The following is an 87,498-nucleotide window of genomic DNA, read 5'->3' on the forward strand; positions in this document are numbered from 1 at the left end:
TAACCGACCTCCTGAATGAAGAACGGCCCGGTCGAAAATTCGACCGGGCCGTCAAAGCCTTGCCTCAGCGTTACACTGTCCGGGTCTTGAAACGAGACCTTAACTGAACGGCATTAGGCCCGCAGGCCGCCCTTGCATGCAGTCGGGCTGCGCTTACACTTCGGCGACGCGCTTGGCGATGTGCGCCAGCGCTTCTTCCACCTGGTCGATCAGGATCAGGCACAGATCGCCTTCATTCAAACGCGCCAGGGCCTTGTCGATGGCGACGAATTCGCCGTTGATTTCATCGATATGGCTGGTGCGCTTGGCGCCGTTCAAGCCCTGGCGCAGCAGCGCCACCACTTCGCCGTCGGCGCGGCCGCGCTGGCACTGGTCCTGGTACAGCAGCACGTCGTCGAAGGCGGCGCCGAGGATTTCAGTCTGCTGGCGGATGTCTTCGTCGCGGCGGTCGCCGGCGCCGCTGATGACCACCGAACGGCGCTTGGCCGGCATGCTTTCCACGGCCTGCACCAGCGCCAGGATGGCGTCCGGATTGTGGCCGTAGTCGGCGATCAGGGTGGCGCCCTTGTAATCGAACACATTGAAGCGGCCAGGCGCATTGTCGGCTTCATTGGCAAAGGTTTTCAGGCCCAGCGCGATGGTTTTCCAGTCCAGGCCCACGGCCCAGGCGGCGGCCAGTGACGCCATGACGTTGTCGACCTGGAAGCCGATGGCGCCATTGCGCGTGATCGGCACTTGCGACAGGGCGATTTCGTGGCGCTCCTTGCCCTGCGCCGCGACCAGCTTGCCGTCTTCCACGTACACCACGCGGTTGCCCTGTGCGCGGTGCGTGGCCATCACGGGATGCGTCTTGTCGGCGGCGAAGAAGGTCACCGTGCCGCTGCAATTCTTGGCCATGCGCGCGACGGCAGGGTCGGTGGCGTTCAGGACGGCCACGCCGCTGTCGGCCACGTTCTGCACGATCACGCGTTTCAGCACCGCCAGGTCTTCCACGGTGGTGATGTAGTTCAGGCCCAGGTGGTCGCCGGCGCCGATATTCGTCACCACGGCGACCTGGCAGCGATCGAAGGCCAGGCCTTCGCGCAGCATGCCGCCGCGCGCTGTCTCGAACACGGCCGCGTCCACGTCAGGGTGCAGCAGCACGTTGCGCGCGCTGCGCGGACCGCTGCAGTCGCCGCTGTCGATCTGGCGTCCCTCGATGTACACGCCATCGGTGTTGGTCATGCCCGTGCGCAGGCCGGAGGTGGTGAGCAGGTGGGCGATCAGGCGCACGGTGGTGGTCTTGCCGTTGGTGCCCGTAACGGCGACGACGGGAATGCGGCCATCGTCGCCCTCGGCGAACATGGCGGCGATGATGGCTTCACCCACGGGGCGCGGCTTGCCGAACGACGGCGCCAGGTGCATGCGCAATCCCGGCGCAGCGTTCACTTCGACGATGCCGGCGTTCTGCTCTTCCAGCGGTTTCAAGATGCTCTCGGAGACCACGTCCACGCCGCAGATGTCCAGGCCCACCATGTGCGCGGCCGCGACGGCGCGCGCCGCCACTTCCGGATGCACGTCGACGGTGACGTCGGTGGCCGAGCCGCCCGTCGACAGGTTGGCGTTATTGCGCAAAATCACGCGCTGGCCCACGGGCGGCACCGATTCGGCCACATAACCCTGCTTGGCCAGGCTGGCCAGCGCGATGTCGTCGAAGCGGATTTTCGTCAGCGAGGTGGCGTGGCCGCTGCCGCGGCGCGGGTCCAGGTTAACCTGGTCGACCAGTTCGCGCACCGTGTGCTGGCCGTCGCCCACCACTTGCGGCGGGTCGCGGCGGGCAGCTGCCACCATCTTGTTGCCGATGACGAGCAAGCGGAAATCGTGGCCCGGAAGATAGCGCTCGACGAGGATGTCGTCGCGGAATTCCTGCGCCGCGAGGAAGCCGGCTGTCAGCTGTTCGCGCGTGGTGACATTGACGGTCACGCCCTTGCCCTGGTTGCCATCTTTCGGCTTGATGACGACGGGCAGGCCGATCTCGCAGGCGGCGGCCCAGGCGTCGTCCACGTCGATGGCGACACGGCCTTGCGGCACGGGCACGCCAGCCGAGTCCAACAACTTCTTGGTCAGTTCCTTGTCTTGCGCGATGGCTTCCGCGATCGCGCTGGTGCCGTCCATTTCGGCGGCCTGGATCTTGCGCTGCTTGCTGCCCCAGCCGAACGTCACCAGGCTGCCTTCGGTCAGGCGGCGGAACGGGATGTTGCGCGCCACGGCGGCGTTGACGATGGCGCCGGTGGAGGGGCCCAGGCGCACGTCTTCATCGAGTTCCTGCAACTGGTGCAGGGCACCGGCCAGGTCGAATGGCGCATCGTCCAGCGCCGCGCGGCACAGCTGCTGCGCCAGTTCCAGGGCCAGGCGGCCGACGGCTTCTTCCGAGTATTCGACGACGACCTGGAAGATGCCCGTTTCCAGGGTTGATGTGGTGCGGCTGAAGGTGACGGGGCAGCCGGCTTGCGCCTGCAGGCCCAGCGCCGCCAGTTCCAGCACTTGCGCCATCGGCGCGGCGTTGTAGTTGCCCAGCGGTTGCAGCGGGCTCAGTTGCGGAAAGCGCGCGCGCAAGCGGGCTTCGAAGCCTGGCAGCTGGGCGATGTCGAGTTCCTGCGTGGTGCAGGAAACAATGGCTTCCACGGCGGTGTCGTGGCTCCAGAGGTTAGGGCCACGCAAGGCCCGTACGCGAGATACTTCCATAATTAACCGTAATCCTGTTGTGTTCTTGTGGGCCCGGCCAAAGCCGGGCTTTTACGTCAAATTAAACCGTAGCGAGCGGATGGGAGGCTCGGCGCCCCCGTTGGCCCGAGAAGCGGAGCTGTGCGGATGCACAGTGAGCATCGGAGGCCGCAAATCGCGACGCGCAGTAGGTTTGGTTTGACGTTTCTGGTTTTTCAATTCCCGATGCAGCCGGGGGCCGCGTCAAAGGTGCGTAGGCCCGCGCAGATCAGGTCGACGGGCAGGTTCATGGCCCAGGCGGCGGCCGCGACTGCCAGCACGCTGTCGACATTGCCGGCCGTGGCCGGTTTCAGCAGGTCCAGGCATAGCAAGACCGTTTCGATGCCGCCTTCGGCCAGCACGATGTGGTTACCGCGCACGAACACGGCGCGCTGGCCGGCGGCCAGTTGCGCCGCGATGGCCGGCAAGCTGCCATCCTGCGCATACAGTGTCACGCTGCCGTCGCACAGCTCGGCCAGTTCCAGTACGTGCGCGTTGGCGGCATTGAGCACGGCCACGCCCGTCGGCACTACCACGTCGACCTGGCTGCGCACTGCCTTGTACAGGCCCGCTTCGTCCAGCACGTCGAAATCCTTGACGCTATCGAGGCTGCCCATGTCGGTGACGATGCCGATCTGGCACTTGTCATAGGCTAGGCCTTCGGCCAGGATCATGCGCGGATTGCTTTCGAACAGGGCCGTCTGCACGGTGCGGTTGAGCAGCAGGCGCTGGCCCGCATCCCAGTTCACGCAGTCGTTGCTGACGACGCGGCGCTGGTCCAGGTACATGCCTTCGCTGCAGACGGCGCCCGTGTGCAGGCCCGACAGGTTAAGGAGTTTGCACAGCATGCGCACGATCAGGCTGGCGCCGCGCGTGCCCGTCACGCCGATCAGCGGAATGCGGCCCGTTTCTTCAGGCGCGAACAGATGCTCGACGATGGCCGCGCCCACAGGGCGGGGCTGGCCCACGCCGGGCTTGATGTGCGCCAGCAGGCCGGGGCTGGCATTGACTTCGATGATGGCGCCGCGCTGCTCTTCCAGCGGACGCGTGATGTCGGTGGTGACCAGGTCGATGCCGGCGATATCCAGGCCGACCACGCGCGCGGCCAGCAGGGCCGCATGCACGACGGAGGGGTGCACGTCGTCGGTGACGTCGATGGACACGTTGCCGTTCGGCTGGATCAGCACTTTCTGGCCCGCCTGCGGCACGGACAGGGCGGTCATGCCCTGGCGCTGCAGTTCCAGCACGATTTCGCCCGATTCATGCGGCTTGACGGTGCCCAGCGGGAAGTCTTCGCCTTCGCCGCGGCGCGGATCGATATTGATCTGGGCATTCACCAGTTCCAGCACGCTCGAGACGCCATCGCCGTCGACCCACAGCGATTCGCCCTTGGCGGCCGCGATCAGCTTGTTGCCGACCACGAGCAAACGGTGTTCGTCGCCCGTGATGAAGCTTTCCACCAGCACGGCCGAGCTGTCGCCCTTGCGCGCGGCCAGTGCGTAGGCCGCTTTTACGTCCGCTTCGGTCATCAGGTTCAGCGATACGCCGCGGCCATGGTTGCCGTCATACGGTTTGACGACGACGGGCACGCCGATGTCTTGCGCTTCTTCCCAGGCCGCTTCGGCGCTGCGCACCAGGCTGCCTTCAGGGACGCGCACGCCGCACGATTTGAGCAGGAATTTGGTCAGGTCCTTGTCGCTGGCGATGCCTTCGGCAATCGCGCTGGTGCGGTCCGTTTCGGCCGTCCAGATGCGGCGCTGCGCGGCGCCGTGGCCCAGTTGCACCAGGTTGCCGTCGTTCAGGCGCAGCGAAGGGATGCGGCGCTCGGTGGCCGCATCGACGATGCTGGCGGTGCTCGGACCCAGGCAGCGCGCGTCGACCAGGTCGCGCAGGGGCGCCAGTGCCGCTTCCAGATCGTAGGCTTCATCGTTGATGGCAGCCATCAGCAGTTCGCGCGCGGTGGCCAGGGCCGCGCGGCCCACGTGCTCTTCACGCGTGCGGAAGGCCATCTTGTAGACGCCACGCTGGCCGGTCGAACGCGTCTGGCCGAAGCCCGTGCGCATGCCTGCCAGGTTTTGCAGTTCCAGCACCACGTGTTCAAGGATGTGGGCCGACCATGTGCCTTCGCGCAGGCGCTCGAAAAAGCCGCCCCGTTCGCCCACGCCGCAGCGGTGCTCGATCATGCCGGGCAGCCACGCCACCAGGCGCTCGTACAGGCCGGGCAGGGTATTCGATGGATAGTCTTCCAGTTCGCCGATGTCGACCCAGGCTTCAATCACCGGGCGATACGTCCAGATATTGGGGCCGCGCAAGTGGGTGACGCGGACAAATTCGATGTTCTTCTTCTTGATCATGTAAGTGGTTTCTTGATAACAAGCCAGGCGTCTGGGCGCCAGATACTTTATGTTGGCTCTACAGAGTCTTTTCAGGCTCGTGCTTGGTTCTTTATCCCGGGTATGCGCAGTGTGCCACTTTTAGCGGCCTCTTGTCGCGTTTGCTTCTCGTATTCTGCTGGTGTTGTCATCGTAATTGTTACTAATTGTTGCCTTACTTGTTATAAAGATACCGACTCCGGACTAAGCTGGAGCATTTGCGCAACAGTGGGCTGTTGTATACTTGTCCCTGTACGATGGCTGCTCATTTTTTTGCGCCGTTTTGCCATCATTCCTTACCGGCAGGCATCCATTCGATACAATACAGGAAATTGCCACTGGTGCATCTACCTCGCCATCGCGCAGTACACAAACATTGATCGGGCGTCTGCCCCATCCCCCAAATCCCGCCCTGAAGGGCTTGGCCTCGAGCCGGAGTATGCTTTACGATGACAACTGAACTGAGTGTTCCTGCAACAACTATTCCCCTCACCTCGCTGCCGGCGCCTGTAGCAGAAGCCTGGCTGGCGGAAGTGGAAAAAAATCTTTCTCCAGGGGAGAACGTTTTAAGTAGCGTTGAGGTTGACCTCGATGCGCGATTACGTTTCACAAAAGGCATAATTGTTGTCACCGAGAAGCGTTTGCTGGCCCGTTCACCGGGCGCTGCCGCCTGGAAAAGCTGGTCTTTCCGCCCTGGACTGCGCCTGACGCATCATGACCACGCCGGTGTCGGCCACCTGGAATTGTTCGACGACCATGGCCGGCTGGCCTCGTGGCGCTTTACCCTGGGACAGAACCTGCACGCCATCCGCGTGCTGGAGCAGTTCGTCGAGCGTCTCGACAGCCACCTGACGGGCCAGCCCGTGCTGGAAGCGGAGCAGGAAGTGTGTCCCAGCTGCAAGGCGCCTTTGGAGCCGGAGCAGGAAGAATGCCCGATCTGCGCCAAGGTGTTGTACACGCCGCCATCGACCTGGACCCTGTTTCGCCTGTGGCGCTTCGCCCATCCCTACCGTGGCCAGCTGGCCCTGGGCTTCATGCTGATGCTTCTGAGCACTGCCGCGCACATGATTCCACCCTACCTGACGGCGCCGTTGATGGATAATGTGCTGATCCCGTATCAAAACGGCAAGCATATCGACCCGTGGCTGGTGGTGTACTACATGAGCGGCTTGCTCGGTTCGGCCCTGCTGGCCTGGCTGTTGGGCTGGGGCAAGACCTATGTGCTGGCCCTGGTGTCCGAACGCATGGGCGCCGATTTGCGCTCGGCCACGTATGAACACCTGATGAAACTGTCGCTGGAATTTTTCGGCGGCAAGCGCACGGGCGACCTGATGTCGCGCATTGGCAGCGGCAGCGACCGCATTTGCGTCTTCCTCTCGCTGCACCTGCTCGATTTCGCTTCCGACGTGCTGATGATCATCATGACGGGCGTGATCCTGTGGTCGATGAATCCATGGCTGGCCATCATGACCCTGGCGCCCTTGCCCTTTATCGCCTGGATGATCCACCTGGTGCGCGACCGTTTGCGCACGGGCTTTGAAAAGATCGACCGCGTGTGGAGCGAAGTGACCAACGTGCTGGCCGATACCATCCCCGGCATCCGCGTGGTGAAGGCGTTTGCGCAGGAAAAACGCGAAGCGGCCCGCTTCCGCGACGCCAACGCGCACAACCTGGCCGTCAACGACAAATTGAACAAGGTCTGGTCGCTGTTTTCGCCGACCGTCTCCTTTTTGACGGAAATGGGTTTGCTGGTCATCTGGTGCTTCGGCATCTGGCAATTGTCGCGCGGCGAAATCACCGTCGGCGTGCTGACCGCCTTCATCGCCTACAGCACGCGCTTCTACGGCCGCCTCGATTCCATGAGCCGCATCGTCTCCGTGACGCAGAAATCGGCGTCCGCCGCCAAGCGCATCTTCGACATCCTCGACCACGTGTCGAGCGTGCCGGAACCGGCGCACCCCGTGAAACTGGAGAAGATCGAAGGCAGGATCGATTTGCGCGAGGTCGGTTTCCGCTATGGCAACCGGGCCGTCAACCGTGGCATCACCCTGAACATCAAGGCGGGCGAGATGATCGGCCTGGTGGGCCACAGCGGTTCGGGCAAGAGTACGCTGGTCAACCTGATCTGCCGCTTCTACGATGTGTCGGAAGGGGCAATTTTGCTCGACGGCGTCGACATCCGCTCGTTCGCCGTGTCCGACTACCGCCGCAACATCGGCCTGGTGCTGCAGGAGCCGTTCCTGTTCTTTGGCACCATCGCGGAAAATATCGCCTACGGCAAGCCGCATGCGTCGCGCCAGGAGATCATCGCCGCCGCGCGCGCCGCGCATGCCCACGAATTCATCCTGCGCCTGCCGCAAGGCTACGATTCGATGGTGGGCGAGCGTGGACAGGGCCTGTCCGGCGGCGAACGCCAGCGCATCTCGATTGCCCGCGCCTTGCTGATCGACCCGCGCATCCTGATCATGGATGAAGCGACTTCGTCGGTCGATTCGGAAACGGAAAAAGAGATTCAAAAGGCGCTGGACAACCTGGTGCAGGGCCGTACGACGATCGCCATCGCCCACAGGCTGTCGACCTTGCACCGGGCCGACCGTCTGGTGGTGCTGGACCGCGGCCAGGTCGTCGAAGTGGGCAGTCACGATGAACTGATGGCGAAAGAGGGCGCCTATTTCCGCCTCTACGAAGCACAGGCGCGCAACAACGAACTCGCCCTGGATGACAAGGAATAAGCATGGCCAGTACAACTTTTACATTAAGCCGCGACACCTTCGGCAAGCTGGTGATGACGGACGAAGGCGGCCAGGTCTTTGAAGGCGTGGCGCCCGTGCGCGCCTTCCCCATCCAGTCGCCCGACGAAGGCATTTCGCTGGTGCTGGGCAATGGCAAGGAAGTGGCGTGGATCGAGCGCCTCGACGCCTTGCCGGAACCGGCGCGCAGCCTGCTGCAGGAAGAGCTGGAAGGGCGCGAATTCATGCCCGAGATCGCGCGCGTGAAAAGCGTTTCCAGCTTTGCCACGCCATGCACCTGGCATGTGGACACCGACCGGGGCGAGACGCAATTCGTGCTGAAGGGCGAGGAAGACATCCGCCGCATCGGCGCCACGTCGCTCTTGATCGCCGACAACCACGGCATCCACTTTTTGATCCGCGACATGTTCAATATCGACAAGACGACGCGCAAGATACTCGACCGCTTCCTGTAAGCGATGCAACAATCAAAAACGGCGCCTTCACGGCGCCGTTTTTTTACTTCTGTTTATGCGCCTCATACTCTCTGCGTATCGAGACCATCTGGTCTTTCACGCAGGACAGCATGGCATCGTGATCTTCATCCGCGAGTTTTTGCGAGAACTGGATGATGGTCTGGCTGCGCTGGTTCGGGTACTGGATGGAAATCTGCATCTCTTCCCCTTCGATCAGATTCATCAACTGCTTGCTGGTCGGGATAAGATCGGCCGTGCCGGCCATATGCCCCGGTTTGCCGGACGCCTGGATGTCCCGCGCATGCAGTGCTTCGCCGTTGTCCTTCCTGGCGATCCAGAATCCCGTAGGACGGGGTATTGCTTTTTGCTTTCCTGCCGGTTTTGGCGTGCCTGGATCGCTCAGTTGCCCTGCATCGATGTGACCACTGAATGTCGAGGCTGAGACATAGAACTGGAATGCATATGTTTCAAGTTTCTTGTCGATGACAACGGCGACGGTGGCATCCAGCCCGCAGATGTCAACGCCGTGCGCATTACTTTCTACTAGCGGCTGTAGCAACATGTAGATGGGGGTGGCGGTGGTGTGTGCCAGCGCCGGTACCGGCAAGCCCAATGCCAGGGCGAAAGGGATGCTGTGGAGTAGGTTCATGTATTGTCTTGAAATGAATGGCGGACCCGGTGGTCCGCCGGTAGGTGCCCGAGATTTACTGAAACGCCACTTCCGCGAAGCTGCGCAGCTTGCGGCTGTGCAGCCGGTCCACGCCCTGGCGGCGCAGCAGTTCCACGGCGCGGATGCCGATGCGCAGATGCTGGTCGACCCGTTCGCGGTAGAAGTGGTTGGCCATGCCGGGCAGCTTGATTTCGCCGTGCAGCGGCTTGTCGCTCACGCATAGCAGGGTGCCGTAGGGGACGCGGAAACGGAAGCCGTTGGCGGCGATGGTCGCGCTTTCCATGTCCAGCGCGATGGCGCGGCTCTGGCTGAAACGGCGCTCCGGCGTGCGTTGCGGCAGCAGTTCCCAGTTGCGGTTGTCCGTGCTGGCCACGGTCCCCGTGCGCATGATGTGTTTCAGGTCATGTCCCGTCAGCTGGGTGATTTCCGCCACCGCCGTTTGCAGCGCCTGCTGGATTTCCGCCAGCGGCGGGATCGGCACCCACAGCGGCAAGTCTTCGTCGAGCACATGGTCTTCGCGCACATACGCATGCGCCAGCACGTAGTCGCCCAGGCTTTGCGTGGTGCGCAGGCCGGCGCAATGGCCCAGCATCAGCCAGGCGTGCGGGCGCAGCACGGCGATGTGGTCGGTGATGGTCTTGGCATTGGCCGGACCGACGCCGATATTGACCATGGTGATGCCGCTGCCATCGGCGCGCAGCAGGTGGTAGGCGGGCATCTGCGGCAGGCGCGGCGGCGCGGCGCCCAGCGCATCCTCGCTTTCCACGGTCTGTCCCACGCGGCGCGTGACCACATTGCCCGGTTCGACAAAGGCGACATAGCCGTCGTCGTCCGACGGCGCTTGCGCGTCGGGCGCGCGGTCCATCATGGCGTGCCCCAGGCGGATGAATTCGTCGATGTAGAACTGGTAATTGGTAAACAGGACGAAGTTCTGGAAATGCTGCGGCGAGGTGCCGCTGTAATGGCGCAGGCGCTGCAGCGAATAATCGACGCGCGGCCCCGTGAACAGGGCCAGCGGCTGCGCTTCGCCATGCGCCGGTTCGTGCGTGCCGTTGGCGATGCCATCGTCCATGGCCGACAGGTCGGGCAGGTCGAACAGGTCGCGCATGGCCAGGCGGCGGCCCGCATCCATATTGCCTTCGATATGGTCATGCTCGGCGAACGAAAAATGCACGGGTATCGGCTGGGCGCTGACGCCCACTTCCAGGTGTACATTCTGGCCGCCGTTATGGTTTTTCAGCAGCAGGGTGAACTGGTCGAGATAGTAGTCGCCGAACAGGTCGGGGCGCGTCAGGGTGGTTTCAAACACGCCGGGACCGGCGACAAAGCCGTAGGCCAGCGGCGAGTCGGCGCGCGCCACGGTGTCGGTCTGGATGCGCACGAAGGGGTAGCAGGCGCGCACTCTTTCGTGCATGTCTTCGCCGGCGACAAAGCGCTGCAGCGCATCGCGCAAATGTTCTATGCTGCTGCGGTAAATGGCTTGCACCTGTTCCAACGCCAGGCGTGGATCGTCGAAGCGGGAGGAGGCGATGAAGGGGGGCGTAAGCAAGCGGATTCTCCTTTAGCGGTTCGTGCATACCATTGTAAGGCAGCGGGACAACTCGCGTTGGACGCGTTTCTTGCCTGGCCGGGCCGCTTGACGGATTCAAATAGAATCTGTATTCTATTTGAATGGTCAGACTTGCTAAATTCAACGAAAACAACTTCATCGACAGCGCGATTGCAGTCGCCGCCCAGTGCGGCGTGGCCGCCGTGTCGATGGCCGCCATCGCCGTCAAGGCCGGTGCGCCCATCGGCTCCGTGTATCACCGCTTCGATTCGCGCAACGCCATCCTGGCGCGCGCGTGGCTGCGCGTGAAAAGCGATTTCCGCGAGGAGGTGGCCAGCCGCTGGCTCGGCGGCGACACCTGGGCCGGCGTGCACGGCTTGCTGGACTGGTGCCGGCGCAAGCCCGTGTATGCGCGCTTCCTGCTGCAATGCGCGGACAGCCCCGATTTCAGCGGCGGCCTCAGCGAGGAGTTACTGGCCGCCGTCGAAGAGGAACAGGCGGCGCTCGACGCCTGCTTTGTCCGCTGCGCCGAAGCCATGCCCGCCACCACGGAGCTTGATCTGGATCACATGCTGCTCAAATTCGTGCTGATCGACGCGCCCGTGGCCGTCGTCAAGCCTTACCTGACCCAGGAGCGGCCGATACCTGCCAGTGTCGACGCCATGCTGCGCGCCTCGCACGACGCCGTGCGCGGCTGGGCCTTACATACCACATCACATTAACAAAGAAGAAATCCATGCGCTATTCCACCCAGCTTGAACACGGCAAGAAAATCCCCCTGCACGACGAAGAAGGCTTCGTCGGCATGCGCGCGGCCGGCCGCATCGCCGCCGACACGCTCGACTACATCACGCCCTTCGTCAAACCTGGCGTATCGACGGCCAAGCTCGACGCCCTGTGCGAAGAATTCATGCGCGCCGCCGGCGCCATCCCCGGCACCATCGATTACCACGGCTACAAGCACGCCAGCTGCATCTCCGTCAATCACGTGGTCACACACGGCATCCCGTCCGAGACCAAGATCCTGAAAGTGGGCGACATCCTGAACATCGACGTGACGCCGAAGTTCCAGGGCTGGTTTGGCGATACCAGCCGCACCTTCAAGGTGGGCGCCGTGTCCATCCTGGCCAATCGCCTCGTCAACACGGCGTATGACGCCATGATGGCCGGCATCCACACCGTGCGCCCGGGCGCGACCCTGGGCGACGTGGGCGCAGCCATCGAGGCGGTGGCCAAGGCGCAGGGCTTTTCCTCCGTGCGCGACTTCTGCGGCCATGGCGTGGGCCAGGTCTTCCACGACACGCCACAAGTGCTGCACTATGGCCGCGCGGGCACGGGCATCGTGCTCGAACCGGGCATGATCTTTACCATCGAACCGATGCTCAACGTGGGCAGCTACCAGGTCAAGGTCTTGCCGGACAAATGGACGACGGTGACGAAAGACCGTTCGCTGTCGGCGCAGTTCGAGCACTCGCTGGCCGTGACGGAAACGGGCTTTGAAATCTTCACCCTGACCGGCTTGCCGGACCCGCTGGTGTAAGCGTGCAGGCGGCCACGCTCGTGTCCACGCCGACGCTCACGCAGCGCCTGCTCGATAAGCACCGGCACGATGCCGAGGACGCGCTGCAGCAGGTGGCGCTGGCCGTACTGCAGCAGGAAGGCATCCGCAGCGACAGCGTGCTGCGCGTCCAGCGCATCGCGGCCCTGGCGCCGTCCGTCGCTTGCGTGGTGACCCTGGCGGAATGGCTGGCCTACGTGGACTGGGAAGGGTTAGACAGCGCCCTGTATGCGAATATCGCGGCGGTGGCGGCGCTGATCACCGGCGAGCTGCAACTGCCCGACGTCGCCGCCAACTTGCTGCAGGCGCGCGACGCGGACGTGTTCGAGGCGCAGCGCCCCGCGCTGGCGACAGCAGCCTTGTTGTTCATCGAAGGTCACATCGCGCTCTTTCCCTGACAGCGGCCTGCGTCTTACAATGGCGGCAAGCACTGTTGCCCCATTTTGAAGACTTCCGCATGAGCGATTTTCCCGAAGATATCTACACCGAGCCGTCTGCCGACGTGCACACCCTGAACAACCTGGGCCCCCTGACCGGCATGGCCGGCATCTGGACGGGCACGCGCGGCCTGGACGTCAAGCCGAAAGCCGACGGCCCGCGCAAGCAGGCGTTTGTCGAGCGTATCAAACTGCAGCCGATCGACCCCGTCACCAACGGCCCGCAACTGTTCTACGGCTTGCGCTATTACATCCACATCACCAAGCCGGATCAAGTGAAAACCTACCATGAACAGGTCGGCTACTGGCTGTGGGAGCCGGCCACGGGCGCCGTGATCCAGACCCTGGCCATCCCGCGCGGCCAGATCGCCATGGCATCGGGCACGACGACGTTTGATGCCACCAGTTTCGAACTGGTGGCCAAGCGCGATTCGACGGCCTACGGCATCTGCTCGAACCCTTTCCTCGAACACGCGTTCACCACCGTTGAATACCGCATCAAGGTCGACATCCATGCCGACGGCACCTGGGGCTACGACGAAGACACGGTCATGCTGATCCGCGGCAAGGATGAACCGTTCCACCACACGGACCGCAACCTGCTGACGAAAATCGGCGAGCCGACACCGAACCCGATGGCGCTGCAGGCGCTGGCGGCAGCAGCTTAAGGCTGGCCCTGGGCTACCGCCTTGATCGCGCGTTCCTCGCCCATGGCGGCGGCGATCTTCCAGCGCTGCATGGCGCTGGCGCGGTCGGGGCGTTTCAAGCCCGCGCCTTCCCAATCCATCAAGCCAAGATTATAGATGTCGCCCGCGCTGCCCTTGTCGGCGGCCAGGGTGAACCATTTGCGCGCTTCCTTGTGGTTGACGGGGATCTGGTAGCCGCGCACGTGGTACAGGCCCAGCAAATGCATGGCTTGCGCATTGCCCTTGTTCGCGGCTTGTTTCAGCAGGTCGAGCCCGCGCGCCATGTTGCGCGGCTCCTGCCAGCCTTCGGCCAGCATCACGCCCTTCGCCGTCAAGGCGTAGCTGTCGTTTTTCAGCAGGCCCTTGCCGACCAGGGGCTTGGCGGCGACCTGGCGCGCTTGCCGCTGCTGCGCCGTCGGCGCCGTGGCGGGGCCGCTCTGGCCTTCGCCCATCAGCAGCATCCAGCCATACAGACCATACGCGCCCGCGTCGCCCTTGCCGACCAGGCTTTCCAGCATGGCCAGCGCCTGCACCTTGTCGCCATTTTCATACAGCTTGACGGCCTTGGCGCTATTTGCGTCCGGCGGCACTGGGGCAGGCGCATGGGGCGCGACGGGCACCGAGGCCATGGCCGCCTGCGCTGGTGGGGAGGGCGCGCGCACGCGCACGGGCAAGCCATAGCTGGCGGCCAGCACGGCCAGGCTGGCAGGGGCGAGGATCAGCACTTGCGCCAACTGGTTGCGGCGGCCCTTGCCGGCGATGCGCATGGCGCGTTCGGCCTGCTGCTCACCGCCCAGCGCCTCGCTGAGCACGGTTTTTACCTTGCGGTTGAACAGCCAGTAGCCGGCGCCCGTGACGAGCAGGCCGGTCACGGCGGCGGCCCCGCGGCCGGCGAAGAACCAGGTGGCGATGGCGGCGGCCAGCGCGGCCAGCGCGCTTTTCCACCAGAATTGCTTGGCCAGCCGCGTGTAGACCTGGCGCAAGGCGCCGAGCACGCAGGTGCGCACATTCTGCGCATACTCGGCGGAGACGACATCGACGTGCGCGTGGTCCGCGTCGCCGCTGAGGACAGACTCGATCACGTCCGCATTCAGTTCCGAGGCGGCCACGTCGCGCAATGGCGTCAACAAGCCTTGCACGTGGGCCGAGAACAGGCCATCGTCGGCGCTACCGGCCAGCGCGTCGCTGAGCGCCTTGAGGTCGCCGCGCAGCAGCTTTTCCACGATGTCGTCGAGCGTCAGCCAGCGCAAGTCGGTGCCATATGCCACCAGGTGGTGCTTTTCTGCGTTGCACGCGGCGTCCAGGCGCACGATGCGCAGCTTGCCTCCGTACAGGGCGTCGACTTCCTGCGGCTGGTCTTCATTGTAAATGCTCACTTTCGCCAGGGCCAGGCTGCTGGCGATGGCGGCCAGTGAGTGCACGCTCTCTTTGTCGCGGATGCGGCGCGCATCGTCGGTCGCCTGCTTGGGCAGGCTGACGCTGTAGCCGGGCGCCACATGCACGTCGACCCAGGCCGCCTTGCCCACCTTGCCGGAACCGTCGCAGGGGTTGCAGCGCAAGTCGCCCACGCCGCTGCAGGTACGGCAGGTCACACTGCCACTGGCGCGGCAGGTGCCGCAATTGATGTTGCCGGAGCCGTGGCAGCTGTTGCACGTGACCTTGCCGTAGCTGCAATGGTAGCAATTGCGATGCTCGGTGCGGTACTGCGTGCGCGTTTCGCTATGGTAGCTGGTGTGCGAACTGCCGTTGCTGTAGGTGGTAGTGGGCACTTGCACCGTCACGTAATCGGTGACTTGCTCGGCCACCGTGCCGCTGCCGCTGCAATATGAACACGACACCTTGCCGCTGCCGTAGCAGCCATACGCGTCGCAGCTGACGGTGCGTCCGCCGTGGCAGTTCCAGCACGTTTCCGTGGTCGACCCGTGGCAGGTGTGGCAGCTGATGCGGCCTTTTCCATGGCAGTTGCTGCAGGTATCGAGGTGCCAGTACTTGACGGCGTGCGGCAGGTAGACGCCCGCTTCGACGCCATTGTAGGCCTGGCCCGCCTGGCGCAAGGCATTGTCGAGCTTGGCCGCCGCGCGGCGCAGGCGTTCTTTCTCCTGCGCGTGAGCGAGTGCTCCCACCTCATGCGAGCCACAGTGGCAGTCATTGCCCGATGGCGCGAAGTAGCCATTGATGACGCGCTGCTCGAAGCGCGCTTCGAGCGCGTAATTGGCTTGCAAGGAAAAATCCTGCAAGACGTCTTCCTCGCCCAGCGGCGTGATGTCCTGCGGCTCGAAACGCGTCTTGTCCTGCACCAGGGTGCGCAGCTTGCCCAGTACGCTGGGTACTTCCTCCTTGTCGAGCTTGAGGGGCACCGTCAGGGCCGTTGCTGATGCCTGGGGCATGTCCTCGCTGCCTTGGGTATCGGTGGCCGTTTCGGTGCTGGGGTTCATGCGCATCCTTTTGCTCTCTGGAAAGATGTTTGAATTTTAGCATCCCTATATGACAAAGCTGACAGCGCCGGTCCGCTTTGTCAGCGCAGGCCGCGGCGGAACTGGTCCGGCGTGCCGCCGCTCTGGCGGCGAAACATGGCGATGAAGGCAGATGCCGTGCTATAGCCCAGTTCCAGCGCGATGGCCTGCACGGTGTCGCCCCGTTCCAGCAAGGGCAGCGCGGCCAGGAAGCGCTGGCGCTGGCGCCATTCGCCGAACGGCATGCCCAGTTCGCGCTGGCAGCGGCGCGCCAGCGTGCGCTCCGTGACGTGCAGTTGCGCGGCCCACTCCGCCAGTGAGCGGTTACTGCCGGGGTCCGCCTGCAGGGCAGCGAGCAGCGCCGCGATGACGGGCTCGTCGCTGCCCGGCAGGTAGTTGCGGCTGCACGGCGCCAGCTGCAACTGGTCGACCAGCACTTGCGCCAAGCGCTGGTCGGCCTGGGTGACGGGCGTGGTGACGCCCCGTGCGGCAAAGTCGGCCAGGATGGCTTTCAGCAAGGGACTCAGCACCAGCGCGCACGGCTGCGCGGGCAGTCGGTCGCACAGGCTGGCGTCGATGTAGGCCGAGTGAAACACGACATCCTGGCGGATATAGCCATCGTGCAAGGTCTCGGGCGGTATCCACACGGCGTACTGGGGCGGCGACAGGTAGCGCTGGCCCGCCACCATGATTTCCATCACGCCCGTGGAGCAATACGTGAGCTGGCCCCACGGATGGCTCTGGTAATCGAATTGCTGGTGCGCGTGGTAATCGTCGAGGCGAAAGTACACGGGGTAGGGCAGGGTGTCGGAAACGGCGGGGAAATGCTGGTTGCTGGCCATATTGTCCTGTTCTTCGCATGGATTGTCCGATATGAATTATATCCATGGAATCGGACCATGCGAAAATGGCGTTCATTGAATAATGGAGTTTTTCGCATGCAAGCCAAGCATTATCTGTTTCCCGTGATCGCCGTGCTGATCTGGGCCATCAATACCATCGTCAGCAAGATGGCCGTGGGCGTGATCGACCCGGCCGCCATCTCGTTCTACCGCTGGCTGCTGGCCGGCGTGCTGCTGGCGCTCGTGTTTGGGCGCGCCGTGTGGAAGCAGCGGGCCATCGTAAAACCGTATCTGGGGAAACTGTTTGTCCTGGGCATGCTGGGCATGGTCATGTACCAGTGCCTCGCATATATCGCCGCGCAGACGACGACGGCCACCAACATGGGCATCCTGGCATCGACGATGCCGCTGCTGGCCGTGGGCCTGTCCGTGCTGTTGTTGAAAGAGGCGCCCACCGTGGGCGGCGTGTTCGGTGGCCTGGTGTCGCTGCTGGGACTCGGCTATCTGCTCAGCCATGGCGACCCGGCCGCGCTGATCGCCCATGGCGCGGCCGTTGGCGACGCCCTGATGCTGCTGGCCTGCCTGTCATATGCGGGCTATGGCGTGCTGCTCAAGCGCTGGAAGATTCCCCTGAATAACTGGCATTCCTTGCTGATCCAGGTCTGGTGCGCCGTGCCCGTGCTGTTCGTGTATTACCTGAGCCAGTTTGCGCCGCCCGTCACCAGCGCCGGCTTGCCGCTGGTGCTGTTTGCGGGCATCCCCGCATCCATCATCGCGCCGTTTTTGTGGATGCACGGCCTGGCCAAGCTGGGCCCCAGCCGCGCGACGACCTTGATGAATTTGCTGCCCGTGTTCACGGTGATCATCGCCATGCTGTTCCTGGGGGAAACCTTGCACAGCTATGATGTGATCGGCGGCGGCGTGACCTTGCTGGGCGTGGTGATGGTGCAAACCCTGAAACGCCCATTGAGGCGCGCGCAAGCGTAGTATTTTTTGCTATGCTGGTATTTTGCAAAGGAGCCATCATGGCAAGCGCCGATACCATCGATACCCTGCTGGACGAACTGGAAGCGTTCGGTCTGGCCAATGATGCTGAACATGCCGAGCGCGCCAGCCGCATGCTCAACATTACGCGCGATACGGGCGAATTGCTGGCCGTGCTGGTGCGTGCGCGCGGTGCGCGCCGGGTGCTGGAAATCGGCACCTCGAACGGCTATTCCACCCTGTGGCTGGCGCGCGCGGCGCAGGCGCTGGGCGGCAGCGTGGTGACGGTGGAAAAGGCGCAGGACAAGTTCGACATGGCGCATGCCAACTTTGCGCGCGCGCAATTGCAGGGTGTGGTCAAGCAGCTGCTGGCGGACGCGGGCGACGTGCTGCGCGATGCGGCGGACGGCGCCTACGATGTCATCTTTCTCGATTCCGCGCGCCAGCAGTACGCCCTATGGTGGCCGCAGCTGGACCGCGTGCTGGCGGCCGGCGGCGTGCTGGTGGTCGACAACGCCAGTTCGCACTATGCGGACATGGCCGGCTTTATCGAGGCCATCCGCGCCGACAGCCGCTACACGACGTGCTTGGCGACCGTGGGCAAGGGCGAATTTATCGCCGTCAAGGCGGGCAACTAGTTATTTACTCGGCGACAATCGCCGCTTCCAGCACGCGCACCAGCGATTCGACGCCTTGCGCGTCGATATCGTCAAAACGGCCGACCAAGGGACTGTCGAGGTCGAACACGCCGATGATCTGGCCATTCGCAAAGACGGGCACCACGAGTTCCGAACGGGAATTGACATCGCAGGCGATATGGCCGGGAAACGCGTGCACATCCTGCACGACGATGGATTTGCCTTCGACCACGGTGGTGCCGCACACGCCGCGGCCTTTCTTGATGCGGATGCAGGCCGGCTTGCCCTGGAACGGTCCCAGCACCAGCTCCTCGCCCTTGAGGAAATAAAAGCCGGCCCAGTTGAGGCCGGGCATGGTGTTGAAGACCAGCGCGCTGAAGTTGGCTGTATTGGCGATGAAGTCGCTCTCGCCCGACAGCAAGCCTTGCAGCTGCGAACGCAGGTCCGCATACATGGCTTGCTTGGCTTCCGGGGTATCGGTGCCGTAGGCGGCGTCGCTGATGGTAAACGTCATGGTCGTGGTGGTGTTTGAAATGGGGAAGGCGCCATGGTAGCGCGTCTGGCGCGCCAGCGTGCGGCGTCAGCTTTTCAATTGTTCCGCCGCCAGCTGGCGCAGCAGGGGCAGGGCCGCATGGCCGTGCTCTTCCCGCCAGGCCAGGCCGATGCCGGCCGCCAGTTCCTCTCCCTGCAACAGTTGTCGGTAGACCACGCCAGCGAGGCGCAGCGCGCGGAACGAGTCGGCCAGCAGGGCCATGCCCTTGCCGGCCGCCACATCGCTGAGCAGCACATGGTGGTCGGGCGCCTCGCGCAAAAAAATGGGCGCGAAGCCATGGCGGCGAAATACCTGCTGGCAATGATCGAAAAAGGCGGGCTGGCGCGCCCGTTCGAACCAGTAAATCGATTCTGCCGCGATGTCGGCCAGGCTGACCTTGCGCTTCTTCGCCAGCCGGTGCCCGGCCGGCAGGGCCAGCATCATGGGCTGGCGCGCCAGTGGCTGCACGGCCAGTTCGAAGGTGGCGCTGGGCAGGGCGAGCAGGGCCGCATCGAGCTGGCCCTTGCGTACGGCAGCCACCAGGCGCGGCGAGGGTGCCGCCGTCAGTTCCAATCGCATGGTGCCCAATTGCTTGTCCAATGCCGCCAGCAGGGGCCGGAACAGGCCTGCTTCCACCGAACTGGTCAGGCCCAGACGCAGGCGCGCGGGCGCGCTGTCTTGCCGCAGCGACGCTTGCGCCATCTCCAGCAAATCGAGGATGTGCAAGGCCTGCGGCAGCAGGGTGCGGCCCGCCTGCGTCAAGGCCACGCCCTGCGTGTCGCGTTCGAACAATCGCGTGCCCAGCCTGTCTTCCAGCAGCCTGATGGCGCGCGACAGGGGCGGCTGGGTCATGTGCAACTGTTCCGCCGCCTGGCGGAAATTCAGACAGCGGGCGACGGCGCAAAACAGCGTCAAGGCATGGGTATCGAGGGTTCTCATACCAGAAAGGTATCACGAAATCGCACATTCCCTTGCCGGCCTGCGCGGCGCAGACTGGCCTCATTGACACTGAGGGAGATCAACATGCAACTGCAACAACGACGCATCGGCCATAGCGGCTTGCACAGCTCGGCATTGGGCCTGGGCTGCATGGGCATGTCGGAATTCTATGGCGCTACCGATGAGGCGCAATCCTTGGCCACGCTGGAAGCGGCCCTGGCGGCGGGCGTGACCCTGTTCGATACGGCCGACGCCTACGGCTTTGGCCACAACGAGCAATTGCTGGGGCGATTTTTAAAAGGCCGGCGCGGACAAGCGCTGGTCGCCACCAAGTGCGGCCTGGCGCGCGAGGCGGGCAACTATGCGCGCCGCGTGGACAACTCCCCCGCCTACATCCGCCAGGCGTGCGATGCGTCGCTGGCGCGCCTGGGCGTGGAGGCCATCGACCTGTTTTACCTGCACCGCCTGAACCTCGATACCCCGCTGGAAGATTCAATGGGAACGCTGGCGCAATTGCTGCAAGAGGGCAAGATTCGCGCCGTGGGCCTGTGCGAAGTGAGCGCCGCCACCTTGCGGCGCGCGGCGGCGCTCTGCCCCGTGGCCGCCGTGCAGAGCGAATACTCGCTGTGGACGCGCGAGCCGGAGCAGGGCGTGCTGGCCGCCTGCCGCGAAGTGGGTGCGAGTTTCTTTGCCTACAGCCCGCTGGGGCGCGGTTTCCTGACGGGCGCCATTGCCGGCGTGGCCAGCCTCGACGCCGGGGATTTTCGCCAGTTCAATCCTCGGTTCGCGGCCGATAACCTGGCACGCAACCAGGCCATCGTCGCGCAAGTCCAGCAACTGGCGCGCGCGAAAGGCTGTACGCCGGCCCAGCTGGCGCTGGCCTGGCTGCTGGCCCAGGGCGATGACATCATCCCCATCCCCGGCACCAAGCGCATCGCCTACCTGCACGACAACCTCGGCGCGCTGGCCGTGCAGCTGGACGGGGCGGAACTGGCGGCGATGAGCGCAGCCTTTCCCTTGGGCATGGCGGCGGGCGCGCGCTATACGGCGGAGGGCATGAAGGGCGTGGATGCCTGAAAAAGATGAGCCGAGTGTACGCCAGCGTACCTAACTGACGCTTTCGCTGCGGGATAATCGCCGACGATCTGCTAGCATTCCCGCTGGCTCCAAGCACCCGCGCGGCGCTGCGGGGCCGGGGGATGCAGCATGGATAGAAGGGTGGATGTCAAATTGCTAGATGATGATATTTTCGATATCGAATTGAAGTTATTGCTTGAAGGAATCTTGTTGAGATATCAGCACGATTTCCGCGATTATTCGGTGGCGTCGTTGCGCCGGCGCATGCGCCAGGCCATGGAGCGCTTCGGCTGTGCCAGCCTGTCGCAGTTGCAGGACCGCATCTTGCACGAGCCGGCCATGTTCGCGCAGATGCTGCAGTTTTTCACGGTGCAAGTGAGCGAAATGTTCCGCGATCCCGCGTATTTCCGCGCCTTGCGCGAAAAAGTCGTACCCGTCCTGCATACCTATCCCTCCATCAAGATTTGGGTGGCCGGCTGCAGCAGCGGCGAAGAGGTGTGGTCGCTGGCCATCTTGCTGGAAGAGGAAGGCTTGCTTGAACGCAGCATGATTTATGCAACCGATATCAATGTCGAGGCGCTGGCCGCCGCCGAAGCGGGCATCTATTCGATCGAGCGCATCGCCCAGTTCAGCGAGAATTACCAGCTGGCGGGCGGCAAGCGCTCCTTGTCCGACTATTACACGGCCGCCTACAAGGGCGCCATCTTTGACCGGCGCCTGCGGCGCCAGTTCGTCTTCGCCGACCATAGCCTGGCGACGGACAGCGTGTTTTCGGAGGTGCACATGGTTTCCTGCCGTAACGTCATGATTTATTTCAATAAAGACTTGCAAGACCGCAGCCTGGGCATGTTCCACGAAGCGCTGGTGAACCGGGGCTTCCTGGGCCTGGGCATGAAGGAGAGCCTGCATTTCAGCCGCCACGCAGCCAGCTTCAACGAGCTGAGCCCCGCTGAACGCATCTTCCAGCGGGCCTGACATGTTGCCGACCTTCGACGTGGCGCCACCGCCCGCCGGCCTGCGCCTGATCGCCATCGGCGCCTCGGCCGGCGGCGTGGAGGCGCTGGGCATCGTGCTGCGCGCCTTGCCCGCCACCTGCCGCGCGGCCGTGGTGGTGGTGCTGCACCTGGCGCCGGGCCGCTCCAGCCAGTTGCCGCAGCTGTATGCGGCGCGCTGCGCGCTGCCCTTGCGCGAAGCGCAGGACAAGGAACCGCTGCAAGGCGGCACCGTCTACTTCGCCCCGCCCGATTACCACCTGCAAATCGAACCCGATGGCTGTTTTTCCCTGTCGCAGGAAGCGCCCGTGTATTTTTCGCGCCCGTCCATCGATGTCCTGCTGGAAACGGCTGCCTACGCCTACCGGCGCGCCATGCTGGCCATCATCCTGACGGGTGCCTCGGCCGACGGCGCAGCGGGACTGGCGCGCGTGCGGCAGCTGGGCGGCAGCGCCTGGGTGCAGGAGCCAACGCGGGCCAGTTGTGGCATCATGCCGGCCGCCGCGCTCAAGCGTGCCGGCGCCGACCGCGTACTCGATTTGCCGCAGATGGCCGCCAGCCTGGCCTTGCTTGGCGATGAAGAACACAAGTGAATGGGAGTGGGGCAGTGCGTGTAATATATGTGAGAATTGAAACAATGTTTATGTCCATATCAAATCACGATGGCATCTTGCCGTTGCGATGCCTGAAGATGACTCCGTGACCGCACCTATCCATATCCTCGTCGTTGACGACATCGCGCAAAACCTGGTCGCCGCCGAAGCCGTGCTGGCACGGCCCGGTATTGTCATCCTCAAGGCAAGCTCGGGCGCACAAGCGCTGGAACTGCTGTTGACGCATGAAGTCGCACTGGCCCTGATCGACGTGCAAATGCCGCAGATGGATGGTTTCGAACTGGCCGAGCTGATACGCGGCAGCGAACGCACGCGCAGCATTCCCCTGATTTTCCTCACGGCCGCGTCGCGCGAACCGAGCTACAGTTTCCGTGGCTACGAGGCGGGCGCCGTCGATTTTCTCTACAAGCCCATCGACGTAAAAGCCTTGCAAAGCAAAGTGGCGGTGCTGGTGCAGCTGTTCCAGCAAAAGCGTGAACTGTCGGCCCAGCTCGATGAACTCAAGCAGGCGCTGCACCTCAATGAACTGTTCACGGCCGTGCTGGGCCACGATTTGCGCACGCCCTTGTCAGTGGTGATGAACGGCGCCATGCTGTTGCCGATGATGAGCGACCACCCGAAGGTGATCGTCACGGCGCAGCGCATCGAAAGCAGCGCCAAGCGCATGGGGCGCATGGTTGACCAGTTGCTGGACCTGGCGCGCATCCGTTCCGGCACGATGGAGTTGCGCAGCAGCACGCACGACTACCTGGCGCTGGCGCGCGCCATCGTCGAGGAATGCGAGACGGCGGGCCAGGCCACGCATGTCGAGGTCAGCAGTGTCGGCGAGCTGCACGGGCAATGCGATGCGGGCTTGCTGTCGCAAGTCATCTCAAATCTGTTATGCAATGCCATTACGCATGGCGAGGCGGGCACGCCGGTGCATTTGGCCCTCGACGGGCGCGCCACCGACAGCATTGAGTTGCGCATCAGCAATCGTGGTGTCATCACCGCCGCCTTGCTGCCGACCCTGTTCGAGCCCTTCCGGCAGGCGGGCGAAAAGCGCAGGACGGGGCAGGGCCTGGGACTGGGCCTGTACACGGTGAACATGTTCGTCAAAGCCCACGGCGGCACGGTCGAGCTCAGCTCCACGGCCGCGCAGGGCACGGTGGCGACCGTGCGCATCCCGCGCCAGTGCCAGGTGCGCGTGCAAGCGGGACTGGCCACATGAGCGCGCCAGCCTGGCCGCGCGGCGGCGGCAGCATGGGCGAGCTGGTGCGCCAGTACGACTGGTCCGCTACCAGCCTTGGCGCGCTCGATGGCTGGCCTGCCCATTTGCGCACCAGCGTCGACATCGTGCTCAATTCGCCGATGGCGATGGTGCTGATGTGGGGCCCGCAGCACGTGATGATCTATAACGACGATTACATCCAGATCGCCGGGGCGCGCCATCCGGCGGCGCTGGGCGGCACGGTGCCGGCCGTCTGGCCCGAAATCTGGGACTGGAATGCGCGCATCCTCGAAGCGGGACTGCGCGGCGAGACGCAGGTGCACCGTGAATGCTGTTTGCCGCTGTTGCGCGGAGGACAGCACGCGGATGTCTGTTTCGACCTGTTTTACACGCCCGTGCATGGCGCCGACGGCCAGGTGGACGGCGTGCTGTGCACGGCGCTGGAATTGACGGCGCGCATGGAAGAGGGGCGCCAGCTGAAGCTGGCCACGGCCGAACTGGGCGAACTCAACACCACCTTGCAGGCGGAGAGCGAGGCCGTGCGCGCGGCCAACCGCCGCTTGGGCGAAGAGCGCGCGCTGCTGCGCGCCCTGTTCCAACAGGCGCCCAGCTTCATGGCCCTGCTGCGCGGGCCGCAGCATGTGTTCGAGCTGGCGAATGAACATTATCTGCGCCTGGTGGGCCACCGCGATTTACTGGGCAAGACTGTCGAATCGGCCTTGCCTGAAGTCAAGGCGCAAGGCTTCATCGAACTGCTCGACCAAGTCTACCGCACGGGCGAGCCCTTCGAAGGGCGTCAGGTGAAGGTGGACTTGCAGACGGCAGATGGGCAGACGGGCCAGCGCCATATCGACTTCGTGTACCAGCCCATCAAGGATGACGAGGGCGTGGTCACGGGCATCCTGGTCGAGGGCATCGATGTCACCGAGCACATGGAAGGCGAGGAGCGGCTGCGCCTGGCCCAGCAGGCGGGCGGCATCGGCACCTTCGAATGGTTCCCCGAGACGGGCGCGATGCTGGTGTCGCCCATGTTCCGCCGCCTGTGGGGCATTGCCGACGAGGAGGACGTGACGGAACGCCTGCTGGTAAGCCTGGTCGATGCGCGCGACCAGCAAAAGGTGGGGCCCAGCAAGCTTGACCTGGCGCAAAATCCCCTCGAGTATGTGGAGTACCGCATCCGCCGCCCTGCCGATGGCGCGTTGCGCTGGATCGCGCGCCAGGGCGAGGTGGTGGCCGGCCGCGTGCTGGGCCAGCGCCGCTACGTGGGCGTGTCGTTCGACGTGACGGAGCGGCGCCAGATCGAGGATGAACTCACCGCCAGCCAGGAGCGCATGGCGGCCATTTTCGGCCAGGCCTCGGTGGGCTTGTCCGAGCTGGGCCTCGATGGCCGTTTCCAGCGCGTCAACGGTGCCCTGTGCCGCATGTTGGGCCGCTCGGCTGAAGAGCTGCTGAGTCTGAACATGAACGACATCATGCATCCGGCGGATGTGCCTGGCAACGGTGTGTTGTTCCGGCGCCTGGTGGAGACGGGTGAATCTTTCTCGCTGGAAAAGCGCTACCTGAAGCCAGATGGCTCGCAAGTATGGGTGTCGAGCAATGTCAGCCGTCTGCTGGATGAGCAGGGACAGACGCGCTCCCTGATTGCCGTCAAGACGGACATTACGGACCGGCGCCGCGTGGAAAAGGCGCTGCATGAATTGAACGAAACGCTCGAACACCGTGTCGAACAGGAGGTCAATGAGCGCACCAAGGCCGAGGATGCCTTGCGTCAGGCGCAAAAGATGGAAGCCGTGGGCCAGCTGACAGGCGGCATCGCGCACGACTTCAACAATGTGCTGCAAATCATCTCCGGCAATTTGCATTTGCTGCAGCACCTGACGGGTACGGATGGCGTGATGCGACAGCGCCTGGACACGGCGATTGCCGCCGTCGAGCGGGGCGCCAAGCTGTCGTCGCACCTGCTGGCGTTTGCGCGGCGTCAACCGTTGAAACCCGTGGTGGCCGACCTGGCGCGCGTGGTGCGCAACATGGATGCGCTGCTGCGGCGCGCCCTGGGTGAAGCGATCGATATCGTGCTGGTGGGCGGCGGCGGGCTGTGGAATACCCTGGTCGACCGCAGCCAGATCGAGAACGTCATCCTCAACCTGGCCATCAATGCGCGCGACGCCATGGATGGCGTGGGCAAGCTGACCATCGAGCTGGGCAATGTGGTGCTCGACGAGCAGTATGTGCACAAGCTGGTCGATGTGCCGGCGGGCCAGTACGTGATGCTGTCGGTGACGGACACGGGCCGCGGCATGAGCGGGCGCGTGCTGCAGCGCGCGTTCGAGCCGTTTTTCACCACCAAGCCGGAAGGCGCGGGCACGGGCCTGGGCCTGTCGATGGCGTATGGCTTCGTCACGCAAAGCCGTGGCCATATTCGCATTTACAGTGAACCTGGCGTGGGCACGGGAGTCAAAATCTATTTGCCCCGTTCCCTGATGGCCGAAGCGGACGAGGAACTGGAATTGAGCGGCGTCGTCACGGGCGGCACGGAAACGGTGCTGGTGGTGGAAGACGACGTGGGCGTGCGCACCACCGTGGTCGACATGCTGGGCGCGCTCGGCTATACGGTGCTCAAGGCCGAAGACGGCGAAAGCGCGCTGGCCGTGCTGCACAGCGGCGCGCAGATCGACTTGCTGTTTACTGACGTCATCATGCCGGGCCCCGTCAGCAGCACGGAGATGGCGCGCCAGGCGCGCGAACTGCAGCCCGATATCGCCGTCTTGTTTACTTCGGGCTACGCGCAGGATGTCATCGTGCACGAAGGGCGTCTCGACGCGGGGGTGGAATTGCTCAGCAAGCCATACCGGCGCGAAGAGCTGGCACGCAAGCTGCGCCATGTGCTGGCCAACCGCCAGCAGCAAATGCGTGCGCGCCAGTTTGAACGGTCCGGTGCGCCGGTGGCCGGCACTCCGGCGAGCGGCAGCACGGCGGCCAGCGTGCTGGGAAGTGGTACGCCGGGGCTGGACTTGACGGGCCATGCTTTGGTACCGCAGGGTGACATGCCGACATCGATGAAAATTCTCGTGGTGGAAGACAATCTCGATTCTCAGTTGATGGTATGCGAGCTGGTGGGCATGCTGGGTCACACGGTCAGCGGCGTCTCCGATGGCGAGGCGGCGTGGAAATTACTCAATGAGCAAGATTTCGATATCCTGTTTACCGATGTCAGCCTGCCCGGCATGTCCGGCATCGCGCTGGCACGCATGGTGCTGCGCGAGAAACCGGGCATGCGCATCATCTTTTCCACCGGTTATGGCAAGGAGTCGATGGATGAGTTGGGCTTTTCCGCCAGTGTCTTGCGCAAGCCCTATGATTTGACAGAGTTGCAAGCGGCACTCGACCAACCCTGACGGGCATGCGCCGACACGGCCTGCCTGTCTCAACCTGCAGAGGCACACATGACTCCTGAACTGACCATGCTAGGCTGTACTTTGGTACTGGCGCTGGTGCAAATCCTGTTGCCCGCGCTGTTACGTACGCGCGAAACAGGCACGGCCTATAACGTGAGCGCGCGCGACGGCGACGGGCCGCCTGTGGGCAAGATCACGGGCCGCTTGCAGCGGGCCCAGGCGAACCTGTTTGAAACCCTGCCCCTGTTCGCTGCCGCCGTGCTGATCGCCCACGTGACGGCGCAGGAAAGCGCGCTGACCCTGTACGGCGCCGCCCTGTACCTGGCCGCCCGCGTGCTCTACCTGCCGCTGTACGCGTTTGGCGTGCCCGTCGTGCGCACGCTGGTGTGGTGCGTGTCGATTGCCGGCTTGCTGATGCTCTTCTGGGCCATCCTGTTCGCTTCTTAAAGTCCTACGCGGACTGTAGCAGCCGTCCTATGGCGGTGCGCCGGGCGCGGCCGTAAAGTAATGGCAAGCTGGCGGCTGGCGCCGGCATGTCAGGGACCGGACCATGATGACGACCACCACTTCCGCAACGCAAGAGTCGGGTAGCGCCCGCCAGCGCAAGATCCAGCGCCTGCTGCGCGGCGTATTTGGCGTGGCGCGGCTGCGCGCCGGCCAGCAGGAAGTCATCGACAGCGTACTGGCCGGGCGCGACACCCTGGCCATCATGCCCACCGGCAGCGGCAAATCGCTGTGCTACCAGCTGCCCGCCGCGCTGTTGCCCGGTGCGACCGTGGTGGTGTCGCCGCTGATCTCGCTAATGAAAGACCAGCTGGAAAAGTTGCGGCAACTGGGCATCACGGCCGTGCAGTTCAACAGCAGCCTGTCGCGCGCCGAGGAAGACGCCGCCAGCGCCCGCATAGGCGAGGGCGGCAGGATCATCATCTTTTGCACGCCGGAACGTCTCGCCAATCCCGCATTCCTGTCCCTGCTGGGCGCCGCGCCGCCCAGCCTGGTCGTCATCGATGAAGCCCATTGCATTTCCCAATGGGGCCACGACTTCCGTCCCGCCTACCTGGAAATTGCCGCCGCCCTGCGCACGCTGGGCCGTCCGCCTGTGCTGGCGCTGACGGCCACGGCCACCGGGGAAGTGATGGCCGATATCGACGCGCAACTGGAAGCGCGCAAGCTGCAGGTCATCAATACGGGCATCTACCGCGCCAATTTGCGCTACCGCGTGATCCAGGTCACCAATGCCGGAGAAAAACAAGATGAAGTCTTGCGTCTGCTACGCGAGACTGCCGGCGTGGGCATCGTGTATGCGGCCACCGTCAAGGCCGTCGAGGATCTGACGGCGCGGCTGGAGGAAGTGGGCGAGAGCGTCACCTGCTACCACGGCAAGCTGGCGGCGCGCGAGCGCCAGCGCCACCAGGACTTGTTCATGCGCGGCGAACGCCGCATCATGGTGGCCACCAACGCCTTCGGCATGGGCATCGACAAGCCCGACACGCGCTTCGTGATTCACTTGCAGGTGCCGGCCAACCTGGAAGCGTACTACCAGGAATCGGGCCGGGCGGGGCGCGATGGCTTGCCCGCCGACTGCACCTTGTTGTATTTCCAGCAAGACAAGCGGGTGCAGCAATTCTTTCTGGCCAAGCACTATCCGACGGAAGGCGAACTGGCCACCATCGTGGCAGCAGTGCAAGAGCTGCCGGCCACCTTCGCTTTTGCTGCGCTGGCATCGGGCTTGCCGGAGTTTTCAGATGGCCACTTGAAGGTCTGCCTGAAACTGTTGAAAGACGGCAAGTTGCTGCGCCAGGACCGCAAGCTGGGCTACAGCCTGAAAGCGCCCTCGGCAAAGTCGCCGTCATACGCGCAGCTGGCGCAGATCTACGTCGACAAGCAGGAGCGCGACAAACAGGCGCTCGAGCAGATGGTGGCGTATGCGCAAAGCGGCCTGTGCCGCTGGAAACTGCTGCTCGATTACTTTGGTGATGCAGGCGATTTCGAGCGCTGCTGCACTTGCGATAATTGCCAGTCGCCGCCCGCGCTGGCGGCGCCCATTACCCTGGACGAGTTGCCGCCGGCGCCTGTCCAGGCGCAGGCACCCCATATCGCCGTCGGCAGCCGCGTGCGCGTGCCCCGTTACCAGATCGGCACCGTGCTGTTGGTGGCGGGCGACCATGTCACGATTGCGTTTCCGGAAGACACCACGCGCACTTTCATGGCCGAGTTTGTTGCACCGGCTTGAATCCATTGTGCGCTGTCTAACAGTGACCGAGCGCAAGAGCGCTAGAATCAGCCCATTCCAACGCGGTTTTTTTTAACGTAGGGAGCTGGGCATGGCAGACATGGTAGTGGTGCGCAAGGAAGGCTTGTATTGCGTGCCGGGGCAGTTTTACATCGACCCGTGGCGCCCTGTCGAGCGCGCCATTATCACGCATGCGCATGCCGACCATGCGCGCGGGGGCCACCGGCATTACCTGTGCGCCAGCGACGGCGTCAAGGTGCTGCAGGCGCGCCTGGGCGCCGTTTCCATCCAGGGTCTCGCGTATGGCGACACCATCGAACACCACGGCGTGCAGGTTTCGCTGCATCCGGCCGGCCACGTGCTCGGTTCCGCCCAGGTGCGCATGCAGCACGGCGGCGCAGTGTGGGTGGCGTCCGGCGACTACAAGCTGCAGCCCGACCCTACCTGCACGCCGTTCGAACCCGTGCGCTGCGATACCTTCATCACGGAATCGACCTTCGGCCTGCCCATCTATCGCTGGCAGGCGCCGCAGGAAATCCATGACGAGATCAACCAGTGGTGGCGCAGGAATGCGGCCGAAGGGCGCACCAGCGTACTGTTCTGCTATGCCTTTGGCAAGGCGCAGCGCATCCTGGCGGGTCTGGACGCAACCATCGGTCCCATCATCTGCCATGGCGCGGCGCAGGCATTGACGCAGGTCTACCGTGAGTCCGGCGTGGCCTTGCCGGCCACCGTGATGGTGGGCGATGTCACGGACAAGGCGGCCCTGAAGACAGCCATGGTGATCGCGCCGCCGTCGGCCTCCGGTTCGCCGTGGATGAAGCGCTTCGGCGACTACAGCGATGCGTTCGCCAGCGGCTGGATGCTGCTGCGCGGCGCGCGCCGGCGGCGCGGCGTGGACCGGGGTTTCGTGCTGTCCGACCATGCTGACTGGCCGGGCCTGATGCAAGCCATCCAGGCCACGCAGGCCGAACGCATCATCGTCACGCATGGCTCGATACCCGTGATGGTGCGCTGGCTGCAGCAAAATGGCTGGCAGGCGGGCGGCTTCGAGACGGAGTATGGCGATGACGAAGCCGATGACAGTGCGCCCGGTGCTTCCTCGGCAGCGGAGGACGTCACCCATGCGTGAATTTGCCCGGCTGTATGCGGAACTCGATGAAACCACGTCCACCAGCCGCAAGCTGGCGGCGCTGCAAGCCTATTTTCGGGACGCATCACCCGAGAACGCGGCCTGGGCCGTGTACTTCCTGGCCGGCGGCAAGCCGCGCCAGGCCGTGCCCACCAAGTTGCTGCGCGAATACGCGACCGAACGCGCCGGTCTCGATGCCTGGCTGTTCGACGAGGCCTACCACGCCGTGGGCGACCTGGCCGAAACCATCGCCCTGATCCTGCCCGCGCCCACCAGGCGCAGCGACGTCGGCCTGGCCGAGTGGGTCGAACGGCGCATCGCGCCCTTGCGCGGCGCGGCGCCCGAGACCATCCGCGCCGCCCTGCTGGCGTACTGGGACGAGCTGGAAACGCGCGAACGTTTTCTATTGATCAAGCTGATCGGCGGCGGCTTTCGCGTGGGCGTGTCCAAACTGCTGGTGACGCGCGCGCTGGCCAGCATCGCCGCCGTGGACAGCAAGCTGATCGCACAGCGCCTGATGGGCTGGACCGATGGCAAGGTCAGCCCCACGGGCGAGGGCTTCCTCAAGCTGACCGGCGCGCAGTCGGATGACGAACATGCGCTGCGCGGCGGCCAGCCTTACCCCTTCTTCCTGGCGCACCCCTTGCAGGCGCCACCGGAGACACTGGGCGACCTTGCCGACTGGCTGGTCGAATGGAAATACGACGGCATGCGCGCCCAGCTGCTGCGCCGCGATGGCGTCAACTGCTTGTGGTCGCGTGGCGAGGAATTGATCACGGAGCGTTTTCCCGAACTGGCGCAGCTGGCCTTACCCGAGGGTACGGTGCTCGATGGCGAAATCCTCATCTGGCAGCCGGGCGAGGTGCCGGCGCCATTTGCTGATTTGCAACAACGCATGGGCCGCAAGACGGTGTCGCCCAAGCTGCTGGCCGAATTGCCGGCCGTGCTGGTGGCCTACGATGTGCTGGAAGTCGATGGCGTGGATGTCCGCCAGTTGCCCCAGCTGGAACGGCGCGCGCTGCTGGAAACCCTGGTGGCCGGCGTGCGCTCTCCCACGCTGCGGCTGTCGCCGCGCATCGCCGCGGCAAGCTGGGACGCGCTGGCGGCCATCCGCGCAGAATCGCGGGCGCGCGGCGTGGAAGGCCTGATGCTCAAGGCAGTCTCGGCCGCATATGGCGTGGGCCGCACGAAAGATGTGGGCACCTGGTGGAAATGGAAGATTGACCCGTATGCCATCGACGCCGTGCTGATCTACGCCCAGGCGGGCCACGGCCGGCGCGCGTCGCTGTACACGGACTACACGTTCGCCGTGTGGGATAGTGACTGGGAGGGCGGGCATGGCGAGGAACGCAAGCTGGTGCCCTTCGCCAAGGCGTATTCGGGCCTGACTGATGCTGAAATTGGCCAAGTCGATGCGGTCATCCGCAAGACCACCATCGAGAAATTCGGCCCCGTGCGCAGCGTCAAGCCGACCATGGTGTTCGAGATCGGTTTCGAAGGCATCGCCGCGTCGAGCCGCCACAAGGCGGGTATCGCCGTGCGCTTTCCCCGCATCCTGCGCCGGCGCGAAGACAAGGCCATCGCCGACGCGGACACCCTGGCCACCTTGAAGGCCATGCTGGCCCAGGCGACATGAGCAAGAGTGCGCTGGCGCAGCGCATCGATGCCTGGTTTGCCGGGCGCGGCTGGACGATCTTTCCCTTCCAGCGCGCCGTCTGGCGCACCGCCGCACAGGGCCGCTCCGGCCTGCTGCATGCCAGCACGGGGTCCGGCAAAACGTATGCGGTCTGGTTCGGCGCCTTGCTGCGCGCCGAGCGCCTGGCGCGCAAGGGGCGGAAGCAGGGCTTGCGCGTGCTGTGGATCACGCCCATGCGGGCGTTGGCGGCCGACACCGTGCGCGCGCTGCAAGCCTCGGGTACGGAGCTCGCTCCCGGCTGGCGCATTGAGGCGCGCACGGGCGATACCAGCGCCGCGCAGCGGGCGCGGCAGGCGAAAGCCTGGCCCGAGGTGCTCGTCACGACGCCGGAAAGCCTGTCCCTGATGCTGAGCCAGATAGACGCCCAGGAACGTTTCAGCCTGCTGGAAACGGTGATCGTCGACGAGTGGCATGAATTGATGGGCAGCAAGCGCGGCGTGCAGGTGCAGCTGGCGCTGGCCCGCTTGCGCCGCTGGAATGGCGCATTGATGACGTGGGGCTTGTCGGCTACCCTGGGCAACTTGCAGCAGGCGCAGGACGTTTTGCAGGGCGAGGAAAACGCCGGCGTGCTGGTCGAAGGCAAGGTGAAAAAGCGCATCCTCGTCGACAGCCTGATCCCCGTCAACCCCACGCGCTTTCCCTGGGGCGGGCATTTGGGCATCCAGATGCTGCAGCCTTTGATTGCCGAGATCGAGGGCAGCGCCACCACGCTCGTGTTTACGAACACGCGTTCGCAGGCCGAGCTGTGGTACCAGCACCTGCTCGATGCGCGGCCGGACTGGGCGGGATTGATCGCCCTGCACCATGGTTCGCTGGACCGCGAAGTGCGCGAATGGGTCGAGCAGCACTTGAAAACGGGCGAACTGAAAGCCGTCGTGTGTACTTCCAGCCTGGACCTGGGCGTCGATTTCCTGCCCGTCGAGCGGGTGCTGCAGGTGGGCAGCGCGAAGGGTATCGCCCGGCTGGTGCAGCGGGCCGGGCGTAGCGGCCACGCGCCGGGCCGCATTTCGCGCGTCACCCTGGTGCCCACCAACAGCCTGGAACTGCTGGAAGCGGCGGCTGCCCGCGCGGCCTTGGCGCAGGGCCACCTGGAAGCGCGCCCCGTGCCGGACAAGCCGCTCGACGTGCTGGTGCAGCACCTGGTGACGATCGCCCTGGGCGGCGGCTTCGAGTCGCCGGCCCTGTACGACGAAGTGCGTGCCGCCTGGTCCTACCGCCACCTGACGCCGGACGAGTGGCAATGGGCGCTCGACTTCGTCGCCCGCGGCGGGCAAAGCCTTACCGTGTACCCGGAATACCGGCGCGTGTTGCCCGATGAGGCGAGCGTGTACCGCGTGCCAGATGCGGCGCTGGCGCGGCGCCACCGCATGAGCATCGGCACCATCGTCTCGGAAGCGGCGATCCAGGTCAAGTTCCTGGGTGGCGGACGCATCGGCAGCATCGAGGAATCGTTCATCGCGCGCCTGAAGCAGGGCGACCATTTTTTGTTTGGCGGGCGCATCCTGGAATTCGTGCGCGTGCATGAGATGACGGCGTATGTGCGGCGCGCAACAGGCAGTCGGGGCGCCGTGCCGCGCTGGCAGGGCGGCAAGATGCCGCTGTCGTCGGAACTGGCGCATGCCGTGCTGGACCAGTTGCAGCTGGCCCAAGAGGGCAAGGCCAGCGGGCCGGAAATGCGCGCGCTGGCGCCGCTGCTGGCCATCCAGCAAAAATGGTCCAGCCTGCCTACGCGCGCCAGTCTGCTGGTGGAAACCTTGTCCAGCCGCGAAGGTCATCACCTGTTCGTGTATCCGTTCGCGGGCCGCTCGGTGCACCTGGGCCTGGCGTCCCTGCTGGCCTACCGCATCGCGCGCGTGCAGCCGGCGACCTTGTCGATCGCCGTCAACGATTATGGCTTTGAATTGCTGGGCGGGGACGATATCGATTTTATGCCGCTGTTGACGGCCGCCAGCGGCGCCGATATTCCTCTGTTCAGCACGGACAACTTGCTCGAGGACGTGCTGGCCAGCCTGAACGCGACGGAATTGTCGCAGCGGCGCTTCCGTGAAATTGCCCGCATCGCCGGCCTCGTGTTCCAGGGCTATCCGGGACAGCCGAAAAGCGCGCGCCAGTTGCAAGCGTCGTCCTCCTTGTTCTTTGAAGTGTTCCGCAAGCACGACGCGGCCAATTTGCTGCTCACGCAGGCGCAGCGCGAAGTGCTGGAACAGGAACTGGAACTGACGCGCTTGCGCGCCACCTTGCGCGAGCTGCACGGCAGGCAGATTTCCCTGCAAGCGTTGGAGCGGGCTTCGCCGTTTGCCTTCGGCCTGATGGTCGAGCGTTTCCGCGAACAGCTGACGACGGAAAAGCTGTCGGACCGGGTGGCGCGCCTGGTGAGCGCGCTGGAAAAGGCGGCCGCATGAATGGCCAGCGCCCAGCACATTGCGTGGTGGAACTGGCTGGCGAGCTGGTGTGGCTGCTGGCGCACAAGGCCGTGTATTGGCCGGCGCGCAAGATGCTCATTATTGCCGACATCCATTTCGGCAAGGCGGCCGCCTTCCGTACGCTGGGCGTGCCCGTGCCGCGTGGCACCACCACGCAAAACTTGCTGGCGCTGGACGCCTTGTTGGCCAGCCATGTTTGTGAGGAAATCGTCTTTCTCGGCGACTTCCTGCACGCGCGCGCCGCGCATGCGGACGCTACTGTGGCGGCCATGCTGGCCTGGCGCACGCACCGTGCGGACGTGCGCCTGACGGTGGTGCGTGGCAACCACGATGCGCATGCGGGTGATCCGGCCGGCGCACTGGGTATCAGCATGGTGGACGAACCGCATAGCGTGGGCAATCTTTCCTTCTGCCATCACCCGGACACCGTCGCGCCCGGTTATGTGCTGGCGGGCCACTTGCATCCCGTGTTTCACTTGCGCGAGGACAGGAACGGCTTGCGCCTGCCATGTTTCCTGCTGGGCCGGCAGCGTGCCATTTTGCCATCGTTTGGCGCCTTTACGGGTGGTCATGCGGTGCGCCCAGCCGCTGGCGAGCGCGTGTACGTGACGGCGGACGCGGCGATTTTCCCGATACCCGCTAACTGCTGAGTATCTGGTACTTTTGGTGGAAAACTAAAAGTAACTGTGCCACCACGGGCGGGACTCATCCTACATGCGCTCTTGCCATCCTCCTATTACTTGCGCCCCATGTGCGCACTAAGATGAGGCTTCCCTTGCCGTGCGAGGGGGAAGAATTGCATGGTTTGCACTGTTTTCTGATTCATCGATCAAGGAGATCATCATGGCCACATCGAGCGACAATAAACAGCAAGGTAGTAAAGCCGGTAGTAGCAGTAGCAGTAGCAGTAGCAGCAGCGGCGGCGGCAACAAGCAAAGCGATACCAGCAAGCGTGGCTTCGCTTCCATGGACCCCGCTCAGCAGCGCGAAATCGCCAGCGAAGGCGGACGTGCCGCGCATGAAAAGGGTACGGCCCATGAATTCACGTCGGAAGAAGCGCGCCGCGCGGGCAGCCAAAGCCACAAAAACGATGGCAGCCGGCAAAGTGCCGCCAGTCCCGGCGGTGCGCGTGACAATCCCGGCATGAAGCAGGATGGCAACCGCGACAGTGGCAACAAGCAAAGCGGCGGTAGCGGTTCAGGGACGGGTTCGCCCGGTTCGCGCAACAAGTAAGCGGAAGCGGTAGCAGCAGGCCTGGCCGGCGGGAATTGCGCATTGCTGCTGGCCAGTCGCGTCGCTTTTCGGCCAGCCGCAAAATTTTGATGCAATGCAGCAGGCATGGACTATGATGAAATAGCTGCGCTGGTCACGGCCAATTCGCAGTCAATGTGCAATCAAATTTCACTCACGACCAGGGAGAAGATGATGGGCAACTCCACTACGCCGCAGCCCGGCAATAGTCAGGGCGGCACGCCGTCCACGGCAGGCAGCAAGCAAAGTACGGCCGAGTCGGCCGAGAGCTTTGTGCTGGTCGATAGCGAGCAAGGACTCGATATCGGCGACGATCTGTTTTCCATCGGCGAAGTGCGGCGCGCCGACCGCTTGCCCCATCATCAGTCCGGCTCGCCCGGGCAGAGCCGGCAGAGCGCCGACGATGCACCCGACACCACGGGCAGCACGGGCGTCTGACGGGGTCGCCTATCTTTCTTCACTCCCTGACCATCCCCGCTGGGCCAGCTGCAAGACGTGTTCGCGCACGTCGGTTGGCCATTCCTGTACGCACGCCAGGAACGCGGGCTGCTTGCCGGCGAACAGGGCGCGGCTGGCTTCCTCGAAGCCGGGCGCATCGCCCGCCAGCGCGTTCATGACTTTATAGGCCGCTTCGCGCGCCTGGCGCTGCTCGTCGTGCGCCTTGTTGCTGCGCTGCGCGTGTTCCACCAGTTTGCGCAAGGCTACGGAGGCGCCGCCCGCCTGCGTCGCCAGCCATTCCCAGTGACGGGGCAGCAGGGTGATTTCGCGCGCCACCACGCCCAGCTTCGGGCGGCCCGGCGTGCGGGCGGGCAGGGGCACCTCTTCCTGCGGCGCCGGCGTTGGCGCGGCTTCGCGTGGCAGGCGCTGCAGCACGTCGGCCAGGCTGCCGTGCAGGTTCAGGTCGACCTGGCTGCCGCTCGTGTCGTCGAAGATCAGGATTTGCGCCCCGGGATCGCGCGTCAGCAATTCCTTCAGCGTTTGCGCCACCGCATGCAATGTGCCGGTGGCAACTTTGTGTGGGCCCGCAAAGGCGGTGAGTCGGGTGGGTGCGTGCATGTCTTGCCTCCAATGAGTGACGATGCATGCAATTTTACCCGGGTTAAATTAAAAGTCAATAACACCCGGGTAAAATGTGGCAGCCCTGCTACAGTTCGACCCGGCCGTGCTCACCCAGGTCTTTCGGTGGTTCACCCGTGATGGCGGCTTTGGCCATTGCATAGAATTGCATCATCTTGCTGGCACTGCTGTCCCAGTATTCGGCTGACTGGATCGTCACCTTGATCAACGACAGCTTCGGATCGTCGAGCCCGCCCGGGAACCAGGCTTTCACCAGCGGATTCCACAGTTCTTCCGCCTTGGCGCGGTCCTTCAGCAGCTGCGCATGGCCGCAGACGGACACATACAGGCTGTCGCCCGTGTCGACAAAGCTGACATTGACTTGTGGATTGTTCAGCAAATCGCGCGTGTAGGCGGCCTCGTCCGAGACAAAAAACCAGATTTGCCCTGCGTTGTCGACCTGCTGCTGCGTCAGGGGCCGGCTGGTGAGGGTGCGCATGTCGTCGCTGGTGGTCAGCATGCCGAATTTGACGTCCTTGATCTTGGCCGCGATGCTGGCCAGTTGTTCGCTGGAATACGCTTGCATGGGGTGCTCCCTTGATGGTTGTCCTGAACAACAGCATAGGCGGGTGTGGCGCGCGGCTCTGTACGACAGCTTACGTAGTGGGGTGCTTTGTTTCAAAGCTGTTACAAAACGCTGGCCTGGCGGGTCGCCCATGTATTGACTTAATAAATGATAATCATTATCATTTGTTTGAAGCTATGGGCATGAACTTTGATTGAAGGATGGGAATGAAGCACACTGACTTGTCGCGCCACCTGGCTCGCTCCTTGCCGGGAGCCCTCGATGGGTAATGCGGGCGCCGTAGACAAGGCCAAGAACAACGCCAGCCGCGCCGTCTGGCTGAAGAACTTGCATCAATGGCACTGGATCAGCTCGGCGCTTTGCCTGCTGGGCATGTTTTTGTTCGCCATCACCGGCATCACCCTGAATCACGCCAGCCAGATCGAGGCCAAGCCATCGATCACGCGCCAGAAGGCGCAACTGCCGGCCCCATTGGTCACCGAACTGGCCGCGTATGCCGCCCGGCATGATGGCGCCAACGCGCCCATGCCGGCCGCCGCCGAGAACTGGCTCAAGCAGCAATGGTCGCTCAACGCGGGCGGGCGTCCCGCCGAGTGGAGCGTCGACGAAGTGTATTTGCCGCTGCCCAAGGCGGGCGGCGACGCCTGGGTACGCATCGGCCTGGAAGACGGTGCCGCCGAATATGAATTGACGGACCGGGGCTGGGTGTCCTGGCTCAACGATGTGCACAAGGGCCGCAACACGGGCGTGGCCTGGAACTGGTTCATCGATATTTTTGCCGGCGCCTGCATCGTGTTTTGCCTGACGGGTTTATTGATTTTGAAGTTCCACGCGGCCAACCGGCCATTTACCTGGCCGATGGTTGGCCTCGGTATCTTGATACCCTGCGCGATCGCCTTGCTGTTTATCCACTGATCGTTTTTACTTTCTTTTTTTACAGGCACACCATGAAATTACGCTACTCCCTGGCGCTTGGCCTTCCCCTGATCGGCACTTCGGCGATGGCGGCCGACCTGGCCCTCAAGCTTGAAATCCCGCAACTGAACGTGGCGGAATATCACCGTCCCTACGTGGCGGCGTGGCTGGAAACGGCCGATCAAAAGGTCGTCGGCAACCTGACGGTGCTGTATGACGTGAAAAAGAAGGACAAGGCGGGCGAGAAATGGCTGAAGGACATGCGCCAATGGTGGCGCAAGAGCGGCCGCGACCTGGCCATGCCCGTTGACGGCGTCAGCGGCGCCACGCGCGCGCCGGGCGAACATACGCTGACTTTCCCTGGCGCCAAGGCCTTGCTCGACAAGCTGCCAGCCGGCGAATACCAGGTGGTGGTGGAAGCGGCGCGCGAAGCGGGTGGACGCGAACTGGTGCGCGTGCCGTTCCAGTGGCCGCTGAAATCGGCCCAGTCCGTTCCTGCCAAGGGCAAGGAAGAACTCGGCAATGTCGTCGTCCAACTCAAACCTTAAGGCGCCTCTACCATGTTGAAGCAACTCAATAAACCGCTGATCGCCCTGGCCCTGGCCGGCCTGGCCATGAATGCCCACGCGCACCGGGGCTGGATGGTGCCATCGAGCACGATGGTGGAAAGCAAGGACGCCTGGGTGACGGTGGACGCCGCCGTCTCCGATGGCCTGTTCGAGATCGACCACCAGCCGCTGCGCCTGGACGCGCTGCAAGTGATCGGTCCGGATGGTGCGAAAGTGGCGCCGGCGAATACTGTCACGGGCCGCTTGCGCAGCGTCTTCGATGTCAAGATGGAAAAGCCGGGCACGTATAAGGCGGCCATCGTGTCGCAAAACGTCATGGCCAGCTACAAGCAAAATGGCGAACAGAAACGTTTCCGCGGCAACGAGGACACCTTCAAGAAAGACATGCCGGCCGATGCGCAAGACGTGAAAGTCACGCGCACGGCCAGCCGCCTGGAAACCTTCTTCAGCAATGGCGAGACCAGCACGGAAGTGTTCAAGCCGACGGGCGTGGGCCTGGAATTTGTGCCGGTGACCCATCCGAACGACTTGCGCGCGGGCGAGAAAGCCACGTGGCGCTTCCTGGTCGATGGCAAGCCGGCGGCCAACCAGGCCTTCAGCCTGGTGCCAGGCGGCGTGCGCTATCGTGGCGTGCTGGGGGAAATCCGCCAGAGCACCGATGCCAAGGGCGAGATCACGTTTACGGTGCCAGCGGCAGGCATGTATTACCTGAGCAGCACCTGGCCAGCGGCCGCGCCGGCCGTGGCCGGCCAGCCGCCAGCCATGCCCGAGCGCCGCATGACGTACGCGGCCACAGTGGAAGTGCTGCCGCAGTAAGCGGCGGCCTCTTCACGAGCTCGCCGATGCGCCGGGTCCTGCTGCCGCAGCATATTTCCGATCAGGTCGCGCCGCCCGGCGCCGCGATCCGGGACTTGCGCGGTTTGACGATGGGCACCAGCTGGTCGGTGCGCCTGCTGGAGTCCGCCATGCCGGGACGCGCCGGCAGCGCCGATTTGCAGCAGGGCTTGCAGCAGCAGCTGGACCTGGTCGTGGCGCAAATGAGCCACTGGAGCGACGCGTCCGACCTGGGCCGCTTCAACCGGGCCGAGCCCGGCAGCTGGCACAGCCTGCCCGCCGCCTTTTGCGAGGTGCTGGGCTTTGCCATGCACGTATCGCAAGCGTCCGGCGGCGCGTATGACCCGTGCGCGGGTGCGCTCGTCAACCTGTGGGGCTTCGGTCCCCGCAAGCGCTACGATGAGCCCGGCTTCCTGCCGCCGAAAGACGATACCGTGACGCTGCTGCTGTCGCAGCGCCAGAGCCGCCGCCTGGAACTGGACTTGCCGGCCCGCCGCGCGCGCCAGCCGGGCGGCTTGCAACTCGATTTGTCTGCCATCGCCAAGGGCCATGGCGTGGACCGCCTGGCCCGCTACCTGGACAGCCAGGGCATCCACCATTACCTGGTCGAAGTGGGCGGCGAGCTGCGCGGCGCCGGCAGCAAGCCGGACGGCCAGCCGTGGTGGGTGATGCTGGAACAGGTCGATGGCGCCGACACCACGCAGCATCCGGCAGAAATGCTGCTGGCGCTGCACGGCTTGTCCGTGGCGACTTCGGGCGATTACCGGCGTTTCTTTGAGGACGGCACAGTTCGGTTCTCACACACCATTGATCCGCGCAGCGGCATGCCGATCGCCAATCAACTCGCTTCCGTCACCGTCGTGCACGCCGAATGCATGGCGGCCGACGCCTGGTCGACGGCCCTGACCGTGCTGGGCTTGGATGCCGGCATGGCGCTGGCCGAAGAGCAGGGCCTGGCCGCGCGATTCCTGCAGCGCGACGGCCATGGCTACCACGAAACGCTGAGCAGCCACATGCTGGCCATGCTCGACGAATGAACTATTAACTCCATGATTTTTACGCACGATACGACTCGGCTGGCTTTGCTGGCCGCCCTGTCCCTCAGTTATGCGGGCGTGTGCCTGGCACCCTGGCTGCGCGCGCGGACCAGGCGCCGCGCCGCCGTTGCCGCCAAGGCGGCGCTGGCCAACAGCCCCGCCTGGCTGGTGGCGTATGCGAGCCAGACGGGCAATGCCGAGGAACTGGCCACGCAAACGGCGCAGAGCTTGCAGCTGGCAGGCATTCCCGTGCGCCTGTGCGCGCTGGCTGAAGTCACGGCCATTGATCTGCAACAAGCCGAACGGGCCTTGTTTTTGGTTAGCACCTATGGCGAAGGCGATGCGCCCGACAATGCGGCCGCCTTCATGGGCAGGCTGATGACGGGCGAGCTCGCGCTGCCGCAATTGCATTACGCCGTGCTGGCCCTGGGCGACCGCAGCTACGGTCACTTCTGCGGCTTCGGCCGCGCGCTCGATGCCTGGCTGGCGGCGCAGGGCGCTTCGCGCCTGTTCCAGCGCATCGAGGTCGACCGCAGCGCCAGCGCTGCCATCGAGCAATGGTTCCAGCATCTGAGCCACCTGGCCGGCACCAGCGACGCGCCCGACTGGAGCGCCCCCGCCTTTGGCGACTGGCGCCTGACGGGCCGGCATTTGCTTAATCCGGGCAGCGCCGGCGGCGCCATCTTTCATGTGGAACTGGCGCCCGTGGCGGGCAGCTTGCCGGACTGGCAGTCGGGCGACCTGGTGCAGGTGGCCGCGCCGCTTGAGCCTGCGCAACCGCGCGAATATTCGATCGCCTCGATCCCGCGCGATGGCGGCGTGCACTTGCTGGTGCGCCAGCATTCGCATCCCGATGGCAGCCTGGGACTGGCCTCGGGCTGGCTGACGGCGCAGGCGGCTGTGGGCGACGTGGTGCAGCTGCGCTTGCGCCAGCACCGGCGTTTCCGCCTGGAAGACAATGCCCAACGGCCATTAATTCTGATTGGCAACGGTAGCGGCATCGCCGGCTTGCGCGGCCACCTGAAGAGCCGCGTGCTGGCGGGTCAGCGGCGCAACTGGCTGATCTTTGGCGAGCGCAACGCGGCCCACGATTTCCATTATCGCGACGAAATTGAAGGCTGGCACGCCAGCGGTGACTTGCCGCGCCTGGACCTGGCGTTTTCGCGCGACCAGGCGGAGCGCACCTACGTGCAGGACCGCCTGCGTGGCAATGCCGACGAAGTCAAGCTGTGGCTGCAGCAGGGCGCCGCCATCTACATCTGCGGCAGCCTGGCCGGCATGGCGGGCGGCGTCGACCAGGCCCTGCAAGAGATGCTGGGCCGGGCCGCGCTCGACGCGCTGGCGGCAGAAGGGCGTTACCGGCGCGACGTGTACTGAGTTTTTGACGCCGCCAGCGCGTTCGCGCGCGCACAGCTATCATGATCGTTTCTTCCGAGGAGAACCATCATGAGTGACAGCATTTACGACATTCCCTTGCGCCGCATCAATGGCGAACCCGCCAGCCTGGACGCCTACCGCGGCAAGGTGGTGCTGGTGGTCAATGTGGCGTCCGCCTGCGGCTTGACGCCGCAGTACGAAGGACTGGAAAAACTCTACGCCGACAAGCAGGCCGAGGGCCTGGTGGTGGCCGGTTTCCCCGCGAATGAATTCGGTGCGCAGGAGCCGGGCAGCAATGCCGAGATCGCGGACTTTTGCCGCGGCACCTTTGGCGTGCAATTTCCCCTGTTTGAAAAGATCGTCGTCAAGGGGCCGGGCCAGCATCCGCTGTATCAGCGCCTGGTGCAGGAACAGCCGCAGGCGCAGGCAAAGCCGGGCAGCGATTTCCGCGCCAAGCTGGCCGGCTACGGCATCACGCAGGAGCAGCCCAGCGACGTGCTGTGGAATTTCGAGAAGTTTTTGATCAGCAAGGAGGGCAGGGTGGTGGGGCGCTTCTCGCCCGACACCACGGTCGACGATGCCATCTTGCGCGAGGCCATCGACCGCGAGCTGGTGGCGTAAGCACGCCGCCCGGTGCCGTATTACTCTGCCGTGTTCAGCGCGGCAGGTTCCATTTCCCCGCTCACTTCCTGCAAGCCGCGCGCCAGGCTGGAGATGCTGGGGTTGTCGATGAAGACGCAGCGCTTGCCCGTGCGCTTGCAATAATCCTTCACGCGCCAGTAGGCGCTGTGGCTGATGCAGCCCGTCTGGCAAATCACCAGGTCGGCCGCCGCGAGGCTCGAATCGAGCAGGTTGGCATTGTCTTCCAGGCCGCCGTCGTGGTGGGCGAATTGCGCGCCCACGCGTTCGATCAGGGCGCGGTAGGTGGCGACATTGCCGCTGCGGCCACCCACGCACAAGACGCTTTGATCGACCAGGCGGATCGGCATTTTCAGCTTGCCGCCCGTCGGCACTTCCAGCTTAGTTGCCGGTGGCGGCACGGCGGCGGTCGGACGTGGCTGGGCCTGCTTCAATTCTGTGATTTGCTGGCGCAATTCCTTTTCGCGCTCATCCATTTGCGCCAGGCGTTCGACCAGGCGCGTGCGCGATTCCAGCGCCGGGATGGCGGCCTGCAATTGCGCCAGATCAAAGCGCAAGCCATCGATGACGCTATCCTTGCCGATGGCTTCGGCCCGCGTGCGCAGCAGCACGGCTTCCTGGCGTTCCAGTTCGCCCGTTTTTTCCATCAGCATGGCCTGGCTGCGCTGTTGCAGCTTGGCCAGTTCGTGCGTCAGGCGCGCATTTTCTTCCTGCAAGGCCGTAAATTTTCCCATGTCGGCACGCACGCAGGCGCCGGCCTGGTGCTGGATCATGTGCAAGTCGCGGCACATCTGCTCTTCCAGTTCGGCGTCGCAGCGCGGATGCGTCAGGCCGGCCCAGAAGGCGCCCGACACGTCGCCGTTGGCGACGGCCGTGCGCCACAGTTGCGCTACCTGCTCGGTGGTCTTGGCGCCGCGAAAGCGCAGGATCACGGGGGCGTAGCGGCGTTCGAGTTCCTTTTGCAGGGCTTCGGACAGGCGGTTGCGCGCCCCGCATTCCGTCACGGCGCCCACGTGCACTTCGTAGTCGTCGGCCAGCACGCGCCCGCCCGTCATCTTGCCCACCAGCTTGCGCAGGTAGCCCAGCGGCAAACCCACGCCGACCAGCGGGCAATGGCAGGTATGCGACAGTTCCCACAGCCGGCGGCGGCGCGAAGCGAGCGCGGCTGTTTCGGCCTCGCCGCTGGAACAATTGCTGATGACGGGCAGGGACTGGTCTTTGTCACACATGGCGATATCCTGTTAGGCGGTGGGGTGTCGAAGAGAAATTATTGCGGCAGGGGCGATGCGGGGCGCTTGGCGCTCAGCAGGCGTGCCAGGCGCTCAAACACGCTGCTCTTGGGTGGCGCGGGACGGTGCAGCGCCACCAGCGTGGCCCATTGCTGCGACAACTGCTGGCAGGTTGCTTGCAGCACGGGCCCCAGGCCGGGCGAGCTGGACAGCACTTGCAGATGGCGTTCGATGACGCCCGCCAGTTTCTCGCAGGGACTTCCCGCATGGTAGTGCGACATCAGGTGCAGCACGGCCGACAGCAGCAATTCAGGCTGTTGGCCCTGCGGGGACGGAAACATCGGGGAAGGTCGGTCGTTCGCCATCAAACACTCCTGTGCGGTGGTTTGGCTGGCTGCGCGCACGGAGCGCGACTGGCTGGCGAGTGTGGTGACTGGCTGCCGTGCTGCTTCAGGCAGTCAGGATCAGCTTGTTCAATTGGGTGACGCGCAGGCGGTAGATCTTGCCGCTGTGCTCAATTTCCACTTCGCGGCCCTGCTGCAGCAGCGCTTCGCTGGTGATGCGGCGCGCCGGTTGCGCCATGCTGACGGGAGGACGGACGTGGGCGGTAGCGGCATCCTGGATCAAGGCTGGTTTTGAGCTTTGCATGTTGGGCTTTCTTGTCTCAGTTGAGAATGATTCGTATTTGCATTATTGTTGAATGTGGCCCGAAAAGCAAGGCTTATTTGTGCGAAATCTGTGCTTTTTTACGGCGCCAGGGCAGCTTGGATGAGAGTGCTGCGCAAAGGCAGCCGCAGGCGCGGCGCGGAAGGGGAGCGGCAGCAAAAAAGACCCGGCAAGGCGGTGCGCGCCTTGGCCGGGTCAAGCCTGTGCCAAGCTTGAAGGAAACGGGATGGTGTTAAATAGTGGCCAGCAATTGCGCCGAGGCGGTGGCGGCGGTGTCGGCCTTGAGCTTGGCGGCGGCCAGCTGCTTGGCGCGCGAACGCGAGGGCGGCAGGCGGCGCAGGGTTTTCAGGGCGTCCGGATCCTTGATGCCGATGGTGCGCTGATCGACCGAGATCAGGCCGATTTCATTGAAGGCGGACAGGGTGCGGCTGACCGTTTCCAGGGTCAGGCCCAGGTAGCTGCCGATTTCATGGCGCGTCATGCGCAGGTTGAACAGCTTGCTCGAATAGCCCATCTGCGCGAAGCGGTCGGCCAGCGAGACGAGGAAACGCGCCACGCGGGCCTCGGCGCTGAGGGCGCCCAGCATGCCGATCATCGCCTGTTCGCGCACCAGTTCGCGGCTCATCACGCCGTACATGACATTTTCCAGTTCCAGGTGCACGCGGCCCAGCGCCGTCAGCTTCTTGAACGGCAGCAGGATCAGGTCGCAGTCGGACAGGGCCACCGCTTCCGAGGAATAATGGCGCGAGTGGATGCCATCGACGCCCAGCATGTCGCCCTTCATGGGAAAGCTGAGTACCTGCTCATTGCCGAATTCGTCGATGAGCACGGTTTTCAGGAAGCCTGAATTGACGATGTACAGGGTGTCGAACGGCTGGCCGATGGTGTGTACGCGCTGGCCCGTCTTGAATTGCACGTGCTGGAACAGCAGTTCGTCGGCGGCGATGGTGCAGGCGCTGGAGATATGCAGCAGGTCGCACACCTCCTTCAGGTTCGACCATAGGCGCCCCTGGCGCTGGCGTCCCGCTTCCATCGGAGAGGAGGGGGCCAGCGATGGAGAGGCAGCGCGGGTTTCAGGCGTTTGCGTGGACAGCATGTTCATCTCCTGGTGACAGGTAGTTCCGAGTTGAATGACAAGGTGCGCAGGACGGCGGGCGGGCAAGGGTCGGCGGCGCGCGTCCAGGCTGGTAATGCTCAATTCGCTGAAGACTTGCTGTGTGATGAAATAACTTCCCAGCAACTTGATTACTGGTTTCAGTATGCCAACAACCGTATGCAATTAATATCAGCAGTGGCTGAATATGACAGTAGGAGCTGTGGCAATTGATGTAGGATTGTTCCTACTCGCAGGCGAGCACGGTCAGGTCTTGAAGGGGGACAGCAGGCGGTGCGCCACGGCATATTGGACCATTTCCGACAGCGAACTCATGCCCATCTTTTGCATGATGCGCGTCTTGTGCGTACTCACCGTCTTCACGCTCAGGTGCAGATTGTTGGCGATTTCCGTGATCGACTTGCCCGCCACCAGCAGGGAAAAGACTTCGAACTCGCGGTCCGACAGCTGTTTGTGCAGCAAGCTTTCATTCGGCATCATGATGTTGAGCACAAGTTGCTCTGCCACCTCGGCGCTGATGTAGGGGCGCCCCGACGCCACCTTGTGGATGGCGCCCACCAGCTGGGTGCCCGCGCTTTCCTTGGTCAGATAGCCTTGCGCGCCGGCGCGGATGGCGCGCACCGCATATTGTTCTTCCTCGTGCATGGTGAGGATCAGGATGGCCAGCTTGGGCGCCTCGCTGCGGATTTGCCGGATCAGGTCGACGCCGCTGCGGCCCGGCATCGACAGGTCGAGCAGCAACAGGTCGAAGCCGCCCTGGCGTACGTGGTTGAGTACCTCAAAGCCGTCGATGGCTTCGCCCACGATGTCGATGTCCGGCGCGCCGTCAAGGATGCGCTTCAATCCTTCCCGCATGATGGTGTGGTCGTCGGCAATCACAATACGTATCATAGGCGCAATCTGGAGGCGTGTAATTTGCCCTGGCCGTTTTGTGGCGGCCGGCCAGGTGTTAAGAAACGTGAAATTTTGTCATCTTAACTGAAGTGGCCGCAGTTTTGCCTTATTTGCGCGATATATCGGCTGCGGCGGCCTGCGTGGCCATGTGACCCCTTATTTCGATGGGGGTTCCTTGATCAGCCTATGCACGAGCACCGGCAATTTCGAGTGCGACAGCACTTTGTTGGTCACGCTGCCGAGCAGCAATTGCCCCCAGCCGCTGCGGCCATGCGAGCCCATGAAAATCAGGTCGCATTGCTGCAATTGCGCCACTTCCACAACTTTCAGGGCGGGGCTGTCGGAAAAGGCGGTCAGGCCCGTCGCTTCCAGGCCCCGCTTGGCGGCCGCGTCGAGGATGGGCTGCCAGTGGTCGGCGCCCGCCTTGCGCATGGCGATGCGGTATTCCTCCTCGCTGGGATAGCTTGGTGGAATGATTTCGATGTACACCGGATACTGGTATTCGGGCGCCACGTACACGGCAAGGATGTCGGCTTGCATCTGTTCGGCAAAGGCAACGCCGGCACAGGCCGTCAGGTTGGAGACGGTGGAGCCGTCCGTGGCGATCAGAATTTTCTTATACATGGCAGGTCCTTTGGCGGTGACTCAGCGCGTGCAACGCCCCTAATTGTAGGCGCGGCAGCAGCATGGTATTCATGTAAAGACTTGATAATTATCAATACTATTGCACCTTCAGTATAGACAACATTGGTAGAAAGATCGTGTTTTAGCCGCAATGATATCCATGACGCACTGTTGCGCAGGCGCCCGCGAGCAGGATTTCTTGTGCGGCGCGTGGTCTTGCAGGCACGCCAATGGTAGTATTTCAAAATACAACGGCAGGAACACTTATTTCCTGACGGAAAAGGTCTTATGGAGCAGCTTTACACCAGGAAGCGCGTTTTGAGATTTACCAACAGGGCGGCGCCCTGCTACACTCGCACCATCGCAGCGGTATTGCCTCAAATCATCTTAATCGAGAAATTGTGGGTATCAGTCTGTAAAACGCACAGTTCAGGCGGAATTTTGACAAATTATGGAGAAGCAGGGATATGACCAACGCCGCTGATGATTTTGATGCATTATTCGATGAAGTATCTGCGCAAAGTGCGGCCGCTCCCAAGCCCGCGCCTGCCGCAGCGCCCGCAGCAGTGATCGCGGACGATGATTTTGATGCGCTGTTCGACTCGGTGTCGGCCAGCGCTGCCGTGCCGTCAGCCGCCGCGGAAGCGCCAGTCGCCGCCGCGCCGGAAGCGTCACCGGCGGCTGCCGCAGGCGTGCCTGGCGAAGCGGCCGATCCTGTCGACCAGTCCGACAAGCCGATGTTCGAGCGCCTGGGCGGCATCGTGCGCCTGCTGCACGATTCGCTGCGCGAATTGGGCTACGACAAGGCGTTGACGGAAGCGTCGTCGCAGATCGTCGATGCCCAGGACCGCCTGGAATATGTCGCCACCCTGACCGAACAGGCCGCCAACAAGGTCCTGAATACGCTCGACGAAGGCATGCCGGCGCAAGATGTGCTGTCGAAGAAAGCCAAGGACATGGACAGCCGCTGGACGGCGCTGTTCGATGGCAAGCTGAGCCTGGAAGAATTCAAGGCCCTGGCTGGCGACTCGCGCCAGTTCGCGCAAGCCGTTGCCGAGGCAACGGAAGCGGAAAAAGCGCGCTTGCTGGAAATCATGATGGCGCAGGACTTCCAAGACATCACGGGCCAGCTGATCAAAAAAGTGGTCAACATCACCAAGACGGTGGAGCACGAGCTTGCCCAGCTGCTGCGCGACAACGCGCCGGCTGAAGTGCGCGAGAAACTGGCGCAAAAGCCGGTGCCGCTGATGCAAGGCCCGTCCGTGCCGTCGGTGGCGCTGGACCAGGATAATGTAGACGACCTTCTTGCGGATTTGGGATTCTAATGGACGATATGCTCAAGGATTTCGTCGTTGAGGCGATGGATCTTGCGGTTAATGTTGAAGAGCACTTATTGCGCCTCGAGCGTGATCCTGACAACAAGGAAACACTGAATGCCGTGTTTCGTTCCTTCCACACCATCAAGGGTGGCGCCGGCTTCATGGGCTTGCCCGCGCTGGTGGCGGCCTGCCATCTGACGGAAAATCTGTTCGACGCCTTGCGCACGGGCGCCGCGCCCGTGACCCCGATCGCCATCGAGGCGGCGCTGCAAGCGTCCGGTTTCGTGGCCGACCAGCTGACGGAACTGGCCAACGGTGCCGCGCCGGAAAGCTTGCCGGCCATGCCGGAAGAGCTGGAACACATCCTGACGAACGCCATCGAAGGCAAGGGCATGGACGCACCTGCACCTGCACCTGCCGCTGCCGTTGTGGCGCAAGCCGCCGCGCCCGTTGCCGAAGTGCTCGTGGCGGCGCCAGCCGCCGCTGTTTCCAGCGCCGGTGCCGATGGCCTGGACTGGGAAGGCATGTATAACGCCGTCGTGCCGGCGGGTAGCCAGGTCGCTGCCGCACCGGCTTCCGCCGTCGCCGCCGCGCCTGCCGTCGTGGCCGCCGCACCTGCCACTGCTACCAAGCCGGCTGCCAAGGCCTGGGATGGCGCGGAACGCCGCGACGAGCGTCCGGAAGTGCGCCATGCCGCGCCCGTCAAGGAGGACAGCATCCGCGTCGATGCCGTCAAGCTCGACGCGCTGCTGGAAGTGGCCGGCGAGTCGGTGCAGGCTGCCAACCAGGCTGCCGTGCTGCTCGAACGCTTGCTGCAATTCAAATTCGAAGGCCAGGCCGCCACCCTGATGGCGACCCTGGCGGAAACCCTGGAGCGCGCGTCGCGCTACTCGACCGAACTGCAACGCGCCACCCTGGCCACGCGCATGCAGCCCGTGGGCCGATTGTTCCAGAAATTCCCGCGCCTGGTGCGCGAACTGGCGAAAGACCTAGGCAAGGATGTCGAGCTGACCATCGAAGGTGCGGAGACGGAAGTCGACCGCGTGGTGGTCGACAGCCTGTACGATCCGCTCGTGCACATGCTGCGCAATTCGCTCGACCATGGCGTTGAGTCGCCGGAAGCGCGCCTGGCTGCAGGCAAGCCTGCCAAGTCGTATATTTCGCTCAAAGCCTGGCAGGAAGCGAACAGTGTCATGATCGTGCTGCAGGATGATGGCAAGGGCATGGACCCGGCCTTCCTGCGCAGCAAGGCCCAGCAAAAGGGCTTGATCAGCGAAAACGCGCAATTGAGCAACGACGAATGCTTCCAGCTGGTGTTCCTGCCTGGTTTCTCGACCAAGGAAGTGGCGTCCAGCGTCTCCGGACGCGGCGTGGGCATGGACGTGGTCAAGACGGCCGTGGAGAAAAACCGCGGCGCCATCCACATCGAATCGACGCTGGGCAAGGGCACAAAGTTTGCCATCCGCCTGCCGATCGAGCTGTCCATCGTGCCGACCATGCTGGTGTCCACCTCGGGCGCCGCGCTGGCGCTGCCGATGGCGGTAGTGCAGCGCGTCGTCGAATTGCCGGAAACCTTCATGGAAGTGGGCGGCGCGCCTGTGCTGAAAGACCAGGGTCGTCCATTGCCCGTGCGTTCGCTGGCCGGCGCCCTGGGTTACGAATCGTGCAGCGAACGCGTAGGCATTGTTGTCGCTGCGCCACAGCCGTACATTCTCGCCGTGGCCGCCGTCGATGGCACGGCCGACCTGGTGATCAAGCCGATGACGGCCATCACCGTGGAAGGCATTACCGGTACTGCCCGCTCGGCCGAAGGCGAGCTGGTGCTGGTCGTGGGCCTATCTTTCCTGATGGATGGTTGCAGGGGTAGTGTGCGTTTGGCTGCATGATTGCACCTGACAAAACCTACTGCGCGTCGGTATAGGCGGCCTGCGATGCTCACCGTACTTTAGTACGGTTGCGCTTCTTAGCCACCTCTCCCTTCCGCTCGTTACGGTTTTGTCAGGCGCTGTAAGTATCGCTGTATTCATGAGAAAACCCGCTATGTTTAGCGGGTTTTTTTATGGTGCTAGCGGCGTCAAATGTGATCCGGGCGTAGACTGCCGCCTTCCAGCCAGCGCTGCACGCGCACGATTTCCTGGGCGCGCTCCGCCTCGTCCTTCGGCGGAGGTAGGTAGATGTCGGGCATGATGCCATCTAGGTCGACCTGTAGCTGTGGCAAACGGGCCGAGCGCGAGGTGGCGTATTGCAGCTGGCGCACGCCGGAAGGCAGGGTGTGCAGGCGCAGGTTGGAATAGTCGAGCGCGCCTTCGCTGTTGCGGCCGATCAATTTGACGTGAAAACTTTGCCGCGCCGCCAGCAGGAATTCTTCGCAGGAGCTGGCGCAATCGCGGTCCACCAGCACGGCCACGCGCGCGGGCCGGCGCGGCTGCGGCGTGCTCACGCGGGTATAGCTGATGAGTTCGCCACTTTCCTGTGATACGTATTCACCCGGCTTGACCGTGCGCATCTGTGCCACGGCCTGGGCCGCGAAAGCCGCGCATGCCTCGTCGCCGGGCGAGAGCAGCGGGCAGACTTTTTCCTGGCCTTCGATATTGGCCGGCGTGGACAGCCATTCGGCGCCCAGGCTGACCATCTCGTCCGAGCTGATCCATTGCAGCAGCGGCGCATACGTGCTGTCGCTGCCACCGCCGTTGCGGCGCACGTCGAGGATCCAGTTGGGACGCGCCGCCAGTGCCGCGCGGTGCGTGTCGAGCAGGGCGGCCACGGCGGCGCGGTAGCGGTCGTGGAAGCTGGGCAGGGTCAGGAGCACAGTCGAGTCTGACAAGATCTGCAGCGCCGGCTCCTTCGACGGGGAAGGCTGGCCCGCTATGCTCGGCTTGGCCGGCGCAGGCTTGGCGATGTCTTGCGTGCTGCCCGGCTTCACGTACAAATGGCCTTTGCGCCACATGCCCAGATAGTTTCCCAGGATCGCGTTGCAAGCCTTGTCATCGGCCGCGCGGGCCGCCGCCGTGGTGGCCGTGGCCAGCGCCAGGTCGAAATAGGCCTGGCCCTTTTGCGCCAGGTGGGCGCGTGCGCCCGTATCGTTTTCCAGCAGGAAGGGCGCAATGGCGCGCAAGTCCTGTACGCAGGTTTCTCGTGGCGCGGCGGCGACCGCGTGCGTGTTGGCCAGGGTCAGGGCGGCCAGCGCCCATAAGTGCAGTTTCATTCAGGTCCCCATCGGTTGTAAGCGCGTGCGCGCGCGCGCCGGTCATTATTGTCGAAATACAATACACGAAAGGTTGAGGAAAAAATATCAATTTCTGATCGCGCCGTGACTCGTTCGGCAACCCGCCTGCGGATGGGGCCGGCATGCCGCCAATGTGCCGATATCGGCAATTTCCAGCTCATATCTAACAATGTGGCCAAACTTTGTATCGCCAATCCCACGCTTTTACCTGTTTCGGTTCTGTATTGCGCAATATATGGCATAATCCCTGTGGATCACCGTATGACTTGGTATCACTTGATCACTTAAACAGGCTGTGGCAACGCTGCATAAATCATGATGAAGACGCTTTACGACAAACTCTGGGAATCCCACGTTGTTCGGGCCGAAGATGATGGCACGACAATTTTGTATATCGACCGGCACCTGCTGCACGAAGTCACCAGCCCGCAAGCCTTCGATGGCCTCAGCGTGGCGGGCCGCCAGCCGTGGCGCATTTCCGCCAACCTGGCCGTGGCCGACCATAACGTGCCCACTACCAGCCGCGTCGACGGCATCGCCGACCCCGTTTCGCGCCTGCAGGTGGAAACGCTGGACAAAAACGCCAAGCATTACGGTTTGACCTACTTCAACATGAACGACAAGCGCCAGGGTATCGTGCATGTGATCGGCCCTGAACAGGGTGCGACCTTGCCCGGCATGACGGTCGTGTGCGGCGACTCGCACACCTCCACGCACGGCGCCTTCGGCGCGCTGGCGCACGGCATCGGCACGTCGGAAGTGGAGCACGTGCTGGCCACGCAGACCTTGCTGCAAAAGAAATCCAAATCCATGCTGGTGCAGGTCGACGGCGGCTTGCCTGCCGGCGTGACGGCGAAAGATATCGTGCTGGCCATCATCGGCAAGATCGGCACGGCCGGCGGCACGGGCTACTGTATCGAGTTCGGCGGCTCGGCCATTCGCGCCCTGTCGATGGAAGGTCGCATGACGGTGTGCAACATGGCCATCGAGGCGGGCGCGCGTGCCGGCATCATCGGCGTGGACGACACCACCATCAATTACGTCAAGGGCCGCCCGTTTTCGCCGGCAGGTCCGCACTGGGAACGCGCCGTGGCCTACTGGCGCACCCTGCATTCGGACCCGGGCGCCCGCTTCGACCTGGTCGTCACCCTCAATGCTGGCGACATCGTGCCGCAAGTGACCTGGGGCACGTCGCCCGAGATGGTGATCGGCATCGATGGCCGCGTGCCGGATCCTGACCAGGAAAAAGACAGCGTCAAGCGCGATGCGATGGAAAAGGCGCTGGTCTACATGGCCCTGAAACCCAATACTGCCATCGAAGACATCCGCATCGACAAGGTCTTCATCGGTTCCTGCACCAATTCGCGCATCGAAGATTTACGTGCGGCGGCTGCCGTGGTGCGCGGCAAGTACCGCGCCTCGAACGTCACCCTGGCACTGGTGGTGCCAGGTTCCGGGCTTGTGAAAGACCAGGCCGAGCGCGAAGGCCTGGACCGCATCTTCAAGGATGCCGGTTTCGAGTGGCGCGAGCCGGGCTGCTCCATGTGCCTGGCCATGAATGCCGACCGTTTGGAGCCGGGCGAACGCTGCGCCTCGACCTCGAACCGCAACTTCGAAGGCCGGCAAGGGCAGGGCGGCCGTACCCACCTGGTGTCGCCCGCGATGGCGGCAGCGGCGGGCATCGCCGGCCACTTTGTCGACGTGCGGGGCTTGCGATGAATTAAGGGGGCTGCGTGGCAACGCAGCTAAATTCTGGGGTCTGACCCCAGCTTTCAGTTGCTGGTTTACACTAACGTCATCCATTCCCCTGAAATAAACGAAATCATCATGAAAAAACTCATCGCCCTCCTCATCGCCACCGTCATCCTGTCTGGCTGCAACACCGTCTCGGGCATTGGCCGCGATGTGCAGAAAGTCGGCCAGGTCGTCACTGGCGCCGGCGGAAAATAAACCGCGACGTGCCGGCGCCCTGCGTCGCCCGTCCTACCGAGTAGAAACAGCATGGATAAATTTACGATTTACGAAGGCCTGGTGGCGCCGCTGGACCGCGCCAACGTCGACACCGACGCGATTATCCCGAAGCAATTCCTGAAATCGATCCACCGCAGCGGTTTCGGCCCCAACCTGTTCGACGAATGGCGTTATCTGGACCATGGCGAACCGGGCCAGGACAACAGCCGCCGTCCGCTGAACCCCAATTTCGTGCTGAACGAGCCGCGCTACCAGGGCGCCTCGATCTTGCTGACGCGCAAGAACTTCGGCTGCGGCTCCTCGCGCGAACACGCGCCGTGGGCGCTGGATCAGTATGGTTTCCGCGCCATCATCGCGCCCTCGTTTGCCGACATCTTCTTCAATAACTGCTACAAGAACGGCTTGCTGCCCATCGTGTTGTCGGAAAGCCAGGTCGAGCACCTGTTCAATGAAGTCAAGGCCTTCCCCGGCTACAAGCTGGTGGTCGACCTGGAACAGCAATGCGTGCGCACCAGCAATGGTAGCGTCTCGTATCCGTTCGAAATCGACGCCTTCCGCAAATATTGCCTGATGAATGGCCTCGACGATATCGGTCTGACCCTGCGTCACGCCGACGATATTCGCGCCTTCGAAGAACGCCATCTCGCCACTCAACCCTGGCTCGCCAACGTCATCTGATCGATAAAAACATGAAAATTGCAATCTTACCCGGCGACGGCATCGGTCCTGAAATCGTCGCGCAAGCCGTCAAGGTCTTGAATGTGCTGGGCGAATCGTTCGAGCTGGAAAGCGCGCCCGTGGGCGGCGCCGGCTATGCGGCCCATGGTCATCCCTTGCCGGAAGGCACGCTGGCGCTGGCCAAGGCGGCCGATGCCGTGCTGTTCGGCGCCGTCGGCGACTACAAGTACGACAACCTTGAGCGCCAGTTCCGTCCCGAGCAGGCTATTTTGGGCTTGCGCAAGAACCTGGGCCTGTTCGCCAACCTGCGTCCGGCCATTTTGTACCCGGAACTGGCGGGCGCCTCGACCCTGAAACCGGAAGTGGTGTCCGGCCTGGATATCCTGATCATCCGTGAATTGACGGGTGACATCTATTTCGGCCAGCCTCGCGGCGTGCGCGAGTGCCCGGACGGTCCGTTCAAGGGGCAGCGCGAAGGTTTTGACACCATGCGCTATGCGGAAGGCGAAATCCGCCGCATCGCCCATGTGGCCTTCCAGGCGGCGCAAAAGCGCGACAAGCGTTTGACCAGCGTGGACAAGGCGAACGTGCTGGAAACGTTCCAGTTCTGGAAAGACATCGTCATCGACGTGCACAAGGAATACCCGGATGTTGCGCTCGATCATATGTATGTCGATAACGCGGCCATGCAGCTGGTGCGGGCACCGAAGAAATTCGACGTCATGGTGACCGGCAACATGTTCGGCGACATCTTGTCGGACGCGGCCGCCATGCTGACGGGCTCGATCGGCATGCTGCCGTCCGCTTCGCTGGACGCCAACAACAAGGGCTTGTACGAGCCGTCGCACGGCTCGGCGCCCGATATCGCGGGCAAGGGCATCGCCAATCCGTTGGCGACGATTTTGTCGGCGGCCATGATGCTGCGCTATTCGCTGAACCGCGAAGAGCAGGCAGCTCGCATCGAAGGTGCCGTGAAGAAAGTGTTGGCGCAGGGCTTGCGCACGGCCGACATCCATGAAGCGGGCACCACCTTGGTGGGTACCGAGGCGATGGGCGATGCAGTTGTAAAAGCACTGGGATAAAATAGTCTAATGACGGCAGTCGCCGTCTCATCTTGAGGAATGGTAATGAAATTAGTTGGCTTGGTAGGTTGGCGCGGTATGGTCGGTTCGGTCCTGATGCAGCGCATGCAGGAAGAGGGCGATTTCGCCCACATCGAACCGGTGTTTTTCACCACCTCGAACACGGGCGGCGCGGCGCCGGCCATGGCGAAGAATGAAACCATCCTCAAGGATGCCAACAACATCGCCGAACTGTCCAAGTGCGACATCATCATTTCCTGCCAGGGCGGCGACTATACGAGCGCCGTTTTCCCGCAGCTGCGCGCAGCGGGCTGGAATGGCTACTGGATTGATGCGGCCTCGACCTTGCGCATGGAAAAAGACGCCGTCATCGTGCTCGACCCCGTCAACCTGCACGTCATCAAGGATGCGCTGGGCAAGGGCGTGAAGAACTACATCGGCGGCAATTGCACCGTGTCCTGCATGATGATGGGCCTGGGCGGCCTGTTCCAGCACGACCTGATCGACTGGATGACGTCGATGACTTACCAGGCGGCATCGGGCGGCGGCGCGCAGCACATGCGCGAACTGCTGACGCAATTTGGCACCATCAACGGCTCCGTCAAGGCGCTGCTGGAAAACCCGGCCTCGGCGATCCTGGAAATCGACCGCCAGGTGCTGGCCACCCAGCACGGCTACTCGCCGGACGAGATCAAGCAGTTCGGCGCGCCGCTGGCCGGCAACCTGATTCCGTGGATCGACAAGGACCTGGGCAACGGCCAGTCGAAGGAAGAATGGAAAGCTGGCGCGGAAACCAACAAGATCCTGGGCCGCGGCGTGGACTTTGGCACCAAGGAAATCCCTGTCGACGGCCTGTGCGTGCGCATCGGCGCCATGCGCTGCCACTCGCAGGCATTGACCATCAAGCTGAAGAAAGACGTGCCGCTCGATGAAATCAACGATATCATCGCCAGCAATAATCAATGGGTGAAATTCGTGCCGAACACGCGCGAAGCGTCCGTGCGCGACCTGTCGCCGGCCGCCGTCACGGGCAGCCTGACGATACCCGTGGGCCGCGTGCGCAAGATGAGCATGGGTGGCGAATACCTGTCCGCCTTCACCGTGGGCGATCAGTTGCTGTGGGGTGCGGCCGAGCCGCTGCGCCGCATGCTGCGCATTTTGCTGGACGCGTAATGGCAATTAATTGCTGATCAAGATCAAGCCGGGGGTGTTTTCCCGGCTTTTTTTTCGCCCCGAGCCCGTCAAGGCTCAACCATGCGGAGCTTGCATAGCTCTGGGCATGATGATATGTTGATACCTCTGGAAAAGTAACAGTTTTCCCATGTCAACTAAGATGCCGCCAACTATGCCTGTACATACTCGTCCCCGGGTCGCCTCCCTTGCCATTAAAACACTCAGCAGCGCTGTCGCCTGTGCGGTGTTATTGTCACCGGCGGCATCCGCAGCCGAGCTGGGCAAGATCACGGTGCTGTCCGCCGCCGGCCAGCCGCTGCGCGCCGAGGTCGAATTATCGGCCGTCAAGCCGGGCGAGGCAGCTGGCCTGCTGGCCAAGCTGGCGCCGCCGGATGCCTACCGCCAGGCCAACGTGGAATTCAATCCCGCCCTGAACGCGCTGACGTTTGCCGTGGAAAGCCGCAACGGCAAGTCCTTCATCCGCATCAGTTCGGCGCAACCGGTGGCCGAACCCATGGTGGATTTGCTGCTGGAACTGAGCAGCAAGAGCGGGCGCCAGGTGCGCGAATATGCGTTCGTGCTCGACACGCCCGAGGCGCGCCAGACGCGCGGCGCGCAAGTGACGGCCCCGGCCGAACCGGGCCGGGCCGGGCGCAATGTGGAGCCGACGGCGACGCAGGAGTCACGCAAGAAGCCGGCTGGAGAATACAAGGTCAAGGCGGGCGACACCCTGAGCCGCATCGCCAGCGAACTGAAACCATCGGGCGTCTCGCTCGACATGATGCTCGTCGCCCTGTACCGCGCCAATCCCGACGCCTTCAAGGGCGAGAACATGAACCGCATGCAGGCCGGGCGCATCCTGGCCTTGCCAGGTGCGGACGCCGTGCGCGCCACCGACGCGGCCGAAGCGAAGGGTGTCGTGACGGCGCACGCCATCGATTTCGAAGCCTACCGCAACAAGCTGGCGGGCCAGGTATCGCAAAGCAAGCCGACCAAGGCCGCGCAAGCGACGCAAAGCACGACCGGCAAGATCGGGCTTACCCGCGTGCAGGAAAAACCGACGGCCGTGAGCGAGTCGCAAGACAAGCTAAAACTGTCGAAGGCGGAGCCGGCGGCCAAGTCGGCCGGCAAGAGCGCCGTCGCCAGCGAAGAAGACAAGATCGCCAAGGCCAAACAGGTCGATGAAGCGGCCGCGCGCGTCAAAGAGCTGGAAAAGAACGTCAGCGACCTGGAAAAGTTGATGGCGGTGAAGAGCAAGGCCATGGCCGACAAGAGCGCTCCCGCGCCCGCCAAGCCGGCCGAGGCCGTTGCCAGCGCATTGGCCAGCGTTCCGGCCAGTGCAGCGGCCAGCGCCGTCGTCAGCGCGCCGGTCGAAGCCCAGCCGCCAGTGCCTAAAGCGAAACCGGTGCCGCTGGTGAAAAAACCGTCGCCGCTGGAACCGACCTTCGCCGACAAGATCAGCGACCACCTGGGTGCCATCGGCATCGGCCTGGCCGCGTTGCTGGCGGCCGTGGCGGCGCTGGTGATCGCGCGCCGCCGCAAGGAAGCGCCGCCGCCCGCCGAAGATATCGCCCCAGTGTTCGAGCCGGAAGCGCCCGTGGCACCGCCGGCCGGCCTGGCGCCGGAAGACCAGCAGTCCGAAGCGAGCAACCACCTGTTTGGCACGGGCGCCGCCGCTGCCGGCGTGGCCGCCGCAGCGGGTGCCAGCATGCTTGAAGGCAATGAAACAGACGCTGTCGCCGAAGCGGACGTGTATATCGCCTACGGCCGCGATGGCCAGGCGGAAGATATCCTCAAGGAAGCCTTGCGTATCCACCCCGAGCGCCATGCTGCCCGCTTGAAGTTGCTGGAAATCTATTCGGCCCGCAACGATGTGCGCGCGTTTGAAGACCAGGCCAGCGAGCTCTACAGCCTGACGCGGGGCCAGGGCGAAGAGTGGCCGCAAGCGGCAGCGCTGGGCCTGGCACTCGACCCCACCAACCCCCTGTATGGCGATACGGAAGACGACGCCGTTGTCAGCCTCAGCAAGAGTGTTGGCGACGACTTGCATGGCCAGAGCATGGACTTGCCTGACGAGCCGTCAGCACCGCTGGCCGATCTGGCGCCGGCAGAGCCGGTTTCCTCCGTGAGCGCCCGCGATGCGCGCGATCCTCTCGATTTTGACCTCGACAGCCTCGATTTCGAGCCCGTCTCCACCAGCGATCCGATCGTCATGCCGGGGCCGGACAGCAAGCCGCAGTCCCCCGCGCACGATGCGCACTATGACGCCAGCATGGATTTCGGCCTCGACCTGGAACCGCCAGCCGGCCCCGTGAATGGCGTGGGCGCCGGTTTGACGCCGTTGCCTGATCCATTGAAGGATGTGGACCTGGCCCATTTCGACCTCGACGCGCCCGTGGCGCCAGCTGCCGCGCCGGTGGCGGCGGCCGAGCCTTCCCTCGACAGCCTGTTTGACGACGCGCAAACGTCGGCCACCTTGCCGGAAGCCATACCGCCGGCACAGGAATTCGACCTGTCCGGCATCGACCTGGACCTCAACGATGGCAAGACGGCCAGCGTGGGCGTGGACGACCCGCTGTCGGCCATCCACATGGAAATGGATACCAAGCTGGACTTGGCGATCGCTTACCAGGAAATCGGTGACAAGGAAGGCGCGCGCGAGCTGATCGATGAAGTCATCAAGGGCGGTAGCGCCGAACAGGTCGCGAAGGCGAATACCATGAGAGCTCTGCTGAGCTAAGCACCTGATACGACGTCCATGGCTGCGTTGCACGGTCTCGCCGTACTATTCGTACTGTCTTCGACCGCGCGCCTTGCCCTGAACGCCGTCTCAGGCGCTTGTGTGGCCGGAAGGCGGGGCCGCCTTTGCGCCGGTATAATGCTTCGATGCAAAATATTACGACAGCAACGCCATTGAAGCGTATCGTCCTCGGCCTGCAGTATGACGGCACGGCCTGGCATGGGTACCAGAAACAGGAAGATGGGCAGACGGTGCAGGACCAGCTGGAAAACGCGCTGGAGCAGTTTGCCCGCGTGCGCCTGGCCACCACCTGCGCCGGCCGCACGGATACGGGCGTGCATGCGCTCGAGCAAGTGGTGCACTTCGATACGGAATTGAACCGCGACGTGCACTCGTGGGTGCGCGGCGTCAACGCCTTCCTGCCGAAATCCATCGCCGTGCGCTGGGCCCGGGAACTCGAAGGCGACCCCACCGTCAACGATTTCTTCCACGCCCGCTTCAGCGCCCGCGCGCGCACCTATCATTATGTGTTGTACAACAACGCCACCCGTTCGCCGCTGGTGGAAGGGCGCGCAGGCTTCTTTTTCCGCCCGCTGGACGTGGAACTGATGCGCCAGGCCGTGCAGCCGCTCTTGGGCTGGCACGATTTCACGGCCTTCCGCGCCGCGCAATGCCAGGCCAAGTCGCCCGTCAAGCTGATGCATGACATCCGCATCGAGCGGCGCGGCGATTGCGTCATCTTCACCATTACAGCGAATGCCTTTTTGCACCACATGGTGCGCAACCTGGTCGGTTCGCTCGTGTATATCGGCACGGGGCGCGAAAAGCCGGACTGGCTGGGGCACTTGCTTGAAAGCAAAGACCGCCATGCTGCTGCGCCTACCTTCATGCCGGACGGCCTGTACCTGGCGCAGATCGATTACGACCCGAAATGGGAATTGCCGCAAGACAGCAGCAGCGCCTTGCCCTGGTTCTGACGCTTCGCATCAAGCAATAACATCAAGGAAAAGCATGCCTCGCACACGCATCAAGATCTGCGGCCTGACCCGCATTGAAGACATTCAGGCGGTCGTGGCGGCGGGCGCCGACGCCATCGGCTTCGTGTTTTATCCGAAAAGCCCCCGTTACGTGACGCCACAGCAGGTGGCCAGCCTGATCGCCGCCGTGCCGCCCTACGTGACGACGGTGGGCTTGTTCGTCAACGCCACGGTGGAAGACGTACTGGCCACAAAGGCCGTGGCGCCCTTGTCGCTGCTGCAATTTCATGGCGACGAGACTCCCGAACACAGCGCCGCGCTGGCTGGCGCCGTCAATACGCCGTTTACGCAAGTGTTCCGCGTCAAACCCGACACCCGCTTCGAAGATTTGCTAGAATACGAACAGCGCTATCGCGCCGCCAGTCCCTTGTTCTCCAGCCTCTTGCTCGATACCTATGTGGATGCCTACGGCGGTGCAGGAAAGGTATTTGATTGGTCCCTCATTCCAGAAGAACTCGCGCCTCGGGTCGTTTTAAGTGGTGGCTTGAGCGTACAAAACGCGACTGACGCAGTGGTGCGCGTGCGCCCTTACGCCGTCGACATCAGCAGTGGTGTCGAAGCGTCCAAGGGCATCAAGGACGCATCCAGAGTCCGCGCGTTCATCGCCGCGGTGCAGGATGCCGATGCCATCATTGCCAGAGGAAACCACCATGAATGACCACACGAATGACCACAGCGCCGCGCCCGGCGCCGCCGCCGCATTGTTCCACGCCACCGATTATCCTTTTCCCGACCTGCGCGGCCATTTCGGCCCGTATGGCGGCGCGTTTGTTGCTGAAACGCTCACGCACGCGCTGGCCGAGCTGAAAGACGCCTACGCGCGCTACAGCGTTGACCCGGAGTTCCTGGAAGAATTCCGTTACGAGCTGAAACATTTCGTCGGCCGTCCGTCGCCCATCTACCACGCCAAGCGCTGGTCCCAGATGGCGGGCGGCGCGCAAATCTATTTCAAGCGTGAAGACTTGAACCACACGGGCGCGCACAAGATCAATAACGTGATCGGCCAGGCCCTGCTGGCCAAGCGCATGGGCAAGCCGCGCATCATCGCCGAGACGGGCGCCGGCCAGCATGGCGTGGCCACGGCCACCATCTGCGCCCGCTTCGGCCTCGAATGCGTGGTCTACATGGGGAGCGAAGACGTCAAGCGCCAGGCGCAGAACGTGTACCGCATGAAATTGCTGGGCGCGACCGTGGTGCCCGTCGAATCCGGCTCCAAGACCCTCAAGGATGCGCTGAACGAAGCCATGCGCGACTGGGTCACCAACATCGAAAACACCTTTTATATCATCGGCACCGTGGCCGGACCCCATCCTTACCCGATGATGGTGCGCGACTTCCAGTCCGTGATCGGCGAGGAATGCCTGGTGCAGATGCCGGAAATGACGGGCCGTCAGCCCGATTACGTGGTGGCCTGCATCGGCGGCGGCTCGAACGCCATGGGCATCTTCTACCCGTATATCGACCAGAAAGATGTCAAGCTGATCGGCGTGGAAGCGGCCGGCGAAGGGCTGGACACGGGCAAGCACTCGGCTTCGCTGACGGCGGGCTTCCCTGGCGTGCTGCACGGCAACCGCACCTATCTGCTGCAGGATGAGAATGGCCAGATCATCGAGACGCATTCCGTCTCGGCCGGCCTGGACTACCCGGGCGTGGGCCCGGAACATGCCTGGTTGAAAGATTCCGGACGCGCGCAATACGTGTCGATCACGGACGACGAGGCATTGCAGGCCTTCCACGACTGCTGCCATATCGAAGGCATCATCCCGGCCCTGGAATCGTCGCACGCGCTGGCCTACGCGGCCAAGCTGGCGGCCACCTTGCCGAAAGACCAGATCGTGCTGGCCAACCTGTCGGGCCGTGGCGACAAGGACATGCATACCGTGGCGGAACGCATGGGATTGAATTTCAACTAGCAGCGTGTCAATGGGGTCAGACCCGCCGGGGGAGTGCGCGCCAGTGGTGCGCATTCCGATCCCGCAGGGACTGACCCCAGCCTTTGCTTTTGGGTTGAAATTATTCCACCTGTCCATCATTAAGAAAGATCACCATGTCCCGTATCGCCACCACCTTTGCCAATTTAAAATCGAACAACAAGACCGGCCTGGTCACCTTCATCACCGCCGGCGACCCCGGCCCCGACGTCACCGTGCCGCTTATGCACGCGCTCGTCGATGGCGGCGCCGATATACTGGAGCTGGGCGTGCCGTTTTCCGACCCCATGGCCGAAGGCCCCGTCATCCAGCGCGCCTGCGAACGTGCCTTGAAATTCAACGTCGGCATCCACGATGTGTTCGGCTATGTGCGCCAGTTCCGCGAAACAAACCAGACGACGCCCGTGGTACTGATGGGTTACGCCAATCCCATCGAGCGTATCGGCAGCGCCGCGTTTATCGATGCAGCGCAAGCGGCCGGCGCCGATGGCGCCATCGTCGTCGACTATCCGCCGGAAGAGTGCGAGCAATTTGCCGCCGCCATGCGCGCTGCCGGCCTCGACCTGATCTTCCTGCTGGCGCCTACTTCGACGGAAGAGCGCATCGCGCAAGTGGCCAAGGTTGGCGGTGGCTTCAGCTATTATGTGTCGCTCAAGGGTGTCACGGGTGCAGGCAACATTGATACGGAACAGGTGGCGGAACGCCTCGCGGCCATTCGCCAGCATGTAAAATTACCTATCGGCGTGGGCTTCGGCATCCGCGATGGCGCTACGGCCAAGGCTGTGGCCAAGGTGGCCGATGCCGTCGTGATCGGCAGCCGCATCATCCAGGAGATTGAAAATGCGCCGCCAGGGGGCGCCGTCGACGCCGTGCGCAGCTTTACGGCGGGCATCCGCGCCGCACTGGACGCCTGAGTAAGCTTGCCGTTTACGCATTTGCGTTGATGGCAAAGTTCGACAGCCCGGCGATAAACGGCTACACTTCGGCCACTGAATGCCTGTCATTGTGCAATAGATAAAATTTTTTGGTGGCGCCCTGCGGGGCGTCGCCGTTTACCGTCTGCCGGGGGCGTCCACTGACGCTACCCCTACAAGGGCCCAAGGAGAAAATATGAGTTGGTTGGAAAAACTGCTGCCACCGCGCATACAGCGTTCTGATGCTGCCGCGCGCAAGACCATGCCGGAAGGCCTGTGGGTCAAGTGTCCATCGTGCGAAGCCGTGCTGTACCGTACGGACCTGGAATCGAATTTGCACGTGTGTCCGAAATGCGACCATCACATGCGCATCCGCGCGCGTGAACGCCTCGACAGCCTGCTCGACGCGGGCGGCCGCTATGAAATCGGCCAGGAAATCCTGCCCGTCGACACCCTGAAGTTCAAGGATAGCAAGAAATACCCGGACCGCCTGAAGTCCGCCATGGAAGCGACGGGCGAGACGGATGCGATGGTCGTCATGGGTGGCGCCATCATGAGCCTGCCAGTGGTCGTGGCGTGCTTCGAATTCGAATTCATGGGCGGCTCCATGGGCTCCGTCGTGGGCGAGCGCTTCGTGCGCGGCGCGCAAATCGCGCTGGAACAGAAAGTGCCGTTCATTTGCATCACCGCCACCGGTGGCGCGCGCATGCAGGAAGGCTTGCTGTCCCTGATGCAGATGGCGAAAACCACGGCCATGTTGACCAAGCTGTCCGAAAAGAAATTGCCATTCATCAGCGTGCTGACCGACCCCACCATGGGCGGCGTGTCCGCCTCGTTCGCCTTCATGGGCGACGTCGTCATTGCCGAGCCGAAAGCGCTGATCGGCTTTGCCGGCCCACGCGTGATTGAAAACACCGTGCGCGAAAAACTGCCGGAAGGCTTCCAGCGCGCCGAGTTCCTCGTCACCAAGGGCGCCGTCGACATGATCGTCGACCGCCGCAAGATGCGCGAAGAAATCGCCCGTCTGCTGGCCTTGTTGCAAAACCAGGCCGTCGAAGTCCTGGCTTAACGCCAGAGTAACAGGCCGGGCGGTGTCCTGCGGACCCGCCCGGTTGCCACGCCACACCGTTTGCGCGCCTCGCGCACTGTCTCCTCATCAAGAAGTCTCCCATGCACAAGCTCCCCACTACATTGCCGGAATGGCTCGCCATGCTGGAAACCCGCCATTCGGAAACCCAGATCAACATGGGCCTGGACCGCGTGCAAGCCGTCAAGGCGCGCCTGCAACTGGCTTTTACTTGCCCCGTGATCATGGTGGCGGGAACCAATGGCAAGGGTTCCACCTGTGCCATGCTGGAATCGGTACTGTTGCGTGCCGGCTACAAAGTGGGGCTGTACATCAAGCCGCATTTCCTCGATTTCAATGAGCGTGCCCGCGTGCTGGGCGAGATGGCCAGCGATGAACAGCTCGTCGCCAGCTTCCAGGCTGTCGAAGCCGTGCGCGGCGACACGCCGCTGACGTATTTCGAATTCACCACCCTGGCGATCCTGCATTTGCTGTCGCAAGCCAAGCTGGACGTGGCCATCCTGGAAGTGGGCCTGGGCGGGCGCCTCGATGCCGTCAACGTGATCGACGCGGACGTGGCCATCGTCACCAGCATCGATATCGACCATACGGATTACCTGGGCGACACGCGCGAAGCGATCGGCTTTGAAAAGGCGGGCATCTTCCGTCCGGGCAAGGCGGCCATCTGCAGCGACCCCGTGCCGCCGCAATCCTTGATCGACCATGCCGAGGCCATCGGTGCCGACCTGTGGCTGATGGGCCGCGATTTCAACTATTCGGGCGACAAGCAGCAGTGGAACTACGGCGGACGCGAGCAGCGCCGCAATTCGCTCGCATATCCAAGCTTGCGCGGCGCAAACCAGATCCTCAATGCGGCCGCCGTGCTGGCCGCGCTGGAAGTGCTGAAGCTGACACTGCCCGTGGGCGCGCAGGAAGTGCGCACGGGTCTGGTGACGGTGGAATTGCCGGGCCGCTTCCAGGTCTTGCCTGGCCGCCCCAGCGTGATCCTCGACGTGGCGCACAACCCGCACGCGGCCTCGGCGCTGAACCAGAACTTGGGCAATATGGGCTATCACCCGTACACCTATGCCGTGTTCGGTTCCATGCAGGACAAGGATATCGATGGCGTGCTGGCCGCGATGGGCGAACACGTCGACCACTGGTGCCTGACGGGCTTGCCTTCGCCGCGCGCGGCGACGGCTTCCGAGCTGGCCGCCAAGGTGCAGATCATGCTCGACGATAAGCCCGACAGCAGCGAACATACTGTGTCTATTTTCGATGATCCGGCACAAGCTTTTGCAAATGCAATGAGCCGGGCCGGTGAGAATGATAGAATTGTGGTCTTTGGTTCTTTCCTCACCGTCGCCGGCGTGATGAAGGCCCGAAAATCCTCACTTCACTGAAACGCACTCGACTGAAAATCACGCATGGGCTTGTTCTCGAAACTGTTTAAAAACAAGCAAGAATCCTCTGGCGAAGACAGCGGCTTTTATGTCCCTGGCGAAGCACAGTCGCCGACCCGCAAGCGCGCCGCCAATACCTCCGGTGGCGGCGGATCGCGCCGTGGCGGCAAGGAAGCGCCGGACCCGGTCTTGCCTGAAAAAAAGCGCGCCCGCCGCCGCCTGGTCGGGGCCATCGCCCTGGCCCTGGGCGTGGCTGTCGGCTTGCCGATGCTGCTCGATTCCGAACCGAAGGCGCCGCTCAACGATATCGCCATCGACATTCCCTCGAAAGAAAAGGTGGGTGCGCCTGCACCCGTGCCGGCTGTGCCCGCCCAAGCGGCTGCGCACAATGGTCTGGACCAGTCCGAGGAAATCATCGACGCGCCCCTGCCGCCTGCGGCCAGGCCCGCGCCGGCACCCGTGCTGGCCGCCGTCCAGCCTGTGCCTGCCAAGCCGGCCTATGTGGAACCGAAACCCGAGCCCAAGCCTGAGTCCAAGCCTGTCAAGGCGGAGCCAAAACCCGAGCCGAAGCACGAAACCAAGCCGGAACCCAAGGCCGAGCCGAAACACGAGCCCAAGCCTGAACCGAAGCATGAGGTAAAGCCGGAAGCCAAGCCTGAGGCCAAGCCAGCCAAGCCGGCGCAATCTGCCGACGATGCGGCGCGCGCCATGGCGATTCTGGAAGGCAAGCCACTCGACAAGCCGCAAGAGAAAGCACAAGACAAGGCACACGACGCCGGCAACGGCAAGTTCGTGGTGCAGGTGGCAGCCCTGGCGACGCAGGACAAGGTCGATGAATTGCAGGACAAGTTGCGCGAAGCGGGCATCAAATCCTACACGCAGAAAGTCTCCAGCCCGGCGGGCGAGCGTATCCGCGTGCGCGTGGGGCCGTTCGGCAACCGCGAAGACGCCGAAAAGACCCGCGCCAAGCTGCAAAAGCTGGGCCTGGGCGGTAGCCTGGTACCGGCGTGATGTTGCAAGGCTGAGCGCGCGTGACGATCTTCGATTATCTGGTGCTGTTCGTACTGGTGACTTCCGTGCTGATCAGCATGATGCGCGGCCTGGTCAAGGAAATACTGTCATTGGTCAGCTGGATCGTGGCTTTCGTCATTGCCAACGCGTATGGCGCCACCCTGGCGAAATTCCTGCCGGAAGCCGTGCCGGGCGAAGCCGTCCGCCTGTTGCTGGCCTTCGTGGTGCTGTTCATCGGCGTGCGCATTTTGATGGGATTGCTGTCCATGACGGTCGACGCACTGGTCAAGGTGACGGGCCTGAGCCTGGCCGACCGCACCCTGGGCAGCCTGTTCGGCGTGGCGCGGGGTCTTGTGATCGTGCTGACCGCCGTCATCTTGTGTGGCATGACTTCCATACCGCAGCAGCCATTCTGGAAAAATGCGCTGCTCAGCCCGCTCGCGGAGCAGGGCGCGCGTGCCATCAAGCCTTATCTGCCTGCCGCTTACGCGCAGCATGTGAAATTTTGAATTTTTTTAAAATCAGTAGCACAGTTTAGGAGCACACCATGTGTGGCATCGTCGGCGTCGTTTCCCATCAACCTGTCAATCAATTGCTCTATGATGCATTGTTGCTCTTGCAACATCGCGGTCAGGACGCGGCAGGGATTGCGACCAATCACAGCAGTATGTTTTCCATGCACAAAGCCAATGGCCTCGTGCGTGACGTCTTCCGTACGCGCAACATGCGTTCGCTGCAAGGCACGACGGGCATCGGCCATTGCCGCTACCCGACGGCCGGTTCGTCGAGCGAAGAGGAAGCACAGCCGTTTTATGTGAATGCACCGTTTGGTATCACCCTGGCGCACAATGGCAACCTGACCAACTGGGAACAGTTGAAACAGGAAATGTTCAAGAACGACCGCCGCCACATCAATACCGATTCCGATTCGGAAGTGCTGCTCAACGTGCTGGCGCATGAGATCCAGGAAGCGACGACGGGCCTGAACCTGGACCCGGAAGCCATCTTCAAGGCTATTACCGTGCTGAACCGTCGCGTCAAGGGCGGTTACGCTGCCGTCGCGCAAATCGCCGGCGTGGGCTTGCTGGCCTTCCGTGACCCGCACGGCATCCGTCCGCTGTGCCTGGGCATCAATGAAACGGAGCTGGGTCCTGAATACCTGATCGCCTCCGAATCCGTGGCCCTGGAAGGCATGGGCTTCCGCTTCGTGCGCGATATCGGTCCCGGCGAAGCCGTCTTCATCGATGCTGACAAGAAATTGCACAGCGCCCAGTGCGCCGAGAACGCCAGCCTGAATCCCTGCGTGTTTGAATTCGTCTACCTGGCTCGTCCCGACTCCGTCATCGACGGCGCCTCGGTGTACGCAACGCGCCTGAAAATGGGTGAATACCTGGCTGAAAAGATCCGTGCCGAATTGCCTGACGTGCATATCGACGTGGTCATGCCGATTCCCGATTCCTCGCGTCCGGCCGCCATCCAGCTGGCCCTGGCGCTGAACCTGGAATACCGCGAAGGCTTCATCAAGAACCGCTACATCGGCCGTACCTTCATCATGCCGGGCCAGGCGGCGCGCAAGAAATCCGTGCGCCAGAAGCTCAACGCGATTCCATCCGAATTCAAGGATAAAGTGGTGCTGCTGGTTGACGATTCCATCGTGCGCGGCACCACCAGCCGTGAAATCGTGCAGATGGCACGCGAAGCGGGCGCGACGAAAGTCATCTTCGCCTCGGCCGCGCCACCGGTGATCTACCCGAACGTGTATGGCATCGACATGCCGACGCGCGACGAACTGATCGCCTACGGCCGCACGACGGAAGAAGTGTGCCGCGAAATCACGGCCGATTACCTGGTGTACCAGGATATCGGCGCGCTCAAACAGGCGATTGCCGACGTCAATCCGGCACTGACCAACTTCGAGGCTTCGTGCTTCGATGGTGTGTACGTGACGGGCGACGTGTCGCAGGAATACCTGGACCGCCTGGAATATGCGCGCCACCATCCGAAGGCTGCAGCGCCCGAAGATACGCCGCGTTCCCAGCTGAACCTGAACCTGGCGACAACGGAAGCATAAGTAACCTGCCCGGCCTGCGCCGGGCTTTTTTTTTCTGCGATCATGAACGATAAAAAAAACTACGGCTTTACCACCACCATCCTGCATAACGACCGCCGCAAGGGCATCGAGCATGGCTCCCTGCACAAGCCCGTGCACACCTCCGTCGCGTTTGGCTATGGCGACGCGCGCCAGCTCGCTTCCGTATTCCAGGGCAAGGAGCCGGGCTTTCGCTACGGCCGCCAGGGCAATCCGACGGTTTCGGCGCTGGAAGACAAGGTCAACAAGATGGAAGACGGCGTTGCTACCCTGTGCTTCGCCACCGGCATGGGCGCCATCGGCGCCGTGGTGCAATCCTTGCTGCGCGCGGGCGACCATGTGGTGTCGTCGGCCTTTTTGTTTGGCAACACCAACAGCCTGTGGCAAACGGTGACGGGGCAGGGCATCGCCGTGTCGTTTGTCGATGCCACCGATGTGGCCAACGTGGCCGCCGCCATCACGCCGGCCACGCGCATCGTGTTCGTGGAAACCATCGCCAATCCGCGCACGCAGATCGCCGACCTGGCAAAGATCGGCGCGCTGTGTCGCGAGAAGGGCATCCTGTACATCGTCGACAACACCATGACGACGCCGTACCTGTTTCGCCCGAAAGCGGTGGGCGCGGGCCTGGTGGTCAATGCCTTGACGAAATCCATCGGCGGCCACGGCAATGCGCTGGGCGGCAGCTTGACGGACACGGGCGTGTTCGACTGGACGCAGTACCCGAACATTTTCGACAATTATAAAAAGGCGGCACCCGCGCAGTGGGGCATCGCGCAAATCCGCGCCAAGGCCTTGCGCGACTTCGGCGCTTCGCTGGGCCCGGAGGCGGCGCACCATATCGCCGTCGGCGCGGAAACCATGGCCTTGCGCATGGACCGCAGCTGCTCGAACGCCCTGGCGCTGGCCACCATGCTGCAAGCGGACCCGCGCGTGGCTGCCGTGCATTACCCGGGCTTGACGTCGCACCCGCAGCACGCGCTGGCGACGGACTTGTTCCGCAGCTATGGCTCGCTGTTCAGCTTTGAATTGAAGGATGGCATCGACTGCTTCGATTTCCTGAATCGTCTCAATCTTGCCATTCCAGCGAGCAACCTCGGCGACACGCGCACCCTGGTCATTCCCGTTGCCCACACGATTTTCTACGAGATGGGTGCCGAGCGCCGCGCCAGCATGGGCATTGCCGAGTCGCTGATCCGTGTGTCCGTCGGTATCGAGGATGAAGCCGATCTGCTCGAGGATTTCCGCCTGGCACTGGATGCATAGGCCGCCGGACAAATGAAAAGGGCCGCAACAGTCATTCTGTTGCGGCCCTTTTTATATGCAGCTGTTTAATGCCAGCTGCGCATCAAGCCCACAGCCAGGCCCTCAAGGGCGAATTCATCTTCCGGCGACACGGTAATGACCTTGAAGTCGGGGTTTTCCGGCAGCAGTTCGATGACGGAGCCCGTTTTCTTGTAGCGTTTGACGGTGACTTCGTCGCCGATGCGGGCAACGACGATCTGGCCGTTCTTGGCGCTGTCGACCTTCTTGACGGCCAATAAATCGCCATCCATGATGCCGGCGTCGCGCATGGACCAGCCGCGTACCTTCAGCAGGAAGTCGGGCTTGGCCGAAAACAGGGCCGGGTCCACGTTGTAGCTCGCTTCCAGGTTTTCCTGCGCCAGGATGGGCGAACCGGCTGCCACGCGGCCGATCAGCGGCAGCGACATCAGCAGTGCTGCCGGCACCTTCGAGGACAGCGTGTCGGCGGCAGCACTCGCCGCCGCACCGATCAGGCGAATGCCACGCGACGTGCCGGGCGAAATCTCGATCGCGCCCTTGCGGGCCAGGGCTTGCAAATGCTCTTCGGCCGCATTGGCCGATTTGAAACCCAATTCATTGGCGATTTCGGCACGGGTAGGAGGGAAACCCGTATTTTCAATCGCGTCCTTGATCAGGTTCAGGATTTGTTCTTGTCGTGCTGTCAGCTTGATCATGAGCGGTGGGTGCATACTAAAATGCTGTCTATATGAACAGTCTGTATTTTTGTACAGTATCGCCCACTATGCAAGGGAATTTCCGTTATTTGCGCGAATTTCGTGCGAAATACTGGAATGCGCAGGGAAAAGCGCCTGGCGGGCCCCGTGTACGGGCCGCTTGTTGAAGGAATGATTGAAACGTTTGCAAAAGGCGGTTATAATCTTCGGCTGACCTTCCCACACCCGTCTTGACGCCGGGGTGGGCGATTATCAATCCGACCTGAAGGAGTTTGCATGCGTCATTATGAAATAGTCTTTATCGTCCATCCGGACCAAAGCGAGCAAGTGCCCGCGATGATCGAACGCTACAAAGCCAGCGTAACCACCCGCGGCGGTTCGGTTCACCGCGTGGAAGATTGGGGCCGCCGTCAAATGGCTTACTCGATCCAAAAGCTGCCTAAAGCACACTACATCTGCCTGAACATCGAATGCGACAACGAGACCCTGGTCGAGTTGGAAACAGCATTCAAATTCAATGATGCCGTGTTGCGTCACCTGACCGTTAAAATGAAGAAAGCTGAAACAGCTCCTTCGCCGATGATGAAATCGGTACAACGCGAAGACGCGGCCAAAAGCCACCGCACCGAAGCACCAGCAGCCGCTCCAGCCGCAGCAGCAGCTTAATTCTTGACCAGGATCGTGCGCTGAACCAGCTACAAGTAACCGCCATCATTGCCGAGCGCGAAATATTGCGCTATACCCCGGCAGGGCTGCCGATCGTGAATGCAGTATTGCAGCACAGTTCGCAGCAGATGGAAGCAGGGATTGCCCGTTTGACCGAGTTTGATATTGCCGCGCTAGCCGCTGGCGAAATCTCAGGCCGGTTCAGTCAGGCAAGCTTGGGCGGGGTATATCAGTTCACGGGTTTCCTGGCCAGGAAGAGCCGCAACAGCAAGAGTTTGGTGTTTCACATCATTGATTTTAGTGCAGTCACTTTGACTAGCGCATTTTAGATACAGGAGCCTGACATGGCATTCGGTAAAAAGTTCGACAAAAATAAGCTCAAGCTTAAAGAAAAACGCAAACAGCAAAATCCGTTGTTCAAACGCAAGAAGTTCTGCCGCTTCACCGCAGCTCACGTTGAGCAAGTCGACTACAAAGACGTCGACACGCTGAAAGACTTCGTCCAAGAAAACGGCAAGATCATGCCAGCACGCCTGACCGGTACCAAAGCGCACTACCAGCGCCAAGTCGACACCGCAATCAAGCGCGCTCGCTTCCTCGCGCTGCTGCCATACACCGATCTGCACCACGCTTAATCGGTCAGATATTCCTGGAGAAGAACTATGCAAATCATTCTGTTAGAAAAAGTTGTTAACGTCGGTAACCTCGGCGAAGTCGTCAAAGTCAAAGACGGTTACGCACGTAACTTCCTGATCCCGCAACGCCTGGCACGTCGTGCTACGGCTACCGCTGTGGCTGAATTCGAAGTCAAGCGCGCCGAACTGGAAAAAGCTGCTGCCGCCAAACTGGCTGCATCGCAAGCCCAGGGCGAAAAACTGAGCGGTCTGACCGTTCAAGTTGCTCAAAAAGCTGGCGTCGATGGCCGTCTGTTCGGTTCCGTCACCAACTTCGACATCGCTGAAGCGCTGACCAAGCAAGGTTTTGCTGTTGAAAAAGCACAAATCCGCATGCCTACCGGCCCGCTGAAGATCGTTGGCGAGCACAGCGTTTCGGTTGCTCTGCACACCGACGTGGTCGTGGAAGTTGTTATCGCTGTCGTTCCAGACGCGAACGCGTAATCGTTTGCGGGCCTGTCCCGCAAGCATTGCCGCACGATGAAAAGCCGGGTTCGCCCGGCTTTTTTGTGGCCTTTTTTTCGCTCAATTTCAGCCCTTTATTTTTGCCAGCACGCCGAAGCGGGTATAATTCGCGCCATGAACGCCCCCTCTGATCCGCAACTAGATTCCCTCCGTATTCCGCCGCATTCGATCGAAGCAGAACAATCCGTTATCGGTGGTCTGCTGCGCGACAATGCAGCATATGACCGCATCGCCGACTTCATGCATGCGGAGGATTTCTATCGCTATGACCATCGCATCATCTTCGAGCAAATCGTCAAGATGATTAACGGCTCCAGGCCAGCCGATGTCATTACTGTTTTTGAAACCCTGACCCAGCTCGGCAAGGCCGATGATGTGGGCGGACTCGCGTACCTGAACGCCATGGCGCAAAACACGCCATCGGCCGCTAACATCCGGCGTTATGCCGAGATCGTGCGCGACCGCGGCGTGCTGCGCAAACTTATTACGGTCGCCGACGATATCTCCGGCACGGCCTTCAGCCCGCAAGGCAAGGAAGTCAAGCAGATGCTTGACGAGGCCGAATCGAAGATCTTCGCCATCGCCGAAGAAGGCGCGCGCGGCGCCCAGGGCTGGACCGCCATCCAGCCCCTGCTGACGCAGGTGGTCGAGCGTATCGACGAGCTGTACAGCCGCGACAACCAGAGTGAAATCACGGGCGTGCCCACCGGTTTCATCGACCTGGACCGCATGACCTCCGGTCTGCAGCCGGGCGACCTGGTGATCGTGGCGGGCCGCCCTTCGATGGGCAAGACGGCGTTTTCCGTCAACATCGGCGAAAACGTGGCCATCGACAGCGGCTTGCCCGTGGCCGTGTTCTCGATGGAGATGGGCGGCGCCCAGCTGGCCATGCGTATGCTCGGTTCGGTTGGACAGCTGGATCAGCACCGGTTGCGCACGGGCCGTCTGAACGACGAAGACTGGCCACGCCTGACGAATGCGATTCAAAAGATGAACGACGCCCAGTTGTACATCGATGAAACGCCGGCCTTGAATTCCATCGAATTGCGCGCGCGCTCGCGCCGTTTGTCGCGTCAATGCGGCAAGCTGGGCCTGATCATCGTCGATTACTTGCAGCTGATGTCGGCCAATTCCCCAGGCGATAACCGTGCCACGGAGATTTCCGAAATTTCGCGTGGCTTGAAAGGCCTGGCGAAAGAACTCGGTTGTCCCGTGATCGCGCTGTCGCAGCTGAACCGCTCGCTGGAGCAACGCCCGAACAAGCGTCCCGTGATGTCGGACTTGCGCGAATCGGGCGCTATTGAGCAGGATGCCGACGTGATCCTGTTCATTTACCGTGACGAGGTGTATAACCCCGACTCGCCAGACAAGGGAACGGCCGAGATCATCATCGGTAAACAACGTAACGGTCCGATCGGCAGCATCCGCCTCACCTTCATGGGGCAGTACACCAAATTTGGCAATTACAGTGGTGGCCTGGCGCTTTACCAAGGCGACTAAGACTCAGCAGCACTGATATTCCATTGGCCGCCCCCTCATACGGGGCGGCTTTCTGTAGTAAATAACACGACTCAATGCTTAACGGAGAATGACATGTTTGGACGCTTGATGCCCACTGAGGGCAAGTTTTTTGAATTGTTTAACCAGCACGCTGAATTGTGCGTCAAGGGCGCTAAAGAAATGCTGGGCCTGATGACCAATTTCGACGATCTGGAAAACCGCGTACATGCGATCGAAAGCATCGAGAAACAGGCAGACAAAGTCACCTACGCCACCGTGGAAATGCTGCACAAGACCTTCATCACGCCGATCGACCGCGACGACATCCATCAGCTGATCACGCGCCAGGACGACATCCTCGACCTGCTGGAAGACGCGGCGCAAACCGTCTCGCTGTACGACCTGAAAGCCGTTACGCCGGAAGCCAAGCGCCTGGCCGAACTGGTGCTGGCCTGTACCGAAAAAGTGCGCGACGCCGTCGCCTTGCTGCACAACATGGACAACTCGCGCAAGATCGTCGCCATCTGCGAAGAGATCGACCGCCTGGAATCGGACGCTGACCACGTGATGCGCGCCGCCATGTCCAAACTGTTCCGCGACGAGCCGGACGTGCGCAACCTGATCAAGCTGAAAGCGATCTACGAAATTCTGGAAACCGTGACCGACCGTTGCGAAGATGTGTCCAATATTATCGAAGGCATCATCGTCGAAAACGCGTAAGCGTTGGGCCTGTCCTGAACCAGAATCAGAAAAGAAACTACAATGACCATACAAATCAGCATCTACGTGCTAGGCCTGTTGATCGTCCTCGCGCTGCTGTTTGACTTCATGAACGGCTTCCACGATGCCGCCAACGCGATCGCCACGGTGGTCTCGACGGGCGTATTGAAACCGCAGACCGCGGTTGCCATGGCTGCCACCTTCAACTTCGTCGCCATTTTCGTGTTCCACCAGCTGACCGTGGCCGCCACGGTGGGCAAGGGCACGATTGACCCGACAGTGATCGACCAGTACGTGATCTTCGGCGCGCTGATGGGCGCCATCTTCTGGAATTTGTTCACCTGGTACTACGGCATTCCATCGTCGTCCTCGCACGCGCTGATCGGCGGCCTGGTGGGCGCCGCCGTCGCCAAGTCGGGCACGGGCGCGCTGGTCGCGGCCGGCCTGTGGAAAACGGTGGCCTTCATCGTCATCGCACCCGTGCTGGGCTTTGTGTTCGGCTCGATCATGATGCTGCTGGTGTCGTGGATTTTTGTGCGTTCGACGCCGCGCAAGGTCGACAAGTGGTTCCGCCGCCTGCAATTGATATCGGCGGCGGCCTATAGCCTGGGCCACGGCGGCAATGATGCGCAAAAGACCATCGGCATCATCTGGATGCTGCTGATCGCCGCCGGCTATTCGAACGCGGCCGACGCCATGCCGCCGCTGTGGGTCATCATTTCGTGCTACACGGCCATCAGCTTCGGTACGCTGTTCGGCGGCTGGCGCATCGTCAAGACCATGGGCCAGAAGATCACCAAGTTGAAACCCGTAGGCGGCTTCTGCGCTGAAACGGGCGGCGCGATCACCCTGTTCGTCTCGACGGCGCTGGGCATTCCCGTGTCGACCACGCACACCATTACGGGCGCCATCGTCGGCGTCGGCTCGGCACAAAAAATGTCGGCCGTGCGCTGGGGTGTCGCGGGCAACATCGTCTGGGCCTGGATCTTCACGATTCCTGCTTCCGCGTTTGTTGCGGCAGTCGCTTGGTGGATTGGCCACCACATCATGTAAGGCGCCTCTGCAAACCTACTGCGAAGCCCACTATCGAATCTCCGTTGCTCACTGTACTAAAGTACAGCTCCGCTACTCAATCCGATATTGGGCTTGCTCGCTACGGTTTTCATAGGGCCTTGGGTCAACTGGGCACATGTATAAAAAAAAGGAACCAAAAGGTTCCCTTTTTTTATGCCCCGGCCAGTTCCACCGTCAGTCCCTCGTAGGCGAGAAACACCTGCAAGCCATCCAGGCGGCCCGCATAACGGCCCATCACGTCGGCAAACACGGCTTCGAGCTGTTCGTCGCTGCGGGTCGGTTCGTGATGGGTGCAGTACAGGCGCCGCGCGCGGCAGCGCAGGGCCAGGTCGAAGGCGGCGTCGAAGGTGCCGTGGCCCCAGCCCTGCTTGCCCGGGTACTCCTCGCGCGTGTACGAGCAGTCCATGATCAGCGCGTCGACGCCGGCGACCATTGCGTCGATGCCGGCCTGGCGCTGCACATTGCGCTCCGCGCAGGCCGCATGGTCGGCATGGCCGGGTGGATGCAGGTTGTAGAACGGTTCATGGTCGCCGCTGAAAAACAGCGAGGCGCCGCCGCAGTCGATGCGGTAGCCCAGGTTGACCACCGGGTGGTTCATTTCCGCGCCGCGCACGCATGCCCCCCCCACCTCGACGGTTTCGCCGGGCGCCAGGGTGCGGTACTCGATGCTGGCCGCCATGGCCGCTTCGCTGACGGGAAAATAGCTGTCTTGCAGCTGCACCGCCATCACGTGTTCGATGCCCCGTCCGGCGACGGCATCGTGCGCGCCGTGCAGGCGCATGCGGTTGCCAGCCACGAACAGGGGGCTAAACATGGGCAGGCCGTGGATGTGGTCCCAGTGGCTGTGGGTGATGAAGACGTGTGCGTCGACCGGCAGGCCGGGCGGCAGTTGCTGCGCCAGCGAGAAGATGCCGCTGCCCGCATCGAGAATGATCAGACTGTCGTTGTCGGTGCGTACTTCGATGCAGGTGGTGTTGCCGCCATAGCGCGCCGTGCGCGGGCCGGGGGAGGGGATGGAGCCGCGCACGCCCCTGAACGTGAATTTCATTCAGTACCTTGTTACGGTGTAATTATTGTTGATTCTATTCTAATTAATGAAATTGGCGGCAACATTTATGTGTGTTGCGATACGGAAAGTTATTTCATTTTGTTGTAGCTAAGTAATGTACAGTGCGGAGGGTGGCCGTTACACTGGCGCTTGCCGACTTCCCCTTTTTTTGCTTGCCCATTACCTGATTGTCATCAACATGCCGCAGTTGCACCCTGAGAAAATCGCCCACAGACTGGAGCAATTGACCGAACTCAGTGTCGCGCTCGGCCACGGCCTGGGCGGCGAGGGGCACGATATCGGCGCGCTGTTGCAGCGCATCGTGCTGCTGGCAAAAAGCATGAGCGGCGCCGATGGCGCCACGCTGTACCGGCCCATGGCCGAGGGCCGCCAGCTGGCGTTCGACATCAGCGTCAACGACAGCCTGGGCATCGCGCAGGGGGCCGACATGGGCTTGCCGGGCGTGCCCCTGTTCGATGGCGCGGGCCAGCCCAACCTGTCATCGGTGGCCGCGTATGCGGCGAACATGCGCCGCAGCGTGAATATCGCCGACGTGTACCGCGACGAGGCCTTCAATTTTTCCGGCATGCGGGACTTTGACCGTCACCATGGCTACCACACGCAATCGATCCTGACGGTGCCCATGAGCGATCACGAGGGCGATTTGATCGGCGTGCTGCAACTGATCAATGCCCTGGATGGTGAGACGGGCCAGGTGCGCGCTTTTTCCTCCACCGACCAGCGCTTCATCGAGGCGCTGGCTGCGCAGGCGGGCGTGGCGCTGACGAATCAGCTGCTTATTTCGCAGCTGGAAGAGCTGCTGGAATCGCTCGTTACCCTGATCAATATCGGCATCGATGAAAAGTCGCCCTACACGGGGCGGCATTGTCAGTTCGTGCCCGAGCTGACGATGCTGCTGGCCGACGCCGCACATGCGACCGAAAGCGGCCCGCTGGCCGATTTCCGGCTCAGCGACAACGAGCGCAAGCAGCTGTGGCTGGCCGGTCTGCTGCACGATTGCGGCAAGATCACCACGCCCGTGCACGTGGTCGACAAGGCCACCAAGCTGGAAACCATTTTTGATCGCATTGCGCTGATCGACACGCGCTACGAAGTGCTGCTGCGCGACGCCGAGATTGCCGCCCTGCGCGAGCAGGCGGCGCAGCCGGAACGCAAAGATGCGATTGCCCGCGCGCTGGAGCTGGAGCTGGCCGCTCTGCGCGAAGAGCGCGACTTCATCCGCACGGTGAACATCGGCGGCGAAAGCATGGCGCAGGCTGACCAGGAAAGAGTGCGGCGGATCGCCATGCGCCGCTGGCGCACGGCCGACGGCGAACTGCGCGATTTTCTCGACGCCGACGAGACGGAAAACCTGACCATCCGCGCCGGCACTCTGACCGCGGCCGAGCGGGCCATCGTCAACAACCATATCAGCGTCTCGATCCGCATGCTCGAAGCGCTGCCGTGGCCCAAGCACCTGCAGAAGGTGCCCGAATATGCGGGCGGCCACCACGAGCGCATGGATGGCAAGGGCTATCCGCGCGGTCTCACCAAGGAGCAGATGTCGGTGCCGGCGCGGCTGATGGCGATTGCCGACATTTTCGAGGCCCTGACGGCGCGCGACCGGCCGTACAAAAAGGGTAAACCGTTGTCCGAATCCCTGCGCATCCTCGGCAATTTCAGCCTGAACGGGCATATCGACCCGGAGCTGTTCGACGTTTTCATCCGCAGCAAAGTCTATTTGACCTTCGCTGAAAAGCACCTGCATCCGAGTCAAATCGATGCCGTCGACGAGGCGGCCATTCCGGGCTATACCCCTTGAAGCTGTCGCTGGCCTTGCGCAAGCACGGGGTGCGGTCGCTGCTGGGCGTGCTGCTGACGGTGGCGGCGGCCATCCTGTGCCTGGCCGGCAACGACAACATCGCGCGCCTCGATGCCATGCTGGGCGACTGGCGCATGCGCTTTGATGCGCCGCAGCTCGACCACCGCATCGTCATCGTCGACATCGACGAGCAAAGCCTGGCCCGCGTGGGCCGCTTTCCCTGGAGCCGCGATATCCAGGCGCGCCTGGTGCGCCAGCTGACGGGCAAGTATGGCGTTGCCACGCTGGCGTTTGACATCTCGTTTCCCGAAGCCGACACCAGTTCCGGCTACGCCGTGCTGCAGGGCCTGGCGCGCGGCGAACTGGCCGGCGTGGCCGGCTTGCCGGCGCAGCTGGAAAAGCTGCGCCCGGCCATGGACTACGACGGCCTGTTTGCCGGCGCCATGCGCGGCCAGCCCGTGGTGCTGGGCTACAGCGTCTCGGAGCAGCAAAGGAAGGGCGTGCTGCCCAAGCCCGCCTTCACCGTGGCCGATTTGAACGGGCGCAGCGTCACGGCCTACGTGGCGCGCGGCTACGAAGCCAATATCGCGACCCTGCAGGCGGCCGCGCAAGGCGCCGGCATCTTCACGGCGCTGACCGATGCCGATGGCGTCGTGCGTTCCTCGACCCTGTTGCAGCGCATCGGCGACGGCTATTACCCTTCGCTGTCGCTGGCTACCGTGGCCGTCTATCTGCAGGCGCGCGCCATCGCCCCCCGTTTCAGGGGCACGGCCGATACCTTGTCAGCGCGCGAACTGGCCAGCGGCGGCCTCGAACACATCATGCTGTTCACGCCGCGCGGCGCGATGGCGATCCCCGTGGGCGAAGCCTTGACGACCACGGTGCAGTACCGCGGCGCGGGCGGCCCCGCTGGCGGCGCCTTCCGCTATGTGTCGGCCTCCGATGTGCTGGCCGGGACGGTGCCGCCCGCGCTGCTGAAGGGTGCCATCGTGCTGGTGGGCACCACGGCGCCCGGCTTGAACGATATCCGCGCCACGCCCGTGAATGCCGAGTATCCGGGAGTGGAAGTGCATGCCAACCTGATCAAGTCCATGCTCGACGGGCGCTTCAAGGCCCGACCCGACTACGCGCTGGCGTTCGAACTGGTGCAGATCGTGCTGTTTGGCCTGCTGCTGGCGGGCGCCCTGGCCGTGCTGCCGCCGGCCGGCGTGATGCTGGCCACCCTGGGCGCGCTGGCCGCCGCCATCGCCATCAACCTGTACCTGTACGCCGTGCACGACCTGGTGCTGGGCGGCGCCGTGCTGCTGCTGCTGATCGTTGCGCTATTCATCGCCAACCTGGCCTGGGGTTACTTTTTCGAGGTGCGCAAGGGGCGCGCGCTGGTGGCGCGCTTCGGCGAATATGTGGCGCCCGAGCTGGTGGCCGAGATGGCCGACGATCCGCAGCGCTACACCATGGAGGGCGAGAACCGCGAACTGACGGTGCTGTTTGCCGACGTGCGCGGTTTCACGGCCATCTCCGAGCAGCTGGCGCCGGCCGCGCTGCGCGAATACATCAATCTGTACCTGACGGCCATGTCGGAAGATATCCGCGACAGCCATGGCGGCACGCTGGACAAATACATCGGCGACGCCGTGATGGCGTTCTGGGGTGCGCCCGTCGCCTTTGCCGACCACGCCAGTCGGGCCGTGGCCAGCGCCCTGCTGATGCAGCGCAGCGCGGCGCAACTGAATGGCGAGTTTGCCGCGCGCGGCTGGCCGGCGCTGCGCATCGGCATCGGCATCAATACGGGAGCCATGCATGTGGGCGACATGGGCTCGCGCATCCGCCGCGCCTATACCGTGATGGGCGACAGCGTTAACCTGGCCGCGCGCCTGGAAGGCGCCAGCAAGCTGTATGGCGTGGGCATCGTCGTGGGCGATGCCACGCGCGCCGCAGCTCCGGACTTCCTGTACCGCGAACTCGATTGCATACGTGTGCTGGGCAAGCAGGAAGCCGTGGCCATCTTCGAGCCGCGCTGCCTGCTGGCCGACGCCGACGCGACAGAGCTGGTGCAGCTGGAGCGCTGGCACGCGGTGCTGGCCTGGCTGCGCGCGCGCGACTGGGCGGCCGCTGGCACGCAGCTGGCACGCTTGCAGGCGGACTTCCCCGACGACGGCCTGTATCACCTGTACGCGGCACGCCTGGAGCGCTATCGCAGCATGCCGCCGCCTGCCGACTGGGACGGCGTGACCGTATTGAATAGCAAGTAAGCCTGCCGTCGTGGCGGGAAATGCCCGCAATGGCGGCATTTTTCATCATTCTGGGCACACTGTTTGCTGCACTGCGATGAAAATCAGGGAGAATGTTAGAAATTTCTGACTGGAAACTAAAAGCCGTCTAAAATTTGCCTTCAATCCATTGCCGGATACGCTGGCGCCTGCGGGCCGCGCGCTTGTCCGGTTACACAAGAAATCCTACACATGACATATCGTTTGGTGCACCTGCTTGCGGGTTCCGCGCTGCTGTTCGCCGTCGGCGCTGCCGGCGCTGCCGTTTCCATGGATGACACGGCTCCTGCCAGGCAGGAAGACGGCGTGCCGCGCTTCGAGATCCGCCGCTTCGACGTCGAGGGCACCCTGCTCACGCAAGCGCAGGTGCAAGCGCTGCTGGCGCCCTATGTGGGAGCACAGCGCGATTTTTCCGATATTGCCCGCGCCGTCGAGGCGCTGGAGGGGGCCTACCGCGCGCGTGGTTACAGCGCCGTGCAGGTGCAGTTGCCCGAGCAGGAACTGGAGCGTGGCGTGGTGCGCCTGAGCGTGCTGCAAACGCCGCTGGGCAAGGTCGCCATCAGCGGCAATGCCTGGGTCGACGAGGCCAACGTGCGGCGCGCCTTGCCGTTTCTTCGCGAAGGCGAGACGCCGAACTTGCCGGCCCTGTCGCAAAGCCTGAAGCTGGCCAATGAAAATCCGGCGCGCAAGATCGAAGTGCGCCTGCAGGCCGACGAGCCGGCGGGTGCCATCGACGCCCTCGTCACGGTGGCCGATGAAAAGCCCTGGAAAGCCATGCTCAACGTGGACAACACGGGCAATGCGCAAACGGGCAAGACGCACGTGGGCGTGGTGCTGCAGCATGCCAACCTGTTCGGGCGCGATCATGTCGCCAGCCTGCAATACACGAGCAGTCTGGAAAAGCCGGACAAGGTGGGCGTATATGGCGCCGGCTACCACTTGCCGCTGTATGCGCTGGGCGACTCGATGGATTTTTTTGCCAGCTATTCGAACGTCGATTCGGGCAGCATTTCGGCCGGCATTTTCGACCTGGCCGTCAGCGGCCAGGGCAGCATGGCCGGCATCCGCTACAACCAGAACTTCGCCCGCAGCGACGATTTCGAACCCAAGCTCGTGTATGGCATCGATTACAAGGCTTACCGCAACAGCGTGCAGCTGTTCGGCATGGAACTGGGCGCCGACGTCAGCGTGCATCCGCTCAGCGTCAGCTACATCGGCAACTGGACTTTGCCCACGGGAGAGACCAGCGTGGCGGTCACGTTCGCGCATAACATTCCCGGTGGCAAGCACGGTGCGCAAGCCGATTTCGACCGCGTGCGCGCACACGCCAAGGCGGCCTACAACACCGTGCGCCTGAGCGCCAGCTCGGGGCGTGTGCTGGCAGGCGACTGGCAATGGCGCGCGCTGGTCAATGCGCAGGTCACGCCGGACGCGCTGGTGCCTGGCGAGCAGTTCGGCTCCGGTGGCGCCGCGTCCGTGCGCGGCTTTGCCGAGCGCGAGGTAGCCAATGATTCGGGCGTCAACCTGAACCTGGAACTGTACACGCCGAACTGGTGCGGTCAGGCGCTTGCTTACCAATGCCGCGCGCTGGCCTTCTATGACACGGCCTGGCTGCGCCGCAACCATGGTCTGCCCGGCGAAAGCGCTTCGCAAGGCATCAGCAGCGGCGGACTCGGCCTGCGTTTGCTGCTGAGCCGCTACGCCAATCTGCAACTCGATTACGCCCATGTCGTCAATGGCGGCGACACGGGACAGCGGGGCGCCAACCGCCTGCATTTCCGCCTCGCCTTGGCCTACTAGCATCAGGATGAACACCATGCACAATCACGTCCAGCACGCCTCCGTTTTCATCCTGACGCCATCCTTTTCGTCACCCCTTGCGCCACCCTTGCGCCGCACGGCGCTGGCGCTTCTGCTGGCCGGCTGTTTCGGCGTGGCGCAAGCCAACCCCGCCTTGCCGCAGGTGGTCAATGGACAGGCGACGTTCAATCAGCAGGGCAATGTGTTCTCGATCACGAATACGCCCAACACCATCATCAATTGGCAGAGTTTTTCCATCCATGCGGGCGAAATCACGCGTTTCATCCAGCAAAACGGCAATAGCGCCGTACTCAACCGCATCACGGGACAAGACCCCAGCAAGATCCTGGGCGCGCTCGAATCGAATGGCAAGGTATTGCTGATCAATCCGAACGGCATCGTCTTCGGCCAGGGGGCGAAAGTGGACGTGAACGGGCTGGTGGCGTCCAGCCTGGGCATGTCGAATGACGATTTCCTGGCCGGCAAGCGCCAGTTTACGGCAGGCAGCGCGGCCGGCGGCGTCGCCAATGCGGGCACGATCAATGCGGGCAAGGGTGGGCAAGTGCTGCTGATCGCGCCGAACGTGGAAAACACGGGCATCATCACGGCGCCGAACGGCGAAGTGATCCTGGCGGCCGGGCGCAGCGTGCAACTGGCCGACCCCGGCAATCCGCAATTGCGCGTGCTGGTCTCGGCACCAAACGACCAGGCGCTGAACCTGGGCCAGATCATCGCCCAGGGCGGCAGCATCGGCATGGCCGGCGCTCTGCTCAGCCAGCGCGGCGTGCTCAACGCCAACAGCGCCGTCGTCGGCGAGCATGGCAAGATCGTCCTCAAGGCCAGCGGCAAGGCGCTGCTCGAAGCAGGCAGCGTTACCAGCGCCACGGGCGCGGCCGGCAAGGGCGGAGAAATCCAGGTGCTGGGCGAGCAGGTGGGTTTGCTGGGCAATGCGAAAATCGATGCCAGCGGTGCCACGGGCGGCGGCACGGTCTTGCTGGGCGGCGATTACCAGGGCAAGAACGCGGCCGTGCAGAATGCGCGCCAGGTGCTGGTCGGCAAGGACGCCAGCGTGGCCGCCGATGCCATCGACAGCGGCAACGGTGGCAAGGTCATCGCCTGGGGCGACGAGTCGGCCCAGGTACACGGCAGCATTTCCGCGCGCGGCGGCATGCAGGGCGGCAATGGAGGCTTCGTGGAAACGTCCGGCCATTATCTGGCCGTCGATGGCATCCGCGTGAATACCAGTGCGGCGCGTGGCAAGCGCGGCAATTGGCTGCTCGATCCGTATGACATCGAGGTGGTTGCCGGTTTGGGCGGCAACCTGGGCAATGTCGATGAGTTCACCCATGGTTCGCCTAGCGGCAGTATCAGCATCGGCGCCGGTGTCATTTCCAACGCGAACAGCGATGTGATCTTGCAGGCTACGCACCATATCAATTTCAGCAGTGCCGTGGACATGGTGATTTCCGGTGTCGGCTTGACCGCCATCGCCGGGGAAACGATCAATGTGTTCGCTCCCATCACGACCAGGGGCGGCTCCGTCACCCTGTCCGCCAACGATGCCAGCAGCCCTGGCGGCGCCTACGGCCTGGGGGCGAACGTCAATCTGGATGCCGCCATCATCAGTAATGGTGGCAACGTTTATCTTTCAGGCGCTAGCGTGACGGGCGCCAGCGTGGTCAATGTAGGCAGCGGCAATCTGAGCCTGCGCGCAAATGTTGCGCTGGGTGGGATCAGCCTCTCTGGCAGCGGCAACCAGTTGATCGGCAGCGGCGTTGCCGGGCAGACGGTGATGCTTCAGGCGGACAATATCGGTTTTGCCGGCGGCTTGCAGTTTGGCGGCACGACCGGCGGCGCGAAGGTGATCATCAAGCCCCTGAGCAGTTCGCGCAGCATCGACCTGGGCACCAAATCGGGTACGTCCCTGAGTTTGAATGCGATGGAGCTGGCGGGCATCTCGGCCTCGTCGCTGACCGTCGGCGACGGCACGAACACGGGCGGCATACGGATATCGGATGCGCTCGCTACGGCGGGCGACCTGCGCATCAATTCAGGTTCCGCCATTACGGCCACGGGCGCTGTCACAGTTGGCGGCGCGTTTGCCCTCGACGGCGGCAGCTGGGTGCAAAACGCGGCGGTCCTGCCAGGATTCAGCGCCAGAAGCTTTGCCATCGGTAGCGGCGCCAGTTTCCTGCGCGCGGCCGGGGGCGACGGCGTTTCTTCGCCGTATCTGCTCGCCGATATCTATGGCTTGCAAGGCATCGCCAGCCTTGGCCTTGGCAACAGCTATCGCCTGGCCGGCAATATCGACGCCAGCGGCACAGCAAACTGGAACAATGACCTGGGTTTTGTGCCGATTGCCAGCAGTGGCAGCGGTTTTTCCGGCGTGTTCGATGGTGCCGGATTTACGCTCAGCAATTTGAAAATCGACCGCAGCCTGGCCCCCGGTTCGGCGGCAGGCCTGTTTGGCACCGTGCAGGGCGCTACCTTGCGCAACCTGACCCTGAGCGGCGGCAGCGTCACCGGCACCGCGAACGTGGGCGCACTAGCGGGCAATGTCGTGAGCGGCACTATCGATAGCGTGAACAGCAGCATGGCCGTCAGCGGCCAGCGCAACGTCGGCGGCCTGGTGGGCAGCAACGGTGGCGCCATCACGCTGTCCGCCAGCAGCGGCGCGGTCACCGGCGTGAATGCCGATGGCGGCGGCGCCATCGGCGGCCTGGCGGGATGGAATGTGTCCGGCGCCAGTATCGCAACCTCGTACGCCAGCGGCGTGGTGACGGGCGCGCGTGAAATGATCGGCGGCCTGGTGGGCAACAACCAGGGCGCGCTCAGCCAATCGTATGCCACCGGCAATGTCAGCGGCGCGCGCAGCATCGGCGGCCTGGTGGGCCTGAACGGCGGCAGCATCAATGATGCGTATGCCAGCGGGGCCGTGGGTCGGGCAGGCATTGCCGACTCATCATTGACCAGGGAAAACATGGGCGGACTGGTCGGTGAAAGTACGGGCAGCGTCAGCCATGTCTTCAGCAGCGGCGCCGTGACCGGCGACGGCTATGCGACAGTGGGCGCAGTCGCCGGCCACGTGGCTACCGGTTCCCCGTTCGGCTATGGGTTTTTCAATTTTGAAACCTCGCTGGTGCAGGCCGATGGCGGTGGTTCCAGCGGCCGCAGCACGGCGCAGATGAAGCAGCAAGGCATCTTCAACGACTACAATTTCAGCAGTGTATGGCGTATTTACGAAGGTTATACGACGCCGATGCTGAAGGCTTTCCTGAAGCCGCTGCAAGTGAACCTCTCGAACAACGCCGCAGGCAAGGTCTACGATGGCCAGCTGGCCGCTTTCCTCGGGTCGATAGCCTATGTGGGATTGCTCGATGGCGATACGGGCGTCAATGGCAGCCTCGGCTACGGCAGCAACGCGCGCAATGTGGGCAACTATGCGGCGACGGGCCTGTGGTCGACCAAGTACGACATCAGCCTGGGCGGCACGACGACCTTCGCCATCACGCCGCGCGCGCTGACGGTGAGCATGGGCGGCAATGGCAAGGTGTATGACGGCACGCTGGGCTACGACGGCGCCAGTTTTGTGCTGGGTAACGTGGTGGCGGGCGACGACCTCAGCATTAGTGGCAGCGCCGCCTTCCTCGACAAGAACGCCGGCAGTGGCAAGGCCGTGCATGTCAGCGGCCTGATCCTGGGCGGCAATGACCTGAGCAACTACAGCCTGGCGTCGACCACGCTTGAGGGCACGGCGGATATCAGCACGCGCCTGCTGAACTATGGCGTCTCAGGCGCGCAAAGCCGCGTCTACGACGGCAGCGTGCAAGCGGCCCTGAATGGCTATTTTGAAGGCCTGGTGACTGGCGACCAGGTCAGCATGGCCGGTTTGCTGGGCAGTTTCCGTGACAAGAATGTCGGCACTGGCAAAGTGGTCGATTACCAGGTGGCAACGGGCCACCTGACGGGCGCCGATGCGGGTAACTACGTGCTGAGTGGAAATGTTGGCAGTACCACGGCCGACATCACGGCACGCACTCTGAACGTGAGTTTTGGCGGTATCAACAAGACATATGACGGCACGACGGGCGCGCAAGTGAACTTTGGCGACGACCGCATCCAGGGCGACGCCCTGAGCGTGAGCGGCAATGCCGCCTTTGGTAACAAGAATGCGGGTGCCGGCAAGGGCGTGCATGTAATGGGTGTGGCGTTGAGTGGCGCCGATGCGGGCAATTACGTGCTGAGCAGCATTGCGGGCAGTACCACGGCCGATATCACGGCACGCACCTTGAACGTGAGTTTTAGCGGTATCAACAAGACATATGACGGCACGACGGGCGCGCAAGTGAACTTTGGCGACGACCGCATCCAGGGCGACGCCCTGAGCGTGAGCGGCAGCGCCGCCTTTGGCAACAAGAATGCGGGTGCTGGCAAGGCCGTCAATGTCACTAACGTGGCGCTGAGTGGTGGCGATGCGGGCAACTATGTGCTTAACGGAAATGCAGGCAGTACCACGGCCGACATCACGGCACGCACCCTGAACGTGAGTTTTGGCGGTATCAACAAGACATATGACGGCACGACGGGCGCGCAAGTGAACTTTGGCGACGACCGCATCCAGGGCGACGCCCTGAGCGTGAGCGGCAGCGCCGCCTTTGGCAACAAGAATG

The 87,498-nt window shown here is 63.1% G+C and carries 75 protein-coding genes; 56 read left to right on the forward strand and 19 right to left on the reverse strand.

Annotated features, from left to right (window positions below):
• Window positions 1-153 precede the first annotated feature (153 nt).
• Entirely contained in the window at window positions 154-2,724 is a 2,571-nt protein-coding gene (gene cphA / locus ACQ4W0_RS25790; RefSeq protein ID WP_436579345.1) for a cyanophycin synthetase, read from the reverse strand.
• A gap of 194 nt (window positions 2,725-2,918) precedes the next feature.
• A complete protein-coding gene (locus tag ACQ4W0_RS25795) occupies window positions 2,919-5,096 on the reverse strand; it encodes a cyanophycin synthetase (RefSeq protein ID WP_436579346.1) in 2,178 nt (725 codons plus the stop codon).
• Window positions 5,097-5,563: 467 nt separating this feature from the next.
• On the opposite strand from ACQ4W0_RS25795, the gene ACQ4W0_RS25800 reads away from it, so the two are divergent.
• A complete protein-coding gene (locus ACQ4W0_RS25800; protein ID WP_436579347.1) occupies window positions 5,564-7,846 on the forward strand; it encodes a cyanophycin metabolism-associated ABC transporter in 2,283 nt (760 codons plus the stop codon).
• A 2-nt stretch (window positions 7,847-7,848) separates the two neighbouring features.
• Window positions 7,849-8,319 carry a cyanophycin metabolism-associated DUF1854 family protein gene (locus tag ACQ4W0_RS25805; RefSeq protein ID WP_436579348.1) on the forward strand — a complete coding sequence of 157 codons (471 nt, stop codon included), beginning with the start codon at window positions 7,849-7,851 and terminating at the stop codon, window positions 8,317-8,319.
• Between the two features lie 43 nt (window positions 8,320-8,362).
• Here the strand turns inward: ACQ4W0_RS25805 and ACQ4W0_RS25810 are convergent, their stop codons facing one another.
• Both ACQ4W0_RS25810 and ACQ4W0_RS25815 read right to left on the reverse strand, forming a co-directional pair.
• Window positions 8,363-8,968: a hypothetical protein gene (locus ACQ4W0_RS25810; protein ID WP_436579349.1), complete on the reverse strand. Its 606-nt coding sequence runs from the start codon at window positions 8,966-8,968 to the stop codon at window positions 8,363-8,365.
• Between the two features lie 55 nt (window positions 8,969-9,023).
• Entirely contained in the window at window positions 9,024-10,538 is a 1,515-nt protein-coding gene (locus ACQ4W0_RS25815; RefSeq protein ID WP_436579350.1) for an AMP nucleosidase, read from the reverse strand.
• 122 nt (window positions 10,539-10,660) lie between these two features.
• Here ACQ4W0_RS25815 and ACQ4W0_RS25820 point away from each other — a divergent pair, with 122 nt between their 5' ends.
• From ACQ4W0_RS25820 to ACQ4W0_RS25835, 4 genes are read left to right on the forward strand one after another with little or no spacing between them, the layout of a single operon-like run.
• Window positions 10,661-11,260: a TetR/AcrR family transcriptional regulator gene (locus ACQ4W0_RS25820; RefSeq protein WP_436579351.1), complete on the forward strand. Its 600-nt coding sequence runs from the start codon at window positions 10,661-10,663 to the stop codon at window positions 11,258-11,260.
• Window positions 11,261-11,274: 14 nt separating this feature from the next.
• Window positions 11,275-12,078 carry a type I methionyl aminopeptidase gene (map, locus tag ACQ4W0_RS25825; RefSeq protein WP_436579352.1) on the forward strand — a complete coding sequence of 268 codons (804 nt, stop codon included), beginning with the start codon at window positions 11,275-11,277 and terminating at the stop codon, window positions 12,076-12,078.
• 2 nt (window positions 12,079-12,080) lie between these two features.
• Window positions 12,081-12,494, forward strand: coding sequence for a hypothetical protein (locus ACQ4W0_RS25830; protein WP_436579353.1), 414 nt, complete (start codon window positions 12,081-12,083; stop codon window positions 12,492-12,494).
• 59 nt (window positions 12,495-12,553) lie between these two features.
• Window positions 12,554-13,201: an FABP family protein gene (locus ACQ4W0_RS25835; RefSeq protein WP_436579354.1), complete on the forward strand. Its 648-nt coding sequence runs from the start codon at window positions 12,554-12,556 to the stop codon at window positions 13,199-13,201.
• Here the strand turns inward: ACQ4W0_RS25835 and ACQ4W0_RS25840 are convergent.
• Window positions 13,198-15,654: a tetratricopeptide repeat protein gene (locus ACQ4W0_RS25840; protein ID WP_436579355.1), complete on the reverse strand. Its 2,457-nt coding sequence runs from the start codon at window positions 15,652-15,654 to the stop codon at window positions 13,198-13,200. The genes ACQ4W0_RS25835 and ACQ4W0_RS25840 overlap by 4 nt on opposite strands.
• A gap of 80 nt (window positions 15,655-15,734) precedes the next feature.
• The gene (locus tag ACQ4W0_RS25845; RefSeq protein ID WP_436579356.1) at window positions 15,735-16,514 is read right to left on the reverse strand and encodes an AraC family transcriptional regulator; all 780 of its coding nucleotides are present in this window, start codon (window positions 16,512-16,514) and stop codon (window positions 15,735-15,737) included.
• A 96-nt stretch (window positions 16,515-16,610) separates the two neighbouring features.
• Here ACQ4W0_RS25845 and ACQ4W0_RS25850 point away from each other — a divergent pair, with 96 nt between their 5' ends.
• Both ACQ4W0_RS25850 and ACQ4W0_RS25855 read left to right on the forward strand, forming a co-directional pair.
• Window positions 16,611-17,501: a DMT family transporter gene (locus ACQ4W0_RS25850; RefSeq protein WP_436579357.1), complete on the forward strand. Its 891-nt coding sequence runs from the start codon at window positions 16,611-16,613 to the stop codon at window positions 17,499-17,501.
• Window positions 17,502-17,539: 38 nt separating this feature from the next.
• Entirely contained in the window at window positions 17,540-18,136 is a 597-nt protein-coding gene (locus tag ACQ4W0_RS25855) for an O-methyltransferase (RefSeq protein WP_436579358.1), read from the forward strand.
• Window positions 18,137-18,140: 4 nt separating this feature from the next.
• On the opposite strand, the gene ACQ4W0_RS25860 is transcribed toward ACQ4W0_RS25855, so the two are convergent.
• Entirely contained in the window at window positions 18,141-18,650 is a 510-nt protein-coding gene (locus ACQ4W0_RS25860) for a GAF domain-containing protein (protein WP_436579359.1), read from the reverse strand.
• A 66-nt stretch (window positions 18,651-18,716) separates the two neighbouring features.
• Window positions 18,717-19,607 carry a LysR family transcriptional regulator gene (locus ACQ4W0_RS25865; protein ID WP_436579360.1) on the reverse strand — a complete coding sequence of 297 codons (891 nt, stop codon included), beginning with the start codon at window positions 19,605-19,607 and terminating at the stop codon, window positions 18,717-18,719.
• Between the two features lie 84 nt (window positions 19,608-19,691).
• Here ACQ4W0_RS25865 and ACQ4W0_RS25870 point away from each other — a divergent pair, with 84 nt between their 5' ends.
• The 13 genes from ACQ4W0_RS25870 to ACQ4W0_RS25930 all read left to right on the forward strand — a co-directional run bounded on the left by ACQ4W0_RS25870 (window position 19,692) and on the right by ACQ4W0_RS25930 (window position 36,068).
• A complete protein-coding gene (locus ACQ4W0_RS25870; protein ID WP_436579361.1) occupies window positions 19,692-20,684 on the forward strand; it encodes an aldo/keto reductase in 993 nt (330 codons plus the stop codon).
• 129 nt (window positions 20,685-20,813) lie between these two features.
• Window positions 20,814-21,659: a CheR family methyltransferase gene (locus tag ACQ4W0_RS25875; protein ID WP_436579362.1), complete on the forward strand. Its 846-nt coding sequence runs from the start codon at window positions 20,814-20,816 to the stop codon at window positions 21,657-21,659.
• 1 nt (window position 21,660) lies between these two features.
• Complete coding sequence (locus ACQ4W0_RS25880; protein WP_436579363.1) at window positions 21,661-22,269, forward strand: chemotaxis protein CheB; 609 nt, start codon at window positions 21,661-21,663, stop codon at window positions 22,267-22,269.
• A gap of 106 nt (window positions 22,270-22,375) precedes the next feature.
• Window positions 22,376-23,500, forward strand: coding sequence for a hybrid sensor histidine kinase/response regulator (locus ACQ4W0_RS25885; protein WP_436579364.1), 1,125 nt, complete (start codon window positions 22,376-22,378; stop codon window positions 23,498-23,500).
• Window positions 23,497-26,895, forward strand: coding sequence for a hybrid sensor histidine kinase/response regulator (locus ACQ4W0_RS25890; protein ID WP_436579365.1), 3,399 nt, complete (start codon window positions 23,497-23,499; stop codon window positions 26,893-26,895). The genes ACQ4W0_RS25885 and ACQ4W0_RS25890 overlap by 4 nt, the downstream gene beginning before the upstream one ends.
• A 48-nt stretch (window positions 26,896-26,943) precedes the next feature.
• Window positions 26,944-27,342 carry an MAPEG family protein gene (locus ACQ4W0_RS25895; protein WP_436579366.1) on the forward strand — a complete coding sequence of 133 codons (399 nt, stop codon included), beginning with the start codon at window positions 26,944-26,946 and terminating at the stop codon, window positions 27,340-27,342.
• A 106-nt stretch (window positions 27,343-27,448) separates the two neighbouring features.
• Window positions 27,449-29,128 carry a RecQ family ATP-dependent DNA helicase gene (locus ACQ4W0_RS25900; RefSeq protein ID WP_436579504.1) on the forward strand — a complete coding sequence of 560 codons (1,680 nt, stop codon included), beginning with the start codon at window positions 27,449-27,451 and terminating at the stop codon, window positions 29,126-29,128.
• A gap of 91 nt (window positions 29,129-29,219) precedes the next feature.
• Window positions 29,220-30,260, forward strand: a complete 1,041-nt coding sequence (locus ACQ4W0_RS25905; RefSeq protein ID WP_436579367.1) for a ligase-associated DNA damage response exonuclease — start codon at window positions 29,220-29,222, stop codon at window positions 30,258-30,260.
• Window positions 30,253-31,896: an ATP-dependent DNA ligase gene (locus tag ACQ4W0_RS25910; RefSeq protein ID WP_436579368.1), complete on the forward strand. Its 1,644-nt coding sequence runs from the start codon at window positions 30,253-30,255 to the stop codon at window positions 31,894-31,896. The genes ACQ4W0_RS25905 and ACQ4W0_RS25910 overlap by 8 nt, the downstream gene beginning before the upstream one ends.
• A complete protein-coding gene (locus ACQ4W0_RS25915) occupies window positions 31,893-34,358 on the forward strand; it encodes a ligase-associated DNA damage response DEXH box helicase (RefSeq protein WP_436579369.1) in 2,466 nt (821 codons plus the stop codon). The genes ACQ4W0_RS25910 and ACQ4W0_RS25915 overlap by 4 nt, the downstream gene beginning before the upstream one ends.
• Window positions 34,355-35,029, forward strand: a complete 675-nt coding sequence (gene pdeM, locus ACQ4W0_RS25920) for a ligase-associated DNA damage response endonuclease PdeM (protein WP_436579370.1) — start codon at window positions 34,355-34,357, stop codon at window positions 35,027-35,029. Before ACQ4W0_RS25915 ends, pdeM begins: the two co-directional genes overlap by 4 nt.
• A gap of 193 nt (window positions 35,030-35,222) precedes the next feature.
• A complete protein-coding gene (locus ACQ4W0_RS25925) occupies window positions 35,223-35,612 on the forward strand; it encodes a KGG domain-containing protein (RefSeq protein ID WP_436579371.1) in 390 nt (129 codons plus the stop codon).
• A gap of 189 nt (window positions 35,613-35,801) precedes the next feature.
• Window positions 35,802-36,068: a hypothetical protein gene (locus ACQ4W0_RS25930; protein WP_436579372.1), complete on the forward strand. Its 267-nt coding sequence runs from the start codon at window positions 35,802-35,804 to the stop codon at window positions 36,066-36,068.
• Window positions 36,069-36,077: 9 nt separating this feature from the next.
• Here ACQ4W0_RS25930 and ACQ4W0_RS25935 read toward each other — a convergent pair whose 3' ends face one another.
• Both ACQ4W0_RS25935 and ACQ4W0_RS25940 read right to left on the reverse strand, forming a co-directional pair.
• The gene (locus ACQ4W0_RS25935; protein WP_436579373.1) at window positions 36,078-36,686 is read right to left on the reverse strand and encodes a DUF2239 family protein; all 609 of its coding nucleotides are present in this window, start codon (window positions 36,684-36,686) and stop codon (window positions 36,078-36,080) included.
• Window positions 36,687-36,774: 88 nt separating this feature from the next.
• On the reverse strand, window positions 36,775-37,272 hold the full coding sequence (locus ACQ4W0_RS25940; RefSeq protein WP_436579374.1) for a pyridoxamine 5'-phosphate oxidase family protein: 498 nt from the start codon (window positions 37,270-37,272) through the stop codon (window positions 36,775-36,777).
• Window positions 37,273-37,533: 261 nt separating this feature from the next.
• Between ACQ4W0_RS25940 and ACQ4W0_RS25945 the strand changes: the two genes are divergently transcribed.
• The 6 genes from ACQ4W0_RS25945 (at window position 37,534) to ACQ4W0_RS25970 (ending at window position 42,625) form a co-directional block, all read left to right on the forward strand.
• Window positions 37,534-38,187 (forward strand): PepSY-associated TM helix domain-containing protein, encoded by a 654-nt coding sequence (locus tag ACQ4W0_RS25945; protein ID WP_436579375.1) that lies wholly within the window; start codon window positions 37,534-37,536, stop codon window positions 38,185-38,187.
• A gap of 32 nt (window positions 38,188-38,219) precedes the next feature.
• On the forward strand, window positions 38,220-38,735 hold the full coding sequence (locus ACQ4W0_RS25950; RefSeq protein ID WP_099403641.1) for a DUF2271 domain-containing protein: 516 nt from the start codon (window positions 38,220-38,222) through the stop codon (window positions 38,733-38,735).
• Window positions 38,736-38,747: 12 nt separating this feature from the next.
• Complete coding sequence (locus ACQ4W0_RS25955) at window positions 38,748-39,572, forward strand: DUF4198 domain-containing protein (RefSeq protein WP_436579376.1); 825 nt, start codon at window positions 38,748-38,750, stop codon at window positions 39,570-39,572.
• A gap of 26 nt (window positions 39,573-39,598) precedes the next feature.
• Window positions 39,599-40,627, forward strand: a complete 1,029-nt coding sequence (locus ACQ4W0_RS25960; protein WP_436579377.1) for an FAD:protein FMN transferase — start codon at window positions 39,599-39,601, stop codon at window positions 40,625-40,627.
• Window positions 40,628-40,639: 12 nt separating this feature from the next.
• Window positions 40,640-42,004 (forward strand): sulfite reductase subunit alpha, encoded by a 1,365-nt coding sequence (locus tag ACQ4W0_RS25965; RefSeq protein WP_436579378.1) that lies wholly within the window; start codon window positions 40,640-40,642, stop codon window positions 42,002-42,004.
• 69 nt (window positions 42,005-42,073) lie between these two features.
• On the forward strand, window positions 42,074-42,625 hold the full coding sequence (locus ACQ4W0_RS25970) for a glutathione peroxidase (RefSeq protein WP_436579379.1): 552 nt from the start codon (window positions 42,074-42,076) through the stop codon (window positions 42,623-42,625).
• A 20-nt stretch (window positions 42,626-42,645) separates the two neighbouring features.
• Here ACQ4W0_RS25970 and ACQ4W0_RS25975 read toward each other — a convergent pair whose 3' ends face one another.
• The 6 genes from ACQ4W0_RS25975 to ACQ4W0_RS26000 form a co-directional block, all read right to left on the reverse strand.
• The gene (locus ACQ4W0_RS25975) at window positions 42,646-43,872 is read right to left on the reverse strand and encodes a DUF2325 domain-containing protein (protein WP_436579380.1); all 1,227 of its coding nucleotides are present in this window, start codon (window positions 43,870-43,872) and stop codon (window positions 42,646-42,648) included.
• A gap of 38 nt (window positions 43,873-43,910) precedes the next feature.
• Window positions 43,911-44,237 carry a hypothetical protein gene (locus ACQ4W0_RS25980; RefSeq protein ID WP_436579381.1) on the reverse strand — a complete coding sequence of 109 codons (327 nt, stop codon included), beginning with the start codon at window positions 44,235-44,237 and terminating at the stop codon, window positions 43,911-43,913.
• Between the two features lie 85 nt (window positions 44,238-44,322).
• Entirely contained in the window at window positions 44,323-44,520 is a 198-nt protein-coding gene (gene hemP, locus ACQ4W0_RS25985) for a hemin uptake protein HemP (RefSeq protein ID WP_034750559.1), read from the reverse strand.
• Between the two features lie 250 nt (window positions 44,521-44,770).
• Window positions 44,771-45,571: a Crp/Fnr family transcriptional regulator gene (locus ACQ4W0_RS25990; RefSeq protein WP_436579505.1), complete on the reverse strand. Its 801-nt coding sequence runs from the start codon at window positions 45,569-45,571 to the stop codon at window positions 44,771-44,773.
• 327 nt (window positions 45,572-45,898) lie between these two features.
• Entirely contained in the window at window positions 45,899-46,543 is a 645-nt protein-coding gene (locus ACQ4W0_RS25995) for a response regulator (RefSeq protein ID WP_034750556.1), read from the reverse strand.
• Between the two features lie 159 nt (window positions 46,544-46,702).
• Entirely contained in the window at window positions 46,703-47,170 is a 468-nt protein-coding gene (locus ACQ4W0_RS26000) for a universal stress protein (RefSeq protein WP_436579382.1), read from the reverse strand.
• Between the two features lie 467 nt (window positions 47,171-47,637).
• Between ACQ4W0_RS26000 and ACQ4W0_RS26005 the strand changes: the two genes are divergently transcribed.
• Window positions 47,638-48,495, forward strand: coding sequence for a protein phosphatase CheZ (locus ACQ4W0_RS26005; protein ID WP_436579383.1), 858 nt, complete (start codon window positions 47,638-47,640; stop codon window positions 48,493-48,495).
• Window positions 48,495-50,375, forward strand: a complete 1,881-nt coding sequence (locus tag ACQ4W0_RS26010; RefSeq protein ID WP_436579384.1) for a chemotaxis protein CheA — start codon at window positions 48,495-48,497, stop codon at window positions 50,373-50,375. The genes ACQ4W0_RS26005 and ACQ4W0_RS26010 overlap by 1 nt, the downstream gene beginning before the upstream one ends.
• Window positions 50,376-50,563: 188 nt before the next feature.
• On the opposite strand, the gene ACQ4W0_RS26015 is transcribed toward ACQ4W0_RS26010, so the two are convergent.
• A complete protein-coding gene (locus ACQ4W0_RS26015; RefSeq protein ID WP_436579385.1) occupies window positions 50,564-51,694 on the reverse strand; it encodes a S41 family peptidase in 1,131 nt (376 codons plus the stop codon).
• Window positions 51,695-52,030: 336 nt separating this feature from the next.
• Between ACQ4W0_RS26015 and leuC the strand changes: the two genes are divergently transcribed.
• The 16 genes from leuC to ACQ4W0_RS26095 all read left to right on the forward strand — a co-directional run bounded on the left by leuC (window position 52,031) and on the right by ACQ4W0_RS26095 (window position 70,076).
• Complete coding sequence (gene leuC, locus ACQ4W0_RS26020; RefSeq protein ID WP_436579386.1) at window positions 52,031-53,434, forward strand: 3-isopropylmalate dehydratase large subunit; 1,404 nt, start codon at window positions 52,031-52,033, stop codon at window positions 53,432-53,434.
• 108 nt (window positions 53,435-53,542) lie between these two features.
• On the forward strand, window positions 53,543-53,665 hold the full coding sequence (locus ACQ4W0_RS26025; protein ID WP_436579387.1) for an entericidin A/B family lipoprotein: 123 nt from the start codon (window positions 53,543-53,545) through the stop codon (window positions 53,663-53,665).
• Window positions 53,666-53,716: 51 nt separating this feature from the next.
• Window positions 53,717-54,364 carry a 3-isopropylmalate dehydratase small subunit gene (gene leuD, locus ACQ4W0_RS26030; RefSeq protein ID WP_436579388.1) on the forward strand — a complete coding sequence of 216 codons (648 nt, stop codon included), beginning with the start codon at window positions 53,717-53,719 and terminating at the stop codon, window positions 54,362-54,364.
• A gap of 11 nt (window positions 54,365-54,375) precedes the next feature.
• Window positions 54,376-55,446 carry a 3-isopropylmalate dehydrogenase gene (leuB, locus tag ACQ4W0_RS26035; RefSeq protein WP_436579389.1) on the forward strand — a complete coding sequence of 357 codons (1,071 nt, stop codon included), beginning with the start codon at window positions 54,376-54,378 and terminating at the stop codon, window positions 55,444-55,446.
• A gap of 45 nt (window positions 55,447-55,491) precedes the next feature.
• Window positions 55,492-56,619, forward strand: coding sequence for an aspartate-semialdehyde dehydrogenase (gene asd / locus ACQ4W0_RS26040; protein ID WP_436579390.1), 1,128 nt, complete (start codon window positions 55,492-55,494; stop codon window positions 56,617-56,619).
• Window positions 56,620-56,863: 244 nt separating this feature from the next.
• Window positions 56,864-59,359, forward strand: coding sequence for a motility hub landmark protein FimV (locus ACQ4W0_RS26045; protein ID WP_436579391.1), 2,496 nt, complete (start codon window positions 56,864-56,866; stop codon window positions 59,357-59,359).
• Between the two features lie 173 nt (window positions 59,360-59,532).
• On the forward strand, window positions 59,533-60,336 hold the full coding sequence (gene truA, locus ACQ4W0_RS26050; protein ID WP_046685795.1) for a tRNA pseudouridine(38-40) synthase TruA: 804 nt from the start codon (window positions 59,533-59,535) through the stop codon (window positions 60,334-60,336).
• A 34-nt stretch (window positions 60,337-60,370) separates the two neighbouring features.
• Window positions 60,371-61,054 (forward strand): phosphoribosylanthranilate isomerase, encoded by a 684-nt coding sequence (locus tag ACQ4W0_RS26055; protein WP_436579392.1) that lies wholly within the window; start codon window positions 60,371-60,373, stop codon window positions 61,052-61,054.
• Window positions 61,047-62,309: a tryptophan synthase subunit beta gene (gene trpB / locus ACQ4W0_RS26060; protein WP_436579506.1), complete on the forward strand. Its 1,263-nt coding sequence runs from the start codon at window positions 61,047-61,049 to the stop codon at window positions 62,307-62,309. Before ACQ4W0_RS26055 ends, trpB begins: the two co-directional genes overlap by 8 nt.
• 134 nt (window positions 62,310-62,443) lie before the next feature.
• On the forward strand, window positions 62,444-63,241 hold the full coding sequence (trpA, locus tag ACQ4W0_RS26065; RefSeq protein ID WP_436579393.1) for a tryptophan synthase subunit alpha: 798 nt from the start codon (window positions 62,444-62,446) through the stop codon (window positions 63,239-63,241).
• Window positions 63,242-63,437: 196 nt separating this feature from the next.
• A complete protein-coding gene (accD, locus tag ACQ4W0_RS26070) occupies window positions 63,438-64,310 on the forward strand; it encodes an acetyl-CoA carboxylase, carboxyltransferase subunit beta (protein WP_010400390.1) in 873 nt (290 codons plus the stop codon).
• Window positions 64,311-64,411: 101 nt separating this feature from the next.
• Window positions 64,412-65,710, forward strand: a complete 1,299-nt coding sequence (gene folC, locus ACQ4W0_RS26075) for a bifunctional tetrahydrofolate synthase/dihydrofolate synthase (RefSeq protein ID WP_436579394.1) — start codon at window positions 64,412-64,414, stop codon at window positions 65,708-65,710.
• 24 nt (window positions 65,711-65,734) lie between these two features.
• Window positions 65,735-66,721, forward strand: coding sequence for an SPOR domain-containing protein (locus tag ACQ4W0_RS26080; RefSeq protein WP_436579395.1), 987 nt, complete (start codon window positions 65,735-65,737; stop codon window positions 66,719-66,721).
• A 20-nt stretch (window positions 66,722-66,741) separates the two neighbouring features.
• Window positions 66,742-67,230 (forward strand): CvpA family protein, encoded by a 489-nt coding sequence (locus ACQ4W0_RS26085; RefSeq protein WP_092795381.1) that lies wholly within the window; start codon window positions 66,742-66,744, stop codon window positions 67,228-67,230.
• Between the two features lie 38 nt (window positions 67,231-67,268).
• Window positions 67,269-68,792, forward strand: a complete 1,524-nt coding sequence (purF, locus tag ACQ4W0_RS26090; RefSeq protein WP_436579396.1) for an amidophosphoribosyltransferase — start codon at window positions 67,269-67,271, stop codon at window positions 68,790-68,792.
• Window positions 68,793-68,834: 42 nt separating this feature from the next.
• Window positions 68,835-70,076 carry a cystathionine gamma-synthase family protein gene (locus ACQ4W0_RS26095; RefSeq protein ID WP_436579397.1) on the forward strand — a complete coding sequence of 414 codons (1,242 nt, stop codon included), beginning with the start codon at window positions 68,835-68,837 and terminating at the stop codon, window positions 70,074-70,076.
• A gap of 65 nt (window positions 70,077-70,141) precedes the next feature.
• Here the strand turns inward: ACQ4W0_RS26095 and lexA are convergent, their stop codons facing one another.
• Entirely contained in the window at window positions 70,142-70,789 is a 648-nt protein-coding gene (lexA, locus tag ACQ4W0_RS26100) for a transcriptional repressor LexA (RefSeq protein ID WP_436579507.1), read from the reverse strand.
• A 276-nt stretch (window positions 70,790-71,065) separates the two neighbouring features.
• Here lexA and rpsF point away from each other — a divergent pair, with 276 nt between their 5' ends.
• From rpsF to ACQ4W0_RS26135, 7 genes are all read left to right on the forward strand, one after another.
• The gene (gene rpsF / locus ACQ4W0_RS26105) at window positions 71,066-71,455 is read left to right on the forward strand and encodes a 30S ribosomal protein S6 (RefSeq protein ID WP_034750499.1); all 390 of its coding nucleotides are present in this window, start codon (window positions 71,066-71,068) and stop codon (window positions 71,453-71,455) included.
• Between the two features lie 20 nt (window positions 71,456-71,475).
• Window positions 71,476-71,784 (forward strand): primosomal replication protein N, encoded by a 309-nt coding sequence (priB, locus tag ACQ4W0_RS26110; protein ID WP_436579508.1) that lies wholly within the window; start codon window positions 71,476-71,478, stop codon window positions 71,782-71,784.
• A gap of 15 nt (window positions 71,785-71,799) precedes the next feature.
• On the forward strand, window positions 71,800-72,090 hold the full coding sequence (gene rpsR, locus ACQ4W0_RS26115; protein ID WP_010400024.1) for a 30S ribosomal protein S18: 291 nt from the start codon (window positions 71,800-71,802) through the stop codon (window positions 72,088-72,090).
• 27 nt (window positions 72,091-72,117) lie between these two features.
• On the forward strand, window positions 72,118-72,573 hold the full coding sequence (rplI, locus tag ACQ4W0_RS26120) for a 50S ribosomal protein L9 (RefSeq protein WP_102121955.1): 456 nt from the start codon (window positions 72,118-72,120) through the stop codon (window positions 72,571-72,573).
• A gap of 135 nt (window positions 72,574-72,708) precedes the next feature.
• Window positions 72,709-74,094, forward strand: coding sequence for a replicative DNA helicase (locus ACQ4W0_RS26125; RefSeq protein ID WP_071076107.1), 1,386 nt, complete (start codon window positions 72,709-72,711; stop codon window positions 74,092-74,094).
• 93 nt (window positions 74,095-74,187) lie between these two features.
• Window positions 74,188-74,814 (forward strand): DUF47 domain-containing protein, encoded by a 627-nt coding sequence (locus ACQ4W0_RS26130; RefSeq protein ID WP_183675874.1) that lies wholly within the window; start codon window positions 74,188-74,190, stop codon window positions 74,812-74,814.
• Window positions 74,815-74,856: 42 nt separating this feature from the next.
• Window positions 74,857-75,867, forward strand: coding sequence for an inorganic phosphate transporter (locus tag ACQ4W0_RS26135; RefSeq protein ID WP_436579398.1), 1,011 nt, complete (start codon window positions 74,857-74,859; stop codon window positions 75,865-75,867).
• Between the two features lie 172 nt (window positions 75,868-76,039).
• On the opposite strand, the gene ACQ4W0_RS26140 is transcribed toward ACQ4W0_RS26135, so the two are convergent.
• Window positions 76,040-76,936: an MBL fold metallo-hydrolase gene (locus tag ACQ4W0_RS26140; RefSeq protein ID WP_436579399.1), complete on the reverse strand. Its 897-nt coding sequence runs from the start codon at window positions 76,934-76,936 to the stop codon at window positions 76,040-76,042.
• Between the two features lie 199 nt (window positions 76,937-77,135).
• On the opposite strand from ACQ4W0_RS26140, the gene ACQ4W0_RS26145 reads away from it, so the two are divergent.
• The 4 genes from ACQ4W0_RS26145 to ACQ4W0_RS26160 form a co-directional block, all read left to right on the forward strand.
• Window positions 77,136-78,758: a GAF and HD-GYP domain-containing protein gene (locus ACQ4W0_RS26145; RefSeq protein WP_436579400.1), complete on the forward strand. Its 1,623-nt coding sequence runs from the start codon at window positions 77,136-77,138 to the stop codon at window positions 78,756-78,758.
• Window positions 78,755-81,010, forward strand: coding sequence for a CHASE2 domain-containing protein (locus ACQ4W0_RS26150; protein WP_436579401.1), 2,256 nt, complete (start codon window positions 78,755-78,757; stop codon window positions 81,008-81,010). The genes ACQ4W0_RS26145 and ACQ4W0_RS26150 overlap by 4 nt, the downstream gene beginning before the upstream one ends.
• 210 nt (window positions 81,011-81,220) lie before the next feature.
• Complete coding sequence (locus ACQ4W0_RS26155) at window positions 81,221-82,828, forward strand: ShlB/FhaC/HecB family hemolysin secretion/activation protein (RefSeq protein ID WP_436579402.1); 1,608 nt, start codon at window positions 81,221-81,223, stop codon at window positions 82,826-82,828.
• Between the two features lie 16 nt (window positions 82,829-82,844).
• The coding region (locus ACQ4W0_RS26160; protein ID WP_436579403.1) for a beta strand repeat-containing protein at window positions 82,845-87,498 on the forward strand (4,654 nt) is incomplete at its 3' end.

Source organism: Janthinobacterium breve (assembly GCF_051380895.1).
Taxonomy (GTDB): domain Bacteria; phylum Pseudomonadota; class Gammaproteobacteria; order Burkholderiales; family Burkholderiaceae_D; genus Janthinobacterium.

Coding starts and splice junctions, on each gene's coding strand:
- ACQ4W0_RS25955 (WP_436579376.1), top strand. CDS start 38,748: ATGTTGAAGCAACTCAATAAACCGCTGATCGCCCTGGCCCTGGCCGGC.
- ACQ4W0_RS25870 (WP_436579361.1), top strand. CDS start 19,692: ATGCAACTGCAACAACGACGCATCGGCCATAGCGGCTTGCACAGCTCG.
- ACQ4W0_RS25810 (WP_436579349.1), bottom strand. CDS start 8,968: ATGAACCTACTCCACAGCATCCCTTTCGCCCTGGCATTGGGCTTGCCG.
- ACQ4W0_RS25835 (WP_436579354.1), top strand. CDS start 12,554: ATGAGCGATTTTCCCGAAGATATCTACACCGAGCCGTCTGCCGACGTG.
- leuD (WP_436579388.1), top strand. CDS start 53,717: ATGGATAAATTTACGATTTACGAAGGCCTGGTGGCGCCGCTGGACCGC.
- ACQ4W0_RS25875 (WP_436579362.1), top strand. CDS start 20,814: ATGGATAGAAGGGTGGATGTCAAATTGCTAGATGATGATATTTTCGAT.
- trpB (WP_436579506.1), top strand. CDS start 61,047: ATGAATGACCACACGAATGACCACAGCGCCGCGCCCGGCGCCGCCGCC.
- accD (WP_010400390.1), top strand. CDS start 63,438: ATGAGTTGGTTGGAAAAACTGCTGCCACCGCGCATACAGCGTTCTGAT.
- folC (WP_436579394.1), top strand. CDS start 64,412: ATGCACAAGCTCCCCACTACATTGCCGGAATGGCTCGCCATGCTGGAA.
- ACQ4W0_RS26155 (WP_436579402.1), top strand. CDS start 81,221: ATGACATATCGTTTGGTGCACCTGCTTGCGGGTTCCGCGCTGCTGTTC.
- ACQ4W0_RS26055 (WP_436579392.1), top strand. CDS start 60,371: ATGCCTCGCACACGCATCAAGATCTGCGGCCTGACCCGCATTGAAGAC.
- ACQ4W0_RS25840 (WP_436579355.1), bottom strand. CDS start 15,654: ATGAACCCCAGCACCGAAACGGCCACCGATACCCAAGGCAGCGAGGAC.
- ACQ4W0_RS25930 (WP_436579372.1), top strand. CDS start 35,802: ATGATGGGCAACTCCACTACGCCGCAGCCCGGCAATAGTCAGGGCGGC.
- ACQ4W0_RS25990 (WP_436579505.1), bottom strand. CDS start 45,571: ATGGAAGCGGGACGCCAGCGCCAGGGGCGCCTATGGTCGAACCTGAAG.
- ACQ4W0_RS26005 (WP_436579383.1), top strand. CDS start 47,638: ATGACCAACGCCGCTGATGATTTTGATGCATTATTCGATGAAGTATCT.
- ACQ4W0_RS25900 (WP_436579504.1), top strand. CDS start 27,449: ATGACGACCACCACTTCCGCAACGCAAGAGTCGGGTAGCGCCCGCCAG.
- ACQ4W0_RS26000 (WP_436579382.1), bottom strand. CDS start 47,170: ATGTATAAGAAAATTCTGATCGCCACGGACGGCTCCACCGTCTCCAAC.
- ACQ4W0_RS25805 (WP_436579348.1), top strand. CDS start 7,849: ATGGCCAGTACAACTTTTACATTAAGCCGCGACACCTTCGGCAAGCTG.
- ACQ4W0_RS25890 (WP_436579365.1), top strand. CDS start 23,497: ATGAGCGCGCCAGCCTGGCCGCGCGGCGGCGGCAGCATGGGCGAGCTG.
- ACQ4W0_RS25880 (WP_436579363.1), top strand. CDS start 21,661: ATGTTGCCGACCTTCGACGTGGCGCCACCGCCCGCCGGCCTGCGCCTG.
- ACQ4W0_RS25865 (WP_436579360.1), bottom strand. CDS start 19,607: ATGAGAACCCTCGATACCCATGCCTTGACGCTGTTTTGCGCCGTCGCC.
- ACQ4W0_RS25960 (WP_436579377.1), top strand. CDS start 39,599: ATGCGCCGGGTCCTGCTGCCGCAGCATATTTCCGATCAGGTCGCGCCG.
- ACQ4W0_RS26080 (WP_436579395.1), top strand. CDS start 65,735: ATGGGCTTGTTCTCGAAACTGTTTAAAAACAAGCAAGAATCCTCTGGC.
- map (WP_436579352.1), top strand. CDS start 11,275: ATGCGCTATTCCACCCAGCTTGAACACGGCAAGAAAATCCCCCTGCAC.
- ACQ4W0_RS25800 (WP_436579347.1), top strand. CDS start 5,564: ATGACAACTGAACTGAGTGTTCCTGCAACAACTATTCCCCTCACCTCG.
- leuC (WP_436579386.1), top strand. CDS start 52,031: ATGATGAAGACGCTTTACGACAAACTCTGGGAATCCCACGTTGTTCGG.
- ACQ4W0_RS25970 (WP_436579379.1), top strand. CDS start 42,074: ATGAGTGACAGCATTTACGACATTCCCTTGCGCCGCATCAATGGCGAA.
- ACQ4W0_RS25975 (WP_436579380.1), bottom strand. CDS start 43,872: ATGTGTGACAAAGACCAGTCCCTGCCCGTCATCAGCAATTGTTCCAGC.
- asd (WP_436579390.1), top strand. CDS start 55,492: ATGAAATTAGTTGGCTTGGTAGGTTGGCGCGGTATGGTCGGTTCGGTC.
- ACQ4W0_RS26015 (WP_436579385.1), bottom strand. CDS start 51,694: ATGAAACTGCACTTATGGGCGCTGGCCGCCCTGACCCTGGCCAACACG.
- trpA (WP_436579393.1), top strand. CDS start 62,444: ATGTCCCGTATCGCCACCACCTTTGCCAATTTAAAATCGAACAACAAG.
- rpsF (WP_034750499.1), top strand. CDS start 71,066: ATGCGTCATTATGAAATAGTCTTTATCGTCCATCCGGACCAAAGCGAG.
- ACQ4W0_RS26095 (WP_436579397.1), top strand. CDS start 68,835: ATGAACGATAAAAAAAACTACGGCTTTACCACCACCATCCTGCATAAC.
- cphA (WP_436579345.1), bottom strand. CDS start 2,724: ATGGAAGTATCTCGCGTACGGGCCTTGCGTGGCCCTAACCTCTGGAGC.
- ACQ4W0_RS25925 (WP_436579371.1), top strand. CDS start 35,223: ATGGCCACATCGAGCGACAATAAACAGCAAGGTAGTAAAGCCGGTAGT.
- ACQ4W0_RS26145 (WP_436579400.1), top strand. CDS start 77,136: ATGCCGCAGTTGCACCCTGAGAAAATCGCCCACAGACTGGAGCAATTG.
- ACQ4W0_RS25795 (WP_436579346.1), bottom strand. CDS start 5,096: ATGATCAAGAAGAAGAACATCGAATTTGTCCGCGTCACCCACTTGCGC.
- ACQ4W0_RS25945 (WP_436579375.1), top strand. CDS start 37,534: ATGGGTAATGCGGGCGCCGTAGACAAGGCCAAGAACAACGCCAGCCGC.
- ACQ4W0_RS25950 (WP_099403641.1), top strand. CDS start 38,220: ATGAAATTACGCTACTCCCTGGCGCTTGGCCTTCCCCTGATCGGCACT.
- pdeM (WP_436579370.1), top strand. CDS start 34,355: ATGAATGGCCAGCGCCCAGCACATTGCGTGGTGGAACTGGCTGGCGAG.
- ACQ4W0_RS26125 (WP_071076107.1), top strand. CDS start 72,709: ATGAACGCCCCCTCTGATCCGCAACTAGATTCCCTCCGTATTCCGCCG.
- leuB (WP_436579389.1), top strand. CDS start 54,376: ATGAAAATTGCAATCTTACCCGGCGACGGCATCGGTCCTGAAATCGTC.
- ACQ4W0_RS25940 (WP_436579374.1), bottom strand. CDS start 37,272: ATGCAAGCGTATTCCAGCGAACAACTGGCCAGCATCGCGGCCAAGATC.
- ACQ4W0_RS25820 (WP_436579351.1), top strand. CDS start 10,661: ATGGTCAGACTTGCTAAATTCAACGAAAACAACTTCATCGACAGCGCG.
- ACQ4W0_RS25965 (WP_436579378.1), top strand. CDS start 40,640: ATGATTTTTACGCACGATACGACTCGGCTGGCTTTGCTGGCCGCCCTG.
- ACQ4W0_RS25995 (WP_034750556.1), bottom strand. CDS start 46,543: ATGATACGTATTGTGATTGCCGACGACCACACCATCATGCGGGAAGGA.
- ACQ4W0_RS26135 (WP_436579398.1), top strand. CDS start 74,857: ATGACCATACAAATCAGCATCTACGTGCTAGGCCTGTTGATCGTCCTC.
- hemP (WP_034750559.1), bottom strand. CDS start 44,520: ATGCAAAGCTCAAAACCAGCCTTGATCCAGGATGCCGCTACCGCCCAC.
- rplI (WP_102121955.1), top strand. CDS start 72,118: ATGCAAATCATTCTGTTAGAAAAAGTTGTTAACGTCGGTAACCTCGGC.
- ACQ4W0_RS25935 (WP_436579373.1), bottom strand. CDS start 36,686: ATGCACGCACCCACCCGACTCACCGCCTTTGCGGGCCCACACAAAGTT.
- ACQ4W0_RS25910 (WP_436579368.1), top strand. CDS start 30,253: ATGCGTGAATTTGCCCGGCTGTATGCGGAACTCGATGAAACCACGTCC.
- ACQ4W0_RS25905 (WP_436579367.1), top strand. CDS start 29,220: ATGGCAGACATGGTAGTGGTGCGCAAGGAAGGCTTGTATTGCGTGCCG.
- ACQ4W0_RS25850 (WP_436579357.1), top strand. CDS start 16,611: ATGCAAGCCAAGCATTATCTGTTTCCCGTGATCGCCGTGCTGATCTGG.
- ACQ4W0_RS25860 (WP_436579359.1), bottom strand. CDS start 18,650: ATGACGTTTACCATCAGCGACGCCGCCTACGGCACCGATACCCCGGAA.
- ACQ4W0_RS25915 (WP_436579369.1), top strand. CDS start 31,893: ATGAGCAAGAGTGCGCTGGCGCAGCGCATCGATGCCTGGTTTGCCGGG.
- ACQ4W0_RS26025 (WP_436579387.1), top strand. CDS start 53,543: ATGAAAAAACTCATCGCCCTCCTCATCGCCACCGTCATCCTGTCTGGC.
- ACQ4W0_RS26140 (WP_436579399.1), bottom strand. CDS start 76,936: ATGAAATTCACGTTCAGGGGCGTGCGCGGCTCCATCCCCTCCCCCGGC.
- ACQ4W0_RS25855 (WP_436579358.1), top strand. CDS start 17,540: ATGGCAAGCGCCGATACCATCGATACCCTGCTGGACGAACTGGAAGCG.
- ACQ4W0_RS25980 (WP_436579381.1), bottom strand. CDS start 44,237: ATGGCGAACGACCGACCTTCCCCGATGTTTCCGTCCCCGCAGGGCCAA.
- ACQ4W0_RS25895 (WP_436579366.1), top strand. CDS start 26,944: ATGACTCCTGAACTGACCATGCTAGGCTGTACTTTGGTACTGGCGCTG.
- ACQ4W0_RS26010 (WP_436579384.1), top strand. CDS start 48,495: ATGGACGATATGCTCAAGGATTTCGTCGTTGAGGCGATGGATCTTGCG.
- purF (WP_436579396.1), top strand. CDS start 67,269: ATGTGTGGCATCGTCGGCGTCGTTTCCCATCAACCTGTCAATCAATTG.
- ACQ4W0_RS25845 (WP_436579356.1), bottom strand. CDS start 16,514: ATGGCCAGCAACCAGCATTTCCCCGCCGTTTCCGACACCCTGCCCTAC.
- lexA (WP_436579507.1), bottom strand. CDS start 70,789: ATGATCAAGCTGACAGCACGACAAGAACAAATCCTGAACCTGATCAAG.
- ACQ4W0_RS26130 (WP_183675874.1), top strand. CDS start 74,188: ATGTTTGGACGCTTGATGCCCACTGAGGGCAAGTTTTTTGAATTGTTT.
- rpsR (WP_010400024.1), top strand. CDS start 71,800: ATGGCATTCGGTAAAAAGTTCGACAAAAATAAGCTCAAGCTTAAAGAA.